Origin of the sequence: Streptomyces sp. NPDC088725, from assembly GCF_044751305.1 — a bacterium.
Lineage (GTDB): Bacteria > Actinomycetota > Actinomycetes > Streptomycetales > Streptomycetaceae > Streptomyces.
In genome coordinates, this window is sequence record NZ_JBIVLO010000002.1 from 55882 (window position 1) to 170278 (window position 114397).

Below are 114397 nucleotides of genomic sequence, written 5' to 3' on the forward strand. Positions count from 1 at the left end.
AGGTGCTGATCCCCGCGGTCGCCGCGCCCGTCGTCGCCGGTGTCGCGGCGTACTTCGCCACGCGCCTGACGTACCGGATCGGCAGCCGTACGGACGAGAAGGCCACCGCGAAGGGCTTCCGGGCCGGGCAGATCGCCTCCGCCGCTCTCGTCTCGCTCGCCCACGGCACCAACGACGCGCAGAAGACCATGGGGGTCATCACCCTCGCCCTGGTCACCGGCGGGGTCCTCGCGCCGGGAGCCAACCCTCCGCTGTGGGTCATCGTCACGGCGGGCACGGCGATCGCGCTCGGCACGTACCTCGGCGGCTGGCGCATCATCCGCACCATGGGTTCCGGTCTCACCGAGCTGAGGCCGCAGCAGGGCTTCGCGGCGCAGACCGGCGCGGCGACCGTCATCCTGGCCTCCTCGCACCTGGGTTTCTCGCTCTCCACCACACAGGCCTGCTCCGGCTCCGTGATGGGCGCGGGCCTGGGCCGCAAGGGCGGGGTGGTGCACTGGTCGACCGCGGGCCGCATGGGCGTCGCCTGGTGCCTGACCCTGCCCGCCGCCGGTCTGGTCGGTGCCGGGGCCGAGTTCCTGACCGAGCAGGGCACCTGGGGGGTCACGGCCGCCGCGGTGCTGCTCGTCGCCGCCTCGGGCGCGATCTGGCTCGTCTCGCGCCGCCGTCCTGTCGATGCCTCCGACGTCGTCGACGAGAGCGTCGTCAGGACCTTCGGTCTCGACGGCTCCGCCGAGACCCCACTCACCGTCAGCCGGTCGCTCTCGGCCACCATCCCCGCCCTCGCCGGTGAGCCGGCCCGCCCCACGGCCTAAGGACGCAACAGCATGAACATCGACTGGGCAGCGCTCGCCTCCGTCTTCGGCGTCAGCCTCGTGGCCACCGTCGGTCTCGTGGGCCTGTTCACCCTCGGGGTCGTGGGCCTTTCCAAGCAAGGGTCCACGGCCGCGACGACCGGCGCGTACGCCTGCTTCGCGGCGTGCGCGGCGGCGGTGGCCTACGGGATCTGGCTCATCGTCGCCTGATCCCCTCACCGGAGGGCCGGCGGTCACCCGACCGCCGGCCCTCCGGTCGTTCGTCACCGCACCGGCCCGCCGCCCGTCCTGTCCGTGATGTGGGTCTTCGCACACTGCCCCGTCCCAGGTCAGGGGCGGGTTGACGGGCGTTCTCGCAGCGTGGTGCACTGCCGGGGCCATTTACGACGGTATGAAGAGGAAGCCGGTGCGATTCCGGCGCGGTCCCGCCACTGTCACTGGACGCGTCAGCTCCAGGAGCCAGGAACTCTCGCCGCCGCATCACGTCGAGCCGGGGCGCGGACCCTGAGTGAGGACATGTCGCCATGCCTGGCTGCGGTTCTGCCGCCGAGCGGGTCTTCGCGTACGGCGCCGCCGCGGGCCTTCTCGGCGATCTGCTGTTCGGTGATCCGCGCCGCGGGCATCCCGTCGCCGCCTTCGGGCGGGCCGCAGGGGCCGTCGAAGGGGTCCTGAGGCGCGATCACCGCGGGTGGGGCGCGCTGCACACGGCGGTCTGCGCCGGAGGCGCCGCCGGGCTCGCGGCGCTCGCCGCCAGCGCCGTACGGCACCGCCCCGCCGCTTCCTTTGCCCTGACCGCCACCGCCACGTGGGCCGTCGTCGGGGGGACATCGCTGGGGCGCGAGGCGCGGACCATCGGCGCGGCGCTCGAAACCGGGGACATCGACGCGGCCCGCGAGCGGCTGCCGCATCTGTGCGGGCGCGATCCGCAGGCGCTGGACGGGCAGCAGATCGCGCGCGCCGTCGTGGAGTCCGTCGCAGAGAACACGTCCGACGCCGTGGTGGGCGCGCTGGTGTGGGGCGCCGTCGCCGGGGTGCCGGGGCTGGCCGGATTCCGGGCGGTGAACACGCTGGACGCGATGGTGGGTCACAAGTCGCCCGTGTACCGCCGTTTCGGCTGGGCCTCCGCACGGCTCGACGACGTCGCCGGCTGGCCGGGCGCCCGGCTGACCGCCGCGCTCGCCGCGGTGGCGGGCGGCGATCCGCGCGGGGCGCTGCGGGCGGTACGGCGCGACGCGCACCGGCACCCGAGCCCCAACGCGGGCCCGGTGGAGGCGTCGTTCGCGGGCGCGCTGGGCGTACGGCTCGGCGGGACACTCGCGTACGGCGGACGGACCGAGCACCGGCCGGTGCTGAACGCCGGAGGGCGGCCCGTCGAGGTCGCGGACATCGAACGTGCGGTGCGGTTGTCGCAGCGGGTGACGGCGCTCGCACTGGCGGCCTGCGTCGGCGGGCGCTTCGCGTACGGCGCGGCGCGCCGGGCCTCGGGGCGACGGGCCGCGGGAATCCGGGTTTCAGGGAATCGGGCTTCGGGGAGAGGACGCCGATGAGCGCGGGCGGACTGGGCGGTGGGCTGCTGATCGCGGGGACCACCTCGGACGCGGGCAAGAGCGTCGTCACGGCGGGCATCTGCCGCTGGCTGGTACGCCGGGGCATCAGAGTCGCGCCCTTCAAGGGACAGAACATGTCGCTCAACTCGTTCGTGACGCGCGAGGGCGCGGAGATCGGACGAGCCCAGGCGATGCAGGCGCAGGCCGCCCGGGTGGAGCCGACCGCGCTGATGAACCCCGTCCTGCTCAAGCCCGGCAGCGACCGCAGCAGCCAGGTGGTGCTGATGGGACGCCCGGTGGGCGAGCTGAGCGCGAAGGGCTATCACGGAGGCCGCCAGGAAGCGCTGCTCGGACCCGTACTGGAGTGCCTGGAGACGCTGCGCGGCACGTACGACGCCGTGATCTGCGAGGGGGCGGGCAGCCCGGCCGAGATCAATCTGCGCCGCACCGACATCGTCAACATGGGCATCGCGCGGGCCGCGCGGCTGCCGGTGGTCGTGGTCGGGGACATCGACCGGGGCGGTGTCTTCGCGTCGTTCTTCGGTACGACGGCACTGCTGAGCCCCGAGGACCAGGCGCTGATCGCCGGATATCTCGTCAACAAGTTCCGCGGTGACGTGTCACTGCTGGAACCGGGCCTGGAGATGCTGCGCGGGCTGACCGGGCGCGGGACCTTCGGCGTACTGCCGTTCCGCCACGGCCTCGGGATCGACGAGGAGGACGGGCTGCGCGTCTCGCTGCGCGGCGCGGTGCGCGAGTCCGCGGTCTCGGCCCCCTTCGGGGAGGACGTCCTGCGGGTCGCGGTCTGCGCCGTGCCGCTCATGTCCAACTTCACGGACGTCGACGCGCTGGCGGCCGAACCGGGCGTGGTCGTGCGGTTCGTGGACCGGGCGGAGGAACTGGCGGACGCGGACCTCGTCGTCGTGCCCGGCACGCGCGGCACGGTCAGGGCGCTGGCGTGGCTGCGGGAGCGCGGGCTCGCGGACGCGCTCGCGCGGCGGGCGGCCGAGGGCCGGCCGGTGCTGGGCATCTGCGGCGGCTACCAGGTCCTCGGCGAGCACATCGACGACGAGGTCGAGTCGCGCGCGGGCGCGGTGGCCGCGCTCGGACTGCTGCCCGTACGCGTGCGGTTCGCGCGCGAGAAGACGCTGAGCAGACCGGTGGGGGTCGCGCTGGGCGAGCCGGTGGAGGGGTACGAGATCCACCACGGGGTCGCGGACGTACGGGGAGGCGCCCCCTTCGTCACCGACGAGCGGGGGCAGGCGCTGGACGGCTGCCGGGTGGACGCCGTGTGGGGTACGCACTGGCACGGCGCGCTGGAGAGCGACGGATTCCGGCGGCGCTTCCTGGCGGAGGTGGCGCGGGCCGCGGGGCGGCGTTTCGTGCCCGCCCCGGACACGAGTTTCGGCGCGCTCCGGGAGGAACAGCTCGATCTGCTCGGCGATCTGATCGAGGAGCACGCGGACACGGACGCGCTATGGCGGCTGATCGAGGAAGGGGCTCCGGGAGAGCTGCCGTTCATTCCGCCGGGGGCACCGTGACCGGCGGAGGGACCCCGCTACGGCCTTGTGAGGGCGCGGCCCCGGTCACGGCACGTCGCCTCAAACCACTCGAAGGAGCGTTTCGTATATGAGCACCCCCTTTCCGTTCACCGCCGTGGTGGGAATGGACGATCTGCGACTGGCCCTGCTGCTCAACGCGGTCAGTCCCGCCGTGGGCGGCGTTCTCGTACGGGGCGAGAAGGGGACCGCCAAGAGCACGGCCGTACGGGCGCTCTCGGCGTTGCTGCCCGAGGTGGACGTCGTCGCCGGGTGCCGGTTCAGCTGCCACCCCGGCGCGCCCGATCCGCAGTGCCCGGACGGCCCGCACGCGCCCGGGCCGGGCACGTCCAGGCCCGCGCGGATGGTCGAGCTGCCCGTCGGCGCCTCCGAGGACCGGCTCGTCGGGGCGCTGGACATCGAACGGGCGCTGTCGGAGGGCGTGAAGTCCTTCGAGCCCGGACTGCTCGCGGACGCGCACCGCGGGGTGCTGTACGTCGACGAGGTCAACCTGCTGCACGACCACCTCGTGGACCTGCTGCTGGACGCGGCCGCCATGGGCGCCTCGTACGTGGAGCGCGAGGGCGTCTCCGTACGGCATGCCGCGCGTTTCCTGCTCGTCGGCACAATGAACCCCGAAGAGGGCGAACTGCGGCCGCAGTTGCTCGACCGCTTCGGGCTGACCGTCGAGGTCGCCGCCTCGCGCGAGCCCGAGCTGCGGGTGGAGGTCGTACGGCGGCGGCTCGCGTACGACGACGATCCGGCGGGCTTCGCCGGGCGCTGGGCGCGGGAGGAGACGGAGCTGCGCGAGCGGATCATCACCGCGCGCGCCCTGCTGCCCGAGGTGCGGCTCGGGGACTCCGCGCTGTTGCAGATCGCCGCGACCTGCGCCGCGTTCGAGGTGGACGGGATGCGCGCGGACATCGTCATGGCCAGGACCGCGACGGCGCTCGCCGCGTGGGCGGGGCGTACCGACGTGCTCGCGGAGGACGTCCGGCAGGCCGCGCTGCTCGCGCTGCCGCACCGGCGGCGCCGCAACCCGTTCGACGCGCCGGGCCTGGACGAGAGCAAGCTGGACGACACGCTGGACGAGTTCAGGGGCGACGACGACCCGGAGCCCGACCCCGACGGGCCCGGCGGCGGGCAGCCGCCGCAGGGCGGTCCCGGGGACTCCCCGGCGGGGCCCGACACCGGTTCCGAGGCACCTCGGGAGTCCGAATCCGGACCGTCGGAGAACGGTCAGGACAACAGCCGTCAGGACGACGCGCCGGCCGAGCCGCAGCAGTCCGGGGACCAGCAGCCCGGCGAACAGCCGCGACCGGCCGCCGCCGGTGCCGGTGAGCAGACCGCCGTCGGGGCCTCGGAACCGTTCCGTACGAAGATGCTCAGCGTCCCGGGTCTGGGCGAGGGCGCGGCGGGCCGCCGCTCCCGGGCGCGCACCGAACACGGCAGGACGACCGGCTCCAGGCCGCCGCAGGGCACGCTGACCAGGCTGCACCTGGCGGCGACCGTGCAGGCCGCCGCGCCGCACCAGCGGGAACGCGGCCGCAGCGGCCCCGGTCTGCTGGTTCGCAGAAGCGACCTGCGGCAGGCGACCCGGGAAGGCCGGGAGGGCAACCTCGTGCTGTTCGTGGTCGACGCGTCCGGGTCGATGGCGGCGAGGCGGCGGATGAGCGCTGTCAAGGGCGCGGTGCTCTCGCTGCTGCTCGACGCGTACCAGCGGCGCGACAAGGTCGGTCTGGTCACCTTCCGGGGCAAGGAGGCGGCAGTGGCGCTGCCGCCGACCTCCTCGGTGGACGCGGCCGCGTCCCGGCTGGAGTCGCTGCCGACGGGCGGGCGCACCCCGCTCGCCGCCGGGCTGCTCAAGGCCCACGACGTCCTGCGGGTGGAGCGGATGCGGGATCCCGCACGCCGTCCGCTCCTGGTGGTCGTGACCGACGGCCGGGCGACGGGCGGCCCCGATCCGCTGGCGCTCGCCACGCGCGCGGCCCGGCTGCACGCCTCGGAGGGCACGGCCTCGGTCGTCGTGGACTGCGAGTCGGGTCCCGTACGGCTCGGTCTGGCGGGCACGCTCGCCACCGATCTGGAGGGCACCGCCATCACGCTCGACGAGCTGCGCGCCGACAGCATCGCCGGTCTGGTCAGGGACGTACAACAGGTGAGCAACGGACCCAGGAGGGCCGCGTAATGCCGCAGGGACAGCCGGAATCCGTACCGGACGACGGACTGACGACGCGCCAGCGCCGCAACCGGCCGCTGGTGCTCGTCCACACGGGCACCGGCAAGGGCAAGTCGACCGCCGCCTTCGGGCTGGCACTGCGCGCGTGGACGCAGGGGTGGCCGATCGGGGTGTTCCAGTTCGTCAAGTCGGCGAAGTGGAAGGTCGGCGAGGAGCAGGCGCTCAAGGTGCTGGGGGCGAGCGGCGAAGGCGGCTCCGTGGCCTGGCACAAGATGGGCGAGGGCTGGTCCTGGGTGCAGCGCGACAGCCAGCTCTCCAACGAGGAGGCGGCGCGCGAGGGCTGGGAGCAGGTCAAGCGCGACCTGGCGGCGGAGACCCACCGGCTGTACGTCCTCGACGAGTTCATGTATCCGCTGCACTGGGGCTGGGTGGACACCGCCGAGGTGATCGAGGTGCTGCGTGAGCGGCCCGGCACCCAGCACGTGGTGATCACCGGACGCAACGCCCCGCAGGAGCTGCTGGACTTCGCGGACCTCGTCACCGAGATGACGAAGGTCAAGCATCCGATGGACGCGGGCCAGAAGGGACAGAGAGGCATCGAGTGGTGAACGTCCCGCGGCTGGTCATCGCCGCGCCGTCCTCGGGCAGCGGCAAGACGACGGTGGCGACGGGGCTGATGGCGGCCTTCTCGGAGCGCGGCCTCGCCGTGTCCCCGCACAAGGTCGGGCCCGACTACATCGATCCGGGCTATCACGCGCTCGCGGTGTCGGCGGGCGCGACCGGCACCCGGGTACGTCCGGGGCGCAATCTCGACGCGTACATGTGCGGGACGGAGCTGATCGGGCCGCTGTTCGCGCACGGCGCGGCCGGATGCGACCTGGCGATCGTCGAGGGCGTGATGGGCCTGTACGACGGCGCCTCGGGCCAGGGTGAACTGGCCTCCACCGCCCAGGTGTCGAAGCTGCTGCGGGCGCCGGTCGTTCTGGTGGTGGACGCCTCGGCGCAGTCCCGTTCTGTGGCGGCGCTGGTGCACGGCTTCGCGTCCTGGGACCCGGAGGTGCGGATCGGCGGGGTGATCCTCAACAAGGTCGCCTCCGACCGGCACGAGCGGCTGCTGCGGGACGCGCTGGACGAGTCGGGCGTGCCGGTGATGGGCGTGCTGCGCCGCACCGAGCAGGTCGGCACGCCGTCGCGCCACCTCGGGCTCGTGCCGGTGGCCGAGCGGCACGCGGACGCGCTCGGCTCGATGCGGGAGCTGGCGGTCCGGGTGCGCGAGGGGTGCGACCTGGAAGCGCTGCTGGCGCTCGCGCGCAGCGCGCCCGCCCTGGAATCGACGGCCTGGTCGCCGGAGACCGAGCCGGTCGCCGGTGGACGCCGTCCCGTGGTGGCGGTGGCGGGCGGTTCCGCGTTCACCTTCTCGTACGCGGAGCACGCCGAGCTGCTGACGGCGGCCGGCGCGGAGGTCGTGCCGTTCGATCCGCTGCGGGACGAGCGGCTGCCCGAGGGGACGAGCGGCCTGGTGATCGGCGGCGGTTTCCCCGAGGTGTACGCGCCCGAGCTGTCCGCCAACGAGCCGCTGCGCGAGGCGGTGGCGGAGCTGGCGTACTCCGGCGCTCCGGTGGCCGCCGAATGCGCGGGGCTGCTGTATCTGGCGCGGTCGCTGGACGGGAAGCCGATGTGCGGGGTGCTCGACGCCGACGGACGGATGTCGGGGCGGCTGACGCTGGGCTACCGCGAGGCGGTGGCGGTGGGAGACAGCGCGCTCGCGGCGGCCGGGACGCGCGTACGGGGGCACGAGTTCCACCGGACGGTGCTGGAGCCGGGGGCGGGCGCGGAGCCGGCCTGGGGTCTGGTGCATCCGGAGCGGCGGCTCGAGGGCTTCGTCCGGGGCGGTGTGCACGCCAGTTACCTGCATACGCACTGGGCGGCCGCGCCGGAAATGGCGCGACGGTTCGTGGCAGGGTGCGCGGGGTGAGCACGGGCCGGAACGTCTCCCGGCCGGGCGTCCGTCCGTACGGACGCTCAGCCGGCGAAGCCCACCACCAGCCAGACGAACCCCACGCCGAGGACGGTGCACAGCAGAGTGGAGCGCGCCGGGTGGTCGTGATGCGCCTCGGGAAGGATCTCGGCCGCGGCGAGGTAGAGCAACGCGCCGCCGAAGAAGCCCAGGTAGCTGCCGAGCGCTTCCGCCGGAAGGGTGAACAGCAGCGTGGACGCGGCGCCGACCACGGGCGCCACGGCGTCCGCGACGAGCATCGCGAGGGCCCTGCGGCGGTCGTTCCCGTACAGGCTGGTGAGCGTGTACGTGTTGAAGCCGTCCGCGAAGTCGTGGGCGACGACGGCCAGGGCCACGGCCGCGCCCGGACCGCTGCCGATCTGGAACGCGGCGCCGAGCGCGATGCCGTCCATCACGCTGTGCCCGACCATGGCCGCGGCGGCGGTCAGGCCCACCTCGGGCACCCGGCCGCCGTTCGCCAGGTCCCCGTGTTCCTCTCCGCCGTGGGACGCCTGACGGGCCGCGAGCAGCCGTTCGACCAGATGAGCGATAAGAAATCCGCCGACGAACAGCAGCAGGGCCTGCGGTACGCCGAAGACCTCGCCGCCCGCCGCGGCCAGCGCCTCGGGCAGCAGATCGAGGCCGACCACGCCGAGCATCAGGCCCCCGGCCAGGCCGAGGACCAGATGGCGGCGGTCGGTGACGCGCTGCGCCGTCCAGCCGCCGAACAGCGTCATGAGGAACGCGCCGAGCGCGACGAAGACCGCCATGGGCCCCTGCTTAGTCCATCGGCGCCCCTTTCCGCACATCCGGCGCTCGGTGCCGCGCGAGGCGTCGTGGTGGGAATCGGCGCGGGCAAGGGCATTCCGGTGGCTGAGGTGCTCGATCTGATCGGGCGTTCGCTGCGCGGCGCCGGGCTCTCGCCGGGCGACGTCGTCGCGCTGGCGACCGTCGACACGAAGGCCGGTGAGCCGGGGATCGCGGGGGCCGCCGCGCTGCTGGGGGTGCCGCTGCGGGCGTATCCGGCGGCGCAGCTGGCCAGGATCGCGGTGCCGCATCCGTCGGCGGCGGCGCTCGCCGCGGCGGGAACCCCGTCGGTGGCGGAGGCCGCCGCGCTCGCGGGCGGCGGTGAACTTCTCGTCCCCAAGAGGAAGTCGGCGCCGGACGGCGGGGCCGCGCGTGTCACCTGTGCGGTGGCGGAGGAGCGGGGTAGGAGCGTGACCGGAATGGACATGATGTCAGCGGTGACGGTAGACAACAGCGGCCTCACACGTGACAGTGGGCCGCACGGCGAAGCCCCGGGGCCACCGGTGGCGTTCGGAGGGAGTCCGGTGACCCGCGGCAGCCATGTGGACCACACAGACCATGTATACGCACGCTGACGGCCACGACCTGCGCCACCACGGCGACGCGGAGATGCGCGACTGCGCCGCGCCGGTGGTCGATCTCGCGGTCAATGTCCGTACCGGCACTCCCCCGGCCTGGCTGCGCGCGCGCATCGCGGACTCGCTGACCGGTCTCGCCGCGTACCCGGACGGGCGCGCGGCGCGGGCGGCGGTCGCGGCGCGGCACGGACTGCCGGTGGAGCGGGTGCTGCTGACGGCGGGTGCGGCGGAGGCGTTCGTCCTGCTCGCCCGCGCGCTGCCCACGTGCGGTCCCGTCGTGATCCATCCGCAGTTCACCGAGCCCGAGGCGGCGCTGCGGGACGCGGGCCACCAGGTGCGCCGGGTGCTGCTGCGCGCGGAGGACGGCTTCCGGCTCGATCCGGACGCGGTGCCCGACAACGCGGACCTGGTGATCCTGGGCAATCCGACCAACCCGACGTCCGTGCTGCACCCCGCCGAGACGATCGCACGGCTGGCGCGCCCCGGGCGGACGCTGGTGGTGGACGAGGCGTTCATGGACGCCGTCCCCGGCGAGCCGGAGGCGCTGGCAGGACGGACGGACGTGCCGGGTCTTGTGGTGCTGCGCAGCCTCACGAAGACCTGGGGCCTGGCGGGCCTGCGGATCGGTTATGTACTGGCCGAGCCCGACACGGTGAAGGCGCTGGAGCGCGCTCAGCCGCTGTGGCCGGTCTCGACACCGGCGCTGGCGGCGGCGGAGGCGTGCGTGACGCCCGAGGCGCTGGCGGAGGCGGAGGAGGCGGCGCGGCTGATCGCGGTGGAACGCGCGCATCTGCTGGCGGGCCTGGCGGAGTTCGAGGAGGTCCGTACGGTGGCGGACGCGCGGGCGCCGTTCGTCCTCATCCGCATGGCACGCGCGGACGCGGTACGCGCCCGGCTGCGGACGCTGGGTTTCGCGGCGAGACGGGGAGACACGTTCCCGGGTCTGGGCCACGACTGGCTGCGGCTCGCGGTGCGCGACCGGCCGACGACGAACAGCTTCCTCCAGGCGCTGGACCAGGCGCTGACGGCGGTGGGCGGGTAGGGCGTGTGCTGACGCTTTCCTGATGCGCGTGCGGCGTCAGGGGCCGCGGGCGACTGACCGCGGGGAAGCGCGGGGCGTGGCGCCCGGTCATGCGCGTGTGGCGGTGGGTCAGACGGGGCTCGCGGCCGGTTCCGGTTCGGTGTGTGGCGTGTTGGCGCGGCGCGGGAGCAGGAGCGGGGCCGCCAGGATGAGGAGACCCGCGATCGCGATCGCCGTGCGCGGAGTGGTGAGTCCGGCCAGCAGCCCCCACAGCGCCGTCAGGGCCGCGATGGCGGCCTTGCCGCTGACCGACCACGCGGACAGGGTGCGGGCGACGCGGTCCGTTCCGGTCTGTTCGAGCCGGTGGGTGGCGAGTACCGGGCTGAACACGGCCGAGCAGGTGATGAGCCCGAACTCGACGGCCATGACGAGCGCGAGTCCGCCGGCGCCGGGGCCGATGAAGGCCAGGCCGAGCGGCCAGCAGACGCGCAGTGTTCCCGCGGCGCGCAGGACCGTGTGCTGCCCGAACCGTGCGACGAGCGGCCGGGCCAGTCGTGCGCCGAGGAGTCCGCCGGCGCAGGGCACCGCGAAGGCGAGGCCGTACTGCCAGGGTGCGAACCCGAGGGGGCCCAGCATGAGGACGGCGAGCAGGGGGGCGCTCGCCATGATCAGGCCGTTGACCAGGATCGCGTGGAAGAACAGCGGCCGCAGCGCGGAGTTGGCCAGAATGTACCGCCACCCGTCGAGCAGGTCGCCGGCGCGCAGCCGTGGTGCGCCGGAGCGTGCGGGTGGCGGTTCCGTGCCGCCGATCGCGCGGATCCCGAGCGCCGAGAGCAGGTAGCTGACGGCGTTGGCCGCCACGGTCAGCACCGGGCCGAACATCCCGATCGCGGCCCCGCCGAGCGGCGGTCCGAGGACCGTGGCGGTCCAGGTGGTGGACTCGAACCTGCCGTTCGCGACGAGCAGGTCCTCCGGCCGCACGAGCGCCTTCAGACAGGCCCCGGTGGCCGAGGTGAAGGCGATGTCGGCCGCGCCGACGACGACCGACACGACGACGAGCTGGGCGAAGCTGAGCCATCCCAGGGCGAACGCGGCGGGGACGCTCATCAGCGCGGCGAACCGGATCAGGTCCATGCCGGCCATCACCGGCCGCTTGCGGCGGAATTCCACCCACGGTCCGAGCGGCACCGCCACCACCGCGCCGACCGCGAGCCCGGCCGCCGCCAGCACCGACACCTGGGTCGTCCCGGCGTGCAGCACGAGGATCGCGATCAGGGGGAACGAGTCGAACGCGAGCCACGTGCCGAACGTACTGACCGCGTACGCCGCCCAGAGCCAGCCGAACTGCCGCCCCAGCGGCTGCCTGGACACCACAGTCGGCACACCTCCGCTTCCCCGCTCGGGCCACCCGGAGGAGGCAACCGAGATCAAAGCGGGCGGCGCGCGGGCGAGTCAAGCCGCCGGTCGTTCACAGCCACCGGTCGTTCACAGCCACGACGAGATCTGTGCGACCGGCGGCACGGGAAGGGCGTGCGAGGAGAAGCCGCGCACGGCCGTCCCCGCCCGCCGCCGCCTCAGCGGCGCGCCCGCGACCTCGCCCAGGCCGTCGCGCCGCCGCCCAGCACCAGCAGCGCCGCCGCGCCGCCCGCCAGGTACGGGGTCAGGGAGCTGCCGCCCGTCTCCGCCAGACTCTCGTCCGCCGGCGCGGCGACGGGCTCGACGGCCGACTGGGCCTGGTGGTCAGGGTGCGCGGGTGCCGGGGCCTGCGGCTCCGCCGGGGCCTGCGGCTTCGGCGAACGGCAGGTCGCCTCGGCGAGCGTGACGGAGCCTTCCACCTCGGCGACATTCAGCTTGAGCGGGTTCACCGACACCTTCAGTGCCAGCGCGGTCGCCGCCGCCGTGCGCGAGGTCGTCCGTGTCGTGGACAGGTCGAGCGTCACCCGCCCCACGCCCTGGACGTCCACCCGCGTCGGCCCGCTCGCCGAGAGGGTGACCTTCTTGCCCAGTACGGTCACCTGCCCGAGCACGTTCGCCTGCGCCGTCGGCCGCTTCCCGGCCTCGCAGACCGCCTTCGACGTGACCTCCTCGACCTCGATGAGCGAGAGCAGCGGCAGGCCGGGCACGTGCAGCCTCGCGTGGGCGAGGTGCGTGGAGCCCGCCGCCCCGTGCGCGTCGGCCGTCGCCTTCGCCGTCGCCACGTCCGCGCTCAGCACGGTGAAGGGCCTGCCCTGGCCGACTCCGTCCAACTCCACGCTCAGCACGCTCCTGTCGGCGCTCGCGGGCGCCTGCACGGCGTTGAGTTCGGCGTTCAGCGGGAGGTGGACGGTCTTGTTGAGCAGGGACACGTCGAGGCCGGTCCTGAGTACGGCCGCGCTCGCCCTGCCCTCACCCGCGTCGCCGCCGTTCGCCTGCGCCGGGGCGGCGAGGAGGACGGGGCCTGCCGTCAGCACGGCCGAGGCCACCACGGTGGCGCAACGGCGTGCGGGCATGCGGAAGGTGTTGCTGTTCAAGATGGTGGAACCCCCACAAGAGATTTGGCGTCGCCGGTCCGCCGACACGGGGACACGCGGCGGTGGCGACTGAGACACCGAAATCTTTACGCACGGAGAGTGAACCGGCGGACACCTGAGGTGAGTTCACTCTAAAGTGGTGTTTTCGGGCTCAAATTCGATTCTTGTGACACATGTGTTCCTTCGGTTCACTCGCCTGCCCCAGGGTCGGGCAGCACCCCGGCCAACTCACCGCCGGAGCACATGAAAACCTTCAACGACCCGGCCCGCCCCCGCGTCACGCTCCGTCAATTCACCGCATGTCCGTCCAGGACGATCCGCCGCGGCGCGGCCAACACCCGTACGTCCGCCCGCGGATCCTCGTCGTAGACCACCAGATCGCCCGGCGCGCCTTCCTCCAGCACCGGCCGCCCCAGCCACCGGCGCGCGCCCCACGCGGTCGCCGACAGCGCCTCCACCGGCGGGATACCGGCCTTCACCAGCTCCGCGACCTCCGCCGCCACCAGACCGTGCGGCAGGGACCCGCCCGCGTCCGTGCCGACGTAGACGGGGACGCCCGCGTCGTACGCGGCCCGTACGGTGTCGTAGCGGCGCTCGTACAGCCGGTTCATATGCGCCGACCAGCGGGGGAACTTGGCTTCCGCGGGCGCCGCGAGCTTCGGGAACGTCGCGATGTTGACCAGCGTCGGGACGATCGCCACGCCACGCTCCGCGAAGAGCGGGATGGTGTCCTCGGTCAGTCCCGTCGCGTGCTCGATACAGTCGATACCCGCCTCGACCAGCTCGCGCAGGGCGACTTCGGCGAAGCAGTGCGCGGTGACCCGCGCGCCCAGCCGGTGCGCCTCCGCGATGGCGGCCCGGGCCGCTTCGCGCGGCCAGCAGGCCGACAGATCGCCGACCTCGCGGTCGATCCAGTCGCCGACCAACTTGACCCAGCCGTCGCCGCGTCGCGCCTCCCGCGCCACGTACTCGACCAGGTCCTCCGGCTCGATCTCATGGGCGTAGTTGCGGATGTAACGGCGGGTCCTGGCGATGTGACGGCCCGCCCTGATGATTTTCGGCAGGTCCTCGCGGTCGTCGATCCAGCGCGTGTCCGCCGGCGATCCCGCGTCCCGCAGGAGCAGCGCGCCCGCATCACGGTCGCCGAGCGCCTGCTTCTCGGTGGTCGCCGGGTCGACCGCGCCGTGGCCGTCGAGGCCGACATGGCAGTGCGCGTCGACCAGGCCGGGCAGCACCCAGCCGCCGCTGACGGTCCCGATGTCACGGGCGCCGGCCGGGCGTTCGTACGTGATCCTGCCGCCCACCACCCACAGTTCGTCCCTTATCTCCTCGGGGCCGACAAGGATCCGCCCCTTCACATGCAGCACCGCGTGATCGCTCATGGGCAGCACTGTACGAGGCCGTGAGTACCCTCGATCAGGGAGTTCGCACACCGGAACGGACCGGAGCGGACCCCGCCGTCCCATCCCCCGCGTCCGCCGAGACGTCCATGAAGAGAGCAGCGCCGTGACACACCCGCTCCTTGATCTGGCCCCACTGACCGCCGGGCACTTCGCCGCCGTCGAGCGGCGCGTCGCCTCCCTCCTCGCCACCGAGCACGATGTGGTGGTCATGCAGGGAGAGGCACTGCTGCCCCTGGAGGGATGCATACGGGGCGGCGCCAGGCCCGGTTCGACCGCGCTGAACGTGGTGACGGGCCCGTACGGGCAGACCTTCGGCAACTGGCTGCGCGACAGCGGCGTGAAGGTCATAGACCTGTCGGCGCCGTTCAACACCGCGGTGGCCACCGAAGAGGTCGAGCGCGCGCTCGCCACGCACCCCGAGATCGACTTCGTCTCACTGGTCCACGCGGAGGCGGCGACCGGCAACACCAACCCGGTCGCCGAGATCGGCGAGGTCGTACGGGCCCACGGCGCGCTCTTCATGCTGGACGCCGTCGCCTCGGTGGCCGCCGAGCCGCTGCTGCCCGACGCGTGGGGCGTGGACCTGTGCGTGATCGGCGGGCAGAAGGCGATGGGCGGCCCGGCGGGCGTCTCCGCCGTATCGGTGAGCCCGTACGCCTGGGAGCGGCTTGCCGCCAATCCTCGGGCGCCCCGCCGCTCGTACCTCTCCCTGCTGGACTGGAAGGAGCGGTGGATCGACGGTGGCCGCAAGGCGCTGCCGCACGCCCCCGCACAGCTGGAGATGCTGGCGCTGGAGGCGTGCCTGGAGCGCATCGAGGCGGACGGGCTCGACGCCGTGATGGCGCGCCACGCCGACGCGGCCGCCGCCACCCGGGCGGGCGCGGCCGCCGCCAGCCTGCAGCCCTTCGTCCGCGAGGCCTCCGCCGCCGCTCCGGTGGCCACCACGCTCCGTACACCCGCCCGGGTCGACGCGACAGCCGTGGTGGCGAAGGCGCTGGCCGCGGATCCGTCGCTGCCGCTGGTGGCGGGAGGCGGCGCCCTGGCCGCGGAGATGATCCGGGTGAACCACTACGGCGCCGACGCGAACCCCGATGTCGTACGGGCTTCGCTCGCCGCGCTGGGCGCCGCGATCGGCGAACTGCGGCCGTAGGTTTCGGTCCCGGGAGAGCCGTCTTACGGCGCCGGTGCGGCCGTAGTATCTCATCAATTGCGGATACGTGAATTGAAGAAAGCGGGAAGTTGCTTTAGTCGCGGCAGCTTCCCGCTTTCTTGTTCCCGCTATTCACAACCCCAAACCCACGGGTTTCCGCAGGGCCGATCGAAGTAATTCACACGGGTCCCACCAGCGTTACGGACATGTGACCGACCCCACAAGCGCCATCGTTATGCCCGTTATTTTCCGGACAGATCGCATCTAATCACTGGCGAATGACCCCCGTGTCACGCACGCGCGATAACACAGTCCTGCGTTCTGCCCAACCCCTGGCGGAGATGCATCTTTTGTATTTGCTGGGTAAATTTAATCTACATGACTGCCGCACAAGCAGACCTTGCAGGCGCCCGAGGCGAATTCACCCGGCCCTTCGGGATAGACGCCCCACGAGTGGAGGACGGAGCCGCGATCTGGCGTATTGCCCGCGATTCCGAGGTACTCGACCTGAACTCCTCGTACAGCTATCTGCTGTGGTGTCGCGACTTCGCCGCCACGTCCGTCGTCGCCCGCGACGAGGGAGGAGACCCGATCGCCTTCGTCACCGGCTACATCAGGCCCGAGCGCCCGGAAGCGCTCGTCGTCTGGCAGGTGGCCGTCGACCGTGACCAGCGCGGACGGGGGCTCGCCGGCACTCTGCTGGACGAGCTGACCGCCCGGGTGACCAGGGAGCTGGGAGTCACGGCGATCGAGACGACCGTGACCCCGGACAACATCGCCTCCGACCGCACGTTCACCGCGTTCGCCGCCCGCCACGGCGCTTCCCTGGAGCGTGAGGTTCTCTTCGACGGCAGTCTCTTCCCCGGCGACGGCGGGCACGAGCCCGAGGTGCTGTACCGGATCGGCCCGCTCGCCCCCCAGACTCCCTGACCATCCCCGAGCCATCGAGGCTCCCGAGCTTCACGTTCGCGAACTCTCCGGGTTTCACCGCCCCTGGGTTCCGGGCCCGCAGGCTCCCGGGCTTCCCGGCTCCGGCGGGCCGCAAGGCCCCCGGCAGCCCCCCAGACGTTCCGGATCCACCGGATCCGATCTCCCACTTTCCCGCACCCACTGGCAGGAGACTCCTGTGACCATCACCCCGCCCGCCCTCAGTGTCTTCGAGACCCTTGAGTCCGAGGTGCGCAGCTACTGCCGGAGCTGGCCCGCCGTGTTCGACCGCGCGCAGGGCAGCCGTCTCACCGACGAGGACGGTCACTCGTACCTCGACTTCTTCGCCGGTGCAGGCTCCCTCAACTACGGCCACAACAACCCCGTGCTGAAGCGTGCGCTGATCGACTACATCGAGCGCGACGGCATCACCCACGGCCTCGACATGGCGACGACCGCGAAACGCGCCTTTCTGGAGTCCTTCCAGAATGTGATCCTGCGCCCGCGTGACCTGCCGTACAAGGTCATGTTCCCCGGCCCGACCGGCACCAACGCCGTCGAGTCCGCGCTCAAGCTGGCCCGCAAGGTGAAGGGCCGCGAGGCCATCGTCTCGTTCACCAACGCCTTCCACGGCATGTCGCTCGGCTCGCTCGCCGTCACCGGCAACGCGTTCAAGCGCGCCGGGGCCGGCATCCCGCTGGTGCACGGCACGCCGATGCCGTTCGACCACTACCTGGACGGTCAGACCCCGGACTTCCTCTGGTTCGAGCGGCTGCTCGAGGACCAGGGCTCGGGCCTGAACAAGCCCGCGGCGGTCATCGTCGAGACGATCCAGGGCGAGGGCGGCATCAACGTCGCGCGTGCCGAGTGGCTGCGCGAGCTGGCCGCTCTCTGCCACCGCCAGGACATGCTGCTGATCGTCGACGACATCCAGATGGGCTGCGGCCGCACCGGCGCCTTCTTCTCCTTCGAGGAGGCGGGCATCACACCGGACATCGTGACGCTTTCGAAGTCCATCAGCGGGTACGGACTTCCTATGTCGCTGTGCCTGTTCAAGCCGGAGCTGGACATCTGGGAGCCGGGCGAGCACAACGGCACGTTCCGTGGCAACAACCCGGCCTTCGTCACCGCGGCCGCCGCGCTCAACACCTACTGGGCCGACGGTCAGATGGAGAAGCAGACCATCGCCCGGGGCGAGCAGGTGGAGCAGGCGCTGAACGCGATCGTCGCCGAACACCCGGGCCAGGGGATTGAGTTCCGGGGCCGTGGGCTGGTCTGGGGCATGGAGTTCAGCGACAAGACCCGTGCCTCCGCCATCTGCGCCCGCGCCTTCGAGCTGGGCCTGCTCCTGGAGACCTCCGGCCCCTGGAGCGAGGTGGTGAAGCTGCTTCCGCCGCTCACCGTCACGCCCGACGAGCTGGACGAGGGTCTGCGCACGCTGGCCCGCGCGGTCCGCGAAACCGCCTGATCCGCTCGGTGACTCGCCGGCTCAGCCCCGGTTGAGCGGTGAGCCGGTGAGTCACCGAGTGAGTCACCGACATCGCGCCCCGGGCCGCAGGCCCTGTGCCCGCGGCCCGGGGCGCCCCCTGATCCATACCGGCACGCAGAAGAACCGACTCGCAGAAGAGACGCAGAAGAGAAAGGTACAAACGACGTGATTGTCCGATCGTTCAAGGACGTCGAGAACACCGACCGTCACATCAAGGCCGCGTCGGGCACCTGGGAGAGCAAGCGCATCGTGCTCGCCAAGGAGAAGGTCGGCTTCTCCCTCCACGAGACCATCATGTACGCGGGCACCGAGACATCGATGTGGTACGCCAACCACATCGAGGCCGTGCTCTGCGTCGAGGGCGAGGCCGAGCTCACCGACGACGAGACCGGTGAGGCCCACTGGATCACTCCCGGCACGATGTACCTGCTCAACGGACATGAGCGCCACACCGTCCGGCCCAAGACCGACTTCCGCGTCATCTGCGTGTTCAACCCACCTGTCACGGGCCGGGAGGAGCACGACGAGCACGGCGTGTACCCGCTACTGACCGAGGAGGTCTGACACTGATGACCATCGCACCTGAACGCACCGACCTGTACCCCACCCGTGGCCACAGCGAAGTGACCACCCCGCGCCAGGACCCGGTCCTGTGGTCCGGGGCCGGCGCGCCGGGCCCCATCGAGCGCGGCGGCCTCGAAAGCTTCGAGCGTGACGGCTTCCTCTCCGTCGATCAGCTGATCACCCCCGACGAGGTGTCGCGGTACGCCGCCGAGCTGGACCGCCTGATCAGCGACCCCGCCGTACGGGCCGACGAGCGCTCGATCATCGAGCCCAAGTCGCAGAGCGTACGGTCCGTCTTCGAGGTCCACCGCATCAGCGAGATCTTCGCCGAACTCGTGCGCGACGAGCGGGTCGTGGGCCGCGCCAGGCAGATCCTCGGCTCGGACGTCTACGTCCACCAGTCGCGGATCAACGTGAAGCCGGGCTTCGGCGCCTCCGGGTTCTACTGGCACTCGGACTTCGAGACCTGGCACGCCGAGGACGGCCTGCCGAACATGCGGGCCGTGTCCGTCTCGATCGCGCTGACCGAGAACTACGACACCAACGGCGGCCTGATGATCATGCCGGGGTCGCACAAGCACTTCCTGGGCTGCGCCGGTGAGACGCCGAAGGACAACTACAAGCAGTCGCTGAAGATGCAGGACGCGGGCACGCCGTCCGACGAGGCGCTGACCACCATGGCCGACGCGCACGGCATCAAGCTCTTCACGGGCAAGGCCGGTTCGGCCACGTGGTTCGACTGCAACTGCATGCACGGCTCCGGCGACAACATCACGCCGTACGCGCGCAGCAACGTCTTCATCGTCTTCAACAGCGTGGAGAACAGCGCGGAGCAGCCGTTCGCCGCGCCCGTGCCGCGCCCGGACTTCATCGGGGCCCGGGACTTCACACCGGTGCGCTGACGCACTGACGCACTGACGCACTGACGCACTGACGCACTGACCACCGTACGTACACCTGACGGGTGCGTACGCGGGCAAGCGGGGCCGGTCCTGACACCGGCCCCGCTTCCGTCGTCTGCCGCTTTCCTTTTGTCGCCGTCCGGTGAGCGCTTTCCGCTGGGCGCCGCCCGGAAGCCGGCCCGCGCTCCGGCTGAACCCGGCCTGAAAGCGGCGTGATTCAGCCGGCGAGCACGTCCAGTGCGCGGTCGACGTCGGCCGCGGAGTTGTAGAGGTGGAAGGCGGCCCGCAGATACCCCGCCCGTGCGGAGACGGACACCCGCGCGCGGCTCAGATCGTCCGCGCGGTCCCCCATCCCCCGCACGGCGACGATCGCGGTCCCGCTCGGCACCGGCTCATGACCGAGCCCGGCAAGACCGGCCCGGAAGCGGGCGGCGAGCGCGGTGTCATGGGCATGGATCGCGTCGATGCCGATCTCTTCGAGGAGCGCCAGGGACTGTTCGGCGCCGCAGTACGAGAGGAACGACGGCGCCGCGTCGAACCGCCGTGCCGACCGGGCCAGTTGCTCCACAGGGCCGTACGTGCTGTTCATCGGCTCCTGTGCGGCGGCCCACGCCGCGTACAGCGGCACCACCGATTCCTGCGCCTCTTCCGTCACGGTGAGGAACGACGTACCGCGCGGACACATCAGGTACTTGAACGCGCCGGTGACGGTGTAGTCGTACGCCCCCGCGTCCAGCGGCAGCCACCCCGCCGCCTGGCTGGCGTCCGCCAGCGTACGGGCGCCGTGCGCCGCCGCGGCGGCCCTTACCGCGTCCAGGTCGGCGATCCGGCCGTCCGCGGACTGGACCACGGAGAACGCCACCAGCGAGGTACTCGGACGGACCGACTCGGCGAGGCGGTCCAGCGGTACGTACCGCACCTTGAGATCCCCGCGGACCGAGAAGGGACCGGCCACGGAGCTGAAGTCGCCCTCGGGTATGACGACTTCGGATCCGGCCTCCAACGAGGCCGCGATCAGCCCGACATGCGTCGAAACCGACGAGCCCACGGCGACCCGCTCGGCGGAAACGCCCACGAGCCGGGCGAAGGCGGCACGCGCCGCGTCCACGGACTCGGAACTGATTCCGTGGCCTCCCGCCGCGTTCTCCTCGGCCAGCGCCCGTACGGCGTCCACGGCGCGACGGGGCAGCAACCCGCAGCTGGAGGTATTGAGATAGGTCGTCGCGGGCGTGAACTCGGCGCTTCTCAGAGGGTCCATGACCCAACCGTGCGGCCTGCGGGCCACCCGGTCAACCACGTGTCCCGCGTACGGGGGCCGGTTCGGCCGCCTCACACGGTCGGGTGAATGCGGGCCACGCCCCAGAGTGGTGCGGCGGTGCGGTGCCGTGCCGGTCATAGCGTGCGGCGAGTCCCACGTACCTGGAGGCCGTACATGCGCGTAACCCGTCGGCTCGTCGCCGGACTGGCGACCGTCTGCGTTCTGATGGCCGCACCCCTCGCCCAGAGCAGCAGCGCCAGTCCCCGTACTGATGCGGATACGGTCATCATGTCCAACGAGGAGTACGAGCAGCTGTACGGCCCGGACTCCCCGGACGCCACCACGCCGTGCACCCGCCTGCCCCTGCCCGGCCTGACGTACGGCCACCTGGCCGGTGAGGGACGGGACACGGGCCGCTTCTCGCTTCTCACCGCGCTTGTCGGGCGGGTCCGGTGTCCCCTGCCACGTTCCGGAGCGTGAACAGTGGCGCGCACAGAGCGTCGCAGCCTTCAGCCTGGCGCGTGCAGCTGGTTCGTTCCTGTCCGCCAGGCAGGCGCGTCGTAAGAGGGAACCCGGTGGGAATCCGGGACTGCCCCGCAGCGGTGAGTGGGAACGACCGCCGTCATACGCACTGGGTCCACCGCGGACCCGGGAAGCGACGGCCAGTAGGTGTCTGCCCCGGCAGGTGTGCCCGCGAGTCCGAAGACCTGCCCGTTGCCCGCACGTGACCGATCACGTGCGGATATCCCGGTGACCTCGTGGGCGGGTCGGCGTACACACCAGACGGAAGGCACGCCGGCACGCGCGTGAGATCCGTCCGGTTCGTCATCCCTTCGCGTCCGTGTCCCGTCCCCGGGATCCTCAGGAGTCATCTCGCGAAGGAGATTTCCGTGACAGCGAAGCCCGCAGCCGCGGCAGCACAGGCCACCGTGTACGGCTACCCCCGCCAGGGTCCGCACCGGGAACTGAAGAAGGCCGTCGAGGGGTACTGGAAGGGCCGGGTCACCGCCGAAGCGCTCCAGGAGACCGCGGCAGAACTGCGCCGGGCCAACTGGCGTGAACTGGCGGACGCCGGTGTCCACGAGGTACCTACCGGCGACTTCTCGTACTACGACCACGTCCTGGACACCAGCGTCATGGTCGGCGCCGTTCCCCGGCGGCACCGTGCGGCCGTCGAGGCGGACGCCCTGGAAGGGTACTTCGCGATGGCCCGCGGCACCCAGGACGTCGCGCCGCTGGAGATGACCAAGTGGTTCGACACCAACTACCACTATCTGGTCCCCGAACTCGGCCCGGACACCGTCTTCACCGCCGGCTCCGCCAAGCAGGTCGGCGAGCTGACGCAGGCCCTCGCACTCGGGCACGCCGCCCGGCCGGTGCTCGTCGGCCCCGTCACGTACCTCCTGCTCGCCAAGCCCGCCCCCGGGGTGGCGGAGGGCTTCGAACCGCTCACCCTGCTGGACCGGCTCCTGCCCGTCTACGCCGAGGTGCTCGCCGATCTGCGTGCCGCCGGCGCGGAGTGGGTGCAGCTCGACGAGCCCGCCCTGGTCCAGGACCGCGCGCCCGCCGAGCTGGAAGCGGCCGCGCGCGCCTATCGCGACCTCGGCGGGCCGGCCGACCGTCCGAAACTGCTCGTCGCCTCCTACTTCGACCGGCTCGGTGAGGCTCTGCCCGTCCTGGCGAAGGCCCCGGTCGACGGCCTCGCGCTCGACTTCAGCGACGGCTCCGGCAACCTCGAAGACCTCGCCGCCATCGGCGGACTTCCCGGCAAACGGCTGGTCGCGGGGGTCGTGGGCGGCCGCAACATCTGGATCAACGACTACGAGAAATCGCTGGCCACCCTCGACACCCTGCTCGGCCTCGCCGACCGGGTCGATGTCGCCGCCTCCTGCTCGCTGCTGCACGTCCCGTTCGACACGGCTCTGGAACGGGACATCGACCCGCGGATCCTGCGCTGGCTCGCCTTCGCCCGGCAGAAGACGGCCGAGATCGTCACCCTCGCCAAGGGTCTCGCCCAGGGCACCGACGCCATCGCCGCCGAGATCGCCGCCAACCGCGCCGACCTCACCTCCCGCGAGAACTCCCCGATCACCCGCGACCCCGCCGTACGCGCCAGGACCGCGGCCGTCACCGACGCCGACGGCCGCCGCTCCCAGCCGTACGCCGAGCGCACCGCCGCCCAGCGCGCCCACCTCGGGCTGCCGCTGCTGCCGACGACCACCATCGGATCGTTCCCGCAGACCGATGAGCTGCGCACCGCCCGGTCCGACCTGCGCGCGGGCCGGATCGACACGGCCGGCTACGAAGAGCGGATCAGGGCCGAGATCGGCGAGGTCGTCTCCTTCCAGGAGACGACGGGCATCGACGTGCTGGTGCACGGCGAGCCCGAACGCAACGACATGGTCCAGTACTTCGCCGAGCAGCTGACCGGCTACCTCGCCACACAGCACGGCTGGGTGCAGTCGTACGGCACCCGTTACGTCCGCCCGCCGGTCCTGGCCGGCGACATCTCGCGGCCCGCGCCGATGACGGTGCGCTGGATCTCGTACGCGCAGTCGCTCACCGACCGCCCGGTCAAGGGCATGCTCACCGGGCCCGTCACGATGCTGGCCTGGTCCTTCGTCCGCGACGACCAGCCGCTCGGCGACACCGCCAGGCAGGTGGCCCTCGCCCTGCGCGACGAGGTGAACGACCTTGAGGCCGCGGGGACTTCGGTCATCCAGGTCGACGAACCGGCCCTGCGCGAGACCCTGCCCCTGCGCGCGGCCGACCGCGCCGCGTACCTGGACTGGGCCACCGAGTCCTTCCGCCTCACCACCGCCGGTGTCCGCCCGGCCACCCAGATCCACACGCACATGTGCTACGCCGAGTTCGGCGACATCGTCCAGGCCATCGACGACCTCGACGCCGACGTCATCAGCCTGGAAGCGGCCCGCTCCCACATGCAGGTCGCCCGCGAACTCGCCGCACACGGCTACCCCCGCGAGGCCGGTCCCGGCGTGTACGACATCCACTCGCCGCGCGTGCCGGACACCGAAGAGGCCGCCGCCCTGCTGCGCGAGGGGCTGAAGGCCATTCCCGCCGAGCGGCTGTGGGTCAACCCCGACTGCGGCCTGAAGACCCGCGGCTGGCCCGAGACCAGGGCGTCGCTGCAGAACCTGGTCGCGGCGGCCCGAACGGTCCGCGCCGAGCTGCCCGCTTCCTGATCCGGGGCTTCTCAGGGGGCCGGGGCGCGTCCTCGGCGCCCCGGCACCTGGGAGCCATAGAGCGGGAGGACCTCACCTTATGAGTACCAAGTCCGTGCACGGTGCCCGTGTTCAGGACGCCGGAAGGTCGCGCTGCTGGACGCTCACCGCCCCTCGTGGCACACGTGGCGAATCCACGATCACCCGGCGCCGGCAGCAGCCGGTTCCGTCAGACCGTCAACCGGAGGGAGAGGTGGGCCGAGCCTGGGGCGCGTACCGCGTCCTCGTCCGGGCGCCAGCCGTGCCTGGCGTAGAACCTCTGGGCGCGGAGGTTGTGTTCGTACACCCCCAGGCGCGCCTCACTCACCCCCGACTGCCGCCAGGCAGCCACCACGGCGGTGTGCAGCGCGCTGCCGATGCCCCGGTTCCAGTGGGCCGGGTCGACGTGGAACTGGCTGAGGAGCATGTCCCCCTCGATCACCCGGAACGCGGCGATGCCCGCGATCACGACTCCGTCCCCAGCCCCCGCCTCCGCGCAGAGCACGCCACCCTCGCCCCGCGCCACGGCGCGGTGCCAGCCCGCCCGCGAACGCGCGAGCTCGTCGGGGCCCGCGTACTCCTCTTCCGCGATGTGGCCCGCGTAGTACGTGGCGCGGGCGGCGGTGTGGAGGGCGACGATGGTGTCGAGGTCTTCGAGGGCGGCAGGCCGGATCATGGTCATGGCCGCACAGACGCACGTGAGTCAGGCCGTGGTTGCGATCGCGCTGAAAGACACGCGGTACGGGGTGCGGCCCCGGCCCCCGCAGGGGTCAGGGCCGCAGACAGGCGGTGGTGCGGGAACCGTCAGTGCTCCGGGTGGTCGTTCAGCCGGCGCGGGAGGCTCAGCGGGTTCTCGTCGCGCAGCTCCGGGGGCAGCAGGGCCGCCGGGGTGGACTGGTACGTGACCGGGCGCAGCCAGCGCTCGATCGCCGTGGCGCCCACCGAGCTGGAGGTGGACGTCGTCGCCGGGTACGGGCCGCCGTGCTGTTGTGCGGGGGCGACGGCGACGCCGGTCGGCCAGCCGTTGACCAGGACGCGTCCTGCGAGCGGGGTCAGCTCGGCCAGCAGTTCGGCCGCGCCCGGCTCGGTGCCCTCGGCTTCCGCGTCGGCGAGCTGGAGCGTGGCGGTGAGGTTGCCGGGGAGCCGGGAGAGGACCGCGGTGATCTCCTGCGACGAGGTGTAGCGCGCGACGACCGTGACCGGGCCGAAGCACTCTTCGAGGAGGAGGTCGTGCTCGCCCTCGGAGGTGAGCAGTTCCGCCGGGAGGGTCAGGAATCCCGCGCTGACGGTGTGCTCGCCGCCCGCGCCCGGGGTGAGGGGCGCGTCCACACCGGGCAGCGCGGACCGTTCGCCGACGCCCGCGATGAACGCGTCGCGCATCCGGTGGTCGAGCATGACACCGGGCTCGGTCTCGCTGACGGCGGTCGTCAGGGAGGCGAGCAGCCGGTCGCCCGCCTCGCCTGCCGGGGCGAGGACGAAGCCGGGCTTGGTGCAGAACTGCCCGTCCCCCATCGACATCGAGCCCGCGAGCCCCGCGCCGATCTGCTCGGCACGCTCGGCGGCGGCGGCCTCGGTGATCACGACGGGGTTGAGGGAGCCCAGCTCGCCGTGGAAGGGGATCGGCGCGGGCCTGGCGGCCGCCGCGTCGAAGAGGGCGCGACCGCCCCGGACGGAACCGGTGAAGCCCGCGGCCGAGACCAGCGGGTGCTTGACCAGCTCGACACCGGCCTCGAAGCCGTGCACCAGGATCACGACGTCCTCGGGCAGACCGGCCTGCGCGGCAGCCCTGCGCAGCACGGAGGCGCACAGCTCGGAGGTGCCCGGGTGGTCGGGGTGGGCCTTGACGACGACGGGGCAGCCGGCCGCGAGCGCGCTCGCGGTGTCGCCACCCGGTACGGAGAAGGCGAGCGGGAAATTGCTCGCCGCGTACACGGCGACGACGCCCAGCGGCACCTTCCAGCGGCGCAGGTCGGGCCAGGGCGGGGTGCGCCCGGCGTCGGCGTGGTCGATGCGGATGTCGAGGAAGGCGCCCTCGTCCACCACGTCGGCGAAGGCCCTCAACTGAGCGGTGGTACGGGCAAGTTCGCCGGTGAGCCGGACGGGTCCGAGGCACGTCTCGGCGTCCGCCGCCTCGATGACGTGCTCGCTCGCCGCGTCGAGCAGATCGGCCGCCGTGCGCAGCAGGGCGGCGCGCGCGGTACGGTCGGCGAGCGCGCCTCTGGCGGCGTGCGCCCGGCGCACGGCCAGATCGACCTCCTCGGCGGTCGCCTCGTCCGCCACCTGCTCACGCGGCTTCCCCGTTCGGGGGTCGACACTCCAGACTGGTGCTGCTGCCACCGCGGCTTCCTCCCGGCCTTGCGTACCTCTGCCATCCATCAGGGGTTGTTCGGTATTCTGAACAGGATTCCTGATAGTGAATCTGTAGGAACTCTATTTCCGGGCGTTCTGTGTGGTCAAGAGCGGTCAAGAAGGGGCGAGCGACGATGTCGGCTGCGGAAACCGGTGGCGCACAAGTCAAGTCCGCAGTACGGACAGTGGAGTTGCTCGAATACTTCGCCGGGCGTCCCGGTATGCACTCGCTCGCGACTGTCCAAGAAGCGGTCGGATACCCGAAATCCAGCCTGTACATGCTGCTGCGCACGCTCGTCGAGCTGGGCTGGGTGGAGACCGACGCGACGGGCACGCGATACGGCATCGGCGTGCGGGCGCTGCTGGTCGGCACGTCGTACATCGACGGTGACGAGGTCGTGGCCGCCGCCCGCCCGACCCTGGACCGGCTCTCCGACGACACCACGGAGACCATCCACCTCGCGCGTCTCGACGGCACCAACGTCGTCTATCTCGCCACCCGCCAGTCCCAGCACTACCTGCGCCCCTTCACCCGGGTCGGCCGCCGGCTGCCCGCGCACTCCACGTCGCTCGGCAAGGCGCTGCTCGCCACGCACAGCGACGAGCAGGTGCGCGCGATGCTGCCGGAGACCCTGCCCGCGCTGACCGAACACACCATCACGGACCGCGAGAAGCTGATCGAGGAGCTGCGCACCGTCCGCGAGCAGGGCTACGCGGTGGACAGCGAGGAGAACACCCTCGGGCTGCGCTGCTTCGGCATAGCGATCCCGTACCGGACGCCGGCGCGCGACGCGATCAGCTGTTCGGTCCCGGTGGCCAGGCTCACTCCTGCGCACGAGCAGATGATCAAGGACACGCTGTTCGACGCGCGTGACCGGCTGACCCTGGCCACGCGAAGGCTCTGACGGTCTTCCAGGACCCGGCCGCCGCCGGGCCACGGCCTGCGGTGCGGACCGGACCGGGCCGGGCCCGCGCGCCGAACTGACCTCGCACCAACTCATGCTGGCTCAACGGACGTTGAGCAGCTGCTCGACCGGGTCGATCGCGAGGTACACCACGAACAGCGCTCCGGTGATCCACAGCAGCCAGTGCACCTCGCGCGCCTTGCCGAGCACCGCCTTGATGACGACGTACGAGACGAACCCGGCGCCGATGCCGTTGGTGATGGAGTAGGTGAACGGCATCACCGCGATCGTCAGGAACGCCGGGATCGCGATCTCGTAGGCTTCCCAGTCGATGTGCCGTACCTGCGACATCAGCAGGAAGCCCACCACGACCAGCGCGGGCGCCGCCGCCTGCGCGGGGACGACGAGTGCGAGGGGCGTCAGGAACAGGGAGAGGCCGAAGAGCGCGCCGGTGATCAGGGAGGCGAAGCCGGTACGCGCGCCCTCACCGACGCCCGCGGCGGACTCGATGTACGCGGTGTTGGACGACGCGGAGGCGGCGCCGCCCGCGACGGCCGCCGCGCCGTCGATCAGCAGGACCCGGCCGAGGTTCGGGACCTTGCCGTCCTCGTCCAGCAGCCCGGCCTCGTTGGTGACACCGACGACGGTGCCCATGGTGTCGAAGAAGTCGCTCAGGATGAGGGTGAAGACCAGCAGGACAAGGCTGACCACGCCGATCTGCTGGAAGGCGCCGAAGATGCTGAACGCGCCGACCAGCCCGAAGTCAGGCGCGGCCACGATGTCGTGAGGGACGGACGGCACGGTCAGGCCCCAGGCCGCGGGCTTGATGTCGGCGATCTCGTTGATGACGACGGCGAGGACGGTCATCGTGACGATCCCGATGAGCAGCGCGCCGCGCACCTTGCGCGCCACCAGCCCGATGGTGAGCAGCACGCCGAGGCAGAAGACGAGGACGGGCCAGCCGGAGAGCTGTCCCGTCGCGCCGAGTTGCACCGGGGTGGAGCCGGTGGCGCCCGGGATACGGGTGGTGAAACCGGCGTCGACGAACCCGATGAAGGCGATGAAGAGGCCGATCCCGACGCTGATGGCCTGCTTGAGCGGGCCGGGAATGGCGTTCATGACCGCCTCGCGCAGCCCGGTGACGACCAGCAGGCAGATCAGCAGCCCCTCGATGACGATGAGCCCCATGGCATCGGGCCAGCTCATCAGCGGCGCGAGCTGGAAGGCGACGACTGCGTTGATGCCGAGCCCGGCGGCGATGGCGAGTGGCAGATTGCCGCCGAGTCCCATGATCGCGGTCATCACGGCCGCCACCAGCGCGGTGGCGGTGACCAGTTGGGGCCCGGAGAGATGAGCGCCGAACTTGTCCTCCGCGCTGCCGAGGATGATCGGGTTGAGCACGAGGATGTAGGCCATCGTGAAGAACGTGGCGAAGCCACCGCGTATCTCCCGTCCGTAGGAGGATCCGCGCTCGCTGATCTTGAAATACCGGTCCAGGGAGCTGTGTGGGGGTGACACGGGTTGGGATGACATGGGTCAGGATTGTTCCCCTGACAGAGCCTGTTCAGGTTTTCGCCGTGTTACGTGATCGGGCACCGGAAATGAGTGGCTGTTCGCCTTCCGCTCCGCATACCTTCGGCCGCATGGGCGACGAATGCTTCCGCCATCCGCGACTTGCCGCGATCTACGACCAACTCGACCCCGATCGCGTCGATCTCGACGCTTACATCCGCATGACGGAGGAGTTCGGGGCGCGCCGGGTGCTGGACATCGGCTGCGGGACCGGTGTGTTCGCGCTTCTGCTGGCCGATCGCGGGATCGAGGTCGTCGGCGTCGATCCCGCGAAGGCGTCCATCGACGTGGCCCGGTCCAAGCCGGGCGCCGACCGGGTGCGCTGGATCCACACCGACGCGACAGCACTCCCGCCACTGCGAGTCGACCTCGCGACGATGACGGCAAACGCGGCCCAGGCGATCGTCGACCCATCGATGTGGCGCGACACCTTGCGTGGAGCCTGTGAAGCGCTGCGACCCGGCGGCCAGTTGGTGTTCGAGACCCGGGACCCGGCCAGGCGCGCCTGGGCGGAATGGACCCGCGAGGCCACGCACCGCGTCACGGAGATTCCGGGTGTCGGCGCGGTCGGGAGCCGGGTCCAGTTGACCGACGTGAGCGGGCCGCTGGTGACGTTCCGGTGGACGTACGTATTCGCCGCTGACGGCCAGGTACTGACCTCGGACTCGACGCTGCGCTTCCGTGAACGGGACGAGGTGGAGGCGGAGTTGACGGCGCAGGGCTTCGTGGTGGATTCCGTACGCGACGCTCCGGACCGCCCGGGCCGGGAATTCGTCTTCGTCGCCAGGCGCCCGGCGACCGGGCAGTGACAACTGCCTCTGATCCGGCACGCGCCGGGGCACACGGCTCAGCAGGGGCGCGCCGCACTCAGCGCCCGCCGGAGATCCGTGCCGGTCGCACACGGCAACAGCGCGTATAAGGAGGCCCGTACGGCGATTGCCCGATGTCACGGGTCCCGCCTCGGTTTCACGCTGGTGGGTGTGAAATGGAGCGGTGGGAATGTGCTGCGGGATCGTGATGCCGCGTTGTATCTGTCCGGCACGGTGGTGTCCGGGTTCGGGACGTCGGCCATGTGGCTGGCGTCCGGGGTGTGGGTCAAGTCGCTGACCGGGTCGGACAGTCTGGCCGCGCTGACCGTCTTCGCGATGTGGGCGCCGACCCTCGCGGGGCCGCTGCTGGGTGGTGTCGCGGACCGGGTGCGGCGGCGGCCGCTGCTGGTCGGGGGCAACCTCGCCATGGCGGCGCCGCTGCTCACGCTGCTCGCCGTCGACTCGGCCGGCCGCGTCTGGATCCTCTTCGGTGTCCTGCTCGTGTACGGGACCGGCGGTGTCGTCCAGGACGCGGCGAAGGCGGCGCTCGTCGCCACGGCGGTCGACGGCCCGCTGCTCGCCGACTTCAACGGGCTGCGGATGACCGCCTCCGAAGGCGTGAAGCTCGTCGCGCCGCTGGTGGGCGCGGGCCTCTGGGCCAGGTACGGCGGCGGGCCCGTTGCGCTGCTCGACGCGGTGACGTTCGTCCTGGCCGCCGGGTTGTTCGCGCTGATGCGCGTGCGGGAGAAGGCGCCGGACGCCGGGCCCGCACGCGCCTGGATCTCCGGGACGGGTGAGGGGATCAGGCGACTGCGGGAGTCCCGTACGGTACGGCCGCTCGTGCTGGCCGCGTCGGTGACGATGCTGCTCGCCGGGCTCAACGGCGCTGCCGTCTATGCCGTGGTGGACCAGGGGCTCGGCCATTCCCCCGCGTATGTGGGCGTGTTGTACGCGGTGCAGGGCGCCGGGTCCGTGCTGATCGGACTGTTGGCGGGTCCGGCGCTGCGCCGTCTGCCCGAGCGGGTGTTCGCCGCCTGCGGTATCGCACTGTTCGCGGTCTCGGTGGGGCTGCGGGCGCTGCCGTACGACGTGGTGGTGCTGGCGAGCGCCCTCGGGGTGGGTGTCGGACTGCCGTGCGTGCTGATCGCCGCGCTGACGGCCGTCCAGCGCACGTTCCCGGCCGCGGTGCTCGGCAGGACGGCCGCCACCGCCAACACCCTGATCGACGTGCCGAACGCGCTGGCGCTGGCGCTCGGCGCGGGCCTGGTCGCGCTTGTCCGTCCGGCCGTGCTGCTGCCGGTGGTCGGGGCGCTCGGAGTGCTGACGGCGCTCGCGCTGGCCCGCGTGCGAGTCCCGGCCCACGCGGATGTCCAAGCCCACGTCGGAGACCCGCCCCACGCGGAAGATCCGCCCCGCGCGGGACTCGCGGCAGGCTCAACCGAGCTGTGAGAGCGCCGCCTTGACCGCTACCAGATCCGCGTCCGAGGCAAGTCCCGCGTGGTACAGGCGCAGTTCTGACGCTCCGAGCGACGCGGCGCGCGCCGCGTCCTCGGCGAGGGTGTCCGGGCTGCCGCCCATGCCGCTGACGACGGTGAAGTTGGCGGCCAGCACGGTGGATTCGGTGCGGTGCTCCGCGAACGGGCCCAGCATCGCTCCGGCCGCGCCCCCGGTGCAGGGCAGGACGACGCCGTCCGCGACGTCCAGGATGTGCCGGGGGTCCACCCCGGCGTTCGCGCCCGTGCGGTGCGGCGCCGGGTCGGCGTGCAGCAGCACCTGGAAGCCGGGCGGGGCAGCCACGCGCACGGCGGCGACGACGGACTCCTGGAGCCCGCGCGCGACGCGTTCGCGCCACTCGAAGGTGACGGCGGCCAGGTCGCCCAGCAGCTTCTCGACCGCCGTGCGTCCGGTGTCGGCGGAACCGGTCGCCCAGACGGGTTCCAGCGCGCTCCTGACGGCGGCGGCGAGGCCGTCCGGGTCCACCCCGAGCCCGCCGTACCCCTCGCGGCACACCGGGCAGAAGCAGAGCGACATCAGATACCCCGCCGCGTCACCGAGACCGACGCCGCCGGTCTTGTCGTGCGCGTGCAGGTGCGCGAGTCCGTACCAGCCGCAGGACTCCAGCTCCGTGCCGCGCGCGCCCGGCCGTACGGCGGCCTCGGCGGCGAGACGCACCAGATACGCGTGGACGGCCGGCTGGGCGATGCAGGGCGCCCAGGGGTAGCGGTCGCCGTAGGCGTTCACCACGGATGTGCCCGGATGCTCGGCGCCGAGGCGGGAGTTGTGCGCGAGGACCACCCAGCTGTGCACGTCGAGCCCGGCGTCGGCGAGGGCCGCCGCGGCCTGTCCGTAGGCGTCGCCCGGGGCCCAGTCCCCCGCCGGGTACGGGTGCAGCTCCCGCCCCGCCCAGTGCGCGTAGCCGGGCGGGTAGAGGACGGCGGCGTGCTCGGCGGTGACGACGCGGTGGCGCGGGTGGCGCGGGGTGAGGGCGCGGGTGGAGTGGTAGGCGGAGGCGAGGGTGACCTGCTGGACGCCGAGGCCGGCGATCCTGGCGGGGGCGCCGGGATCGCCCACGACGTCCCAGGGGTAGAGGAAGGCGGAGGTCTTCACGCGCTCTCCCCCGCAACGCCGTTGAGGTCGCGCGCACGGCCCGCGCCGTCCGCTCCTCCGCGGTCCCCGCCGTTGTCCCCGTCGCCTTCGAGCAGGGCGCGGCCCCGCTCGATGAGCGCCGTGAGCGCCTTGACGTGTGCGTCGAGCGGTTCGCTCAGCGGCGGCCGCACCTCGCCGACGTCCAGGCCGCCGAGCCGCACACCCGCCTTGACCAGCGAGACCGCGTAACCGCGGCCCTGGTTGCGCAGGTGGACGAGGGGCACGTAGAAGCTGTCGAGCAGCCGGCTGACCGTCGCGTCGTCGCCCGCGGTGAGCGCGCGGTAGAACGCGAGGGCGATGTCGGGGGCGAAGGCGAAGACGGCCGAGGAGTACAGCGTGACGCCGAGGCCCCGGTAGGCGAGCGCCGTGAGTTCGGCGGTGGGCAGCCCGTTGAAGTAGAGGAAGTCGCGGCCGGGCTCCTCCGTACGGACGGCGCTGAGAACGCGCTGCATCAGGTCGAGGTCGCCGACGCCGTCCTTGAGGCCGATGATGCCGTCCACGCGGGAGAGCTCGACGACGGTTTCCGGCGTGAAGACCGCGTTGTCCCGCTGGTAGACGATGGTCTCCAGGGACGTGGCGGCGGCGAGCGCCGTGTAGTGGCGCAGCAGCCCTTGCTGGTCGGCGACGACGAGGTACGGCGGCATGGCGAGGAGTCCGTCGGCGCCCGCGTCCTCGGCGAGCTTCGCGTACTGGATCGCGAGCGCCGTGCCGTAGCCCGCGCCCGCCACGACGGGCACCCGTCCCGCCGTCTCGGCCACGGCGGCGGCGACGCAGTCCCGGAACTCCTGCGGAGTGAGGGCGTGGAACTCTCCCGTGCCGCAGCAGGCGAAGACCGCGGCCGCTCCCGCGTCGACGCCCGCTCTGACGTGCGCCCGGAAGGCGTCGAGGTCGAGGCCGCCGTCCGGCCCGTACGCGGTGACGGGGAAGAACAGCGGCCCCTCCACGCGGGTCAGGCGTGCGGCGAGCGGGGCTGAGGTCACGGGCGCTCCCTGGGTCATGCCCGAGCCCTGCCGACTCGTGCACAATTCTGATCGACGTCCATATCTCTGAACGCGACCACGCTAAGGCAGCCGCGCGGCGCCGGTCAAGACGCGAAACCGCGACCCAAGGGCGGATTCGCCCCCTCAGCACGGCACTTGACGCTGCTCCGCACCGCTGCTTAGCGTGTCCATACATGTGAATACCGTCCATGGAGCTGAGCCAGCGATCCGAGCCGCCGAGGAGATCCCGCCCATGCCCGCACCCCGCACCGTCCTGCTCACCGGCGCCGCCGGCGGTCTCGGCACCCTGATGCGCGGTCTGCTGCCCGCGTACGGCTACGAACTGCGCCTCTTCGACGTCTCTCCCGTCCCGGACGAGCCGGACGCCGTCACGGCCGATCTGGCGGACACGGAAGCGCTCCGCGAGGCGGTCCGGGGCGTCGACGCGATCATCCACCTCGCGGGCATCTCGCTGGAAGCCTCCTTCGACAAAATCCTGCGGTCGAACATCCAGGGCACCTACAACCTGTACGAGGCGGCGCGCGCGGAAGGCGTCGGCCGGGTCGTCTTCGCGTCCAGCAACCACGCGGTCGGCTTCACCCCGCGCCCGCAGGACGGCGATCCGCTCATCCCGGTCGACACCCCGCGCCGCCCCGACACGTACTACGGGCTCTCCAAGTCCTTCGGCGAGGATCTCGCCCAGCTCTACTGGGACCTGCACGGCCTGGAGACGGTCTCCGTGAGGATCGGCTCCTGTTTCGCGGAGCCCACCTCCGTACGGATGCTCTCCGTCTGGATGAGCCCCGCCGACGGCGCGCGCCTCTTCCACGCCGCGCTCACCGCCGAGGACGTCGGTCACAGCGTCGTCTACGGCTCGTCCGCCAACACCCGTCTGTGGTGGGACCTGTCGACCGCGCGGGACCTGGGATACGCGCCTCAGGACGACTCGGAGCCGTACGCGGAGAAGCTCATCGCCGAGCAGGGCGAGCTGGACCCGGCCAACCCCGACCACGCCCATCTCGGCGGCCACTTCACCACCCGTCCGCCGCAGTGGCCCCACTGAGCGCGCCCCTTCGGGGAATTCCCGGAAGGTAAGGGAACGGCAAAGAGAGGTCGTTCGTTACGTCTGGCATGACAGCTATGACCCCTGGCTCGAACATCCCTCTTCCCACCGCTCACGTGGCGGTGGACGTCGCCGCGCCCGTGCGGCTCGACGTGTCGGGCCTGCTGCTCACCGCCGACGGCAAGGTGCGCTCGGACGACGACTTCATCTTCTACAACCAGCCGTCGGGCCCCGGCGTGACCTACCGGTCCGGCGGGGGTACGGCGCCCGACGCGATCATCGTGGACACCTCGGCCGTCCCGGCCGGGATCGAGAAGATCGTGGTGACGGCCAGCCCGGACGCGGCGGGACAGACCTTCCAGGGCATCGAGCCCACCGCCACGATCCGCGACGCCGGTGACGGCAGCGCGCTCGCGACGTTCACACCGCCGCGGCTCGGCACGGAGACCGCGCTGGTGATCGTGGAGATCTATCTGCGCAACGGCGCCTGGAAGGCCCGTGCGGTCGGCCAGGGGTACGCGGACGGCCTGTCGGGCATCGCGACCGACTTCGGTGTCTCGGTCGAGGAGCCGGCCACCCGGCCCGCAGCGCCCGCAGCCGCTCCTGCCGCACCCGCGGCCGTCGCGGCCCCGCCCGCTCCGTCCGCTCCCCCGGCCCCTGTCGCGGCCGCGCCGGGCAGCGGGAAGATCAATCTCGACAAGGGCCGCGTCAGCCTCCAGAAGAACCAGACGGTGTCACTGGTCAAGGGCGGCCGTCCGCTGCTCTCCCAGGTCAAGATGGGCCTCGGCTGGGAGCCCGCCTACAGCGGCAAGGACATCGATCTGGACGCCTCGGTCATCGCCTACGGTCCGGACCGCCAGCACTTGGACAGCTGCTATTTCGGCAAGCTGTCGATCCTCGGCGGTGCCGTGAAGCACTCAGGGGACAACCTCACGGGCGAGGGCGCGGGAGACGACGAAGTGATCGTCGTGGACCTCGGCCGGGTGCCCGCGGAGGCTACGGCCCTGGTGTTCACGGTGAATTCCTTCACCGGGCAGAAGTTCACGGAGGTCGCCAAGGCGTACTGCCGGCTGATCGACGCGGCGACCGACGAGGAGCTGGTGCGTTTCGACCTCACCTCGGCCGAGGCGCAGACCGGGGTGATGATGGCCAAGTTGATCAAGCAGTTCTCCGGCGAGTGGGAGATGACCGCCATGGGCGAGTTCGTGAAGTCCCGCACGGTCCGCGGCATGGTCAAGCCGGGCGCGAAGGCCCTCTGAGCACTTTCCCGTGCTCGGGTGCCACTCCGAGGGGTTTGCCCACGCTCGGGCCCCTCGGAAGGGGCTTCTCGTGCTCGGGGCAGACCCCTGGGGCCGCCGCGGCAGGACAACCCCGCGGCGGCCCGGAGGCCATGGCCCTCAGAGCTTGGTGAGCTTGGTGAAGGGGCTCAGGATCCTCCCCTGACGCCCCGAGAAATCGATGAGCACAGCATTCTCGCCCTCGACTGCGGTAACGCGTCCCAACCCGAACTGGTCATGGGACACACGGTCTCCCACGTCGAATTGCTCGGGCGGGGGCGAGGCCGGGCCTTGGCGGTTGAAGGGACTGGACGGCAGGTGGCGCCGGGATCCGGCTGACTTTGTCATTACTTGGAGTATGCGCCCAAGGGACCCCGCCGCGCCATGCCCGACCACCGACCGGCCCCCGGATCACCCGTTCCAGGGCCGGTCGGCAGCCCGCGCGGCCTTCGGCAGCGGGACCGTCCGGAACGCCGCGCCGGTGAGGCTGCCGGGGGCGTGCCGCTTGCCGCCGCCGGACGCCGCGTGACCGATCCGGTATCCGGCCCGGCTCCGGATGCGGAGGAAATATGCCTGGGGAGCTGCCCGGTCGGCTCGCAGTGCGGACCGTACGCGTCCTGCCCGCCGGTCACGATCAGTACCCGATCGTGACCACCGGATCGGCTGCGGCGGCCCGCGGCGCCACCGCCGTGCCGAAGATCACGGCCGCGTGCTCGGGGCAGCCCGTGCACCGGACGCCCGCCGCGCCCTCGCAGCCCGACGCCGATCGCGCTACAGGAGCAGCTGCGGGCGGCGCCAAGAGGTTTTCGGGCGCTGCGGAGAGCGGCGCCACGGGCCCGTTATCGCGAGCATGAGGCCCGGGGAACCGAGGCTCGCATAGAGGGTGCGGCCGTCGGGCGAGAAGACGGCGCCGGTGAACGCGTCGCCGTTCAGGTCGTTGCGCGCGACGGGGTACGTACGGCCGTGCTCCGTGGCGCCGAAGAGGTGCCGGCGGCCCGCCCGGTCAGCCGCGACCACCAGACCGCCGGACGGCGAGACGGTGATGTGGCCGGGACCGTCGAACGCGCCGCCCTGGCCCGGGTCTCCGGGCACGCTGATCAGGACCTTGAGCGTCAGCGTGCGCCGCCTGGGACTGTAGAACCACACCTGGCCGTCGTACGGCCGCCCGTCCGGGGTCGTGTCGGGCGCGTACGCGTCACGCGCGTACGCGGAGACGAAGTACGCGCCGCCGTCCGCCCACCACATCCCTTCCAGCTTTCTGGCGCGCGTGACATCCCCCTCGGGGAACTGCCGCCGTACGTCGACGGTCCGCGCGTCCCTGTCGGGCACGTCCACCCAGTCCACGCCGTAGACGGTGCCGGGCCTGACGGCCCGCGAGAGGTCGTCCACGAAGCGGCCGCCCGCGTCGAAGCAGCGCGGCGCCTGGAGGAGACCCGCGTCGTCGGCGAGTCCGCGCAGCCTGCCCCGGCCGTGAGTGAAGCCGTGCGGCGGGACCCAGCGGTAGAACAGGCCGTTGGGGCCGGAGGCGTTCTCGGTCAGGTAGACGTATCCCGTGCGCGGGTCGAAGACGACGGCCTCGTGCGCGTAGCGGCCGAACGCCTTCACCGGCCGGGGGGTTTGGTCGGCGTGGCGCTCGTGGGGGTCGACCTCGAAGACGTAGCCGTGGTCCTTCGTCATGCCACCCTGGCCCGCCAGGACGGCGTTCCCCTCGCAGCTGAGCGAGGTGCCCCACGGGGTGGACCCGCCCGCGCGGTTGGCGCAGGTGCCCGCGAGGGCGGTCCGTTCGGTCATGCCGCCGCCCGGCCGGGCCTCCACGACCGTGCAGCCGCCGGCCGCGGCCGGGTCGTGGACCAGTCCTCCGGTGAGCGGCACCGGCCGGTCCGCGTCGGACCTCGGGCCGCTCAGCGCGTGGTTGTTGACAAGCAGGGTGGCCCCGCGCGGGCCCTCGAAGGCGGCGGTGCCGCTGTGCCGGGACGGGGTGTGCTCACCGGACTCCAGCGTGGTGACGCCGCTGTGCGTGATGATCCGGTACGAGAATCCGGCCGGCAGCGCGAGGACGCCCGCGGGGTCGGGGAGCAGTGGCCCGTAACCCGGCGCCTCGCCCGCGTCGCCCGAGGCTGCCTCGGAGGCCTCCTGGGCAGCGAGCGCGCCGGGCGCGGTGGCCAGGGCGCCGACCGTCCCGGTGAGGAGGAAACCCGCCGCGGTGAGAGCGGCTGTTCCGTCGAGATCCCGGCGGGTCAGCGGCATCGCGTTCTCCTGGCAGTCTTCTCATTACCGTCTGGTGGATACGCCACGACCGTCCCGCTCGCGTATAAACGGCGGTTGAACACCGCCCGACATCGAAAGGTCACGTTCCATGAACCTCCCGGCCACCGATCGCCGTGTCCTTGTCAGCGGCGCCTCCCGCGGCCTCGGCCGCGCCGTCGCCCAGGCTTTCGCCGCCAACGGCGACCGGGTCGCGGTCCACTACGGCAGCCGCGCCTCGGACGCGCGCCTCACCCTGGAGTCGCTGGCCGGCGAGGGGCACGTCCTGGTGGGCGGCGACGTGTCCGATCCGGCGGGGGCCGCACGGGTCGCCGACGAGGCCGGCCAGGCGCTCGGCGGGATCGACGTACTGGTCAACAACGCGGCGGTGAACGATCCTCATCCGCTCGCGACCACGTCGTACGAGGAGTGGGCGGAGCAGTGGCAGCGCCACATGTCCGTCAACCTGCTCGGCACGGCGCTGCTCAGCCATCGCGCGGCGCGTTCCATGATCGACCGGGGCACGGGCGGCCGGATCGTCAACGTCGGCTCGCGTGGCGCGTTCCGCGGCGAGCCTGACTATCCCGCGTACGGGGCGACGAAGGCGGCGGTGCACGCGCTGGGCCAGTCGCTGGCCGTCTCCCTCGCGCCGTACGGCATCGGCGTCGCGTCCGTCGCCCCCGGCTTCATCGAGACGGAGCGGGTCGCGCACCGTCTCGTGGGCGAGGAGGGCGAAGCGATCCGCGCGCAGAGCCCGTTCGGGCGGGTGGCCTCCGCGCAGGAGGTGGCCGAGGCGGTGCTGTGGCTGGCGTCCCCGGCGGCCGAGTGGTCGTCGGGGACGGTGCTCGATCTGAACGGCGCCTCGTACCTGCGCACGTGAGGCACGGCGTACGCGGCGCGCACGGGCGGTGCGGCGCGGGCAATACGGCGGTGTGATGCCAGGCGATGCCGGGCGGGGCGATGCGGGGCGGGGGGTGCGGCCAGGCACCGCATCCCCCGCCGCAATATCAACTACCGCCGTGCGACCGCGCCTTGAACGCCGCCTTGCGGGCTTCCTTCGCCGTCGCGCGGTCGCGGTGCAGACGTCCCATCGCCTCCAGGACGTCCGCCGTGGCCGGGTGGTCCACCCGCCAGGCCGCTTCGAAGAAGCCGCTGTGCTGGCCGACCAGGCCCTCGATCAGCTCCCGCAGCTCGTCCGGTTCGCCGTCGGCTTCGAGCTGGGCCGCGATCGTGTCGATCGCGAGCCAGAAGATCATCGTCTCCGGCGGCTGCGGCACGTCGTCCGCGCCCAGTTCGGCGAGCCAGACCCGGGCCAGGCCGCCCAGCTCCGGGTCGTCGAGGACGTCCCGTACGGCGGACTCGGCCTCCGCTCCCACGAGGGACAGCGCCTGCTGGCAGTGGAGACGGCGCAGGGGGGCGCCCGCGTCGGTGCCCTTCGCCGCCGCGAGGAGGTCGCGGGCGGCCCCGGCCGGTTCGCGGCGGGCCAGCCACAGCTCGGTCTCGGCGTGCGCGGACAGCTCGGGGAAGTACGCGACACCCGTCAGCAGCGCGTCCGCGCCCTTGTCGGCCAGCTCGCCCACCACGGGCGCCTCGACCCCCGCTTCCAGCATCCGCGCCCTGATCCCGTACAGGCCGAGCGGGGTCAGCCTGACCATGCCGTACCGCGAGACGTCGTCCTCGTCCACCGGCACGGACGGGTCGGCACCCGGGGCGTCCTCCGGGTCCTCGGCCATCAGGGCCTCGTCCACCGGTACGTACGAGACCAGCCCGATCGGCTCCAGCAGCCGGAACTGGTCGTCCAGGCGCATCATCGCCTCGGACACCTGCTCCAGGATGTCGTCGGTCGGTTCGCCCATGTCGTCGGGGACGACCAGCGAGGCGGCGAGCACCGGCAGCGGTACGGGGCTCTCACCGGCTCCCGCGTCGGCGACGGTGAGCAGGTAGAGGTTGCCGAGCACCCCTTCGAGGAATTCCGCCTCGGCCTCCGGGTCCCAGTCCAGCGAGTCGAAGTCGATCTCGCCGTTGTCGCCGATGGCGGCGGCCAGATCGTCGAGGACCGGCGCGGTCGCGTCGGCGAACACCACGTCGAGGCCGTCGAGCCAGAGGGACAGGACGTCCTGCGGCGTGCCCGAGGTGATCAGGTCGAGCGCGGCGCCCGGGACGACCCGGCCCAGCGCGTCGTCCTCGTCCACCGCGTGCGTCTCGGACTCGTCCGGGTCCTCGACCTCGACCAGGCCGGTGTCGACCGCCACGCGCCAGGCCTCACTCGCGTACGCCTCACCCGAACCTTCGGCCAACTCGTCGCCGAGACCGAGCTGTTCGGCCGCCGCGGGCAGCTGCTCGTCGACCAGCTCGCCCCCGGCCCCGACACGTGTCCCGGGGCCGGACCAGCGGGCCAGGCGCACCGCCCGCGCGAGCAGCGGCGCGGCCAGCGCGTCCCGCGCCAGTTCCGCGTCCGAGGGCAGCCGCACCGGCGGCAGAGAGGGGCGGTCTGCGGACATCTGGTGGTTCTCCTTGCGGCGTACGACGGGGGTCGGGGAGCCTCCCAGCCTAGACGTATACGGACCCATGCCACCTGCTTCATGTACCCGACAAGCCCCTTACGCCGGGCGGCTCTTGACAATTTCTGTGCCCGCACAGGTGATTGACGCGCACAGAACCACCGCGCCCGTCCTCATCCAGGAGGTTCCGGCATACCGGCAGCCGCAACCGGGCGCGGCTGGAGACGGCATCGGCATCAGGGGCCCGGGATCCGGCTCGGGGTCGGCGTCGGCGTTGGGCTCGGGCTCAGGCCCTGCCAGTGCGCCACCCAGTCGGCGAAGCCGAGGCCGGCATCGGAGCGGCCCCATTCCGCTCCGAACGGCGCCGCTCCGACGTCGCTGACGGTCCAGACGCGGCCCCGGTGCGTGCCGGTGACCACGAGGTGCCAGTACAGGCCGCAGCCGTCCGTGCCGAGGACCACGCTGCCGTGGTTGCTGACCTCGTCGATCAGCGGCTCTATCTCCTCGTACGGACGCGGATCGTCCTCCCACACCCAGGTCCGTGTGAGCGGAAAGGGCCGGGCGAGCACCCGCTGCGTGTCGGCGGGTCCCCAGTCGGCGGGCAGCGCCGCCACGGGTATCAGCCCGTCGACGTCGGCGGGCCCTTCGGTGCAGCCGTCACAGATGTCGGCGACCAGCGTGCGGTACGGCTCGGGCAGGACGACGCCGTGCGCGCGCTCGAAGTCGCGGACCGCGTCCCAGCCCAGCGGCGGCAGACGGAATTCCGCCGGGAAAGCCTCGCGCAGCGCGGTGAGTTCGCCCTGGTCGGCGTGTTCGGTGTCCATGCTCCCCATCTCTCCACTGGACCAGCCCCCGATGACAGGCGGCCTCCGCCTCCGGCCCGGCCGGGCTCAGCCCGAGGCGCCCTCCAAGCATCCTGCCGCATGCCGAACGCACACACGGCGCCTGTTCTCATGCCGCGACAAGGACAGGACACCGGCCGGGACGACCGCTCGGGAACGGCAGCAGCCCGCCGACCGGGGGCGGTTGGCGGGCTGCTGAGGGCGTGCCGGGAAGCGCCGCAGATCACCCGTAGGTGACGGTGCGTCAGTTGTGACTGTGCAGTACGTCGTTCAGACCGCCCCAGACCGCGTTGTTCGGGCGGGCCTCGACCGTGCCGGTGACCGAGTTGCGGCGGAAGAGGATGTTGTTCGCGCCGGACAGCTCGCGCGCCTTGACGATCTGGCCGTCGGGCAGCGTGACGCGCGTACCGGCCGTAACGTACAGCCCCGCCTCGACCACGCACTCGTCGCCGAGCGCGATGCCGACGCCCGCCTCCGCGCCGATCAGGCAGCGCTCGCCGATCACGATGCGCTCGGTGCCGCCGCCGGACAGCGTGCCCATGGTGGAGGCGCCGCCGCCGATGTCGGTGCCGTCACCGATGACGACGCCCGCGGAGATCCGGCCCTCGACCATCGACGTGCCGAGGGTGCCCGCGTTGAAGTTGACGAAGCCCTCGTGCATGACGGTGGTGCCAGCGGCCAGGTGCGCGCCCAGCCTGACCCGGTCGGCGTCACCGATACGCACGCCCTTGGGGGCGACGTAGTCGGTCATCCTGGGGAACTTGTCGATCGAGGTCACCTGGAGGTGCAGCCCCTCGGCGCGGGCGTTGAGCCGTACCGTCTCCAGCGTGTCGACGGCCACCGGGCCGAGCGAGGTCCAGGCGACGTTGGCGAGCAGCCCGAAGATGCCGTCCAGGTTCTGGCCGTGCGGCCGGACCAGGCGGTGCGAGAGCAGGTGCAGCCGCAGGTACGCGTCGTGCGCGTCGAGCGGCTTGTCGTCCAGGGAGGCGATGCTCGTCAGCACGGCGACGACCTCGACCCCGCGGCGCGCGTCGGGCCCGACGGCCTTGGCGGCGCCGGCCCCCAGCAGCTCCACGGCGCGCTCGGCCGACAGCCGCTCGGTGCCGGACGGCGCCGCGTCGGTGGTGAGCCGGGGCGCGGGGAACCAGGTGTCGAGGACGGTGCCGTCCTCGGTGAGGGTGGCGAGGCCGGCGGCGACGGCGCCGGAGGTACGAGGAGTCGTGTCGGTCATACCCAAAACCTAACCGGCCCGAGGTCACCGGGGCGAACCGGTCTCAGGAGCGGGCCGCGCCGGCAGAGACGCACCAGGGCGAGACGAGGCAAGGACGCGGCCAACGCCCCGGTCAGCTCAGCCGGTTGCCCGCCCTGGCGCCCGTCGTGTGGTCCGCGTCGTCCTCCGCGCGCGGCAGCGGTCTGTGCCCCTCGGAGTGGTGGTTGACCCAGCCGCAGACTCCGCAGCTGTAACGGCCGTCGAGCCCGGCGATCAGGGTGCCGCACTGCCTGCACTCGGCATAGGTGATCTCGGGGCCCGCGTCGGGAGCCGGCTCGGGGCCGGGTCCGTAGTCCGGGGTGGGGATGTTCACCCGATCAACCTACCGTCGTGGGGCCGGCGGGCCCAGCAGCCGGCTGATCGGCCGGAAACGGTCCGGGCGCGGCCGGAACGGGTCCGGGCGCGGCCGGAACCAGCCGGGCCAGCATCTCACGCGCGTACCGCTCGTCGTACGGAACACCCGTGAGCAGCACCTGGAGACAGATCCCGTCCAGCAGCGCGACGAGCGCCCGCGCGGTGACCGGGTCGGTGCGCGCCGCAAGGGTGTCGGCGACCCCTTCCGCCCACTCGGCGGCCACCGGGCGCAGCGCGGGACGGCGCAGGGCCGCGAGGTACAGCTCGTACTCCAGTTCCACGCCGGTACGGTCGCCCGCGAGCCATGCGCCGGTGAGCCGCGCCAGTTCCGTCGCGACGTCGCAGCGCGGATCCGCCAGGATCCCGCTCTCCCGTACGGCGGCCGCGAACCCCTCGTTGGCCTGGCGCAACGCGGCGACCAGCAGTTCGTCCAGCGAGGCGAAGTGGTACGTGGTCGAGCCGAGCGGCACATCGGCCTCCGCCGCGACCGTACGGTGGCTCAGCCCGGCGATCCCGCTCCGCCCGGTCACCCGGATCGCGGCGTCGATGATGCGCTGGCGGCGCTCGGGGTCGTATCGGCGGGCCATCAGTGCGAGCCGCCGAAATTGAGCACGACGACCCCGGCGATGACCAGCGCGATCCCGGCCAGCTTGACCGGGCCCGTCGACTCGCCCAGGAAAACCATGCCGATGACGGCGATGGCCGCGGTGCCCGCGCCGGCCCATATCGCGTAGGCCGTGCCCACGGAGAGCGTCTTGAGCGTCCGCGCGAGCAGGGTGAAGGCCAGCAGATAGCCGACGACCGTCAGCAGCGAGGGCCAGAGACGGGTGAAGCCCTCGCTGTACTTCATGGCCGTGGTGCCCGCCACCTCCGCAGCGATGGCCGCGGCCAGCAGTCCGTATCCCATGCGTACGAGTGTACGCAGCGATGCGTACGACCGTACGCAAAGCGGTGACGCGCGGATGAACACATGAGTGAACACACGGCAAAACCCCGCGGCCTCAAGGGCGCGGGGTTTTGGCGGTGCAGCTCAGCCGGGAGGACGGCTCAGACGTTGAAGCCCAGCGCGCGCAGCTGCTCGCGGCCGTCGTCCGTGATCTTGTCCGGGCCCCACGGCGGCATCCAGACCCAGTTGATCTTGAGTTCGTTGACGATGCCGTCCGTCGCCGCCTTCGCCTGGTCCTCGATCACATCGGTCAGCGGACAGGCCGCCGACGTCAGCGTCATGTCCAGGGTCGCGATGTTGGACTCGTCGATGTGAATGCCGTAGATCAGCCCGAGGTTGACGACATCGATGCCCAGCTCGGGGTCGACGACGTCGTACAGCGCCTCGCGGACCTCGTCCTCCGAGGCGGGCTTCATGGTCAGGGTCTCGTTCTCACTCATGCCGTCTCCTTCTGCGCGGTGCCGCCCAGTGCCTGGGCCGTCGCGTCCTTCCACGCCATCCAGCTCAGTAGCGCGCACTTCACCCGGGCGGGGTACTTGGAGACACCGGAGAACGCGACCGCGTCCTCCAGCACCTCCTCCATCGCGTCATCGGGTTCGATCTGGCCGCGGGACTGCATCAGCTCCAGGAAGGTGCCCTGGATCTTCTGCGCCTCGGCCAGTTCCTTGCCGACCAGCAGCTCGTTCATCACGGACGCGCTGGCCTGGCTGATGGAGCAGCCCTGTCCCTCGTACGAGACATCGGCGATCCGGGAGCCCTCGTACCGTACGCGCAGGGTGATCTCGTCACCGCACGTCGGGTTGACGTGGTGTACCTCGGCGTCGCCGTCCCGCAGACCGCGCCCGTGCGGGTGCTTGTAGTGGTCCAGGATGACGTCCTGGTACATCGAATCCAGCTTCACGTGTCAGTCCCTCATCCGAAGAAGTTACGGACGTGCTCCAGCCCGTCGACCAGGGCGTCGACCTCGGCCGGAGTGGAGTACAGGTAGAACGACGCTCGCGTGGTCGCGGGAATTCCGTACCGCAGGCAGACCGGCCGCGCGCAGTGGTGCCCGACCCGGACGGCGATGCCCTGCTCGTCCAGCACCTGGCCCACGTCGTGCGGGTGGATGTCGCCGAGCGTGAAGGAGATCGCGGCGCCGCGGTCCTCGGCCGTGGTGGGGCCGATGATGCGCAGGTCCGGCACCTCCAGGAGCCGCTTCACCGCGTAGTCGGTGATCGCGTGCTCGTGCGCGGCGATCTTGTCCATGCCGATCGCGCTCAGGTAGTCGACGGCCGCGCCGAGACCGACCGCCTGGGCGATCGGCGGCGTGCCCGCCTCGAACTTGTGCGGCGCCGGAGCGTACGTCGACGAGTGCATCGACACGGTCTCGATCATCTCGCCGCCACCGAGGAACGGCGGCAGGTCCTCCAGCAGCTCCTGGCGGCCCCAGAGCACGCCGATGCCGGTCGGACCGCACATCTTGTGGCCGGTGAAGGCCACGAAGTCGGCCTGGAGCGCCTGGACGTCCACCGGCATGTGCGGCGCGGCCTGCGAGGCGTCGATCAGCACCAGCGCGCCGACCTGCTGCGCGCGCCTGACGATCGCCTCGACGGGGTTGACCGTGCCCAGGATGTTGGAGACCAGCACGAAGGAGACGATCTTCGTCTTCTCCGTGATGATCTCGTCGATGTTGGACAGGTCGAGACGGCCGTCGTCGGTGAGGCCGAACCACTTCAGCTTCGCGCCCGTGCGCTGCGAGAGCAGCTGCCACGGCACGATGTTGGAGTGGTGCTCCATCTCCGTGATGACGATCTCGGTCTCGTGGTCCACCCGGTAGGGCTCATCGGCCCAGCCGAGCATGTTGGCCACGAGGTTGAGCGACTCCGAGGCGTTCTTCGTGAAGATGACCTCGTCGCGGCTCGGCGCGTTGATGAAAGCGGCGACCTTGTCGCGGGCGCCTTCGTACAGCGCCGTGGCCTCCTCGGCGAGCACATGGACACCACGGTGCACATTGGCGTTGTGCTGCTCGTAGTAGCCATTGAGCGCGTCGAGGACCTGGCGCGGCTTCTGCGAGGTCGCCGCGTTGTCCAGGTACACGATCTTCCGGCCGTCGTGGACCGTGCGGTCCAGCAAGGGGAAGTCCTTGCGGATCGCCTCGTCGAGCAGGTGATCGGACGCTGTGAGAAGGCCCGGCAGCTGTGTCACGCGGTGACTCCACCCTTCGCGTAGGCCTCGTAGCCCTCGTTCTCCAGCTTGTCGGCCAGCTCCGCGCCGCCGGACTCGGCGATGCGGCCCTGTGCGAAGACGTGCACGAAGTCGGGCTTGATGTAGCGGAGAATCCGCGTGTAGTGCGTGATCAGCAGGGTGCCGACGTCACCGGTCTCGCGGACGCGGTTGACGCCCTCCGAGACGATGCGCAGCGCGTCGACGTCGAGGCCGGAGTCGGTCTCGTCGAGGATCGCGATGTGCGGCTTGGCCAGTTCGAGCTGAAGGATCTCGTGGCGCTTCTTCTCACCGCCGGAGAAGCCCTCGTTCACGTTGCGCTCGGCGAAGGAGGGGTCCATGTGAAGACGCTCCATGGTCTCCCGGACCTCCTTCACCCAGGTGCGCAGCTTGGGGGCCTCGCCGCGGATCGCCGTGGCCGACGTACGCAGGAAGTTGGAGACGGAGACGCCGGGGACCTCGACGGGGTACTGCATCGCGAGGAAGAGGCCGGCGCGGGCGCGCTCGTCGACGCTCATGGCGAGGACGTCCTCGCCGTCGAGGGTGACGGTGCCGCCCGTGACCGTGTACTTGGGGTGGCCCGCCAGCGAGTACGCGAGGGTCGACTTGCCGGAGCCGTTGGGGCCCATGATGGCGTGCGTCTCGCCCTGCTTGACGGTCAGATCGACACCCTTGAGGATCTCGCGGGCGCCGTTCTCCGTCTCGACGGTGACGTGCAGGTCGTTGATTTCAAGCGTTGCCATGGGTAGCTCAGGACTCCTGGGTGACGGAGACGAGCACATCGTCCCCTTGGATCTCTACGGGGTAAACGGGGACGGGGCGCGTCGCGGGAAGGCCGGACGGCTTGCCGGAGCGGAGGTCGAAGCTGGAGCCGTGCAGCCAGCATTCGATCATGCAGTCCTCCACCTCGCCCTCCGACAGCGACACGTTCGCGTGCGAGCAGATGTCGTTGATCGCGAACACCTCGCCCTCGGTCAGGACGACGGAGACCGGAGTGCTGTCGATCTCCACCCGCTTCGGGGTGCCGTCCTCCAGCTCGCTCAGGCCACAGACTCGGACGAAGGCCATCAGACGGAAGCCTCCAGCTCCGTCTCGATCTTGCCGAGCAGCCGTTCTTCGACGTCCGGCAGACCGATCTGCTGGACCAGCTCGGCGAAGAAGCCGCGCACGACCAGGCGGCGGGCCTCGGTCTCGGGGATGCCGCGCGCCATCAGGTAGAACAGCTGCTCGTCGTCGAACCGGCCGGTGGCCGAGGCGTGTCCGGCACCGGCGATCTCGCCGGTCTCGATCTCCAGGTTCGGCACGGAGTCGACCCGGGCGCCGTCCGTGAGAACCAGGTTGCGGTTCATCTCGTACGTGTCGGTGCCCTCGGCCGAGGCGCGGATGAGCACGTCACCGATCCATACGGCGTGTGCGTCCTGGCCCTGGAGCGCGCCCTTGTAGACGGCGTTGGACTTGCAGTTCGGCGCGTTGTGGTCGACCAGGAGGCGGTGCTCCTGGTGCTGGCCGCGGTCGGTGAAGTAGAGGCCGAACAGCTCGGCCTCGCCGCCGGGTCCCGCGTACTCGACGCGCGGGTGCAGCCGTACGACGTCGCCGCCGAACGTCACGACGACCGACTTGAACGAGGCGTCCCTGCCGACCAGCGCGTTGTGCTGGGCGACGTGGACGGCCTTGTCGTCCCAGTCCTGGACGGAGACGACGGTCAGCTTGGCGCCGTCACCGATGAGGTAGTCGACGTTGGCCGCGACCACCGCGTCGCCGGTGTGGTCGAGGACCACGACCGCCTCGGCGAAGGCGCCCAGCTCGATGACCTGGTGGGCGTAGGACGTGCCGCCCTCACCGTGCACGGCGATCCGGATCGGCTCGCTCAGCACGGCCTCCTTCGGCACCGAGATGACCGAGGCCTTCTCGAACGAGGAGAACGCCTGGGCGGCGACCCGGTCGGCCGGGACGCCCGCCTTGCCGATGCGCGCGTCGTCACGGCCCACGGTCTCGACGGTGACGCCGTCGGGGGCGCTCACCTCCAGCGTGACGCTGCCGTCCGTCGCGGTGGCGGTGCCGTCGTGCAGACCGCGCAACCGCTCCAGCGGCGTGAACCGCCACTCCTCCTCGCGGCCGTGCGGGACGGGGAAGTCCGCGACGTCGAAGGAGGGGGGCGCGCTCATGCGCGTGGCGACGGTCGACTCGGCGGCCACCGCGATCGAACCGGCGGTGGTGGAGCCCACCGGGATGTTCTGAGCCTCAGCCATGGCTGTCGTCGTGCTCTCTCTCTGCCTCTGTGCGTAAGGAATCGGCCGCTTACCGCGGTCGACGGACCGGCGGGGGGTGGGGGCGGGATCCGCCCCCGGGTGGGACTAGCCCACCGAGCCCTCCATCTGCAGTTCGATCAGCCGGTTCAGCTCCAGCGCGTACTCCATGGGCAGCTCCTTGGCGATCGGCTCGACGAATCCGCGCACGATCATCGCCATGGCCTCGAACTCGGTGAGACCGCGGCTCATCAGGTAGAAGAGCTGGTCCTCGGAGACCTTGGAGACGGTCGCCTCGTGACCCATGGACACGTCGTCCTCGCGGACGTCCACGTAGGGGTAGGTGTCCGAGCGCGAGATGGTGTCCACCAGCAGCGCGTCACAGAGCACGTTGGACTTGGAGCCCGCCGCGCCCTCGCCGATCTCGATCAGACCGCGGTACGACGTACGGCCGCCCCCGCGCGCCACCGACTTGGAGACGATGTTGGACGAGGTGTTGGGGGCCATGTGGACCATCTTGGCGCCGGCGTCCTGGTGCTGGCCCTCGCCCGCGAAGGCGATGGACAGGGTCTCGCCCTTGGCGTGCTCGCCCATGAGGTAGACGGCCGGGTACTTCATCGTGACCTTGGAGCCGATGTTGCCGTCGACCCACTCCATGGTCGCGCCCTCGTACGCCACGGCGCGCTTGGTGACCAGGTTGTAGACGTTGTTCGACCAGTTCTGGATCGTCGTGTAGCGGCAGCGGCCGCCCTTCTTGACGATGATCTCGACCACGGCGCTGTGCAGCGAGTCCGAGGAGTAGATCGGGGCGGTGCAGCCCTCGACGTAGTGGACGTAGGCGTCCTCGTCGACGATGATCAGCGTCCGCTCGAACTGGCCCATGTTCTCCGTGTTGATACGGAAGTAGGCCTGGAGCGGGATGTCGACGTGCACGCCCTTCGGCACGTAGATGAACGATCCGCCGGACCACACGGCCGAGTTCAGCGACGCGAACTTGTTGTCGCCGACCGGGATGACCGTGCCGAAGTACTCCTGGAACAGCTCCGGGTGCTCCCTGAGCGCGGTGTCGGTGTCCTTGAAGATGACACCCTGCTCCTCCAGGTCCTCACGGATCTGGTGGTAGACGACCTCGGACTCGTACTGGGCCGCGACACCCGCGACGAGGCGCTGCTTCTCCGCCTCGGGGATGCCGAGCTTGTCGTACGTGTTCTTGATGTCCTCCGGCAGGTCCTCCCAGGACTCCGCCTGCTTCTCGGTGGACCGCACGAAGTACTTGATGTTGTCGAAGTCGATGCCGGAGAGGTCGGAGCCCCAGCTCGGCATGGGCTTCTTGCCGAACAGCTTCAGACCCTTCAGCCGCAGCTTCAGCATCCACTCCGGCTCGTTCTTCTTGTCCGAGATGTCACGCACGACAGCCTCGGAAAGACCGCGCTTGGCAGCGGCGCCGGCAGCGTCGGAGTCGGCCCAGCCGAATTCGTACGTACCCAGACCCTCGAGTTCGGGGTGGGCAGTCTCCGTGGGGAGAGTCATGCGGGGTTCCTCCCGGCGTTGCTTTCAGATACGTGATGAGTGGTCTGCGGGGTACTGCTCCGTGCCGTGTCGCCCGATGAGGCGCTACGGGGGATGAACGTCGTGCAGACCCCGTCGCCGTGGGCGATGGTGGCGAGGCGCTGCACATGCGTCCCGAGCAGGTCGGAGAAGAATTCCGTCTCCGCCTCGCACAGTTGCGGGTACTGCTCGGCGACATGCGCCACCGGGCAGTGGTGCTGGCAGAGCTGTTCACCCTGCTGGTTCGGCGCGCTGCGGGCCGTTGCCGCGTATCCGTCGGCGCTCAGGGCCCTGGCCAGGGCCTCCGTGCGCCGGTCGGGGTCCGCGGCCTCGACCGCTTGACGATACCCTTCGCCCTGTCCGGCGACGCGGGCGCGGGCGAAGGCCGCGACAGCCGCCTCGCCCTTCTCTCCGCCGCCCGCGGCCTTGGAGATCCAGTGCAGCGCGTCGGCGGCGAGCTTGTCGTACGACTGGTCAAAGGCGTCCCTGCCGCAGTCGGTCAGGGCGAACGCCTTGGCGGGCCTGCCCCGTCCGCGCGAGCCGTAGACGCGCTGCTCGCGGGGTTCCACGACGGAATCGGCGACGAGCGCGTCGAGGTGGCGGCGTACGGCGGCCTGGGTGAGCCCGAGGCGACCCGCCAGCTCGGAGACGGTGGACGGGCCGTGGTCCAGGATGGAGCGCGCGACCCGGTTGCGAGTGGAGTGCTCACCGGTCGCGAGTTCCTCCTGAGGAGCCTCGCCAACGTATTTCACAACGCCATTGTTGCGTAATTCCTCCGGCCGTGACAACCGCGCTCCGCGACGACGCGCGGTGGGTTTCATCACTTAGGGTCACCTAAGGAGGCCTGCGAATGTCGCAAACAGGCCATATTCGCCCCCGCGGCAGGCGCCCCCGGCCGCGCTGCCTAGACTTCCCGCCATGCACAGCGTCTTCCCGCGTGAGCGCCCCGCCGGCGGCTCCGCCGCGGATCCGGCCGCCGCCGACCCCGTCGTAGAGGTTCGCGGCCTGGTCAAGAGGTACGGGGCCACGTCCGCGGTGGACGGCCTCGATCTGGTCGTACGCGCCGGTACCGTGACCGCCGTACTCGGCCCCAACGGCGCGGGCAAGACCACCACGATCGAAACCTGCGAGGGCTACCGCAGGCCCGACGCCGGCACCGTGCGCGTCCTCGGCCTCGATCCCGTCGCCGACGCCGCCCGGCTGCGCCCGCGCATCGGCGTGATGCTCCAGTCCGGCGGCGTGTACTCCGGCGCGCGCGCCGGTGAGATGCTCCGCCACATGGCCCGGCTGCACGCGCGGCCACTCGACGTGGACGCGCTGATCGAACGTCTCGGCCTCGGCGACTGCGGCCGTACGACGTACCGGCGGCTCTCCGGCGGACAGCAGCAGCGGCTCGCGCTGGCCCTGGCCGTCGTCGGCCGCCCCGAGCTGGTCTTCCTGGACGAACCGACCGCCGGACTCGACCCGCAGGCCCGCCGCTCCACCTGGGACCTGGTCCGCGAGCTGCGCGCCGACGGCGTCGGTGTCGTACTGACCACGCACTTCATGGACGAGGCCGAGCAGCTCGCCGACGATGTCGTGATCATCGACGCGGGCCGGGTCATCGCGCAGGGCAGCCCCGAGGCGCTGTGCCGGGGCGGCGCGGAGAACACCCTGCGCTTCACCGGGCGCTCCGGACTCGACCTCGGCTCCCTGCTGAAGGCGCTGCCGGACGGCACCTCTGCCGCCGAACCTGCCGCCGGCGTGTACCGGATCAGCGGCACGGTCGATCCCCAGCTGCTCGCCACGGTCACCTCGTGGTGCGCGCAGCACGGCGTGATGGCGGACGGGATCTCGGTGGAGCGGCACACGCTGGAGGACGTCTTCCTCGAACTGACCGGCAAGGAGCTGCGTTCATGAGCACCGGCACCAGCACGGGTACGAGCGCGGCCACCGGGGCGGGCTCCGGCGCGGGTAGGTACGCCCCGGCGCCCGGCGCGGCTCCCCTGGCGCGCATGATCGGCGCGCAGACCGCGTTCGAGACGAAGCTGCTGCTGCGCAACGGCGAGCAGCTGCTGCTGACCGTGATCATCCCCTCGCTGCTGCTGGTGCTGTTCTCGGCGGTGGACGTCGTGGACACCGGCGCGGACAAGGCGGTGGACTTCCTGGCGCCCGGGATCCTGGCGCTGGCCGTGATGTCCACCGCGTTCACCGGCCAGGCCATCGCCACCGGCTTCGAGCGGCGCTACGGCGTGCTCAAACGCCTCGCCGTCTCACCGCTGCCCCGCTGGGGCCTCATGACCGCGAAGACGCTCGCCGTGCTGGTCACGGAAGTGCTCCAGGTGGTCCTGCTGACGGTCATCGCGTTCGCGCTCGGCTGGTCCCCGCACGGCAGCCCCTTCGCTGTCCTGCTGCTGCTCGTCCTCGGCACGGCCGCCTTCTCCGGACTCGGCCTGCTGATGGCGGGCACGCTGCGGGCGGAGGCGACGCTGGCCGCCGCGAACCTGGTCTTCCTGCTGCTCCTGGTGGGCGGCGGGGTGATCGTGCCGCTGGAGAAGTTCCCGGACGCGGCGCAGTCGGTGCTCGGGCTGCTGCCGATCTCGGCGCTCTCCGACGGCCTGCGGGACGTCCTCCAGCACGGCGCGGGCATGCCCTGGGGCGATCTGGGCGTCCTCGCCGTGTGGGCGGCCGCCGGTCTCGGCGCGGCGGGCGCGTTCTTCCGCTGGGAGTGACTCCTCCGGCGCGCCCGGCCGGACGGGTCGTACGCCCGGTGCGCGTACCCGTGGCCGCCCGGCGCGGGGAAGCGTGGCAGGGGCCGCGCGGCACGACGAAGCCCGGCGCGAGGACGCGCGGAAGGACCCCTCGTGAAAAGCCGCACAAGCTCGCGCCTACGATGGTGGCCGTGTTGACCCCCCTCGCCTATATCGCCCGGCGCTGGACGCCTTCGCCCCGTACGCTCCAACTCGCCGCGCTCTGCGCCGTGCTGGCGAGCGTGCTCATCGTCGTCACCGGCGGCGCGGTCCGGCTGACCGGATCCGGTCTCGGCTGCGACACCTGGCCCAAGTGCACGGACGACAGCCTCGTCGCCACCCCCGCGCAGGGGATCCACGGCGCGATCGAGTTCAGTAACCGGATGCTGACGTACGTCCTGTGCGCGGCGGTCGGCTGGGCGATCATCGCGGCGCGCAGCGCCAAGCCGCGCAGGCGCGGGCTGACCCGGCTCGCGTGGTCGCAGTTCTGGCTCGTGATGGGCAACGCCGTACTCGGTGGCATCACCGTGCTCGCGGGCCTCAACCCCTGGACGGTGGCGGGACATCTGCTCCTCGCCCTCAGTCTCCTCACCGTCACCACGCTCACCTGGCTGCGCACCCGCGAGGGCGACGGCGATCCGCGCCCGCGCGTGCCGCGCCCGGTGCGCAAGCTGTCGTGGGCGCTGATCGCGACCACGGTGCTGCTGATGGTGGCGGGCACGATCGTCACCGGCTCGGGACCGCACGCCGGCGACAGCAGCGACGTCCCCCGGATGCCGTTCGACTGGGCCTCGACGGTCTACGTCCACGAGGTGACCGCCTGGATCGTCTGCGTGCTGGCGGTGGCGATGTGGCTGACGCTGCGGGTGGTGGACGCTCCCCCGGACACCCGGGTGGTCGCCCGCAACCTGCTGCTGGTGCTGCTCGCGCAGGGCGCCGTCGGGTACGTGCAGTACCTCACCGACCTGCCCGAGGTGCTGGTCGGCGTCCACATGCTCGGTCTGTGCCTGGTGTGGATCGGGGTGCTGCGGATGGCGGTGAGTCTGCGCGAGCGTCCTGTGACCACGCCCGGGATCCCGGCGCAGTGGGACGCCCCGCTCTCCGCTGCCGTCTGACCTCGGCGGCGCCGGACTTCAGCCGATCTCCGCGGCCGGCCGGCCTCAGCGGCTGTCCCGCAGACCGCCGTCCGGCAGACCGCCGTCCCGCAGGCCGTAGACGCGGCGGGCGTTGCCCGCCGCGATCATCTCCGCGACCCGCCGTGCGTCGGCGAGCGACCACGCACCTTCCGACACCCAGCTGCCGAGCACCCGCGCCACCGCGTCCCTGAAGACCCGGGCGCCCACGACGTGCAGTTCGGGCAAGCCGCGCGCGCCGCTGGAGAACAACAGCTTCCCGAACGGGGCGAGTTCCAGCATCTCGGCCAGAACGACCGCGGCCCGCGCCCCCGTGAACGCGAGCGAGGGCCCGAGGTCCGCGTACACGTGCGGGAAGGCCGCGGCCAGCTGGGCGGCCTGCCGGTGGTACGGATACGTGCCCAGCAGCACCAGATCGGTGCCGAGCCCTTCGGTGGCCGCCGCGAAGCCGGTGAGCACCGTCGGATCCGCGCTGCCGGCCGGGGGATATACGTCACCCGGGCCCAGGTGCAGTTGCAGCGGCAGCCCGGTGGTGACGCCGATCCAGAGCAGGTGGCGCAGCAGCACGGGCTCGCTGAGCGGTCCGCGGCCGGTACGGCGTTCGGCGAGCCACCGGCCCGCGGCGGCGCGTACCTCGCCGGGGCCCGGCGGATGCGGCGCCGCCGCGAGCGTGTCCCCGGGGCCCGAGGCGAAGCTGAGGGCGGCGGCCGTGGCGGCCGCGCCGTGCACGGATTCCGAGAGACCGGACAGGAAGTCCCGCACCGAGCCCGCCGTGTCGGCGGCCCGCTCGGCGAGCGGTTCGAGCCGGACGATCTCGCGCGCCTCCGCGGCACCGGCGGCGGCCAGTTCGCCGGGCCCGGTCAGTTCGCCCGGCGGCCCGGTGTCCACCAGATAGGTGGAGACGCCGGTGGAGCGCAGCAGCAGCCCGGCCGACCGCAGCGCGCCCAGTTCCCTGCGGCGGGCGAGGTATCTGGCGGGCGGGCAGTGCGGTTCGAGGCCGAGCAGCGGCGGACACCAGCGGCGTACGGCGAACCCGGTCTGGGTGTCGAAGAAGGTGGTGCCGGCGGCCGGGGGCCGTGCCGTTCTGCCCAGCTGGGCCTCGAACGTGGCCGGCCCCAGCTCCGTACGGAGCACACCGTGGCAGTAGTGGTCCACCAAGGACGCTGTTTCGATCATCGCGCTTCCCGTCTGGGGCCAGTTCCCGCACAGTCCAACGGGTGAACCGCGATCCGGTGGCGGTGAACCGCCGCCGGTGGCGCCCCCGTGCTGCCGTCGCCTCAGCGGGCGGTGCGGCCGCCGATCTGGATACCGGCCATCCGGGACCACTCGTACGGCCCCGTGCGGACCTTGGCCGCCAGCTCTCCGTCGAAGGTCTCGTGCAGGGTGAGCCCCGCCTTCTCGGCCGCGCTCAGGGCCACGGCGTGCGAGGGGGCGACCAGATCGCCCCAGCCGCCGTCCTCGCCGACGAGCACGATGCGGGTGCCCGGCCGGCCGAGGTTCGCGAGCTGTCCCTCGGCTCCGCCGTGCCGCTTGGCGAAGGCACCGATGTGCCGGGCCAGCCTGGCCGCACGGCGTTCGGCGCGGGCCGCTTCTTTGGCGGCCCGCTTGGTCTCGTCAACCTGCTCAGTCTCTGCCATGCGGCCGATGCTACCGGCGGGTAACGCTCAGCGCAGGAGGGGGTCCACCGCGACGGCCACGAAGAGCAGCGACACATAGGTGATCGACCAGTGGAACAGCCGCATCTCCTTGAGCTTGGCGCCCGCCGCCCCGGCCTTGGCGCGTGACTGGAGCGCGTGCGCCTCCCACAGCCAGTAGCCGCCGGCCACCAGCGCCACCAGCGTGTAGAACCAGCCGGTGTAACCGAGCGGGGTCAGCAGCAGCGAGACGCCGACCATCACCCAGCTGTAGACGACGATCTGCCGGGCCACCACCTTGTTGGACGCCACGACGGGAAGCATCGGCACACCCACCCGCGCGTAATCCTCCTTCACCTTCATCGACAGCGGCCAGTAGTGCGGCGGCGTCCAGAAGAAGATGACGAGGAAGAGGATGACGGCGGCCCAGGACAGCGTGTTCGTGACGGCGGACCAGCCGATCAGCACGGGCATGCAGCCCGCGATGCCGCCCCAGACGATGTTCTGCGCGGTGCGGCGCTTGAGGATCATCGTGTAGCCGACGACGTAGAAGAGGAGCGCGCTCAGCGCGAGCGCCGCCGAGAGCCAGTTGACGAGCAGGCCGAACCAGAGCGTGGAGATCACCGCGAGCGCGAGGCCGAAGACCAGGCTCTCGCGCGGCGAGACCATGCCGGTGACCAGTGGACGCTGCGACGTACGGTCCATCAGGGCGTCGATGTCGCGGTCGATGTACATGTTCAGCGCGTTGGCGCCGCCCGCGGAGAGGTATCCGCCGACACAGGTGAAGAGGACCAGCCAGAGGTCCGGCACGCCGCCCGTGGCGAGGAACATCACCGGAACGGTGGTGATGAGCAACAGCTCGATGATCCGCGGCTTCGTCAGTGCGACGAATGCCTTGACCCGTGCCCCGAGCAGCCGATGGCCACCGGGATTCGGAGTCAAGACGGCCCCTGCGGGTCGGGACTCGACGGCCGTCACGCACACCCCTGACAGAGAAATCCCAGCAAGATCCGGGCATGAGAGCCCGGTGAAGACTTGCGCTTACCACCTCACTCTAGACGTTGCCCACAGGCCGTCTTCGCGGGGGTGGGCCCGTGTTGGGAGTGGCCCGGGAGGCGAACTCCTCCCGGGGGCCGCACTCTGGCAGTACCTGTTGTTCACCGGCGGGCAACTCGAAAAGAGCGACAGCGCTGCGAGGGTAGGCTCGACAGCGAATCCGGTGTGCCATCAGCCACCGGGATGATATGTGGAGAGGAGCCCTGACTCAGGGTGAGCACCAAGCCGACCACCACTGAACTCGAGTGGACTGAATTGGACCGGCGGGCCGTCGATACCGCTCGCGTCCTGGCCATGGATTCCGTACAGAAGGTCGGCAACGGCCATCCCGGTACGGCCATGAGCCTGGCGCCCGCCGCCTACGTCCTGTTCCAGAAGCTCATGCGGCACGACCCTGCCGACGCGCAGTGGACGGGCCGTGACCGGTTCGTACTCTCCGCGGGCCACTCGTCCCTCACTCTCTACATCCAGCTCTTCCTGGCCGGTTACGGCCTGGAGCTGGCGGACCTCGAAGCCTTCCGCACCTGGGGCTCGAAGACCCCGGGCCACCCGGAGTACGGGCACACCACGGGCGTCGAGACCACCACGGGCCCGCTCGGCCAGGGTGTCGCGAACGCCGTGGGCATGGCGATGGCCGCCCGTTACGAGCGCGGCCTGTACGACCCGGAGGCCGCGCCCGGCACCTCCCCGTTCGACCACACCATCTGGGCGATCGCCGGCGACGGCTGCCTCCAGGAGGGCATCTCGGCCGAGGCGTCCTCGCTGGCCGGCCACCAGAAGCTGGGCAACCTCGTCCTGCTGTGGGACGACAACCACATCTCCATCGAGGGCGACACCGAGACGGCCGTCTCCGAGGACACGCTCGCGCGCTACGAGGCGTACGGCTGGCACGTCCAGCGCGTCGCGCAGCTGCCCAGCGGCGACCTGGACCCGGCGGGTCTCTACCAGGCCCTGAAGGCCGCGCAGGCCGAGACCTCGCGCCCGTCCTTCATCGCGGCCCGCTCGATCATCGCCTGGCCCGCCCCGCACGCGCAGAACACCGAGGCCGCGCACGGCTCGGCGCTCGGCGCCGACGAGGTGGCCGCCACGAAGAAGGTCCTCGGCCTCGACCCGGAGAAGTCCTTCGACGTCCCGGACGACGTCCTGGCGCACACGCGTGAGGCGCTGGACCGCGGCCGGGAAGAGCGGTCCGCCTGGGAGAAGACGTTCGCCGCGTGGCGTACGGCCAACCCCGAGCGCGCCGCGACGTTCGACCGCGTCCGCGCGGGCGAGCTGCCCGCCGGCTGGGAGGACAAGCTCCCCGCGTTCGAGACCGGCAAGGCCGTGGCGACGCGCGCCGCGTCCGGCAAGGTCCTCCAGGCGCTGGGCGAGGTCATCCCCGAGCTGTGGGGCGGCTCCGCCGACCTCGCCGGCTCGAACAACACCACGATCGACGCGACGTCGTCGTTCCTCCCGGTGGGCAACCCGCTGCCGGAGGCCGACCCGTACGGCCGCACGGTGCACTACGGCATCCGCGAGCACGCCATGGGCTCGACGATGAACGGCATCGCGCTGCACGGCAACACCCGTATCTACGGCGGCACCTTCCTGGTGTTCTCCGACTACATGCGCCCGGCCGTCAGGCTCGCCGCGCTGATGCAGGTGCCGGTCACGTACGTCTGGACGCACGACTCCGTCGGACTCGGCGAGGACGGCCCGACGCACCAGCCGGTCGAGCACCTGGCGGTGCTGCGCGCCATCCCCGGTCTCAACATCGTCCGTCCGGCGGACGCCAACGAGACGGCGATCGCGTGGGGCGAGATCCTCAAGCGGCACTCCAAGGGCGCGCCGCACGGTCTGGCGCTGACGCGTCAGGGTGTGCCGACGTACCCGGCCAACGAGGATGCCGCGCGCGGCGGTTACGTCCTCTTCGAGGCCGAGGGCGGCGCTCCGCAGGTCGTGCTGATCGGTACGGGCTCCGAGGTGCAGCTGGCGGTCGAGGCGCGCGAGCAGCTTCAGGCCGCGGGTATCCCCACGCGCGTCGTGTCGATGCCGTCGGTGGAGTGGTTCGACGAGCAGGACCAGGGGTACCGGGATTCCGTGCTGCCGCCGTCCGTCAAGGCGCGGGTGGCGGTCGAGGCCGGTCTCGGACTGACCTGGCACCGCTTCGTGGGCGACGCGGGACGCATCGTCTCGCTGGAGCACTTCGGAGCCTCCGCGGACGGCAAGGTCCTGTTCCGCGAGTTCGGTTTCACCGCCGAAGCGGTGGCTTCGGCCGCCCGGGAATCTATCGAAGCCTCAGCGCGCTGACGCCGGTATACGAACTGTAGGAGATGCAAACCTCATGACAGACGCACTCAAGCGCCTCTCCGACGAAGGCGTCGCGATCTGGCTCGACGACCTGTCGCGCAAACGGATCAGCTCCGGCAACCTCGCCGAACTCATCGACCAGCAGCACGTGGTGGGTGTGACGACGAACCCGTCGATCTTCCAGAAGGCGATCTCGCAGGGCGACGGCTACGACACGCAGCTGACCGAGCTGGCCGCCCGCCGGGTGACCGTCGAGGAAGCCATCCGCATGATCACGACGGCGGACGTCCGTGACGCCGCCGACATCCTGCGGCCGGTCTTCGACGCCACGGACGGCCAGGACGGCCGGGTCTCCATCGAGGTCGACCCGCGGCTGGCCCACAACACGCTGGCGACCACGGCCGAGGCCAAGCAGCTCGCGTGGCTGGTGGACCGTCCGAACACGCTGATCAAGATCCCGGCGACGAAGGCGGGTCTGCCCGCGATCACCGAGACGATCGGCCGCGGCATCAGCGTCAACGTCACGCTGATCTTCTCGCTGGAGCGCTACCGCGCGGTCATGGACGCCTACCTGGCGGGCCTGGAGAAGGCCAAGGCCGCGGGCCTCGACCTCTCCAGGATCCACTCGGTGGCGTCCTTCTTCGTGTCCCGCGTGGACACCGAGATCGACAAGCGGCTCGACGCGCTCGGCACGCCCGAGGCCAAGGCCGCCCGCGGCAAGGTCGCGCTGGCCAACGCCCGGCTCGCCTACGAGGCGTACGAGGAGGTCTTCTCCTCGGACCGCTGGGAGAAGCTGGACCGCGCCCAGGCCAACAAGCAGCGTCCGCTGTGGGCCTCGACCGGCGTGAAGGACCCCGCGTACAAGGACACCCTGTACGTGGACGAGCTGGTGGCGCCGAACACGGTGAACACCATGCCGGAGGCGACTCTCGAAGCCACCGGCGACCACGGGCAGATCACCGGTGACACGGTCCGTGGCACGTACGACCAGGCGCGCGCGGACATCGAGGCCGTCGAGAAGCTGGGCATCTCGTACGACGAGATCGTGCAGCTTCTCGAGGACGAGGGCGTCGAGAAGTTCGAGAGCGCCTGGAACGACCTGCTCAAGTCGACCGAGGCAGAGCTGAAGCGCCTCGCCCCTTCGGAGGGCTGATCCCCTTGACCGCAACCCACGGAGCGAACCCGCTCCGTGACGCCGCGGACCGACGGCTCCCGCTCATCGCGGGGCCGTCGGGCCTGGTCATCTTTGGCGTCACGGGCGATTTGTCCCGCAAAAAGCTGATGCCCGCCATCTACGATCTGGCCAATCGCGGCCTGCTGCCGCCGGGCTTCTCGCTCGTCGGCTTCGCCCGCCGCGAATGGAAGGACGAGGACTTCGCGCAGGAAGTCCACGACGCCGTCAAGGAACACGCCCGTACGCCGTTCCGTGAGGAGGTCTGGCAGCAGCTCATCCAGGGGATGCGCTTCGTCCAGGGCGACTTCGACGACGACCAGGCGTTCGAGAACCTGAAGGCGACGATCGCGGAGCTGGACAAGGCGCAGGGCACCGGCGGCAACTTCGCGTTCTACCTCTCCGTGCCGCCGAAGTTCTTCCCCCAGGTCGTCCAGCAGCTCAAGAAGCACGGGCTGGCCGACCAGAAGGAAGGCTCCTGGCGGCGCGCGGTCATCGAGAAGCCGTTCGGCCACGACCTGGTCTCCGCCAAGGAGCTGAACAAGGTCGTCCACGAGGTCTTCCCGCCCAACGAGGTCTTCAGGATCGACCACTACCTGGGCAAGGAGACCGTCCAGAACATCCTGGCGCTGCGGTTCGCCAACACCCTCTTCGAGCCGATCTGGAACCGGTCGTACGTCGACCACGTGCAGATCACCATGGCCGAGGACATCGGCATCGGCGGGCGCGCCGGCTACTACGACGGCATCGGCGCGGCCCGTGACGTCATCCAGAACCACCTGCTCCAGCTGCTCGCGCTGACCGCGATGGAGGAGCCCGCCTCCTTCGACGCGGACGCGCTCGCGGCGGAGAAGACCAAGGTGCTCGGCGCGGTGAAGCTGCCGCAGGACCTCGGCGCGGACACTGTGCGCGGGCAGTACGCGGCGGGCTGGCAGGGCGGCGAGAAGGCCGTCGGCTACCTCCAGGAAGACGGGATCGACGCGAAGTCGAAGACCGACACCTACGCCGCGGTGAAGCTGGGCATCGACAACCGCCGCTGGGCGGGCGTGCCCTTCTACCTGCGTACCGGCAAGCGGCTCGGCCGCCGCGTCACAGAGATCGCGGTGGTCTTCCAGCGCGCGCCGCACTCCCCCTTCGACCACACGGCCACGGAGGAGCTGGGGCAGAACGCCCTGGTCATCCGCGTCCAGCCGGACGAGGGCGTGACCATGCGGTTCGGCTCCAAGGTGCCGGGCACCTCGATGGAGGTGCGCGACGTGTCGATGGACTTCGCCTACGGCGAGTCCTTCACGGAGTCCAGCCCCGAGGCGTACGAACGGCTCATCCTCGATGTGCTGCTCGGCGACTCGAACCTCTTCCCGCGCACGGAAGAGGTGGAGCTGTCCTGGCAGATCCTCGACCCGATCGAGGAGTACTGGGACAAGCACGGCAAGCCCGCGCAGTACGAGTCCGGGACCTGGGGTCCGGTCGAGGCGGACGAAATGCTCGCACGAGACGGACGGAGCTGGCGTCGGCCATGAAGATCGACCTTACGGATACCACGTCCGGCAAGATCAACAAGGCGCTGGTGCAGGGCCGCCGTGCCATCGGCACACCTGCCGTCGGCATGGTCCTCACCCTGGTCATCGTCACCGACGAGGAGAACGCGTACGACGCGCTCAAGGCCGCCAACGACGCGTCCATGGAGCACCCGTCGCGGAAGCTGGTCGTCGTCAAGCGGGTCTCCCGCTCGGCGCGCGACCGCTCCAAGGCCCGGCTGGACGCCGAGGTGCGGGTGGGCGTCGACGCGGGCACCGGCGAGACGGTCGTCCTGCGGCTGTACGGCGAGGTCGTGGACCACGCCCAGTCGGTGGTGCTGCCGCTGCTGCTGCCCGACGCGCCCGTCGTGGTGTGGTGGGCGGTCAACGCGCCGGTCAACCCGGCGAAGGACCCGCTCGGCAAGCTGGCACAGCGACGCGTGACGGACACGTACGCCGCCGAGAACCCCATCGAGGAGCTGAAGGCCCGCGCCGCCGTCTACACCCCCGGCGACACGGACCTGGCCTGGAGCCGGATCACACCGTGGCGCTCGATGCTCGCGGCCGCTCTGGACCAGGTCGACTGCAAGGTCACCACGGTGCAGGTGGAGGGCGAGGAGCACAACGCGAGCTGCGAACTGCTCGGCATGTGGCTCGCCGACCGGCTGAACGTACCGGTCAAGCGTTCCGTCTCCCCCGGTCCCGGCCTCACGGCCGTACGGCTGGAGACGGACTGCGGTCCGATCGTGCTGGACCGGGCGGACGGCTCGCTGGCGACGCTCTCCATCGAGGGCCAGCCGGACCGGGCGGTCGCGCTCAACCGGCGTGACACCTCGGAGCTGATCGCGGAGGAGCTGCGCAGGCTCGACCCCGACGACACCTACGCGTCGGCACTGCGGGTCCGGGTCGACCGGCTGACGCACACCGCGGACGCCGCGACGGATCCCGGTGCTGTCAGCGAGTCGCGCGGGACCGCCGCCCCGAAGAAGGCACCGGCGCCGGCCAGGAAGGCGGCGTCGAAGTGAGCGCTCCGCGACCTCCGCAGCTCGTCGTCCACCGCGACAAGGAGCTGATGGCGCAGGCCGCGGCGGCCCGGCTGATCACGAAGATCGTGGACGCCCAGGCCTCCCGGGGCTCCGCCTCGGTCGTCCTCACGGGCGGGCGCAACGGCAACGGCCTGCTGGCCGCGCTGTCGTCGGCGCCCGCGCGTGACGCGGTCGACTGGTCGCGGCTCGACCTGTGGTGGGGTGACGAGCGGTTCCTGCCCGAGGGCGACCCCGAGCGCAACATCACCCAGGCGCGCGAGGCGCTGCTCGACTCGGTGCCGCTGGACCCGTCCCGGGTGCATGTGATGCCGGCGTCGGACGGCCCGTACGGCAGTGACGTGGAGGCGGCGGCCGCCGCCTACGCCACCGAACTGGCCGCGGCGGCAAGGCCGGAGGACCACGCGGCTGTGCCGTCCTTCGACGTGCTGATGCTGGGCGTCGGACCGGACACGCATGTAGCGTCGCTCTTCCCCGAGCTGCCCGGAGTCCGGGAGACCGAGCGCACGGTGGTCGCCGTGCACGGCGCTCCCAAGCCGCCGCCGCTGCGCATCTCGCTCACGCTGCCCGCGATCCGGGCGGCGCACGAGGTGTGGCTGCTCGCGGCGGGCGAGGACAAGGCGGGGGCGGCGGAGATCGCCCTGTCGGGAGCCGGCGAGATCCAGGCCCCGGCGGCGGGCGCGTACGGCCGCACCCGCACCCTGTGGCTGCTCGACGCCCCCGCGGCGTCAAAGCTGCCCCGCGGCCTCTACCCTCCGGCGTCGGCCTGACATCCCGGCACACCCCGCGTCGCGGCCCGGCTCGCCTTCCCGGCGAGCCGGGCCGCTTCGCGTTCCTCAGCGGCCGCGCAGCGCGCGGTACTTGGCGACCAGTTCCGCCGTCGAGCCGTCCAGCTGTCCGGCGGCCGCGGCCTCGGATCCGTCGCCGGTGAGCACCGGCTCGATCTTCTTCGCGAGGACCTTGCCCAGCTCGACTCCCCACTGGTCGAAGGAGTCGATGTTCCAGATCGCGCCCTGGACGAACACCTTGTGCTCGTACAGCGCGATCAGCTGGCCCAGCACGGACGGGGTCAGCTTCTCGGCGAGGATCGTGGTGGTGGGGTGGTTGCCGCGGAACGTCTTGTGCGGCACCAGCTCCTCCGCCACGCCCTCGGCCCGGACCTCCTCCGGCGTCTTGCCGAAGGCGAGGGCCTGGGTCTGCGCGAAGAAGTTGGCCATCAGCAGGTCGTGCTGCGCGATGAGCCCCGGCAGCAGATCCGCGACGGGACGGGCGAAGCCGATGAAGTCGGCCGGGATCACCTTCGTGCCCTGATGGATCAACTGGTAGTACGCGTGCTGCCCGTTGGTGCCCGGGGTGCCCCAGACGACCGGCCCGGTCTGCCACTCGACCGGATTGCCGTCCCGGTCCACGGACTTGCCGTTGGACTCCATGTCGAGCTGCTGGAGATACGCCGTGAACTTCGACAGGTAGTGGCTGTACGGCAGGACCGCGTGCGACTGGGCGTCGAAGAACCCTCCGTACCAGACGCCCAACAGCCCCATCAGCAGAGGTCCGTTGGCCTCGGGCGGCGCCGTGCGGAAATGCTCGTCGACGAGGTGGAAGCCGTCGAGCATCTCGCGGAAGCGGTCGGGGCCGATCGCGATCATCAGGGAGAGCCCGATGGCCGAGTCGAAGGAGTAGCGACCGCCGACCCAGTCCCAGAACTCGAACATGTTGGCCGTGTCGATACCGAAGTCGGCGACCTTCTCGGCGTTGGTGGAGAGCGCCACGAAGTGCTTGGCGACGGCGCTGCTGTCGGCCCGCAGCCCGGTCAGCAGCCAGTCGCGCGCCGAGGTGGCGTTGGTGATGGTCTCGATGGTGGTGAAGGTCTTGGACGCGATGATGAACAGCGTCTGCGCCGGGTCCAGGTCCCGCACGGCCTCGTGCAGATCCGCGCCGTCGACGTTCGAGACGAACCGCACGCCGATGCCCCGGTCCGTGAAGGACTTGAGCACCTCGTACGCCATCGCGGGGCCGAGGTCGGAGCCGCCGATGCCGACGTTGACCACGGTCTTGATGGGCCGTCCGGTGTGGCCGGTCCACTCGCCCGACCTGACCTTGTCGGCGAACGCGCTCATCTTGTCGAGAACGGCGTGCACACCCGGCACGACGTTCTGACCGTCCACCTCGACCACGGCCTCACGCGGCGCGCGCAGTGCGGTGTGCAGCACCGCGCGGTCCTCGGTGGTGTTGATCTTCTCGCCGCGGAACATCGCGTCCCGCAGCTCCGCGACCCCGGTGGCCGCGGCCAGCTCGCGCAGCAGCGCCAGCGTCTCGTCCGTCACCAGGTGCTTGGAATAGTCCAGGTAGAGGTCGCCCACCTGAAGGGTGTAGCCGGTGCCCCGCTCGGGGTCAGCGGCGAACAGCTCGCGCAGATGCGTCTGCCCCAGCTGCTCGCGGTGCTTGCCCAGCGCGCTCCACTCGGGCGTCCGGTTGAGCCTGGTACGGCCTGCTGCGTTCATTTCGGACATCAGCCCACTTCTTCTCGTGCTTGCACGCATGCCCTGCTGCCCCTCCAACCTAATTGATCAGAGAGGACAACGAGGCGACGGCAAGGACGAAGAATCCGGCCGCCAGCAGAGCCGGGCTGTTCAGCCCCCAGCCCGCCGCCACGGCTCCGCCGAGAAGCGCCCCGAGCGGCGCTCCGCCCACCGCGAGAGTGCGGTAGGCGGAGCTGATCCGGCCCAGCATGTCCGCCGGCGCGCGCTCCTGCATCAGGGTCCGCTGGCTGACGTTCCACACCATGCCCGCGACACCGAACACCAGCAGAGCGGCTGTCGCGGCCCACAGCTGCCGCACGGTGCCGAGCACGACCAGGACGCCGATCTGTACGGCCCCGGCCAGGAACACGCTCCGCACGCGGCCCGTACGCGCGGTGACGCGCCCGGTCAGCAGCCCGCCCGCCACGCTGCCCGCCCCGTACGCGGCTATGACGAGCGCATAGCCCGCGTTCCCCGCGTGCAGCCAGCCCGTGACATGCAGCACGAGGGTGGCGATCAGGGCGCTCATGCCGATGTTGCACAGCATGGTGGCCAGGCACAGCCCGCGCAGCACCCGGTCCGCGGCGAGGACGCGTATCCCGTCGGCGATCTCCCCGCGCAGGGTGGAGCCCGTCTTCCTGGGAGCCCGCTCCGGGGCGGCCGCGCGCAGCGAGAACACCAGCAGGGCCGCGAGGGCGTACGTGGCCGCGTCCGCCGCGTACGGAGCCGCCACACCCACCAACAGCAGGGCGGGCACCAGCGGAGTGGCGACGAAGCCGCCGGCGATCTGCTGACCGGTCATCAGGCGGGCGTTGGCACTGCCCAGCTCATGCGGCTTCACCAGCGAGGGCAGCAGGGCCGTGGCGGCGTTGTCGAAGAGGGTCTGGAGGGTGGTGAGTACGAAGGCCAGGGCCAGCAGCAGCGCGATCGACGCGTGCCCGAGGGCCACGGCGGCCGCGAAAGCCGCCATCAGCAGGCTCCGCAGCAGATCGACGGTCCACATCGCCCGGCGCTGATCGACCCGGTCCGCCACCGCTCCGCCGAGCAGCCCGAACAGCAGCCACGGCAGATATCCGCAGGCCGTCACCGAGGCGATCAGCAGCGGGTCGTCCGTGAGCGAGGCAGCCAGGAGCGGCATCGCCGCCGCCCGCAGCGAGTCACCGCACCTGGAGACGACAGCGGCCGACCACAGCCGCCCGAATCCCCCGCGCCACGCGGGCGCACCGCCTCGCGCATCGGCGCCTACAGCCTCGGCAGTGGTCACGATTCCCCCTCAGGTCCACGGATTCATGACCGTAGGGGGTGCCACCGACAACGGCCGGACACCTGGGGTGTCCGGCCGGGCAGGGCCTGGGCTGGTGTGGCGGCGTTCAGATCTCGCCGCGGAGCTTGGCGAGCGCTTCGGCGAGGATCGCCTCGCCGTCCGCGTCGCTGCGCCGCTCGCGTACGTAGGCGAGATGTGTTTTGTACGGCTCCGTACGGGGAGGGGCCGGGGGATTGTCCCGGTCCTGGCCGGCCGGGAATCCGCAGCGCGGGCAGTCCCACGTATCCGGAACCTGAGCGTCACTGGCGAAGCTCGGCACCGTCTCGTGCCTGTTGGAGCACCAGAAGGAGATGCGCAGCCGTGGCGCGGTCTCGCCACGCTCGGCCTCACCCATCGGGCCCGCTCCGACCCGGCTTCCCCGGATCGCGTTGCCACTTGCCACGGTCGTAACTCCCTGCGTGATGGTGCCGCAAAGCATCTCGGTAGGCAGCTCCGCTGCCGAGCGCCCCAGTCTACGTAAGGCCCAACGCGCTTTCAGCGACGGGAGTTACCCCCCTGCCGTCGTACGCGGAGCCTCATGATAGGCCGCGCCCGAGGCGCCGTACCGTGACCGAGGTCAGCTGTCCAGCTTCAGCAGCAGACCAAGGACGACAATGCACGCGAACCACAGCAGACCGACAACCACGGTAATGCGGTCGAGGTTACGCTCGGCGACCGAAGAACCACCGACGGACGACTGCATTCCGCCACCGAACATGTCGGAGAGGCCGCCGCCCTTCCCCTTGTGCATCAGCACCAGCAGCATCAGCAGCAGGCTGAAGACGATGAGGGCGATCGAGAACCCCATAACCACAGCTGGACCCTACTTCCTGGCATTCTCTCGGGACTCAAAGGACAACGGGGGCCGGGTGAGCAAGCCACTCGGCCCCCGCAAGGGTACGACGGATCCGCGCAACCGCCTACTTACTGGTCACGGAACCTGACGATCTTGACGAACTCCTCGGCGTCCAGCGCCGCGCCGCCCACCAGAGCGCCGTCCACATCGGGCTGGGCCATGATCGCCGCGACGTTCCCGGACTTCACGGAACCGCCGTACTGGATGCGGACCTTGTCGGCCAGTTCCTGCGAGTACAGCTCGGCCAGCCGGCCGCGGATCGCACCGCAGACTTCCTGCGCGTCCTCGGGGGTGGCGACCTCGCCGGTTCCGATGGCCCACACCGGCTCGTACGCGATCACGACGGTCTCGGCCTGCTCGGCCGGGATGTCCTTGAGCCCGCCGTCGAGCTGGCTCAGCGTGTGCGCGACCTGGTTGCCCGCCTTGCGGACGTCCAGGCCCTCGCCGACGCAGAGGATCGGGGTCAGGCCGTTCCGGTAGGCGGCCTTCACCTTGGCGTTGCAGACCTCGTCCGACTCGGCGTGGTACTGCCGCCGCTCGGAGTGGCCGACGGCCACGTACGTGCACTTCAGCTTGGACAGCATCACGCCGGAGATCTCACCGGTGTACGCGCCCGAGTCCTGCGCCGAGATGTCCTGGGCGCCGTACTTGATCTTCAGCTTGTCACCGTCGACCAGCGTCTGCACGGAGCGCAGGTCGGTGAAGGGCGCCAGCACGGCGACCTCGACGGCGTCGTAGTCCTTGTCGGCCAGCGCGAAGGCGAGCTTCTGGGTGTGCGCGATGGCCTCGAGGTGGTTGAGGTTCATCTTCCAGTTGCCCGCCATCAGCGGCAAGCGTCCGGCGGTGTCTGATGTGGCAGTCATGGAACGGTCAGTCCTCCAGTGCGGCGAGGCCGGGAAGCGTCTTGCCCTCGAGGTATTCGAGGCTCGCGCCGCCACCGGTCGAGATATGGCCGAATGCCTGCTCGTCGAAGCCCAGGATGCGGACGGCGGCGGCGGAGTCGCCACCGCCGACGACCGTGAAGGCCGACGAGTCGACGAGCGCCTGGGCGACGGCCCGGGTGCCCTCGGCGTAGTCGGGGTGCTCGAAGACGCCCATGGGACCGTTCCAGAAGACGGTGGCCGCGTCGGCGAGCTTCGAGGCGTAGAGCGCGCAGGTCTCGGGCCCGTTGTCCAGGCCCATCTTGCCCGCGGGCATGGCGTTGGCGGGAACCGTCTCCGGGTTGGCCGGCGCCTTGGTCTTGAGGTCGGGGAACTCCGGCGCCACGAGGAAGTCGACGGGGAGTACGAACTCCACGCCACGCTCCTCGGCGCGCTTGAGGTACCCCTGGACGGCGGGGATCTGGTCTTCCTGGAGGAGCGAGGAGCCGACTTCGTGGCCCTGCGCCTTGAGGAAGGTGAACGCCATGCCACCGCCGATCAGGATGCGGTCGGCCTTCTCCAGCAGGTGGTCGATGACACCGAGCTTGTCGGAGACCTTGGCGCCGCCGAGGACGACGGCGTACGGCCGCTTGACGTCATCCGTGAGCTTCTTCAGGACGCCGACCTCGGTGGCGATCAGACCGCCGGCGGCGTGCGGCAGCCGGGCCGGCAGGTCGAAGACCGAGGCGTGCTTGCGGTGCACGGCGCCGAAGCCGTCACCGACGTACAGGTCGGCCAGCTCGGCGAGCCGGTCCGCGAAGGCGCCGCGCTCGGCGTCGTCCTTCGAGGTCTCGCCCGCGTTGAAGCGGAGGTTCTCCAGGACGGCGACCTGGCCGTCGGCGAGGCCCGCGACGACGGACGCGGCGGACTCGCCGACCGTGTCGGTCGCGAACGCCACGTCGGCGCCGAGGAGTTCACCGAGGCGCTTGGCCGCGGGGGCCAGCGAGAAAGCGGGGTCGGGCGCGCCCTTGGGGCGGCCGAGGTGGGACGCGACGATCACGCGCGCGCCGGCCGCGGCGAGCTTGGCGACCGTCGGCTCGACAGCCCGGATACGGCCGTCGTCGGTGATGGTGGTGCCTTCGAGCGGCACGTTGAAGTCGGCGCGGACGAATACCCGCTTGCCGGTGACCCCTTCGGCGAGGAGTTCGTCGATCGTCTTCATCTGTTGCTGGACTCCTTCGGAAGTCTGGACGGCCGACAGGGCTCGAACGGCGCGCGTCCCTGCGCGCCGACCGAGCCCTGTCGCTCATATCGAGGTGCCTACCGGCCCTGAGTTCAGAGCTGGCCGCCGACGAACTCGGTCAGGTCGACCAGACGGTTGGAGTAGCCCCACTCGTTGTCGTACCAGCCGATGATCTTGACGCTCTTGCCCTGGACCAGGGTCAGGGAGGAGTCGAAGGTGCACGAGGCCGGCCAGTTGACGATGTCCGAGGAGACGATCTCGTCCTCGGTGTAGTCCAGGATGCCCTTGAGCTGGCCCTCGGCGGCCTTCTGGAACGCGGCGTTGACCTCTTCCTTGGTCACCTCGCGCTCCAGCTCGACGACCAGGTCGGTGACGGAACCCGTCGGGACCGGGACGCGCATCGCGATGCCGTCGAGCTTGCCTTCCAGCTCCGGGATCACCAGCGCGGTGGCCTTGGCGGCACCCGTGGTGGTCGGAATGATGTTCTCGGCGGCGGCACGGGCGCGGCGCAGGTCCTTGTGCGGGAAGTCAAGGATGCGCTGGTCGTTCGTGTACGCGTGGACCGTCGTCATCAGGCCCTTGACGATGCCGAAGTTCTCCAGGAGAACCTTGGCCATCGGCGCCACACAGTTGGTGGTGCAGGAGGCGTTGGAGATGACGTGGTGGTCGGCCGCCACGTACTTGTCCTCGTTGACGCCCATCACGATCGTGATGTCCTCGTCCTTGGCCGGAGCCGAGATGAGGACCTTCTTGGCGCCGCCCGCGATGTGCTTCTCGGCGTCGGCCTTCTTGGTGAAGATGCCGGTCGACTCGATGACGATGTCGACGCCCAGCTCACCCCAGGGGATGTCGGCCGGGTTGCGCTCGGAGAGCACCTTGATGGTCTTTCCGTCGACCGTGATCGTGTCGACGGTGTGGGTCACCTCTGCCTTGAGGCGCCCCAGGATGGTGTCGTACTTCAGCAAGTGCGCGGTGGTCGCAGTGTCACCCAGGTCGTTGACAGCCACGATCTCGATGTCTGCACCCTGCTCCAGCAGCGCGCGGAAGTAGTTACGACCGATGCGGCCAAAGCCGTTGATGCCTACGCGGATCGTCACGAACCGATCTCCTCGTTGGTACGCCGGGTTCGACGCCGGCGAGCTGTATGGGATGTCCCCGACCGCCTATGACCCTACCGCGCCGGGGTCCGCCGAGTGACATCGAGCCGCCCCGGGAATCGGCGGCGGCCCGTACCCACGGGTAGGGGTACGGGCCGCCGCCCCCGGGACCGCCGGTGCGGACCCCGGCGCATCCCGTCAACCGCGGGGCCCGGGCCCCGCCTTGTGCTCAGCCGACGAGACCGTCGGCCATCTCCTCGCTCAGCGTCGACTCCGTGCCCGGAATACCCAGATCCTGTGCCCGTTTGTCGGCCATGGCCAGCAGCCTGCGGATGCGGCCGGCGACGGCGTCCTTGGTCAGTGGCGGATCGGCGAGCGCGCCCAGCTCCTCGAGGGACGCCTGCTTGTGTTCCATCCGGAGCCGGCCCGCCGCGGCCAGGTGCTCGGGCACCTCCTCGCCGAGGATCTCCAGGGCCCGGCCGACCCGGGCGCCCGCGGCGACCGCCGCACGGGCGGAGCGGCGCAGGTTCGCGTCGTCGAAGTTGGCGAGGCGGTTGGCGGTGGCGCGCACCTCGCGGCGCATCCGCCGCTCTTCCCAGGCGAGCACCGACTCGTGGGCGCCGAGGCGGGTCAGCAGCGCGCCGATCGCGTCCCCGTCGCGTACGACCACGCGGTCGACCCCGCGCACCTCGCGGGCCTTCGCGGCGATCTGGAGCCTGCGTGCGGCGCCGACCAGGGCGAGGGCGGCCTCGGGTCCGGGGCAGGTGACCTCCAGCGAGGAGGATCTGCCGGGCTCGGTGAGCGAGCCGTGCGCGAGGAACGCGCCGCGCCAGGCGGCCTCCGCGTCGCAGGTGGCACCGGAGACGACCTGCGGCGGCAGTCCGCGGATCGGGCGGCCGCGGCCGTCGACCAGCCCGGTCTGCCTGGCCAGCTGATCACCGCCGGTGATCACCCGTACGACGTAACGACTGCCACGCCGCAGACCGCCCGGAGCCATCACCACGAGTTCCGAGTTGTGCCCGAAGATCTCCAGGATGTCCTTGCGGAGCCGGCGCGCGGCGATGCTGGTGTCCAGCTCCGCCTCGATCACGATGCGTCCGCTCACCAGGTGCAGGCCGCCCGCGAACCGAAGAATCGCCGAGACCTCCGCCTTCCTGCAGCACGTCCGGGTGACGGGGAGGCGGGCGATCTCGTCCTTCACCGCTGGCGTCATCGCCATGGGCCGATCCTTCCATGCATCCGAAAAATACGGTCGTACGCGGCTGCCAACAGCTCCGGATCGTGGATCGGGGAGCCATGGGGCGCGGCCACCGGCGCCAGCTCGACCGCGGCACCGAGCCGTTTCGCGGCATCGGAGAGTGAATCGCGGTCGGGCACAGCGGCCTCGTCGGCCAGCACCACGTCCAGGGCGAGTTTAGGGGCGTGTCGCCCTAAAACCTCCAAATGACGCTGCGGTGAGAAGCCATCGGTTTCACCGGGTTGTGGTGCGAGATTCAACGACAGGACCCGCCTGGCCTTGGTCTCGACCAGCGCGTCGAGCAGTTCCGGGACCAGCAGATGGGGGATCACGGAGGAGAACCAGGATCCGGGACCGAGCACCACCCAGTCCGCGTCCATCACCGCGGCGACCGCCTCGGGGACGGCCGGCGGGTCGTTCGGCACGAGGTGCACGGACTGGACCTCGCCGCGTGTGAGGGCCACGGTGGCCTGGCCGCGTACGGTCTCCACGTCCTGCGGGCGGGCCGGGTCGTGGCCCCGTACGAGCGCCTGGAGCTCCAGCGGTACGGCGGACATGGGCAGCACCCGGCCGTGCGCGCCGAGCAGCTTGCCGACGAGGTCCAGGGCCTGTACGTGGTCTCCGAGCTGTTCCCAGAGGGCGACGATCAGCAGGTTGCCGACCGCGTGCTCGTGCAGGTCGCCCTGGGACTGGAAGCGGTGCTGGATGACGCGGGCCCAGGTCTGGCCCCAGTCGTCGTCGCCGCAGAGCGCGGCGAGGGCCTTGCGCAGGTCGCCGGGGGGCAGGACGCCCAGTTCCTCGCGGAGGCGGCCGCTCGACCCGCCGTCGTCGGCGACGGTGACCACGGCGGTGAGGTCGCCGGTGATCCGGCGCAGCGCCGCGAGGGAGGCGGACAGGCCCATGCCGCCGCCGAGCGCGACGACCTTGGGCTGGGCGCCCCGGCGCCGCGGCGAGAGTGCGGGGGTGCCTCTGCGCAGCCGCCGCATACGGAAGGTGCGTCCGGTCACTCGCGCCCCATGTCCCGGTGGACGACGACGGTCTCGACGCCCTCCGACACGAGCCGCGCGGCGAGCTTCTCCGACATGGCGACCGAGCGGTGCTTGCCACCGGTACAGCCGACGGCGACCGTCACATAGCGCTTGCCCTCGCGCCGGTAACCGGTCGCGATCAGCTGCAGCAGCTCGGTGTAGCGGTCGAGGAACTCCTTGGCGCCCGGCTGGTTGAAGACGTACGCGGACACCTCCTCGCTGAGGCCGGTGAAGGGGCGCAGCTCCGGGACCCAGTGCGGGTTGGGCAGGAAGCGGCAGTCCACGACCAGGTCGGCGTCGACCGGCAGGCCGTACTTGTAGCCGAACGACATGACCGTGGCACGCAGCGCCGGTTCCTCGTCGCCGGCGAACGAGGCGTCCATCTTGGCGCGCAGCTCGTGGACGTTGAGGCTGGAGGTGTCGATGACCAGGTCCGCGTCGCCGCGCAGCTCGCGCAGCAGGTCGCGCTCGGCCGCGATGCCGTCGACGATCCTGCCGTCGCCCTGGAGCGGGTGAGGACGGCGTACGGACTCGAAGCGGCGGACCAGCGCGTCGTCGGAGGACTCCAGGAAAACGATCCGGCGGGTGACCCCCTTGGCCTCGAGGTCGGCCAGGGATTCGCGGAGGTTGTCGAAGAAGCGCCGGCCCCGTACGTCCACGACGACGGCGATCCTGGCGACATTGCCCTGCGAGCGCGCTCCCAGCTCCACCATGGTGGGGATCAGCGCGGGCGGCAGGTTGTCCACGACGAACCAGCCGAGGTCCTCCAGGCACTTCGCCGCGGTGCTGCGGCCCGCGCCCGACATTCCGGAGATGATCACCAGCTCGGGGATGGCCGCGTCGGCGACCTCGGTGTCCTTCGTCGTTCCCGTACTCACGTGCTCCGCTCCATCCCCGTCGCGTCCGTCCCCGTCGCGCTCATTCATCGGCACTGCCCTCGTCGTCTTCCATGATCTCTCCTGTAGCCGTGTTCACGGCGGGTGCGGCCGGGGCCGCCTTGGCGAGAGCCACGACCACGGACTCGGCCGTCTTGCGGCCCAGTCCCGGAACCTCGCAGATCTGGTCGATTGTCGCCTGCCGCAGTCGCTTCACCGAGCCGAAATGCTTGATGAGCGCCTGTTTGCGCGTCTCGCCGAGGCCGGGGACGTCGTCCAGCGGACTGGTCCTGATGCGTTTGGCCCGCTTGGCGCGCTGGTAGCTGATGGCGAAGCGGTGCGCTTCGTCGCGCACCCGCTGGAGCAGGTACAGGCCCTCACTGGAGCGCGGCAGGACCACGGGATCGCTGTCGTCGGGCAGCCAGACCTCTTCGAGGCGCTTGGCCAGGCCGCAGACCGCGACGTCGTCTATCCCCAGCTCGTCCAGGGCCCGCTTGGCGGCCGCGACCTGGGGCTGTCCGCCGTCGACCACGACCAGCTGGGGCGGGTAGGCGAAGCGCTTGGGACGGCCGTCGTCCTCGGTGGAGGGCTGCGGAGCGGCCAGAGGGCCGGGCGCGGCGGAGGGACCTGTGAAGGGCACGGGGCCGCCCGAGGGGTTTGCGGAGGAGCCGGCCGACGCGCCTGCGAAGGTGCCAGGACCGGCCGAGGGGGCCGCGGAGGGGCCGGGGCCCGCGTCGGGACCGGCCGAGGGGCCCACGGGGGCGTTGGCCGACGGGTCGGGGCGGGAGCCCGTGAACTCCTCGTCCCCCTCGGGCCACTCCCCCGTCTTCTCCTTTTCCTGGAGGTAGCGCTTGAAGCGGCGGCCGATCACCTCGTGCATCGAGCGGACGTCGTCCTGGCCCTCGAACCCCTTGATCTGGAAGCGGCGGTACTCGCTCTTGCGGGCCAGACCGTCCTCGAAGACGACCATGGACGCCACGACGTCGTCACCCTGGAGGTGCGAGATGTCGAAGCACTCGATGCGCAGCGGCGCGGCGTCGAGGCCGAGGGCCCCGGCGATCTCCTCCAGGGCACGCGAGCGGGTGGTGAGGTCGCTGGCGCGCTTGGTCTTGTGCAGGACGAGCGCCTGGCGCGCGTTGCGCCCGACCGTCTCCATGAGGTCCTTCTTGTCACCGCGCTGCGGGATGCGCAGGGAGACCTGGGAGCCGCGGCGGTGCGACAGCCACTGGTTGACGGTCTCGGTGTCCTCGGGCAGGGCGGGGACGAGGACTTCCTTGGGGACCGAGTCACCGCGTTCCTCCCCGTACAGCTGCTGCAAGGCGTGCTCGACCAGGCCGGACGTACTGACGGCCTCGACCTTGTCGGTGACCCAGCCGCGCTGGCCGCGGACCCGGCCGCCGCGTACGTGGAAGATCTGCACGGCGGCTTCCAGCTCGTCCTCGGCGACGGCGATCAGGTCGGCGTCGGTGGCGTCCGCGAGCACGACGGCGTTCTTCTCCATCGCGCGGCGCAGCGCCTCGATGTCGTCACGCAGCCGGCCGGCCTTCTCGTACTCCATGTCCTCGGCGGCCAGCGTCATCTGCTTCTCCAGACGACGGATGTACGCGCCCGTGCGGCCCGCCATGAAGTCGCAGAACTCGTCGGCCAGTTCGCGGTGCTCCTCGGGGGTGACGCGGCCGACGCACGGCGCCGAGCACTTGCCGATGTAGCCGAGGAGGCAGGGACGGCCGGTGCGCGTCGCGTTCTTCAGCACCCCGGCGGAACAGGTGCGCACCGGGAAGACGCGGAGCATCAGATCGACCGTCTCGCGGATGGCCCAGGCGTGGCCGTACGGGCCGAAGTAGCGCACGCCCTTCTTCTTGGCGCCCCGCATGACCTGGACGCGCGGGAACTCCTCGTTCAGCGTGACCGCGAGGTACGGGTAGCTCTTGTCGTCGCGGTATTTGACGTTGAACCGGGGGTCGTACTCCTTGATCCACGAGTACTCGAGCTGAAGCGCCTCGACCTCGGTGGAGACGACGGTCCACTCGACGGACGCGGCCGTCGTGACCATCGTGCGGGTACGCGGATGCAGACCCGCGAGGTCCTGGAAGTAGCTGGAGAGCCGCGGGCGCAGGCTCTTCGCCTTCCCGACGTAGATCACCCGGCGGTGTTCGTCGCGGAATTTGTAGACCCCCGGCGAGTCGGGGATCTGTCCCGGCTTGGGGCGGTAGCTGGAGGGGTCGGCCATGGCGTCCACCCTACTGGCGGGCACTGACGGTGTGATGCGCGGCGGCCCCCGGCCTGCGGCCGGGCCGGGCCGCTTCTCCGGTCAAAGGGGCTCGTGGCACGCCGAGTTGGCGGGCAGGGTCACTGCTCGGTCGCGCTCGGCGACGGAGACCCCTTCGGTCCCGCGACGAGATTGCCGCCCTCGGCCCTGACCGGCACCTCGGGCAGCGGTACGGTCGCCGGGCCGTGCACGGCCTCACCGGTGGTGACGTCGAAACGACTGCCGTGACAGGGGCAGTCGCCGATGGTGCCTTCCAGCTTCTCCAGCAGGCAGCCGGCGTGGGTGCACTGGGCGCTGAACCCCTTGTACTCACCCTTCGCCGGGCAGTACACGATCACCCGCTGCTCCCGGTAGAGCTTGGCGCCGCCGACCGGGACCGCGTCAGCGGTGCCGAGAGGCACCGGGGCCGTCGGTGTCGGGGACTGCGCGTGGCCCAGCTTGGAGTCGGTGGAGCAGGCCGTCACACCCAGCCCGGCCACGCCCATGAGCGCGGCGCCCTTCAGCACGGTACGGCGGGGGGCGGGCAGGCCGGACATGGCATCTCCAACGGTCGGAGCGGGAGGCGGAAGGTACACATGCGACGATACCGGGGCCGTTCAGCCCCCTTTCGCGCGGGCCGTCGCGGCTGCGGCGGGGCGCGGTGTTGCGCGGTGCGGGGCGCGGTGCGGGTGCGGGTGCAGTGTGCGCGGGTGCGGTGTGCGCGGGTGCGGTGTGCGCGGGTGCGGTGTGCGCGGGTGCGGTGTGCGCGGGTGCGGTGTGCGGGCCGGGGTCGGGGTGCGAGGCGCGGCGCTGGGCGAGGTCGGGGTACGAGGCACGGCACTGGGCGAGGCCGGGGTGCGAGGCGCGGCGCCGTACGTGGCCGGGGTGCGGTGGGTGCGGGTGCCAGGGCCTCCGGAGGAACATGTCCGGACGGCATGATTTACGGCGCGTGAGCCGGGGTCGGATCAGCGACCCGGATCATGCGCCACAAATCACGCTTTAGTGTCCGGACACGTACCTCCTCCGACCCCGTCCCCCTCGCGCCAGGGCGTTCGCGCGGGCAGTCGGCACAACCAGTCCGCATCACGCGCACCCGGCCGGACACGCACCCCCCTCGCGCCAGGGCGTCCGCGCGGGTTGTCCGGGCCAACCCGCTTGAACGTCAAGCGGGTTGGGCCGTCCGTTCGCCGAATTGCGCCGGACGGGACAGCCGCGGTTTCTTACGACGCGGTCTTCCTGGCGACCGCCTTCTTCGCCGCGGTCTTGCGGGCCGGTGCCTTCCTCGGCGGGGTGGCGTCGCTGATCCGCTCCGGGTCCAGGATCTCCCGGAGGAACTTCCCGGTGTGGCTGGCCGGTTCGCCCGCGACCTGTTCCGGGGTGCCCTCCGCGATGACCAGGCCGCCGCCGTTGCCACCCTCGGGACCCATGTCGATCACCCAGTCCGCGGTCTTGATCACGTCGAGGTTGTGCTCGATGACGATCACCGAGTTGCCCTTTTCGACCAGGCCGGACAGCACCTTGATCAGCTTGCTGATGTCCTCGAAGTGCAGACCCGTGGTCGGCTCGTCCAGGACGTAGACCGTACGGCCAGTGGAACGCTTCTGCAGCTCACTCGACAGCTTCACGCGCTGCGCCTCGCCGCCCGAGAGCGTCGGCGCGGACTGTCCGAGCCTGACGTAGCCGAGGCCGACCTCGTTGAGCGTCTTGAGGTGGCGCGAGATCGTCGGGACGGCCTCGAAGAAGTCCAGGGCCTCCTCGATCGGCATGTCCAGCACCTCGGCGATGGACTTGCCCTTGTAGTGGACCTCCAGGGTCTCCCGGTTGTAGCGCGCTCCGTGGCAGACCTCGCACGGGACGTACACGTCCGGCAGGAAGTTCATCTCGATCTTGATCGTGCCGTCACCCGAGCAGTTCTCGCAGCGGCCGCCCTTGACGTTGAAGGAGAAGCGCCCGGGGAGGTAACCGCGGACCTTGGCCTCCATGGTCTCCGCGAACAGCCTGCGGACATGGTCGAAAACGCCGGTGTACGTGGCCGGGTTGGACCGGGGCGTGCGGCCGATGGGCGACTGGTCGACGTGGACCACCTTGTCGACCAGGTCGTCGCCGTCGACCCGGGTGTGCCGGCCCGGTACCGACTTCGCACCGTTCAGCTCGCGCGCCAGGTGCGTATAAAGGATGTCGTTGACCAGCGTGGACTTGCCCGATCCCGAAACGCCCGTGACCGCCGTGAACACACCGAGCGGGAAGGAGACGTCGATGTCCCGGAGGTTGTTCTCCCGGGCGCCGTGCACGGTGAGCTGCCGCTCGCCGGTAACGGGCCTGCGGATGGCCGGGGTCGGGATGGACCGCTTTCCGGAGAGATACTGGCCGGTCAGCGACGTCTTGTTGGTGAGGAGCCCCTTCAGGGAACCCGAGTGCACGACCTTGCCGCCGTGCTCGCCCGCGCCGGGACCGATGTCCACGACCCAGTCGGCGACCTTGATGGTCTCCTCGTCGTGCTCCACGACGATCAGGGTGTTGCCCATGTCGCGCAGCCGGACCAGCGTATCGATCAGCCGGTGGTTGTCCCGCTGGTGCAGCCCGATGGACGGCTCGTCCAGTACGTACAGCACACCGACCAGGCCGGACCCGATCTGGGTGGCGAGCCGGATGCGCTGTGCCTCGCCGCCGGAGAGGGTCCCTGCCGCGCGGTTCAGCGACAGGTAGTCCAGGCCGACGTCGACCAGGAACCTCAGCCGCTCGTTGACCTCCTTGAGCACGCGCTCGGCAATCTTCTTGTCGCGCGCGTTCAGCGTGAGCTTCCTGAGGAAGTCGGCGCAGTCGCTGATCGACAGCGCGGAGACCTCGGCGATGGACTTGTCCATGACCGTGACCGCGAGGACGATCGGCTTGAGCCGGGTGCCCTCGCAGGTGGGACAGGGCACCTCACGCATGTAGCCCTCGAAGCGCTCCCTGCTGGTGTCGCTCTCCGCTTCGGAGTGCCGCCGCTTGACGAACGAGACCGCGCCTTCGAAGGCGGGGGTGGTGTAGGCACGCTCGCGCCCGTACCTGTTGCGGTAGCGGACCTCGACCTGGGTCTTGTGGCCGTACAGCAGGGCCTTCTTGGCACGCTGCGGCAGGCCGGACCACGGGATGTCCGTACGGAAACCGAGGGCCTGGGCGAGGCCGCCGATCATCCGGCCGAAGTACTCCTTGGTGTGGCCGTGCGACCACGGGTGGATCGCGCCCTCGTCGAGGGACTTGTCCTCGTCGGGGATGATCAGCTCGGGGTCGACCTCCATGCGCGTACCGATGCCGGTGCACTCGGGGCACGCGCCGAAGGGCGAGTTGAAGGAGAAGGAGCGGGGCTCCAGCTCCTCGAAGGAAAGATCGTCGTACGGGCAGTACAGATGCTCGGAGAACATCCGCTCGCGCTCGGGGTCGTCCTCGGCGAGGTCCACGAAGTCGAGCACGACCATGCCGCCGGAGAGGCCGAGCGCGGTCTCGACCGAGTCGGTCAGCCGCCGCTTGGCACTGTCCTTCACCGTGAGGCGGTCGACCACCACCTCGATGGTGTGCTTCTCCTGCTTCTTGAGCTTGGGCGGCTCAGCGAGCTGGATCGTCTGCCCGTCGACCCTGGCCCGGCTGTACCCCTTGGTCTGGAGGTCGGCGAAGAGGTCCACGAACTCGCCCTTGCGCTCACGCACGAGGGGCGAGAGCACCTGGAAGCGGCTGCCTTCCGGCAGGTCGAGGACCTTGTCCACGATGGCCTGCGGCGACTGCCGGGAGATCGGACGGCCGCACTCGGGGCAGTGCGGCTTGCCGATCCGGGCGAAGAGCAGCCTGAGGTAGTCGTAGACCTCGGTGATCGTGCCGACCGTCGAGCGCGGGTTGCGCGAGGTCGACTTCTGGTCGATGGAGACGGCCGGCGAGAGACCTTCGATGAAATCGACGTCCGGCTTGTCCATCTGGCCGAGGAACTGCCTGGCGTACGAGGAGAGCGACTCCACGTACCGGCGCTGGCCCTCGGCGAAGATCGTGTCGAACGCGAGGGACGACTTGCCCGACCCGGAGAGCCCGGTGAAGACGATGAGGGAGTCGCGCGGGAGGTCGAGCGAGACATTCTTGAGATTGTGCTCACGCGCGCCACGGACGATGAGACGGTCGGCCACGCCGGTCCGCACCTTTCATTGAAGGGAAGCAGGGGCGGAGCCCCCTTTCCAGCCTATGGGGGTCGCCAGAGCGTCGGATTTCGCTGGATCGCCACGCGCTGGACGGCGAGGCTCGGCCGGCCCGGCTTCGGACTGCCTACATGCCAGGATGCCTCTTCCGAGCCTATAGCACGCACATTCGATTTACGGTCGGCCTCTGTCACCTTCACCCGATCGAGTGGCGGCGCTATCGTCGGACCATGATCGATCCTGTGCGCGACCTGGCCTCCGTGCGTGAGGCGACCGAACTCCTTCTCACCGCGGCCGCCGGACTGGACAACGCCGCCGTCGCCGGACCGTCACGGCTGCCGGGCTGGAGCCGCGGCCATGTCCTGGCTCACCTCGCGCGGAACGCGGACGCTCTGGTCAATGTGCTCGAAGGCCGGCCGATGTACGTGGACGCCGCGTCCAGGGACGCGGACATCGCACGGGACGCGCACCGGCCGCTCGACGCCCAGCTGCGTGACGTACGGGACACCGACGCGCGTTTCCGGCGGACGGCGGACGTTCCCGCGGACTGGACCCGCACGGTGGCGCTGCGCAACGGGGTCACGGACTCGGCCTCCCGGCTCCCCTTCAGGCGCTGGGTGGAGATCGAACTGCACCACGTCGACCTGGACATCGGCCGGGAGCTGGACGATCTCTCCGAGGAGTTCGTCACGCGCGAGATCGACTTCCTCGCCGAGCGCTTCTCGGGGCACCCGGACGTCCCGCCGCTCACCCTGACCGCACCCGGCGGACGCACCTGGACCAGCGGCGGCCGGAACGGCGATCCGCGCACCGTCACCGGCCCGGCGTCCGGCCTGATGGGCTGGCTCGCAGGACGCGGGGACGGTGCGGGACTGGAGTCCCCGGGAGGCCTCCTGCCCGTACTGCCGCCGCTATAGGCTGCCGGTATGACGTACAGCGGAACGGTGAAGGCCGGCGGCCCGGCGGATGTGCACGAGCTGCCCGCCCTGATGATCTCCAAGGTCGCGGTGGGCGCGATGAACAACAACGCCTACCTGCTGCGCTGCCGCGCGACCGGTGAGCAGCTGCTGATCGACGCGGCGGCCGAGCCCACGACGCTGCTGAGCCTGATCGGGGACGACGGCATCGGGTCCGTCGTGACGACGCACCAGCACGGCGACCACTGGCAGGCGCTCGCCGCGATCGTGACCGCGACCGGCGCTCGTACCTACGCCGGCCGGTACGACGCCGAGGGCATCCCCGTACCGACCGATGTCCTCGTCGAGGACGGCGAGGTGATCCGGGTCGGCGAGATCGAGCTGACCGCCGTGCATCTGGTGGGCCACACGCCCGGTTCGATCGCCCTGGTCTACAACGACCCGCACGGCCATGCCCATGTCTTCACCGGCGACTGCCTCTTCCCGGGCGGCGTCGGCAACACGCACAAGGACCCTGAGGCGTTCGCCAGTCTCCTCCACGACGTCGAGACCAAGCTCTTCGACCGGCTGTCCGACGAGACCTGGGTCTACCCGGGCCACGGCGACGACACCACGCTCGGCGACGAGCGCCCGCATCTTCCGGAGTGGCGCCGGCGCGGCTGGTAGTCCGGCAGAGCCCCCGCCCCGGACCCGGTGGGGATGAGCCGGGCGGCCCGGGAACGGGGCGGGGGGGAACAGGGCCGGGTCCTGGCGCCGGGACCCGGGAGACCCGCTGCGGGGTCAGGCCTCTATGTGCTTCTTGTCGTCGTGCTTCCGGCCGTCCGCCTCGTCGTGTGTCCGGCCGTCCGCCTCGACCGCCTTGTCGCGCTCCGTCTGCTTCCTGGTGGCGATCAGGCTGGTGATCGTCGTGATGATCAGGACACCGGAGATGACGGCGAGCGATAGCGGGATGGAGATCACCGGGACGCCCACCCCCTGCTCGTGCAGCGCGTGCAGCACCAGCTTCACCCCGATGAAGCCGAGGATGACCGACAGCCCGTAGCTGAGGTGCACCAGCTTCTTGAGCAGCCCTCCGATGAGGAAGTACAGCTGCCGCAGTCCCATCAGGGCGAAAGCGTTGGCGGTGAAGACGATGTACGGGTCCTGGGTCAGACCGAAGATCGCCGGGATCGAGTCCAGCGCGAACAGCACGTCGGTGGTGCCGATGGCGAGCATGACCACCATCAGCGGGGTCAGCACCCGCTTGCCGTTCTTCTGGATGAACAGCTTCGTGCCGTGGTACCTGTCGGCCACACCGAAGCGGCGCTCGACGGACTTGAGGAGGCGGTTCTCCTCGAACTCCTCTTCCTCGTCGTCCGAGCGCGCCTCCTGGATGAGTTTCCAGGCGGTGTAGATCAGGAACGCGCCGAAGATGAAGAAGACCCACGAGAAGCTGGCGATGATCGCCGCGCCGGCGGCGATGAAGATCGTACGCAGGACGAGCGCGATCACCACGCCCACCAGCAGGACGCGCTGTTGGAGCTGGGACGGCACCGCGAACTTCGCCATGATCAGTACGAAGACGAAGAGGTTGTCGACACTCAGCGACTTCTCGGTGATGAAGCCCGCGAAGAACTCCCCGGAGGCCTTGCTGTCGCCGAAGACCAGCAGGCCGAGGCCGAACAGCGCGGCGAGCGCCACCCAGACGACCGTCCAGGTCCCGGCTTCCTTCATCGAGACGTCATGGGGCTTGCGCCCGATGAAGAAGTCGACCGCGATCAGGGCTGACAGACCAAGAATGGTCAGCGCCCACAGAGTCCATGAAACGTCCACAATGCCTCCGGCTTCGTACCGCTACAGATCAGCGCTGTCGCTGCCGGAGGTCTCTTCCACCCGGCGAACCCATGCCGCCGGGCCGACGCCCCGGGACCGATGGCGGTCCGTATTGACGGGTACGTCGCGTAGTGGGAGTACTCCCCTCCGCTGCAAGAAGAGTACAGCAAACACCAAGGAAAGGTAAAGAGACTGGTAAATAAATGCCAAATAAGCAGGTCAGCCACATCGGACGCGGTAGAGAGACCCACCCGGTCGGGCCCTGGACCGCACATGACGCGGCGCCCGGCGGGGTGGCCGCCGGGCGCCGCGTCATGTGCGGAAGAACCGCGGAACTACAGATGCGGCAGGATCGACGGCATCAGGTCCTGGAACGTGCGGCCGTTGGACGGGTTGCCGAGGGCCGTCATCTGCCAGCCGGAACCGGAGCGGTGCACCTTCGCCATGATCTGCGCGGTGTACTGGCCGCCACCGTCGAGCGTGTACCTGGCCAGCTCCTGGCCGTTGGTCTCGTCGACGATGCGGCAGAACGCGTTCTGCACTTCCTGGAAGGTCTGTCCGGTGAAGGAGTTCACCGTGAAGACGATCTGGTCGACGCGGGCCGGCACCCGCTCCAGGTCCACGAGGATCGCCTCGTCGTCGCCGCCCTGGCCCGCGCCGCCGACGACATTGTCACCGGTGTGCCGTACGGAGCCGTCGTCACTGACGAGATGACGGAAGAAGACCACGTCGACCGGCTGCTTGTCGGCGAAGAGCACCGCGGAGGCGTCCAGGTCGATCTCCCGGGTGCGGGAGCCGAACAGCCCCCTGCGCCGCGCGGCCTGCCAGCCGAGCCCCATACGCACCGCGGTCAGGGTGCCGCCGCCCCGCTTCTCCAGGCTGATGGCCTGCCCCTTGGACAGATTGACACCAGGACCCCCGGGCGTACCGCCCTTGGATACGTCCACCACGCGCTGTCCCCTTTCGAATGGGTTTCCCCGCGACCGTCCGTATGCGGTTGCGGTGCACCCTACGCAGTGGCGCGCGGGCCGCAGCAGGACGCGTCCGCCTTTGTGTCGGTGTTGCAACACAGCCGGCGCGAACCGAACCCCGGCGGCGCGGGCCGGATTCAGGCGGCGTGGGCCGGATTCAGGCGAGCCCCGCCTCCCGCATCTGCCGCAACTCCTTCTTCAGTTCGCCCACTTCGTCCCGCAGCCGGGCCGCGACCTCGAATTGCAGGTCCGCGGCCGCCGCACGCATCCGGTCCGTCATCTCCTGGATGATCCCGGCCAGTTCGGACGCGGGACGGTCGGTGACCACCGCGCCCTGCACGGCGGCCTTGCCGCCCTTCGCGGCCTTGCCTCCGTTCGTGCCCTTCCCCGCGAGCGCGGGCACCGGGGTCTTGGCCGGCTTGCCGTCCTTCGCCTGCCGGTAGCCCGTGCCGAGCAGCGCCTCCGTGTCGACCTCCTCGCGCGCGATGGTCGCCACGATGTCGTTGATCTTCTTGCGGAGCGGCTGCGGGTCGAGCCCGCGCTCCGCGTTGTACGCGATCTGCTTCTCCCGGCGCCGGTTCGTCTCGTCAATGGCCTGCGCCATGGCCGGGGTGACCTTGTCCGCGTACATATGAACCTGGCCCGAGACGTTACGGGCCGCACGGCCGATGGTCTGGATCAGTGACGTGCCCGAGCGCAGGAAGCCCTGCTTGTCCGCGTCGAGGATCGCCACGAGGGAGACCTCGGGGAGGTCGAGGCCCTCGCGGAGCAGGTTGATGCCGACGAGGACGTCGTACTCGCCGGCGCGCAGCTCGCGCAGCAGCTCGATACGGCGCAGGGTGTCGACATCGCTGTGCAGGTAGCGCACCTGGATGCCCAGCTCCAGGAAGTAGTCGGTCAGGTCCTCCGACATCTTCTTCGTGAGAGTGGTGACCAGGACCCGTTCGTCCTTCTCGACCCGCTCGCGGATCTCGTGCACCAGGTCGTCGATCTGGCCCTCCGTGGGCTTGACGACGACCTCGGGGTCGATGAGGCCGGTGGGGCGGATGATCTGCTCCACGAATCCGTCACCGCGGGACAGCTCGTACTTCCCGGGCGTGGCCGAGAGGTAGACCGTCTGCCCGATCCGCTTCTGGAACTCCTCCCACTTCAGCGGCCGGTTGTCCAGGGCGGACGGCAGCCGGAAGCCGTGGTCGACCAGGGTCCGCTTGCGGGACGCGTCGCCCTCGTACATCGCGCCGATCTGCGGCACCGTGACATGCGACTCGTCGATGACCAGTAAGAAGTCCTCGGGGAAGTAGTCGAGGAGGGTGTTGGGCGCCGATCCGCTCTCGCGGCCGTCGAAGTGCATCGAGTAGTTCTCGATACCGGAGCAGGAGCCGATCTGACGCATCATCTCGATGTCGTACGTCGTACGCATCCGCAGCCGCTGGGACTCCAGCAGCTTGCCCTGCTTGTCCAGCTCGGCGAGCCGGGTCTCCAGCTCACGCTCGATGTCGTTGACCGCGCGCTCCATGCGCTCCGGTCCTGCCACGTAATGGCTGGCCGGGAAGATGTACAGCTCCTGGTCCTCGCTGATGACCTCGCCGGTGAGCGGGTGGAGCGTGGTCAGCGCCTCGATCTCGTCGCCGAACATCTCGATACGGACGGCCAGTTCCTCGTAGACCGGGAAGATCTCGATGGTGTCGCCGCGGACCCGGAAGGTGCCCCGGGTGAACGCCAGGTCGTTGCGCGTGTACTGGATGTCCACGAAACGGCGCAGCAGTTGATCGCGGTCCAGCTCATCGCCGACCTTCAGCGGCACCATCCGGTCCACGTACTCCTGCGGCGTACCGAGGCCGTAGATGCAGGAGACGGAAGCGACCACGACCACATCACGGCGGGTGAGCAGCGAATTCGTCGCGGAGTGGCGCAGCCGCTCGACCTCCTCGTTGATGGAGGAGTCCTTCTCGATGTACGTGTCCGACTGGGGTACGTACGCCTCCGGCTGGTAGTAGTCGTAGTACGAGACGAAGTACTCGACGGCGTTGTTCGGCAGCAGCTCGCGGAACTCGTTGGCCAGCTGGGCGGCCAGTGTCTTGTTCGGCGCCATCACCAGGGTGGGGCGCTGAAGCTTCTCGATCATCCAGGCGGTCGTCGCCGACTTGCCTGTACCGGTCGCGCCGAGCAGGACGACGTCCTTCTCGCCCGCGCGGACACGCCGCTCCAGGTCGGCGATGGCCGTCGGCTGGTCGCCGCTCGGCTGGTAGGGACTGACGACCTCGAAGGGCGCCACCGTACGTTCGATGTGGGAAACGGGCCGCATGGTTCAACCGTACGACCCCGCACTGACAGCCGGGCTGCCAAAGCGGCGTACTTCCCTTCGCCGGGCGCGGGTACGCCAGGTCACCGGTCGCGGAAGCCGGAGGATCCCGGGCCCCCCGCTCCGACCCCCGCCCGTCCGGCCCCCGCCCGTCCGGCTCCCTCCCGGCGCCGAGGGCAGGCGCGCGGCCGGGTCCGCTGCGCGGGCACTCCCGCCCTCGCGTCCCGCGCCGTCACGGGCGGCTCGTCATCCTGACGGCCGCCTCCGGCCATCAGCGGATCGAACAGCATCATGATGCCCGCCAGCAGCAGGAAGAACGCGGGACCGATCAGCATCGGGAGGAGGAGCGCGGTGGCCGGTTCGCCGCCGGAGGCGGCCCCGCCGGACGGTTCCACATGGACGTAGACGGCGGCCATCGACGTGTAGTGCATGCCGGTCGCCGCGAGCGCCATCACCAGACTGGCGGCCAGACTCGCCAGGAATCCCCGGTGCGAGACCACCGTCCACAGCGCGCAGGTGGCCGCGGCGACGGCGATCAGGACGGAGAGCGCGACCATGGCGGTGTCGTACTCGATGTGCCCGTCCATCCGGATGCCCGCCATCCCGACGTAGTGCATGGTCGCGATGGCGAGCCCGGTGACCGTACCGCCGGTGACCAGGGCCATCGGGCTGGTGCCGCGATAGCCCACGATGAAGATCCCGATCCCGGTCATGACGATCCCCAGGACGAGACCGGCCGCCATCGTCAGCCTGTCGTAACCGACAGGCACCTCGGCGACGGCGAACCCCATCATCGCGACGAAGTGCATCGTCCAGACACCGGAACCGATCGACGCGGCGCCGAGCGCGAGTCCGCCGGGCTTCCAGGAGTGCGGCTGTCTCAGGGACCGCGCCGTACAGCGCAGTCCCAGGGCGGTACCCAGGCACGCCATGAGAAAGGCCGCCACGGGTGTGACGAGGCCGTAACTGAATCCGTCGACGGTGCCCTGCATAGCGATGTGTCCTTCACCCCGTGGTCTGGTCCGTGTGCGGAAGCGCTGGTTCGGGGCGAGGGTAGGACGGTCGGCCCGTTAGGCAAACATTTTGCCTGGTCGTTTGTCGACATAGGAACACCAGGTCCCATCAGTCCACGCGAGAGCCGTACCGCTCCGGGAAGCCGGCATTCATGTTCCGGTCAGCCGGCGCCCGCCCGCCGTTGGCCGGCGGCTGCCACCCTCGGCCGACCGGATCTCACGACACGAGGAGTCCACGTGCACGCACGCCCCTCCGTGGCGACGGCCGCCGCCCTCCTGGGTGCCACCGCGCTGCTGCTGCCCGGCACGGCCCCGGCCGCCGGCTACGCGCCCGCCAGGCAGAGCAGCCCCCTCGTGATCGCGCATCGCGGCGCCTCCGCGTACGCGCCCGAGAACACCCTCGCCGCCGTCAACCTGGCAGCCCGCATGGGGATCGAATGGGTGGAGAACGACGTCCAGCGCACCAGGGACGGTGAGCTGGTCGTGATCCACGACGACAGTCTGCGGCGGACCACCGACGTGGAACGGGTCTTCCCGGACCGGGCGCCCTGGCACGTGAAGGACTTCACCGCGGCGGAGATCGCCCGTCTGGACGCGGGCAGCTGGTACGACGCGCGATGGGCCGGTGAGCGCGTACCGACCCTGAAGCAGTACCTGGAGGCCATGGAGGCCAACGGGCAGAAGCTGCTCCTGGAGATCAAGGGCCCCGAGCTGTACCCGGGCATCGAACGCGACATCCTGCGGGTGCTCGGCTCCGAGGGCTGGCTCGATCCCGTACACGTCGAGCGGAAGCTGGTCGTGCAGAGCTTCGGCGCCGACAGTGTCCGGGCCGTGCACGAGCAGCGGCCCGATGTCACCACCGGCTTCCTCGGTACGCCCGCGGTGGCCGACCTGCCGTCCTGCGCGGCGTTCGCCGACCAGATCAACCCGGACGTCACCACGCTCACCGCCGACTTCGTGGCAGCGGTGCACCGGCTGGAGGGCCCGCACGGAAAACCGCTCCAGGTCAGCACCTGGACGGTCGACGGCGCGGCGGAAGCGGCACGCGTCCGCGATCTCGGTGTGGACGGGATCATCACGAACACCCCTGATGTGGTGCGGGACACGGTGGGCGCGGACGAGGTGAGCCCGGCCACCTGAGACGGGCGCCCGTACGAGCCGGTCGTACGGGCCGGTACGGTCGCCCGGAGCTGGTCGCACAGGGCCGGGCTCTGCTGTCAGCGGGCCGGCCCGTTGTCAGTGGCCGCCCGTACCGTGGTCCGCATGAACAGTGACAGGCAGGCGCAGGACCGGCCGGACTCCGGCGCGGACGAGCGGGCGACCGTGGAGTGGGCGGTCGTCGCGAGCCCCGTCGGGCCGGTCCTGCTGGCCGCGACCGTCCAGGGGCTGGTGAACGTCGCCTTCCATGCCCGGGGGCCGGCGCGGGAGAAAGCGCTCCGGCAGCTCACGGACCGGCTCGGCGCGGAGCTGGTCGAATCCTCCACGGGCCGCCTGGCCGAGCCCATACGTCAGCTGTCGGCTTATTTCGCGGGTGAGCTGCGGGAGTTCGAGCTGGCCCTCGACTGGTCGCTGTCCTCGGGATCCCCGGGACCTTCGGAACCTTCCGGGGCCACGGGGTTCAACCGGCAGGTGCTGCGGGAGCTGGCGGCGAGCGTTCCGTACGGCTCGGTCGTCGGCTACGGCGATCTGGCGCGGCGGATCGGGCAGCCCGGCGCGGCCCAGGCCGTGGGCGCGGCGATGGGCTCCAATCCGCTGCCGGTCGTGGTGGCGTGTCACCGGGTGGTGGAGAGCGGCGGCGGGCTCGGCGGTTTCAGCGGCGGCCTGGAGACGAAGCGGCACCTGCTGGCGCTGGAGGGCGTGCTCCCCGCACCGCTGTTCTGAACGAGCCAGGCTGTGCGTTTCGCGTCACTTGTCCCCTTTGGATGGCGGGCTTAGGCTGAAATTACGGGCTCGACCCCGCACAGCCCGCCGAACGAGGTGCGCCGGGCTACGGGCCCCGCGTTCACAGAGCCGGTGACTTCCCCGTATCCGTACGGGACTTCAGGCCGACCGTCCGAGCGGTAACGGACCCACCAGGCGCGGGGCCGGACCATCAGCCGGAGAAGTTGAGCCGAAGGGATGTTGATTCAGCCATGAGCGGAGGCAACAAGGCGGTCGCGTACATCAGGCCGGGTGAGGTGGAGGTCAGGTCCACCGACTACCCGACGCTGGAACTTCACGACGGGCCGGGTGTGGCCAAGGAGAACATCGGGCGCAAGTGCCGGCACGGTGTCATCCTCAAGGTCCTCGCGACCAACATCTGCGGCAGTGACCAGCACATGGTCCGCGGCCGCACCACCGCCCCCGAGGGCCTCGTCCTCGGGCACGAAATCACCGGAGAGGTAGTCGAGCGCGGCCCCGACGTCGAGTTCATCGATGTCGGAGACATCGTCTCGGTACCCTTCAACATCGCCTGCGGTCGCTGCCGCAACTGCAAGGAGCGCCAGACAGGCATCTGTCTGAACGTCAACCCGGCCAGGCCCGGGGCCGCTTACGGCTACGTCGACATGGGCGGCTGGGTCGGGGGCCAGTCGGAGTACGTCATGGTGCCGTATGCGGACTTCAATCTGCTCGCCTTCCCCGACCGGGCCGCGGCCCGCGAGAAGCTGCTCGACCTGACGATGCTCTCGGACATCTTCCCGACCGGTTTTCACGGCGCGGTGACCTCGGGGGCGGGCGTCGGCTCCACGGTGTACGTCGCCGGAGCCGGACCCGTCGGCCTGGCGGCAGCCGCCTCGGCGCAGCTGCTCGGCGCGGCGGTAGTCATCGTCGGCGACCTCAACGGCGAGCGGCTGGCCCAGGCCCGCAGCTTCGGCTGCGAGACCGTCGACCTCACCCAGGGCTCGGTCGAGGACCAGGTGGCCGAAATCCTGGGCGAACCCGAGGTGGACTCGGCGGTCGACGCGGTCGGCTTCGAGGCCCGCGCCCACGGCCGGGACTCCGAGGAGGCTCCGGCCACCGTGCTCAACTCCCTGATGGGCGTGGTCAGGGCGGGTGGCGCGCTCGGTATTCCCGGTCTGTACGTCACGGAGGACCCGCGCGGCATCGACCAGGACGCCAAGACCGGCACGCTGAAGATGCGGCTGGGCCTCGGCTGGGCGAAGAGCCACCAGCTCAGCACGGGTCAGTGTCCGGTGATGAAGTACCACCGGGCCCTGTCGATGGCGATCCTGCACGACCGCGTCCACATCGCGAAGGCGGTCAACGCGACGGTGATCTCGCTGGACGACGCGCCGCGCGGCTACGCGGAGTTCGACCACGGCGCCAGCCGCAAGTACGTCCTCAATCCGAACGGGGCGCTGGACGGGGCGATGGCCGCCTGAGGCGACCGTACGCATCGCACCTCCCCGCACGGCAGTCCGCCGGGCCCGCGTTCTCGCAGGCCGGGCGGGCTGACGTTTGGGCGCGGTTCCGGCGCGCCAGGGATGTGACATGTCTGACACCCCGTACACCCCGCCGAGCACCCCCCTGTTGTCCCCCGAGGTACGAGAAGCGCTCGCCGAGGGCCGGCCCGTGGTCGCCCTGGAGTCGACGATCATCGCGCACGGACTGCCGCGGCCCCGCAACCTCGCGGTCGCCGAGGAGCTGGAAACGCTGGTGCGTGAGGGCGGCGCCGTGCCCGCCACGGTCGCCGTGCTGGACGGCGAGGCCCATGTGGGGCTGGCCAAGGACCAGTTGGAGCGGATCGCCGCGGACACCTCCATGAGGAAGCTGGGCCACCGCGATCTGGCGCCCGCGCTCGCGACGGGGGCGAGCGGGGCGACGACCGTCTCCGCCACGGCGTTCCTGGCCGCGCGGGCCGGGATCCGGGTGTTCGCGACGGGCGGCCTCGGTGGTGTCCACCGTGAATGGACCGAGACTCAGGACGAGTCCGCGGACCTGCGCCTGCTCGCGCGGACCCGGATCGCGGTGGTCTGCGCGGGCGTGAAGTCGATCCTCGATGTGCCCGCGACGCTCCAGCGGCTGGAAACGCTGGGGGTGGGCGTGCTCGGCTACGGGACGCGGTACTTCCCCGGGTTCTACCTGGCCTCGTCCGGCGAGCGGGTCGACTGGACGGTCGGCACCCCGGTGGAGGTGGCGGCCGTACTGACCGCGCAGGACGCGCTCGGCGGTCCGGACGCGGCGCTGATCATCGCCAATCCCGTACCGGAGGCGGAGCAGTTGGACCCCGAGTTGCACGACCGCGTGCTCGCGGAGGCGCTCGCCGAGTGCCGGAGGCAGGGCGTCGGCGGCCAGGCCGTCACACCGTTCCTGCTGGACCACCTCCAGCGGCACACCGCGGGCGCGTCGCTGGAGGCCAACCTCGCGGCCGTGCGCGGGAACGTACACCTGGCGGCGCGGATCGCGGCAGCCCGGACCGCGGCGGCACGTTGACGGCCGACGGGACCGCGAAAGGTGGTTCGGCGGAAGGTGGTTCGGCGGAAGGAACGGAAGCGGCGAGAACGGCGGGCGGCGGGGCGCTGCTGATCGTCGGGGACGTGGTGACGGATGTCGTCGCCCGGTACCGTCCGCCCCTCGCGCACGGTACGGACACGGCCGCCGAGATCCGTACGCTGCCCGGTGGCGCCGGAGCCAACGCGGCCTGCTGGGCGGCGCGTTCGGGCTGTGCGGACGTACGGTTGCTGGCTCGTGTGGGCGCGGAGTCCCACGACTGGCACGCGGAGCAGCTGCGACGGGCAGGCGTACGGGCGCGTCTCGTCATCGACGCGCGGGCGCCGACCGCGACCGTGATCTCCCTGGTCGACGCGGACGCCGAGCGCACCTTCCTCACCGACAACGGCGCGGCTCTGCGGCTCTCCCCCGCCGACTGGTCGCCGTCCCTGCTGGACGGGGTGGGCCGGCTGCATCTCTCCGGCTATCTGTTCTTCGCCGACACGAGCCGCCGGCTGGCCCTCGCCGTCATGGCGTCCGCGCGGGAACACGGGATCGCGGTGAGTGTGGATCCGGCCTCGGCCGGGTTTCTCGAGCAGTTCGGCCCGGAACGTTTCCTCGCGTCGGCCGAAGGCCCGGACACACTGCTGCCCAACGCGGACGAGGCCTGTCTCCTGACCGGTCTCCGTGACCCCCTCCGCGCGGCCGCCGAACTGAGCCGCCGGGTGCCGGTGGCCGTCGTGACCCTCGGCGGCGCCGGCGCGGTGGTCGCGGAGGCGGGCGCCGTGACGGCCAGGATCCCGCCGGTCCCGGCGCGGGCCGTGGACTCGACGGGGGCGGGCGACGCGTTCACCGGCGCGTTCCTCGCGGCCCGGCTGGCGGGGGCCGATCCGGCCGCCGCCGCGGCCGAGGGGTGCCGTGCCGGGGCGCGCTCGGTGATGCTGCCGGGCGGCAGACCGGACGCCGGGGCGCCGGAGGGCGGGGCGTACTGAACCGTGTGAGCCGGCAGGACGGGTGGCCGTACGTGCTCCCGCCCCGGGCTCAGCGCAGTCCGCCCCAGGCGGGGTGGCCCGGGTGATCGGTCCGTACGACGGTGTCGGCCGCCTCCGCCGGGCCGACCTCACTCTCGTACCGCTCGAAGGCCGGAAGCGTCCAGCGCTCGGACTCCTCCGTACGGCGGCGGAGCGCGCCGGGCGACAGGCGCAGATGCACCGTCAGGTCGAACGGGAACCAGTGCCCCAGCAGGAAAGGACCGTGCAGCACCAGCACACCGCCGGGCGGCAGTTCGGTGTGCGGACTGCGGGTCGCGCGGTCGCTTGCGGGGTCCCAGAGGTCGGGCAGCACGCGGCCGGTACCGCCGGGATCCAGCGGGCCGAACACCTCGCGCCAGAGTGCGCCGGTGTCGTACCAGCCGCTGTAGTACGTGTCGGGGTCCTCGCGGCCGTACTCGTACCGCAGCGAGGCCGGCCGCAGGAACCCACCGGTCCCGACCACGAGCACCGAGCGGCCGCGCAGCCGCAGCGCTTCGGCGAGCGCGGCGGCCCGCTCCCCGGGACGCGCGGCCGGAGCGCCGTCGAAGCCGACGCGCAGCCAGGGGCTGCCGTCCGCGGGTCCGGTCTTCAGGACCCGGTCGGCGAGGGTGTCGGTCAGCCGCTCCCAGGTGATCGCTTCGAGGTGCACCCGTCCATCATGGTCCACCGCCGGGAACGGGCCGGCGCGGGGCGCTGACGCGGGGCGGGGTCCTTTCCGCAGCCGCTTTCCGGTTTCCGCAGGCCCACCTCTCCGGGCCCCTTTCCCTCCGCCCGCTCACTCTCCCCGCAGCGCCCTGGCGAGCGCCCCTTCGCCCGACACCTCGATACGCCCCTCCCGCACCCCGTCGCCGACCGCCAGCGCGCCGCCGCTCACCGCGCGGCAGGTGTCGGCGTCGAGGACGAGGCGGGTATCGGGGGCGTCGGCGGGGCCGTCGCCGTACACCGGCTCGTCCGGTCCGAGCCGTACGTGGAACACCCCCTCATCGAGGCGTACTTCCACCACACACTCCTCCAACTCCCCTTTTTCGGAAGCCTTTACGAGCCCGTCGAGCACCGGGAGCAGCGGTAGGGCGAACCAGTGCGCCCGTACGGCGTCGGTGGGCCGGCGTTCATCGAGCGCGGGGGCACCCCAGGCCGCCAGGGCCGTCAGGACGGGCAGCAACCCACGACCGCGCTCGGTGAGTTCGTACACGAACGCCGCGGCGGGCGGGGGCAGTTTGCGGCGCGTGGCCAGCTCGTCGCGCTCCATGTCCCTGAGGCGGGAGGCGAGTACGTCCGTGCTGACGCCCGGCAGATCGGCGTGGAGGTCGGTGTAACGGCGGGGTCCCGCCAGCAGTTCACGGACGATCAGCAGCGTCCAGCGGTCGCCCACGGCGTCGAGGGCGCGGGCGGCGGCGCAGTACTGGTCGTAGCTTCGGCGGCGTGGCATGCGACGCAGTCTAGACACCTTGTTGGACTTTCCAAGCTCACACTTGGTAAAACCAAGTACCGCACCAAGGTCTGGGAGGCCACCGCATGGAATTCCGGCAGTCGAGCAAGCTCAGCGAGGTCTGTTACGAGATCCGCGGCACGGTGATCGCACAGGCGGACGCGCTGGAGGAGGCGGGCCACAGCGTGCTGCGCCTCAACACCGGCAACCCGGCGGCCTTCGGCTTCGAGGCGCCGGAGGAGATCGTCCAGGACATGATCCGGATGCTGCCGCAGGCGTCCGGCTACACGGACTCGCGCGGTGTGCTCTCCGCCCGGCGCGCCGTCGCCCAGCGCTACCAGAACCTCGGCCTGACCGAAGTCACCGTCGACGACGTCTTCCTGGGCAACGGTGTGTCCGAACTCGTCTCCATGGCGGTGCAGGCCCTGCTGGAGGACGGCGACGAAGTCCTCATCCCCGCACCGGACTTCCCGCTCTGGACCGCCACCACGACCCTGGCGGGCGGCCGTCCCGTGCACTATCTCTGCGACGAGTCCGCCGACTGGTACCCGGACCTGGCCGACATGGCGTCGAAGATCACCGACCGGACCAAGGCCGTTGTGATCATCAACCCCAACAACCCTACGGGGGCGGTCTATCCGCGCGAGATCATCGAGGGCATCCTCGACCTCGCCCGCCGTCATCAGCTGATGGTGTTCGCGGACGAGATCTACGACCAGATCATCTACGACGACGCGGTCCACCACTGCGCCGCCGCCCTCGCGCCCGACTTGGTGGTACTCACCTTCTGCGGGCTCTCGAAGACGTACCGGGTGGCGGGTTTCCGCTCGGGCTGGCTCGTCGTCACCGGCCCCAAGCAGCACGCGCGCAACTATCTCGAGGGGCTGACGATGCTGGCCTCGATGCGGCTGTGCCCCAACGCCCCGGCCCAGTACGCCATTCAGGCGGCACTCGGCGGCCGTCAGTCCATCCGTGAACTCACCTCCCCCGGCGGCAGGTTGCACGAACAGCGCGACCGCGCCTGGGAGAAGCTGAACGAGATCCCGGGGGTCTCCTGCGTCAAGCCGAAGGGCGCGCTGTACGCCTTCCCCCGGCTCGACCCGAAGGTCCACCGCATCCACGACGACGAGAAGTTCGTACTCGATCTGCTGCTGCGGGAGAAGATCCAGGTGGTGCAGGGGACGGGCTTCAACTGGCCGCGTCCTGACCACTTCCGGATCCTGACGCTGCCGTACGCGGACGATCTGGACGCGGCGATCAGCCGTATCGGCCGCTTCCTGAGCGGCTATCGCCAGTGAGGGCGCATGCGAAACGCGGACGCTCGTGAGGTGAGCGGGCCCGTGGTGCGGGAGTCGGAGCGGGAGCGGGCCCGGAGGCATAGCCGGCCTCCGGGCCACTGTGATGCCGCCCATCAAGCACGCCGGTCCGCTTGAGGACCCAGGTCAGTCGTGATGTCGCCGCGTCCTGCCTTTGGACCACCACGCATCGAGCTGCGCGGGCCGGAGTTGAACCGGCATTTCGGCGTACCGGGGCCTGGGCCCGGTCGATCCGGCGATCGGCGGCGAATGCTGAGGCTGGAGCAATAGTCTGAGATTGACCGCGGTCAGCTGACCGCGACATCACGACGAACTTCAGTTTCAGCTTGCGCTCCTCGCGCACCCCGGACAGCTCAGAGGCCGCCGGGGATTCCTGGAGGCTACCCGAACAGGTAGCCGAACACGGCGTCGCCGACCCGCTGATCGGTGACCTCGGCGCCGTTGGCCTCCTCGCGGGCGAACTTCACGGCCTGCTGAAGCTTCTCGACCCGGTCGAGCAGTTCGTTCACACGCCGCGCCGTAAGGGCTCCGCTGAACTTCACCGTGGTCCAGTAACCGACCGGAACGTCCTCGTAGTAGACGTCGACCTGGGCCGGATGCTTCTCCGTGGCCTCGGCCTTGACGTGGTTGCGGGGCACCTTCTTGGTACGGAGCGTCCGTACCGCTTCCGTCTTCCAGGCGTCCGTCGACGGGTCCTGGCTCCAGGACTCGGCGGCGTCGAGCACCGGCAGCCTGCGCACCAGGGTGTTGATGTCCGTCAACTGCTTCTCCAGGAAGAGCAGATACCCGACAGGCACGGCGCTCACCAGCACCTGCCCGTCCACGGTGACATCGGCGCGGGCGGTGCAGTTCGCCCAGTCCTTCGTGGCGGTCACGTCGAACAACCGGGTGAGGATCTTCGCCGTCTCCCGCAGCACGTCCTCGGCCCTGACCTGAACGCGGGTTGATTCGGGCGGCAGTTGCTCACCCTCCTCGTCCTTCGCCTGGTAGGTGCGGGAGATGCCCGCGAGAAGTGCCGGCTTCTGGAGACCGTGATGGGCGGCCGTCAGGTCCTGGTGCGTCTTGGACTTGACGCCTTTCTCCACTGCGATGATCTGATTGAGTTTCGCCACGTCAGGGACGTTACAAGACCGGATCTCCGTGATCGAACGAATTTACCAACGGAGTTGGGCCTCGTCTTCCACGCCGGTGGGCATCTTTCCTCCATGACGGATCGCCGCGCGGAACACCCGCTGCTTCTCCTGGACGTGGACTTTACCGACCGCGGGTAGTGCCGCCCGTGATGTCCGTCTGTGCCTGTGACCAGGACGTCATGGGCTCGTTTACCGACCGGGACCGGGACGTCAGTCATGTTCCGGAGTCGGTACGGAGTACAAGTGGTACGGCTCGTCGTGGTGGGGGACTTGAGGGTCCAGCGGATCGAAAGGAAGGGCGGGCGGAGGTCATGGACGATCGTCTGGCCCGAAGGCACGCTGCACGCGAAGGCAGATCGGTTCCTGCGTGAGCACGAGGGTTGGGGCACACAGAAGACCTACGCGTACTACCTGGTGGACCACCTGCGATGGCTGGAGCGAGAGTGCCTGGCCTTCGACACGGTCCAACTTCGCGACCTGGAACGGTACATGGGGATCGTCGGTGCCGAGGTCCGCATGCCGCTCGGAGAACCGTGCCGGGTCGGTAAGCGCCCTTACGGCCATTCTGCGCTGTCGACCGCGGCGGCCTGCTTGAAGGGCTTCTACCTGCACCAAGCCTCCCTCGGCATCAACGGTGAGCTCGGCAGGAAACTCGACAGGTCCCGGCTGCCGTCGCGGGTGGACCGCCGTCGGTCGTTCCTCGGTCACGTGAAGTCGCCACTGCTCACGAACCCGCTGGCGCCGAAGGGGCCGCACCGTCGGCACCCGAAGATGTTGCCGGATGGGGCACGGGAGAGGCTGCTGGAGACGGTGAACGCCGCCCGGGACCGGCTGGTCGTGGACTGGCTCGCCGACGGGGGTCTGCGGATCGGCGAGCTGTGCGGGCTGCACCTGGTCGACCTGCACCTGCGGGAGAACGCTGCCTGCGGCGAGTGCCGCACCCCGCATCTGCATGTCTGCCACCGGCCCGGCAACCCGAACTGGGCAGAGGCCAAGACCAAGCACCCGTGGCAGGTCGAGCGCGGGACGGTCACCGGCGGGCTGATCAAGCGTGTCAGCCCGGCGATGGTGCACTCCTACTTCGAGTACATCACCACCGAGTACCCGCGCGGCGCCCGGCACGGGATGCTCCTGGTCCAGCTGCACGGCGCCGATACGGGCCAGCCGTGGGCCCCGGTCGGCGCCCGCCGGATGCTCGGCCGGGCCGGGAAACGCGCAGGTCTGGGGCTGGTGAAACCCCATGCCTTCCGGCACACCTTTACCTCGGCGGTTCTCGATGCTGCGGGCGGTAACACCCTGATCGCCCGGGACGCGGGCGGCTGGGCCTCGGCCACGATGGTCGACGAGGTCTACGGTCACGTCGACATCCACGATCCGGTCTTCGACGCTGCTCTGCGCACGGTCTGGGGTGAGAGCCGATGAAGCGCCGGGACGCGTTTCTGCTGCCCTTGCTGAACACGCATCAGAACCAGACGCGAATCGGCAGGGATCGCCTGGAGATCCTGACCGCTCTGACGAGTGCGCCCTCCTTCGATCCTCTGTTCCGCGACGACATCGTCCAGATCCCGCCAGGGCACCAGACCTATCGGTGGTTCTGCCGGGTCACCGACTGTCAGCGCGCCACCGGCCTCGGCGACTTCTGCCACGCTCATCGCCAAGAGTGGCTCACGGCCGCGAAAGAAGGCGTCAGCCGTTCAGCGTTTCTCAGCGCTGCTGAACCATTGAGCCAGACAACCGAGTATGACGGGAATCTGGCCTGTCTGATCTGCCCCGGACGACCCGCTCGGGCAGGCCAGTACCGTCTCTGCAAATATCACCTCCAGAAATGGAGTCGGTCGCGAGTCGGACAAGACGCCACACCCGACTTCGATGGGTGGGCCGCCGAGCAAAGCCCTGCTCCGGGGTTCGGGACCTGCGCGGTGCTGGTCTGCCCTTTGCTGGCAGAGTCGCCGCTGGGACTGTGCCAGCGACACGCTCACGCCTACCGGAGGGCAGGCTCTCCCGGCGGCGCGTCCATTCCGGGCGGATCGTGGCGTGAGGGGCGAGTCGTTGTCAGCTACATCGACCACGTCCAGTTCCGTGCGTGGTGCGACAGGGAGATTGCGGTCTCCGTGCCCGCTCAGCTGAACTTGCGTGGGCTGAGGCCGCTACCACGAGCTGAAATCCAGTGGGGGTTGTTCACTCATACACAGCGGTCGCGTCCGGCCCGCTGGGATGTCACCGCGCTCCGCATGGTGGTGAACGCCTGCCGCGAGCGGGATGCGACCTCGATCGTCGATCTGGACCTTGCTTGCTTGACCAAGACCGCCAGCGGGATCGCGAAAGAGATCCTCCACGAGTTGCGCCTGGTCTACTTCACACCTGAGGAGGCCAAAGAGGCCGGATTCCTCGAAACGAGGCACTTCGGCATCAGCTACGAGAACCGGCTCGGGCACATCAGCCTCACCACGATCTCTCAACGATGGCTGCGGGACATCACGTGGGACTACTTCGCCGAACTCCTACGCTCCCCGCGCTGCCCCAACAGCGCCCACACGCTGGACCATATTCGTCGAGCGATGGCCGAGTTGAGCACTTTCATCGAGGCCGACGTCCCCGGAGGGGGCCACAATCCCACAGTCCTGGCGAAGGAACACGCCGACCGCTTCGTCGCAGATCAGCGACATCGCGAGCGCCATGCACTCCCGTCGCTGGCCGCGGTCCGGGTCGACGGGAAGCCGAGCATCGTCACGACCGGCACACGATCGGTGGTCTTCAACCACACCCGCAAGATCCTCCGCAAGGCGATGGACGATGGAGTGACCGACGCCATCGGCTTGGCCAGAGAGTTCGTCATCGCGTTGCCCAACGGCGGCGGCACCGCCGTCCAGAAGCGGCGACGTCCCTTCGCCGACGAGGTGGCACGTGCGCTGGCCGACGAACACAATCTCGCCGAGTTCACTCGCGTCCACGATCCGGATGACGAGGGCGCCCGGGACATCTGGGAGACCCTCGTGGTCACCGGACGGCGGTTGGGGGAGGTCATCGAGCTCCGCTGGAACTGTATCGGTCGGCTTAACGGGCTCGCGATGCTCTGGCACGACCAGACCAAGGTCGGCAACTACGACGCGGCCATCCGCATCCCCGAGTCCCTCTTCGACCTCATTGCGGACCGGCGGCGCAAAACTCTCAGCCGGTTCGCCGACGAACACGGCTACACCCCCACGGGCAAGGAACGCGATGGACTCGCGCTGTTCCCCACCAACTACCGCAGCACCGACGGAACGATCGCACTGAGCAGACCATGGTTCTACAGCCGTTTCCGTCCCTGGGTCGACGCTATGGACATCGGCCATTGCGTCCCCCACCAGGCCCGCCACACACTGGCCACCAGCCTCCTACGCAAAGGCGCCACCCTCACCCACATCCGCCGTTACCTCGGACACGTCTCGGACCGGATGGCCGAGCACTACGTCCACCTCTCCAACACCGATCTGGATAACGTGCTCCAGCATGTCTGGGTCGCCGGCCCCGGCACGGCCGCTCCTGGGGAGCTCCTCGCAGGGGACTCAGCCAAGGCCCTCACGAAGGAGCAGGCTCTCGCCATCGCCGTCGACCTCGCCCGCCGCAGCACTCCGGCCGAGGGTGGCTTCTGCACCTTCCAGCCGGTCGTCGACGGCGGTGCCTGTCCCTGGAACCTCGACTGCCACAACTGCGACAAGTTCGTCCTCTCCGGCGCGGACCTCCTCTACTGGCGGCGCAAACGGGAACAGTGGCGGCAACTGGCCGAAGGCGCCCCGGACGACGCCACCGCCGACTACCTCCACAGCTACTTCGAGCCGACCGCCCGCGCCATCGACGGTCTGGAGAAGGCCCTGGCCGGCCTCGGGCTCCTCGACGACGCCCTCGCCCTGGACCTGCGCAAACCCCAGGACTACTTCCACCGCGTGTGGTCCACGTCCTTCCGCGCCGCCGACCTCGCCGCCGCAGGCAACGACGACGAGCAGAGCGAGTACAGCGATACGTGCACAACCGACAACGACCCCGAGCAGGACATCGCATGAAGACCGCTGCCGTTCCAGAACCCCGCACGGCCGCCGCCCTGGCGGCCCGCCGCCACAAGACCGAGACCGCCCTCCAGCGTGTCCGCGAGGCCATCACCCGATTCCGGCGCGAGAAGGCCCAGGTCAGCATCGCCGCCGTCGCCCGTCGCGCGGATGTCTCGCGCACGTTCCTCTATGACAACGCCGAGGCCCGGGTCATGGTCGCTACCGCAATGGCCGAGGCCGGAGACCGCCGGACTCAGTCGCTCGCCGACCTGGACGACCAGCGTGAGGCGACCTGGCGCGAACGTGCCCTGAACGCCGAGGAAGGTCTCAAGACCGCCCAGGCCGAGATCCTCACACAGCGCACCCGCATCGGTGAACTCCTGGGCCGGATCCGGGACTTGGAAGCCGAGTGGACCGAAGAGGCCATCCAGCGGATCACCACCGAGAACACCACCCTCAAACAGCGCGTCCGCCAACTCATCACCGACAACCGCACCCTCGACGAGCGCCTCAAGGCTGCCCGCTCCAACCTCCGCTTCCAGGACCGGCGCCTCGCCGACCTCGAAGCCCAGATCGCTGGCAGCTGAGAACTCAAGGAGTGCCACTCGGTCCGGTGACCACGGGAAACCCCTGGTCACCGGACCGAGTCGTATGCCAGGATCCGGCGCATGGAGCCCCACAACGAGTCGGCAGCAGGCGAGGTCCTTCGTCAACGCGGCTGGCGCAAGGCATTCACCGTCCAAGAGATGGTCGACGAATGGGCCTGGCTCGTGGGCAAGGTCGAGGATGGTTACAGCGACCTGGTGGACGAATACACCAACGACCTCTACAGCCGGAACTGGCTGCACGAGGCGTGGCCGATCCTCACTGAGCGCGTGATCGTCCTATGGACCCCGCAGGTCAAGACCCTCGACGACCGTTTCCGGGCCGCCACCGTCTTCGACGACGGCATCTCGTTGTCACAGTTCCACCGGATCAGCGGATTCGACCCGATCGGCATGTGGTGGTGGCGGCGCCACCCTCGTCTACTCGTCGGCGATCTCGGCCGCTCGCTCCGCTCAGCGGGCGCTACTGACTGATCCTCCGCAATGGAGGCTGCTACGAATCGCGGCCGGCGACCGCAATCACCTGGCCGGCGGCTCGGCCAGGAGGACGACTCGGTCGGCGTCGATATCGAAGCCGAGCACCGGATGACCATGTTCGCCCTCCGGGTCCATGAGCACCGGTTTACCCAAGCGCCGCCCGATCTCCCGCAAGAAGTCGCAGAACACATCAAGTCGCTCCTGGCCCTGCAACTCCCGCAGGTCGACGTCGAAGTCGATCTCACCGTCGTCCTGGAAACGGAAGATCGCCAGAACATCGGCAGTCGGCCAGACCCGCAGGTTCGGACATTCTGCGTCCGCCGGGCGGGACAGGACGGTCTCCGCCCGAGGGACCGGCAGCACAGTCTCGCCTTCGGAGTACCGGCAATGCCAACCTCTCGCCTCGACAAGATCAAGGACCGCCTGCCAGCCCTCCACCGAGGCATCTGGGACACGCAGGTCCGGCAGAGACCCCATCACATCCGGGTCGAAGAAACGGCTCACGTCTCCCCACAGCAGATCAGCCACACCGTCATGCTGCCCGACTCCTCGATCAAGCGCAGCCTCGTTTTCCTTGGCCAAAGACATGGGGCCCCGGATCACTCAGACGGACGACATCATCGGCCCCAACTCGGCGTCACGGACATGTAGTCTATGTATCGTCGCAGTTCAGAGCCGGTATCAGGGCTCCTGTGGTCGGTAAAGTGGACGGCCCGCTCAACCCGTACGCCGCCCGCCTCCCCGTGCCACGCGGCTACACCAGCAGGCGCCTGCACCCCGCAAGCTGGCTCTCCCACCAGGTCCCCGGCTCCCGCAGCCACCGTCGCGGCCTGCGCGTACGTCTCCATCCCGGCCACGGCGCGCGGCTGCTGGCCCTGCCGTACGAACTCGCCTGGGCCACGACCTGGATGCATGAGGCCAACAGCATGATCGCCCCGGTGGTCGGTCTCCCCGCCGACCTGCCGGTGATCGAATGGCCGGAGCTCTTCGCGAAGGACCCCGACGGCCTGTACTGGAAGACCCGCCCGCTGCTGGAGTGGGCGGCGGGCCGCCCGTTCGCGTGGGTCGACGACATGATCACGGACCTGGACAGGGCCCACGTGGCGGCCCACCACGACGCCCCGGCGCTCCTGCTGCGCATCCACCCGCGCCGCGGGCTGCGCGAAGGGGACTTCGCGGAACTGACGCGGTGGGCGGAGGCGCTCGGACCGCGGACGCCGTGAGCGCGGGCGCCAGCGCGGGGCCCTGGGCGCGGATTCACGGGCGGGGATTCACAGGTGCGGATTCACAAGTGCGGGCTTGTCGGCATGAGTTCGTCACGCGGGTCCGTCGGCGCGGCTCCCTCGGCACGAGCCGGTCGCACGGTCCGTCGGTGCGGGTCCTCACGAACGAGTGAATCCCCTGAGACATAGGACAACGCTGTCATTGGCATGGACCTGACCTTCTTCCTCGGCTAATCTCCGGCCATCAGCGGAGGAGAGCGCTCTCATCCCGCTGCTACCCCCACCGGCCGTCACCACGAAAGGGTCAACTCCCTTGAAACTGAGACGCTCCACAGCCATACGCACCGGCCTGTCGGCCCTCCTCCTCGGCACCTGCGTCACCGTCGGCTTCGTCCCGGCCTCCGCCTCGGCCGCCCCCACACCCACGGCCGCCCCTCAGGTCTCCGACGGCCTGCTGCCCGCGATGCAGCGCGACCTCGGCCTGACGAAGAGCCAGGCCGAGGTACGCCTGGCCGCCGAGAAGACGGCGACGTCGATCGCGGGCAAGGCGCGGCGCGCAGCGGGTTCGACGTACGGCGGGTCCTGGTTCGACCCGGCCGACTCCAGGCTCACCGTCGCGGTCACCAGTGACCAGCAGGCCGACGCCGTGCGCGCGACGGGCGCGGACGTCCAGCGGGTGACGTACAGCGCCAAGCAGCTCGACGCGGCCAAGAACCGGATCGACGCGCTCGACGCGCCGGCCGGCGTCAGCAGCTGGCACGTCGATCCCAGGACCAACCAGGTCGTGGTGAACGTCGTCACCGCCCGGAAGAACGACGCGAAGGTCCGCGCGTTCGTCGAAAGCGCCCGCAAGACCGGTCCCGTCACGGTCAAGGAGACCGCGCAGGCCCCGCGGACCTTCGCCGCGGGCACTGTGGGCGGCGACCCGTACTACACCGGCAACGTCCGGTGCTCGATCGGCTTCTCGGTGAACGGCGGCTTCGTCAGCGCGGGCCACTGCGCCTCGCCGGGCGCGGCGGTCACCGGCTGGGACGGCTCCCAGATCGGCAACTTCCAGGGCCAGTCCTTCCCCGGTGACGACTACTCCTGGGTGAGCGTCGGCAACGGCTGGTGGACGGAACCGGTCGTTCTCGGCTGGGGCGCCATCCCGGACCAGCTGGTCCACGGCTCGGCGGAGGCTCCCATCGGCGCCTCGATCTGCCGCTCCGGCTCCACCTCGGGCTGGCACTGCGGCAACGTTCTGGCGACGAACGAGACCGTGAACTACGCCGAGGGCGCCGTCTACGAGATGACGGGCACCAGCGTCTGCGCCGAACCCGGCGACTCCGGCGGCTCGTTCATCAGCGGTGACCAGGCCCAGGGCGTCACCTCCGGCGGCTTCGGCGACTGCACGAGCGGCGGCCAGACCTGGCACCAGCCGGTCAACGAGATCCTGAACCGCTTCGGCCTGACGCTCACCACGGCCTGATGCCCAGCACCTCCTGACACACCAGACACACCGGCGCGCCACTCAGCCCCACCACGCGCCCCCGGAGCCCGTCGCACCCGGTCCAGCCGCCGCGACGGGCTTCGAGTGCGTTCAGGGGCGGCCGTCGGGGCCCTTGCGGATCATGCCCGCCAGGACGACCGGGGCGTTGTACGTACCGCCGTTGATGGTGTTGTGGACGTCGCGGATCTGTTGCGCGGGGCGTTCCGGGGCCAGTTCGTCCAGGAGCGCGCGCAGTTCGGCGGCCGCTTGCGGGTCGGTGCGCAGTGTGCGGCGGAGGCGGGCCCGCCATTCGGCCTGGAGGTCGGTGGCGGTCTCCTCGTCGTTCTCCTGCCGGGCCGCGACCAGTTCGGTCCGGGCCGTGTCCAGGTCGGACGCGACAGCTTCGGGCGAGGTCGAGCCCCGCGCGGCGAAGAAGGCGGCCATCCGGTCCCGTGCCCGATTCCAGCCGTCCGTCGCCATCTGCTGGACGAGCGTGGTCGCACCCGCTGCCGCCAGTGCCATCAACTCGGCTTCCACCGGGCCCCCTTCCACCGCCGATTCGCCTACGGGGACGAGCGTACCGGCCGCTCACGGAACCGGCGGGTCACTACGCGTGATCGCTCCGCCACCGGGTCGCCGGCACGCCGCCCACCAGGGTCCGAGCTTCGGTTTCCTCGCCCATTTGGGGGGTATGAAATGTAAGTTATCGGACATATCGATGGGATTGATATGCGGGTTCTCACGGGTTCTGACACTGCCGTGGCCGCCGCACAGCCCGCCGCGCACCTGACGGGCACAGCGGTAGCGGTGATCGACTCCCAGGGGATGGTGATCGGCTGGTCGGCGGATGCCGAGGCGCTGATGGGATATACGGCGGCCGACGTGGTGAATCGTTCCGCGGAGATCCTGCTGACCTCTCATGGGGAGACGGCGGCCACCCCGTCGTGGGCGGATCACGTCCGGGCCCGGGAGGGCTGGTCGGGCGTGGTGGAGGTCCGGCACCGTGACGGCCACGGGGTGCATGTCGGGCTGCAGGCCTCTCCCATGTCCGGCGCGGACGGGCGGACGGACTGGCTGGTGTCGGCGGCAGCGCTGTCCGAGGCGCTGGCGCGCCCGATCCTGAGTGAATCGGTGCTCGACGCGCTGCTCGATCACGCGCCGATCGGGCTGGCCGTCTGGGACCGCGCCCTGCGGTGCACCTGGCTGAACAACACGGCCGAGCGGAGGAGTGGCGCGCTCAGCCATCAGCGGCTGGGACGCCGGCTGACGGAATCGGTACCCGGTCTGGACACCAAGTCGGTCGAGGCGGCCATGGCGCGCGTGCTGGAGACCGGTGAGCCGGTGATCGACCGGGAGTTCCGCTGGATCTCGCCCGAGGACGAGGAGGACCGGGTGTTCTCGGCCTCCTACTTCCGTCTGGAGGGAGCGGACGGCAGTCCGCTGGGCGTGTGCTCGGTGGCTGTGGACATCAGCAACAGCTGGGCACGCGAACGCCTCGCCGTCCTCAACGAGGCCGGTACGCGCATCGGCAGCACGCTTGATGTGATGAGCACCGCGCAGGAGCTGGCGGACGTGACCGTGCCGCTCCTCGCGGACTTCGTCACCGTCGATCTTGAGGAGTCGGTCCAGCTCGGTGAGGACCCGCCGGAACGGCTCACCGCCACGGCCGCCGGCGTCCCGGTGTTCCGCCGTGCCGGGGTGGCGTCCATCCACGCGGGGGCGCCCGAGTCCTCGTGGGCCCGCGGCGAGCCGGTGGTCGTCCCGCCCTCGTCGCCCTTCGCCCGTGCCTTCTCGTCGGGCCAGTCGCACTTCGAACCCGAGCTGGACACCTCTCCCGGCACCTGGTTCGACGACGACCCGCAACGGGCCATGAGTGTCCGGGAAACCGGCATCCACTCCATGATGGTCATCCCGCTCAAGGCGCGCGGTGTGGTGCTGGGCGTCGCCACGCTGGTCCGTACGACCACGGACAGGCCGTTCACCAGGGACAACCTGCTCCTCGCCCAGGAGCTGGTCACCCGCGCGTCGCTGAGCCTGGACAACGCGCGCCGCTACACCCGCGAGCGGGCCGCCGCTCTCGCGCTCCAGCGCCAGTTGCTGCCGCGCAGCCTGTCCGGCGGGAGCGCCGTGGACGTCGCGTCACGGTACCTGCCCACGGACACGCACGACGGTGTCGGGGGTGACTGGTTCGATGTCATCCCGCTGTCCGGGGCCCGGGTCGCCCTGGTGGTCGGGGATGTCGTGGGGCACGGGATCAACGCGGCGGCGACCATGGGCCGGCTGCGTACGGCCGTGAACACCCTCGCCGACATGGACCTGGCGCCCGACGAACTGCTCGCCCACCTCGACGACCTGGTCACCCGCATGGGACAGGAGGAAGCGGGAGCGGGCTCCGACGAGTTCGCCATGCCGGTCATGAGCGCCACCTGCGTGTACGCCGTCTACGACCCGGTCACCCGCAAGTGCACCATCGCGCGCGCGGGGCACCCGCCGCCCGCGATCGTCGATCCGAGCGGCCGGGTCACCTTCCCCGACCTGCCGTCCGGGACACCGATCGGTCTCGGGCTGATGACGTACGAGTCCGTGGAGCTGGAGCTGCCGGTGGGCAGTGTGATCGCCCTCTACACCGACGGTCTGATCGAGACGCGGCAGGCCGACATCGATACCGGGCTGGACCGGCTCGGTGCCGCGCTCTCTCTGACCGGGAAGCCTCTCGAAGATCTCTGTGCCCAGGTGGTCGACACGATCGTGGCGAAGACGCCGTCCGAGGACGATGTCGCGCTGCTGCTGGCCCGGACCCACAGTCTCAGCCCGCAACAGGTGGCGTCCTGGAATCTGCCCGCCGAGCCCGCGGCCGTGAGCGGTGTCAGGTCCCTGGCCGTCGGCCAGCTCTCCGCGTGGGGTCTGGAGTTTCTGGGGCCGAATGTGGAACTGATTGTCAGCGAACTGGTCACCAATGCCGTGCGGTACGGCGCCAGCCCGATCAGACTGCGTCTGATCAGGGACAAGTCGCTGGTGTGCGAGGTCGCGGACGCCGGGCCCGGCGCTCCGCGCATGCGGCACGCGCGCGCGGCCGACGAGAGTGGCCGGGGCATCTTCCTCGTCTCGGAACTGTCCAACCGGTGGGGAACGCGCTTCGCCCCCGGCGGGAAGATCGCCTGGGCCGAGATGGAGCTGCCGGCCAACCGGTCCGTCGTGAGCGTGTGAATACGCTCACGACGGTGCTGACCTCGGCCCCGCCGTCCGGCCCGGTTCAACAGGGTTCGGTCAGCGGCCGAGCAGGGCTGTGAGGGCGCCGACCGCGTCGGTGTCCGGGGTGCCCCTGGGCCACCAGTCCTCGCGGTCGCGGTCCGACTCGTAGCCGTACCAGAGGTGGTCGCGGCCGAACCGGAGTTGGAGCGCCGGGGTGGAGAGGTGGTTGCGCCAGGGACGGAAGTGCGGGAAATCCGCCGCGATCAGGGCGGAACGGGCCCGGTCGAAAGGCCCCGCCGGCGGGTCCCAGGGGGTTTCCAGCGCTTCGAGACCCGCGAGGCCGCCCTGCCGCCAGGCCGCCACCGCGCGGGCCAGGTCCGTCGGCGAGCGGTCGGTGCCGGCCGCGAGGTCCCGGTAGAGGGCGCGGGTGGAGGCGGTCAGGCCGGAACCGGGGTGGGCGGCCGCCAGACGCACCGCGTCCTGCCAGGGGGTGAGGTCCGCGACCGGGTCGAGGCCCGTGGCCAGGAACGTATGGGCGCGGGCCACCGCCTCGCCGGCCAGGAGGTCGAGAGCGAGGGGGTCGGGAGCGCCGGGTGCGTGCGGGTAGGCCGGCGGGCGGCCCGGCTGCGCGGGGACGCGGAAGGGCGGTGGCAGGGCGGGAAGCGCACGCGGGACGAGGGCCTGGGTGGCCGGGACCACGGGTATGGGAGGTGCGGTCGCGCTCCGCTCGGCCGCGGAGCGGGTGGCGTTGCGCCGGGTCAGGTCGGCCAGGACCTCGTTCTCCCCGCGGCCGCGCATCAGGAGCAGCACGAACGGGTCCTCGTCCAGGAGCCTGGCCGTCTGGTAGCAGAGGGCCGCCGCGTGCTTGCAGGGGTAGCCGTCGTCCGGGCAGGAGCAGTCGGGGGTGAGGTCCCCGGCGGCGGGAAGCAGGTCTGCCGAGCCGGCGAGCGCGTGCGGCATGTCCTTGTCGAGGAGCGCGGCGATGTGGTCGGGGCGGGCCGCCGCCGCGTCGAGGAAATCCTCCCAGTCGTCGTCGCCCAGCGTCCGCAGGCGGATTTCCGTACGGTACGGACGGGGGCGCGAGCCCTGGACGTAGGCCATGACCCGTCCGGGGGTGACGGTGATGGCGGCGACATGGCCGCGGTCGGCGTAGGCACGTCCGCGCTGGAGGCGGGCCGCGTCGAGGGCGGTGTCCTCCATGGACTCCACCCAGGCGTTGCCCCACCAGGTGGACGCGAACTCGCGCTCCTCGGCGTGCGGGCGCGACGCCAGCGCGGGGAAGGTGCGGCGGCGCTCCTCGGTCCTGCGGCGCTCCTCCTGGCGCGGACCGCGCGGCGCGCTCACGACGGCCTCCGCAGGGAGACGAGATCGGCCAGCTCACGGTCGGTCAGCTCGGTCAGCGCCGCCTCGCCGGAGCCGAGGACGGCGTCGGCCAGGGCGCGCTTGGACGCGAGCATCTCGGCGATCCTGTCCTCCACGGTGCCTTCCGCGATCAGCCGGTGGACCTGCACCGGCTGGGTCTGGCCGATGCGGTAGGCGCGGTCGGTCGCCTGCTCCTCCACGGCCGGATTCCACCACCGGTCGAAGTGGACGACATGACCGGCCCGCGTGAGGTTGAGGCCGGTGCCCGCGGCCTTGAGCGAGAGGACGAAGACCGGGGACTCGCCCGACTGGAACCGGTCCACCATCCGCTCGCGCTCGGCGATCGGCGTGCCGCCGTGCAGGAACTGCGAGGGGATCGCGCGCGAGGAGAGATGCGCGGAGAGCAACCGGGCCATCGACACGTACTGGGTGAAGATCAGGACCGAGCCGTCCTCGGCGAGGATCGTGTCCAACAGCTCGTCGAGCAGGGCGAGTTTGCCGGAGCGTCCGGTCAGCCGGGCCGCGTCCTCCTTGAGATACTGCGCCGGGTGGTTGCAGATCTGCTTGAGGGCGGTGAGCAGCTTCATGACCAGTCCGCGGCGCGCGATGCCCTCGGCTTCCTCGATGGCGGCCATCGTCTCGCGCACGACCGCCTCGTACAGGGAAGCCTGTTCGCGGGTGAGCGGGACGGGGTGGTCACTCTCCGTCTTGGGCGGCAGCTCGGGCACGATGCCGGGGTCGGACTTCTTCCTGCGCAGCAGGAAGGGACGGACGAGCCGGGCCAGGCGCTCCACCGCTTCCGCGTTGTCCGCGTCCTTGACGTCGGCCGCCTTCGCGTTCTCCGCGTTCTCCACGATGCGGGCGTGCCGGGCCCGGAAGGCCTTGAGGGGCCCGAGCAGCCCGGGGGTGGTCCAGTCGAGGAGGGCCCACAGCTCGGACAGGTTGTTCTCCACCGGGGTGCCGGTCAGCGCGATCCTGGCGGGCGCCGGGATCGTACGGAGCGCCTTGGCGGTGGACGAGAAGGGGTTCTTGACGTGCTGGGCCTCGTCGGCGACGACCATGTCCCAGGTGTACGCGGCCAGTTCGTCGGCGCTGGAGCGCATCGTGCCGTACGTGGTGAGGACGAAGCCGCCCTCCACGCCGTCCAGCGTGCGCCCCGCGCCGTGGAAGCGGTGCACGGGGACCCCGGGGGCGAAGCGGGTGATCTCGCGCTGCCAGTTGCCGAGGAGGGAGGCCGGGCAGACCACGAGGGTGGGTGCGGGACGGGCCCGGTGCAGGTGGAGAGCGATGACCGTGATGGTCTTGCCGAGCCCCATGTCATCGGCGAGGCAGCCGCCGAGGCCGAGCGAGGTCATCAGGTCCAGCCACGCGAGGCCGCGCAGCTGGTAGTCGCGCAGTGTGGCGGTCAGGGCGGGCGGCTGCGGAACGGCGGCGGGACCCGCGAGAAGGCGGTCCCGCAGTGCGGCCAGCGCGCCCGTCGGAACGGCCTCGACCGTCTCGCCGTCCACCTCGGCCGTGCCGGTGAGCGCCACGGCCAGCGCGTCCACCGGCTCCAGCAGGCCCAACTCCCTTTTGCGGGCCTTCCGTACCAGCTCGGGGTCGATCACCACCCACTGGTCGCGCAGTCGCACGATCGGGCGGTGCGACTCGGCGAGCGCGTCCATCTCCTGCTCGCTGAGCGGATCGCCGTCGAGCGCCAACTGCCAGTTGAACTTGAGCAGTTCCGCACTGTCGAAGAAGGGGGTGCCGTCCGTCGCCGAGCCCGGTGCGGGGCGTACGACCGCGGCCGCGGTGAGCGTACGGGCCAGCTCCCTCGGCCAGTGGACGGTGACGCCCGCCGCGGCGAGGCCGACTGCTCCCGGCCCGAGCAGATCGTGCAACTCGTCCTCGGAGAGCGGCAGTACGTCGGGCACATCCTGTTCGAGCAGCCGCGCGAGGGGCGTCCAGACGCGGGCCGCGCGGCGCAGCGCGAGCATCGCGTCGATCCGGGCACGCGGGCCGAAGCTCTCGTCCCCCTCCCCCGCCCACAGCATGGCCGCGTCCATGACCAGTGTCGGATCGGCGAGGCTGTGGATCTGGACGAGAGCCGCGCCGGCGCGCCGCTCATCGGTGTCCGCGCCATGTGTGCCGCCGGCGGCGGTCTCCCCGGGCGCCGGTGCCTGGTCGAAGAGCTGGTACGCCGACAGGTCGAGGCGCAGCGAGACCCTTACCCCCGCGTCCATACCGGCCGCCGCCTCCGCCGCCCACGGCCGGGCGCCGGGCAGATGCTGGGCCGCCCTGGCGGCGAACGGCGCCCCCGCCGCGTACGCGGCTGCCGGGGTGCGCGGCAGCGAATCCGCCACCGCGTCCAAGAAGGCCCGCACCAGCGCCTCGGGCTCGGGAAGGCTCAGCGGGACCAGCCCGGGAACGGGCGCCGCGTGCGCCTCGTACGGCATGGCCGCGGCGATCGCCCGCAGCTGCGCGATGTCGTCGGCATCGAGCGGTCCTGCCCGCCAGGCGTCATGGTCGGACGCGGTGAGACCGGGGAGGAGCCGGCCGCGCGCGGCGAGCTGGAGGGCGTGCAGGGCTGCGGCGCCCCAGCAGGCGGATGCCGGATGCGCTGCCCCGTCCTGCCGGGCGCGGACCAGCAGGGGCAGGGCTTCGGCGACGGACAGCAGCACCGCCGGCACGGTGTCCGTGAAGACCCCGGTGGCGCCCTGCCGTACGACCGTCAGTGTCCCGGCCGCACTCTCCTCCCCCGGCGCGGCGGAGGGCGTGGAATCGACCGCCTGGGCCGCCTCGGCCACCGCGGCCGGCAGCTCGCCGTCCGGGGCCCAGAAGGCGACCCGCCCCTCGCGCGGCAGTCCCGCGGGCAGGAAGACCGCGGCGCAGCGCGTAAGACTCTGCCCGTTCCGCACCATCGCCGACGCTCCCTCCCCGTCCAGGATTCGATTGCTCTGCGAGTCTAGGCGGGGGGTCTGACAATCCTGTTCGCGAGCGGATTCTTCGCAGGTCAGCGCAGTCTTTCGCACAGTTCCCGCTCCCGCGGCCCGAGATCGCGAACAGGACGGGAACCGGGGCCAGGAGGGAAAGCGGGGCCGGACCAGGCATGGGACCGGAGTCACCCGTCCCGCCCGTGCCGTCGCCGGAGACCGTAGCCGGACACCGTCACCGTCCTGCTGACCGTTCGTACGCCACCCGCCCCGGATACCCCGTCCCCGCGAACGCCACCCACGCTCCGTGCGCGTCGGAGGAGCGGCGGACACGGGACCTTGAGCGCTCTGGGCCCCGGACGCTGTCGGTCCGCACGCGACCGCCGGGCACGTATGGTCCGTCCCATCGCCCGGCCGGGTTCCGGTGATACGCCCAGCGCCGACTGGAGTGACGCTCAACCGTGCCGCTCGAAGGTCCTCTCGCGCTTCTTCTCGCGCGGGGGAGCCGAAGGCTCCGGCGGCGGCCCGCCGGCCGGCGGTTCGGCAGCAGTGGGTCCGGCGGCCGGCGGCGCACCGGCACCCGACGAACCCGCACCCGGTGAACCGGGAGCCGCTGGACCAGTCGCTGGACCAGCCGCCGATCCGGACCGCCCCGCACCCTGCGCCGCCGTCGCCCCGGCCGCCCCCGACACCGCGGAGACCGCCTGTACCGCTTCCGCCGGAGTGGCGCGTTCGAGGAACCTGAGCAGTTCGACGGGGAAGGGCAGGACGAGCGTCGAGTTCTTCTCGGCCGAGACCGCCACCACCGTCTGCAACAGCCTCAGTTGGAGCGCGGCCGGCTGCTCCGACATCTCCTCCGCCGCCTCCGCGAGCTTCTTCGACGCCTGCAGCTCCGCGTCCGCGTTGATGATCCGTGCCCGCCGCTCCCTGTCGGCCTCCGCCTGCCGTGCCATCGAGCGTTTCATCGTCTCGGGCAGCGACACGTCCTTGATCTCGACGCGGTCGATCTGGACACCCCAGCCGATCGCCGGGCTGTCGATCATCAGCTCCAGCCCCTCGTTCAGCTTTTCCCTGTTCGACAGCAGGTCGTCCAGATCGCTCTTCCCGATGATCGAACGCAGCGATGTCTGTGCCATTTGCAGCACCGCGAAGCGGTAGTCCTCGACCCGCACCAGCGCGTCCGACGCGTCGACGACCTGGAAGTAGATCACCGCGTCGACCCGGACCGTCACGTTGTCGCGGGTAATGCCGTCCTGGGCCGGCACCGGCATCGTCACGATCTGGAGATTCACCTTGCGGAGCTTGTCCACGAACGGCAGGACCAGGGTGAATCCCGGCCCGCGCACCCCCTCGCGCAGCCGGCCGAGGCGGAACACCACACCGCGCTCGTACTGCCTGATGACCCGGGCCGCGGCCATCGCGTACACCGCGAAAGCCGCCACCACCGCTATCACCGCTATGACTACTTCCTCGCCCATGATGGCCCCCTGACGCCGGACCGAGGTCTCTATTACACGATATGCCCGTTGCGCGAAGAGGGTGAAGCCCCAGCGGCCGCGGGAGGAGGCCGCCGGGCAGGGGTGTACGGGCCTTCGCCCGGCCGGGTGCACACCACGTGCCGCTCCGGCGGTCGTGCGGCAGGGTGGCGGTCATCAGACCTCTCCGCCCTGCTCGAGCTGCCTTCTCCGCCCTGCCCACAGACGCACAGACGAGGACCGCCCATGTCCGTGACCGATCACCGGCGCCGGCGTCTCGGTATCGCCGCCGCGACCGCCCTTCTGCCCCTCGCCGTCGCGGGCTGTTCAGGCCTCGGCCGTACCGCCGGTGGCCCTCTCACCTACGAGACACCGCAGAAGCACCACATGCAGGTGACGCGGATCCCGGTCGGCGGCTGTCACAAGCTGTCGGGCCCCGGGGCGGCCGAGGTCACGAACCTCACGCTGGTGGACGTCATCCTGTACCAGACCCCCGACTGCACGGGTTCCGACACCACCTACCTCGCCACCACCCTGTCCGACCATCCCGCCCCCGGCCAGAAGCCGTGGCACAGCTACACCGTCGTCCACTGACCTCATCGCCCGCGCCTCTCGCATACACCTCTCACGCGACCTCTCACCCGCGCTCCCGCAGTGCCATCCTTGAACAGAGGGAGGCAGAGGAGGTACGAACCATGCGCACCGGGAGCGAACCAGTCACCGCGCGCAGCGCGCTGCGCATGCGGTTCTGGCTGAGTCTGTGGGGCATCGTCTGGACCGCCTTCGGCACGATCGTGTTCGCGCTCGTCGCACAGACGGGGTGGGCCGTTGTCTGTGGCGTCCTTCTGCTGGTCGTCCTGGCGGATCTGGTGCTGGTCGTACGCCGGATCCGGCAGGGATCGCGATTCCAGCCGCCGCCGGACGTCCCGCCGTACGAGCCGACCGCCGGCCCGGAAGCCCCGAGAAAGCACTTGATCCACAGCGGGCGGCACGGCGGGCGGTGAGTGGCCGGGCCCCTGTGACACGTGCCCCCTGACCGGATTCGGCGGCTCGGTCACAAGAGCCGCCGGCCGTCAGTCCTGCTCCTCGTCCCCCTGACCGGCACGGTCCTCGAACCGCGCCGCCTTCAGGTACTCGGGCTTGGGGTCGAGCGCCGCCGCCAGTCTGAAGTGCCGCTTGGCCTGGTCGGGCCTGCCCGACCGTTCGAAGGTGCGGGCCAGCGCGAAATGCGCGAACGCGTTGTCCGGCTCACGCTCCAGGACCAGCTCGAATTCGAGTTCGGCGGGCCGGAGCTGGGCTGCGGCGAAGAACGCGCGGGCGCGCAGCAGGCGTGCGGCGGTGTTCTCCGGATGGGACGCGATCACGGAGTCCAGCAGCTTCACGGCCCCACGGGGGTCTCTGGCTTCCAGCAGCTGTTCCGCCGCGCGGTAATCGATGACGTGGGTCTCGGGGCTCTCGGGCACGGTCACATCCTTCCCTCGACGCGCGGCCGAAACGCCACAGCGGCCGCGCTGTTCCTGCACCGCCCATCGATCACACCACCGGTCGAGCCGGCGTCGACCGGTCCAGCGGTCTGCTTCTTCAGTCCGACCGGTGACCGGCCGCCGCCCGCTCGCCCAGCTGCCGCCACACCTCGCTGACCTGCGGTTCCAGCTCCT

Annotated in this window: 103 protein-coding genes and 2 riboswitches (2 of these 105 running past the window's edge); of the genes, 47 read left to right on the forward strand and 56 right to left on the reverse strand. The window is 70.8% G+C overall.

The window, feature by feature from the left end; translation table 11 throughout:
- The 7 genes from ACIP6N_RS04155 to ACIP6N_RS04185 all read left to right on the forward strand — a co-directional run.
- A protein-coding gene (locus ACIP6N_RS04155; RefSeq protein ID WP_401812737.1) for an anion permease crosses the window boundary here: on the forward strand, positions 1-815 show its 3' portion. 400 nt of this gene lie to the left of the window's left edge; 815 of the gene's 1215 nt are visible here — the last part of the coding sequence; its start codon lies beyond the left edge, outside the window; it ends in the stop codon at positions 813-815.
- A 12-nt stretch (positions 816-827) separates the two neighbouring features.
- Positions 828-1025 carry a hypothetical protein gene (locus tag ACIP6N_RS04160; RefSeq protein WP_401812739.1) on the forward strand — a complete coding sequence of 66 codons (198 nt, stop codon included), beginning with the start codon at positions 828-830 and terminating at the stop codon, positions 1023-1025.
- A gap of 145 nt (positions 1026-1170) precedes the next feature.
- Positions 1171-1307, forward strand: a riboswitch (cobalamin riboswitch).
- 32 nt (positions 1308-1339) lie between these two features.
- On the forward strand, positions 1340-2362 hold the full coding sequence (locus tag ACIP6N_RS04165) for a cobalamin biosynthesis protein (protein WP_401812740.1): 1023 nt from the start codon (positions 1340-1342) through the stop codon (positions 2360-2362).
- Positions 2363-2373: 11 nt separating this feature from the next.
- Positions 2374-3903, forward strand: a complete 1530-nt coding sequence (locus ACIP6N_RS04170; RefSeq protein ID WP_401813483.1) for a cobyric acid synthase — start codon at positions 2374-2376, stop codon at positions 3901-3903.
- Between the two features lie 88 nt (positions 3904-3991).
- The gene (locus ACIP6N_RS04175) at positions 3992-6088 is read left to right on the forward strand and encodes a putative cobaltochelatase (RefSeq protein WP_401812742.1); all 2097 of its coding nucleotides are present in this window, start codon (positions 3992-3994) and stop codon (positions 6086-6088) included.
- Complete coding sequence (gene cobO, locus ACIP6N_RS04180; RefSeq protein WP_401812743.1) at positions 6088-6687, forward strand: cob(I)yrinic acid a,c-diamide adenosyltransferase; 600 nt, start codon at positions 6088-6090, stop codon at positions 6685-6687. Before ACIP6N_RS04175 ends, cobO begins: the two co-directional genes overlap by 1 nt.
- Positions 6681-8054: a cobyrinate a,c-diamide synthase gene (locus ACIP6N_RS04185; RefSeq protein WP_401812745.1), complete on the forward strand. Its 1374-nt coding sequence runs from the start codon at positions 6681-6683 to the stop codon at positions 8052-8054. Before cobO ends, ACIP6N_RS04185 begins: the two co-directional genes overlap by 7 nt.
- 47 nt (positions 8055-8101) lie before the next feature.
- Here the strand turns inward: ACIP6N_RS04185 and ACIP6N_RS04190 are convergent, their stop codons facing one another.
- Positions 8102-8845: a ZIP family metal transporter gene (locus tag ACIP6N_RS04190; RefSeq protein WP_401812747.1), complete on the reverse strand. Its 744-nt coding sequence runs from the start codon at positions 8843-8845 to the stop codon at positions 8102-8104.
- A 66-nt stretch (positions 8846-8911) separates the two neighbouring features.
- Between ACIP6N_RS04190 and ACIP6N_RS04195 the strand changes: the two genes are divergently transcribed.
- Both ACIP6N_RS04195 and cobC read left to right on the forward strand, forming a co-directional pair.
- On the forward strand, positions 8912-9457 hold the full coding sequence (locus ACIP6N_RS04195; protein WP_401812748.1) for a cobalamin biosynthesis protein: 546 nt from the start codon (positions 8912-8914) through the stop codon (positions 9455-9457).
- Entirely contained in the window at positions 9441-10502 is a 1062-nt protein-coding gene (gene cobC, locus ACIP6N_RS04200) for an Rv2231c family pyridoxal phosphate-dependent protein CobC (protein ID WP_401812749.1), read from the forward strand. Before ACIP6N_RS04195 ends, cobC begins: the two co-directional genes overlap by 17 nt.
- A 108-nt stretch (positions 10503-10610) precedes the next feature.
- Here the strand turns inward: cobC and ACIP6N_RS04205 are convergent, their stop codons facing one another.
- The 3 genes from ACIP6N_RS04205 to ACIP6N_RS04215 all read right to left on the reverse strand — a co-directional run bounded on the left by ACIP6N_RS04205 (position 10611) and on the right by ACIP6N_RS04215 (position 14373).
- Positions 10611-11855, reverse strand: coding sequence for an MFS transporter (locus ACIP6N_RS04205; protein WP_401813484.1), 1245 nt, complete (start codon positions 11853-11855; stop codon positions 10611-10613).
- A 200-nt stretch (positions 11856-12055) separates the two neighbouring features.
- Positions 12056-12991 (reverse strand): SCO1860 family LAETG-anchored protein, encoded by a 936-nt coding sequence (locus ACIP6N_RS04210; protein WP_401812751.1) that lies wholly within the window; start codon positions 12989-12991, stop codon positions 12056-12058.
- Positions 12992-13278: 287 nt separating this feature from the next.
- Positions 13279-14373, reverse strand: a complete 1095-nt coding sequence (locus tag ACIP6N_RS04215; protein ID WP_401812752.1) for an amidohydrolase family protein — start codon at positions 14371-14373, stop codon at positions 13279-13281.
- 124 nt (positions 14374-14497) lie between these two features.
- Between ACIP6N_RS04215 and ACIP6N_RS04220 the strand changes: the two genes are divergently transcribed.
- The 5 genes from ACIP6N_RS04220 to thpD all read left to right on the forward strand — a co-directional run bounded on the left by ACIP6N_RS04220 (position 14498) and on the right by thpD (position 19426).
- Entirely contained in the window at positions 14498-15544 is a 1047-nt protein-coding gene (locus ACIP6N_RS04220) for a pyridoxal-phosphate-dependent aminotransferase family protein (RefSeq protein WP_401812753.1), read from the forward strand.
- 378 nt (positions 15545-15922) lie between these two features.
- On the forward strand, positions 15923-16474 hold the full coding sequence (ectA, locus tag ACIP6N_RS04225; RefSeq protein WP_401812754.1) for a diaminobutyrate acetyltransferase: 552 nt from the start codon (positions 15923-15925) through the stop codon (positions 16472-16474).
- Between the two features lie 196 nt (positions 16475-16670).
- On the forward strand, positions 16671-17939 hold the full coding sequence (gene ectB, locus ACIP6N_RS04230; protein WP_401812756.1) for a diaminobutyrate--2-oxoglutarate transaminase: 1269 nt from the start codon (positions 16671-16673) through the stop codon (positions 17937-17939).
- 186 nt (positions 17940-18125) lie between these two features.
- The gene (locus ACIP6N_RS04235; RefSeq protein ID WP_401812757.1) at positions 18126-18524 is read left to right on the forward strand and encodes an ectoine synthase; all 399 of its coding nucleotides are present in this window, start codon (positions 18126-18128) and stop codon (positions 18522-18524) included.
- Between the two features lie 5 nt (positions 18525-18529).
- Positions 18530-19426, forward strand: a complete 897-nt coding sequence (gene thpD, locus ACIP6N_RS04240) for an ectoine hydroxylase (RefSeq protein WP_401812758.1) — start codon at positions 18530-18532, stop codon at positions 19424-19426.
- A 217-nt stretch (positions 19427-19643) separates the two neighbouring features.
- Here thpD and ACIP6N_RS04245 read toward each other — a convergent pair whose 3' ends face one another.
- On the reverse strand, positions 19644-20684 hold the full coding sequence (locus ACIP6N_RS04245) for an aminotransferase class V-fold PLP-dependent enzyme (protein WP_401812760.1): 1041 nt from the start codon (positions 20682-20684) through the stop codon (positions 19644-19646).
- Positions 20685-20858: 174 nt separating this feature from the next.
- On the opposite strand from ACIP6N_RS04245, the gene ACIP6N_RS04250 reads away from it, so the two are divergent.
- Together ACIP6N_RS04250 and metE are read left to right on the forward strand one after the other, a co-directional pair.
- Positions 20859-21164, forward strand: a complete 306-nt coding sequence (locus ACIP6N_RS04250; protein WP_401812761.1) for a hypothetical protein — start codon at positions 20859-20861, stop codon at positions 21162-21164.
- A gap of 50 nt (positions 21165-21214) precedes the next feature.
- A riboswitch (cobalamin riboswitch) is annotated at positions 21215-21414 on the forward strand.
- A gap of 160 nt (positions 21415-21574) precedes the next feature.
- A complete protein-coding gene (metE, locus tag ACIP6N_RS04255; RefSeq protein ID WP_401812762.1) occupies positions 21575-23890 on the forward strand; it encodes a 5-methyltetrahydropteroyltriglutamate--homocysteine S-methyltransferase in 2316 nt (771 codons plus the stop codon).
- Between the two features lie 208 nt (positions 23891-24098).
- On the opposite strand, the gene ACIP6N_RS04260 is transcribed toward metE, so the two are convergent.
- The gene (locus ACIP6N_RS04260) at positions 24099-24590 is read right to left on the reverse strand and encodes a GNAT family N-acetyltransferase (RefSeq protein ID WP_401812764.1); all 492 of its coding nucleotides are present in this window, start codon (positions 24588-24590) and stop codon (positions 24099-24101) included.
- 122 nt (positions 24591-24712) lie between these two features.
- A complete protein-coding gene (locus tag ACIP6N_RS04265; RefSeq protein WP_401812765.1) occupies positions 24713-26245 on the reverse strand; it encodes an aldehyde dehydrogenase (NADP(+)) in 1533 nt (510 codons plus the stop codon).
- Between the two features lie 146 nt (positions 26246-26391).
- Between ACIP6N_RS04265 and ACIP6N_RS04270 the strand changes: the two genes are divergently transcribed.
- Complete coding sequence (locus tag ACIP6N_RS04270; protein ID WP_401812766.1) at positions 26392-27162, forward strand: IclR family transcriptional regulator; 771 nt, start codon at positions 26392-26394, stop codon at positions 27160-27162.
- A gap of 102 nt (positions 27163-27264) precedes the next feature.
- On the opposite strand, the gene ACIP6N_RS04275 is transcribed toward ACIP6N_RS04270, so the two are convergent.
- On the reverse strand, positions 27265-28695 hold the full coding sequence (locus ACIP6N_RS04275; protein WP_401812767.1) for an NCS2 family permease: 1431 nt from the start codon (positions 28693-28695) through the stop codon (positions 27265-27267).
- 110 nt (positions 28696-28805) lie between these two features.
- Here ACIP6N_RS04275 and ACIP6N_RS04280 point away from each other — a divergent pair, with 110 nt between their 5' ends.
- Positions 28806-29543, forward strand: coding sequence for a class I SAM-dependent methyltransferase (locus ACIP6N_RS04280; RefSeq protein ID WP_401812768.1), 738 nt, complete (start codon positions 28806-28808; stop codon positions 29541-29543).
- A gap of 192 nt (positions 29544-29735) precedes the next feature.
- A complete protein-coding gene (locus ACIP6N_RS04285; RefSeq protein WP_401812770.1) occupies positions 29736-30992 on the forward strand; it encodes an MFS transporter in 1257 nt (418 codons plus the stop codon).
- Here ACIP6N_RS04285 and ACIP6N_RS04290 read toward each other — a convergent pair.
- Positions 30978-32150, reverse strand: coding sequence for a hypothetical protein (locus ACIP6N_RS04290; RefSeq protein WP_401812772.1), 1173 nt, complete (start codon positions 32148-32150; stop codon positions 30978-30980). The genes ACIP6N_RS04285 and ACIP6N_RS04290 overlap by 15 nt on opposite strands.
- On the reverse strand, positions 32147-33169 hold the full coding sequence (locus tag ACIP6N_RS04295) for a 5-dehydro-4-deoxyglucarate dehydratase (protein ID WP_401812773.1): 1023 nt from the start codon (positions 33167-33169) through the stop codon (positions 32147-32149). Before ACIP6N_RS04295 ends, ACIP6N_RS04290 begins: the two co-directional genes overlap by 4 nt.
- Positions 33170-33422: 253 nt before the next feature.
- Here ACIP6N_RS04295 and ACIP6N_RS04300 point away from each other — a divergent pair, with 253 nt between their 5' ends.
- On the forward strand, positions 33423-34232 hold the full coding sequence (locus ACIP6N_RS04300; RefSeq protein ID WP_401812775.1) for an NAD-dependent epimerase/dehydratase family protein: 810 nt from the start codon (positions 33423-33425) through the stop codon (positions 34230-34232).
- A 68-nt stretch (positions 34233-34300) separates the two neighbouring features.
- The gene (locus ACIP6N_RS04305; protein WP_401812777.1) at positions 34301-35491 is read left to right on the forward strand and encodes a TerD family protein; all 1191 of its coding nucleotides are present in this window, start codon (positions 34301-34303) and stop codon (positions 35489-35491) included.
- A gap of 138 nt (positions 35492-35629) precedes the next feature.
- Here ACIP6N_RS04305 and ACIP6N_RS04310 read toward each other — a convergent pair whose 3' ends face one another.
- On the reverse strand, positions 35630-35857 hold the full coding sequence (locus ACIP6N_RS04310) for a hypothetical protein (RefSeq protein ID WP_401812778.1): 228 nt from the start codon (positions 35855-35857) through the stop codon (positions 35630-35632).
- 423 nt (positions 35858-36280) lie between these two features.
- Positions 36281-37756, reverse strand: coding sequence for an alkaline phosphatase PhoX (locus ACIP6N_RS04315; RefSeq protein ID WP_401812780.1), 1476 nt, complete (start codon positions 37754-37756; stop codon positions 36281-36283).
- 109 nt (positions 37757-37865) lie between these two features.
- On the opposite strand from ACIP6N_RS04315, the gene ACIP6N_RS04320 reads away from it, so the two are divergent.
- The gene (locus ACIP6N_RS04320) at positions 37866-38633 is read left to right on the forward strand and encodes an SDR family NAD(P)-dependent oxidoreductase (RefSeq protein ID WP_401812781.1); all 768 of its coding nucleotides are present in this window, start codon (positions 37866-37868) and stop codon (positions 38631-38633) included.
- A gap of 127 nt (positions 38634-38760) precedes the next feature.
- On the opposite strand, the gene ACIP6N_RS04325 is transcribed toward ACIP6N_RS04320, so the two are convergent.
- From ACIP6N_RS04325 to ACIP6N_RS04390, 14 genes are all read right to left on the reverse strand, one after another.
- A complete protein-coding gene (locus ACIP6N_RS04325) occupies positions 38761-40254 on the reverse strand; it encodes a hypothetical protein (RefSeq protein ID WP_401812783.1) in 1494 nt (497 codons plus the stop codon).
- Positions 40255-40490: 236 nt separating this feature from the next.
- On the reverse strand, positions 40491-41078 hold the full coding sequence (locus ACIP6N_RS04330) for an SMI1/KNR4 family protein (protein ID WP_401812785.1): 588 nt from the start codon (positions 41076-41078) through the stop codon (positions 40491-40493).
- A 262-nt stretch (positions 41079-41340) separates the two neighbouring features.
- Positions 41341-42327 carry a 2,3,4,5-tetrahydropyridine-2,6-dicarboxylate N-succinyltransferase gene (gene dapD / locus ACIP6N_RS04335; protein WP_401812786.1) on the reverse strand — a complete coding sequence of 329 codons (987 nt, stop codon included), beginning with the start codon at positions 42325-42327 and terminating at the stop codon, positions 41341-41343.
- Between the two features lie 112 nt (positions 42328-42439).
- Positions 42440-42679 (reverse strand): hypothetical protein, encoded by a 240-nt coding sequence (locus ACIP6N_RS04340; RefSeq protein WP_401812788.1) that lies wholly within the window; start codon positions 42677-42679, stop codon positions 42440-42442.
- A gap of 4 nt (positions 42680-42683) precedes the next feature.
- Positions 42684-43307, reverse strand: a complete 624-nt coding sequence (locus ACIP6N_RS04345; RefSeq protein WP_401812789.1) for a TetR/AcrR family transcriptional regulator — start codon at positions 43305-43307, stop codon at positions 42684-42686.
- Positions 43307-43684, reverse strand: a complete 378-nt coding sequence (locus ACIP6N_RS04350) for a DMT family transporter (protein ID WP_401813486.1) — start codon at positions 43682-43684, stop codon at positions 43307-43309. Before ACIP6N_RS04350 ends, ACIP6N_RS04345 begins: the two co-directional genes overlap by 1 nt.
- Positions 43685-43767: 83 nt before the next feature.
- Complete coding sequence (locus ACIP6N_RS04355; protein WP_401812791.1) at positions 43768-44106, reverse strand: metal-sulfur cluster assembly factor; 339 nt, start codon at positions 44104-44106, stop codon at positions 43768-43770.
- Complete coding sequence (gene sufU, locus ACIP6N_RS04360; RefSeq protein ID WP_401812793.1) at positions 44103-44567, reverse strand: Fe-S cluster assembly sulfur transfer protein SufU; 465 nt, start codon at positions 44565-44567, stop codon at positions 44103-44105. The genes ACIP6N_RS04355 and sufU overlap by 4 nt, the downstream gene beginning before the upstream one ends.
- Positions 44568-44578: 11 nt before the next feature.
- Positions 44579-45853 (reverse strand): cysteine desulfurase, encoded by a 1275-nt coding sequence (locus tag ACIP6N_RS04365; protein ID WP_401812795.1) that lies wholly within the window; start codon positions 45851-45853, stop codon positions 44579-44581.
- A complete protein-coding gene (sufC, locus tag ACIP6N_RS04370) occupies positions 45850-46614 on the reverse strand; it encodes a Fe-S cluster assembly ATPase SufC (RefSeq protein ID WP_401812796.1) in 765 nt (254 codons plus the stop codon). Before sufC ends, ACIP6N_RS04365 begins: the two co-directional genes overlap by 4 nt.
- A 7-nt stretch (positions 46615-46621) precedes the next feature.
- Positions 46622-46939 (reverse strand): non-heme iron oxygenase ferredoxin subunit, encoded by a 318-nt coding sequence (locus tag ACIP6N_RS04375; RefSeq protein ID WP_401812797.1) that lies wholly within the window; start codon positions 46937-46939, stop codon positions 46622-46624.
- On the reverse strand, positions 46939-48120 hold the full coding sequence (gene sufD / locus ACIP6N_RS04380; RefSeq protein ID WP_401812799.1) for a Fe-S cluster assembly protein SufD: 1182 nt from the start codon (positions 48118-48120) through the stop codon (positions 46939-46941). The genes ACIP6N_RS04375 and sufD overlap by 1 nt, the downstream gene beginning before the upstream one ends.
- A gap of 105 nt (positions 48121-48225) precedes the next feature.
- Positions 48226-49647 (reverse strand): Fe-S cluster assembly protein SufB, encoded by a 1422-nt coding sequence (sufB, locus tag ACIP6N_RS04385; RefSeq protein ID WP_401812800.1) that lies wholly within the window; start codon positions 49645-49647, stop codon positions 48226-48228.
- Positions 49644-50417: a helix-turn-helix transcriptional regulator gene (locus ACIP6N_RS04390; protein ID WP_401812802.1), complete on the reverse strand. Its 774-nt coding sequence runs from the start codon at positions 50415-50417 to the stop codon at positions 49644-49646. The genes sufB and ACIP6N_RS04390 overlap by 4 nt, the downstream gene beginning before the upstream one ends.
- Positions 50418-50583: 166 nt before the next feature.
- On the opposite strand from ACIP6N_RS04390, the gene ACIP6N_RS04395 reads away from it, so the two are divergent.
- From ACIP6N_RS04395 to ACIP6N_RS04405, 3 genes are all read left to right on the forward strand, one after another.
- Entirely contained in the window at positions 50584-51564 is a 981-nt protein-coding gene (locus ACIP6N_RS04395; protein WP_401812804.1) for an ABC transporter ATP-binding protein, read from the forward strand.
- On the forward strand, positions 51561-52376 hold the full coding sequence (locus ACIP6N_RS04400) for an ABC transporter permease (protein WP_401812805.1): 816 nt from the start codon (positions 51561-51563) through the stop codon (positions 52374-52376). The genes ACIP6N_RS04395 and ACIP6N_RS04400 overlap by 4 nt, the downstream gene beginning before the upstream one ends.
- A 161-nt stretch (positions 52377-52537) precedes the next feature.
- Positions 52538-53509, forward strand: a complete 972-nt coding sequence (locus ACIP6N_RS04405) for a heme A synthase (RefSeq protein ID WP_401812807.1) — start codon at positions 52538-52540, stop codon at positions 53507-53509.
- Positions 53510-53554: 45 nt separating this feature from the next.
- On the opposite strand, the gene ACIP6N_RS04410 is transcribed toward ACIP6N_RS04405, so the two are convergent.
- The 3 genes from ACIP6N_RS04410 to ACIP6N_RS04420 form a co-directional block, all read right to left on the reverse strand.
- Positions 53555-54703 (reverse strand): amidohydrolase family protein, encoded by a 1149-nt coding sequence (locus ACIP6N_RS04410; RefSeq protein WP_401812808.1) that lies wholly within the window; start codon positions 54701-54703, stop codon positions 53555-53557.
- 101 nt (positions 54704-54804) lie between these two features.
- Positions 54805-55164 (reverse strand): hypothetical protein, encoded by a 360-nt coding sequence (locus tag ACIP6N_RS04415; RefSeq protein WP_401812810.1) that lies wholly within the window; start codon positions 55162-55164, stop codon positions 54805-54807.
- A gap of 27 nt (positions 55165-55191) precedes the next feature.
- Positions 55192-56139, reverse strand: a complete 948-nt coding sequence (locus tag ACIP6N_RS04420) for a heme o synthase (protein WP_401812812.1) — start codon at positions 56137-56139, stop codon at positions 55192-55194.
- A gap of 291 nt (positions 56140-56430) precedes the next feature.
- Between ACIP6N_RS04420 and tkt the strand changes: the two genes are divergently transcribed.
- From tkt to pgl, 5 genes are read left to right on the forward strand one after another with little or no spacing between them, the layout of a single operon-like run.
- Positions 56431-58506, forward strand: a complete 2076-nt coding sequence (tkt, locus tag ACIP6N_RS04425; protein WP_401812814.1) for a transketolase — start codon at positions 56431-56433, stop codon at positions 58504-58506.
- 34 nt (positions 58507-58540) lie between these two features.
- A complete protein-coding gene (gene tal, locus ACIP6N_RS04430; RefSeq protein WP_401812816.1) occupies positions 58541-59659 on the forward strand; it encodes a transaldolase in 1119 nt (372 codons plus the stop codon).
- 5 nt (positions 59660-59664) lie between these two features.
- Positions 59665-61197 carry a glucose-6-phosphate dehydrogenase gene (gene zwf, locus ACIP6N_RS04435; protein ID WP_401812818.1) on the forward strand — a complete coding sequence of 511 codons (1533 nt, stop codon included), beginning with the start codon at positions 59665-59667 and terminating at the stop codon, positions 61195-61197.
- Positions 61194-62219: a glucose-6-phosphate dehydrogenase assembly protein OpcA gene (gene opcA, locus ACIP6N_RS04440; RefSeq protein WP_401812819.1), complete on the forward strand. Its 1026-nt coding sequence runs from the start codon at positions 61194-61196 to the stop codon at positions 62217-62219. The genes zwf and opcA overlap by 4 nt, the downstream gene beginning before the upstream one ends.
- A complete protein-coding gene (gene pgl, locus ACIP6N_RS04445) occupies positions 62216-63007 on the forward strand; it encodes a 6-phosphogluconolactonase (protein ID WP_401812821.1) in 792 nt (263 codons plus the stop codon). The genes opcA and pgl overlap by 4 nt, the downstream gene beginning before the upstream one ends.
- A gap of 66 nt (positions 63008-63073) precedes the next feature.
- Here pgl and pgi read toward each other — a convergent pair whose 3' ends face one another.
- The 13 genes from pgi to uvrA all read right to left on the reverse strand — a co-directional run bounded on the left by pgi (position 63074) and on the right by uvrA (position 79654).
- Positions 63074-64738 carry a glucose-6-phosphate isomerase gene (gene pgi / locus ACIP6N_RS04450; RefSeq protein ID WP_401813487.1) on the reverse strand — a complete coding sequence of 555 codons (1665 nt, stop codon included), beginning with the start codon at positions 64736-64738 and terminating at the stop codon, positions 63074-63076.
- A gap of 58 nt (positions 64739-64796) precedes the next feature.
- Positions 64797-66020: an MFS transporter gene (locus ACIP6N_RS04455; protein ID WP_401812822.1), complete on the reverse strand. Its 1224-nt coding sequence runs from the start codon at positions 66018-66020 to the stop codon at positions 64797-64799.
- A gap of 106 nt (positions 66021-66126) precedes the next feature.
- Entirely contained in the window at positions 66127-66462 is a 336-nt protein-coding gene (locus ACIP6N_RS04460; protein WP_401812823.1) for an RNA polymerase-binding protein RbpA, read from the reverse strand.
- Between the two features lie 174 nt (positions 66463-66636).
- A complete protein-coding gene (gene secG, locus ACIP6N_RS04465) occupies positions 66637-66867 on the reverse strand; it encodes a preprotein translocase subunit SecG (protein ID WP_030753123.1) in 231 nt (76 codons plus the stop codon).
- A gap of 116 nt (positions 66868-66983) precedes the next feature.
- On the reverse strand, positions 66984-67778 hold the full coding sequence (gene tpiA / locus ACIP6N_RS04470; RefSeq protein ID WP_401812824.1) for a triose-phosphate isomerase: 795 nt from the start codon (positions 67776-67778) through the stop codon (positions 66984-66986).
- A gap of 7 nt (positions 67779-67785) precedes the next feature.
- Entirely contained in the window at positions 67786-68997 is a 1212-nt protein-coding gene (locus tag ACIP6N_RS04475) for a phosphoglycerate kinase (protein WP_401812825.1), read from the reverse strand.
- Between the two features lie 113 nt (positions 68998-69110).
- The gene (gap, locus tag ACIP6N_RS04480; protein ID WP_401812826.1) at positions 69111-70115 is read right to left on the reverse strand and encodes a type I glyceraldehyde-3-phosphate dehydrogenase; all 1005 of its coding nucleotides are present in this window, start codon (positions 70113-70115) and stop codon (positions 69111-69113) included.
- Between the two features lie 229 nt (positions 70116-70344).
- Complete coding sequence (gene whiA, locus ACIP6N_RS04485; protein WP_041990916.1) at positions 70345-71334, reverse strand: DNA-binding protein WhiA; 990 nt, start codon at positions 71332-71334, stop codon at positions 70345-70347.
- Positions 71325-72359 (reverse strand): uridine diphosphate-N-acetylglucosamine-binding protein YvcK, encoded by a 1035-nt coding sequence (gene yvcK / locus ACIP6N_RS04490; protein ID WP_401812827.1) that lies wholly within the window; start codon positions 72357-72359, stop codon positions 71325-71327. The genes whiA and yvcK overlap by 10 nt, the downstream gene beginning before the upstream one ends.
- Positions 72356-73306: an RNase adapter RapZ gene (rapZ, locus tag ACIP6N_RS04495; protein ID WP_401812829.1), complete on the reverse strand. Its 951-nt coding sequence runs from the start codon at positions 73304-73306 to the stop codon at positions 72356-72358. The genes yvcK and rapZ overlap by 4 nt, the downstream gene beginning before the upstream one ends.
- A complete protein-coding gene (uvrC, locus tag ACIP6N_RS04500) occupies positions 73299-75485 on the reverse strand; it encodes an excinuclease ABC subunit UvrC (protein ID WP_401812830.1) in 2187 nt (728 codons plus the stop codon). The genes rapZ and uvrC overlap by 8 nt, the downstream gene beginning before the upstream one ends.
- Positions 75486-75604: 119 nt before the next feature.
- The gene (locus ACIP6N_RS04505; protein ID WP_401812832.1) at positions 75605-76060 is read right to left on the reverse strand and encodes a Rieske (2Fe-2S) protein; all 456 of its coding nucleotides are present in this window, start codon (positions 76058-76060) and stop codon (positions 75605-75607) included.
- Between the two features lie 663 nt (positions 76061-76723).
- Entirely contained in the window at positions 76724-79654 is a 2931-nt protein-coding gene (gene uvrA / locus ACIP6N_RS04510) for an excinuclease ABC subunit UvrA (protein WP_401812833.1), read from the reverse strand.
- Between the two features lie 239 nt (positions 79655-79893).
- Here uvrA and ACIP6N_RS04515 point away from each other — a divergent pair, with 239 nt between their 5' ends.
- Positions 79894-80580 carry a maleylpyruvate isomerase family mycothiol-dependent enzyme gene (locus tag ACIP6N_RS04515; protein ID WP_401812835.1) on the forward strand — a complete coding sequence of 229 codons (687 nt, stop codon included), beginning with the start codon at positions 79894-79896 and terminating at the stop codon, positions 80578-80580.
- 9 nt (positions 80581-80589) lie between these two features.
- Complete coding sequence (locus tag ACIP6N_RS04520; RefSeq protein ID WP_401812836.1) at positions 80590-81246, forward strand: MBL fold metallo-hydrolase; 657 nt, start codon at positions 80590-80592, stop codon at positions 81244-81246.
- Between the two features lie 114 nt (positions 81247-81360).
- On the opposite strand, the gene ACIP6N_RS04525 is transcribed toward ACIP6N_RS04520, so the two are convergent.
- The 4 genes from ACIP6N_RS04525 to ACIP6N_RS04540 form a co-directional block, all read right to left on the reverse strand.
- A complete protein-coding gene (locus ACIP6N_RS04525; RefSeq protein WP_401812838.1) occupies positions 81361-82392 on the reverse strand; it encodes a TerC family protein in 1032 nt (343 codons plus the stop codon).
- A 335-nt stretch (positions 82393-82727) separates the two neighbouring features.
- Positions 82728-83342: a TerD family protein gene (locus ACIP6N_RS04530; RefSeq protein ID WP_401812840.1), complete on the reverse strand. Its 615-nt coding sequence runs from the start codon at positions 83340-83342 to the stop codon at positions 82728-82730.
- Between the two features lie 178 nt (positions 83343-83520).
- Entirely contained in the window at positions 83521-85668 is a 2148-nt protein-coding gene (gene uvrB, locus ACIP6N_RS04535) for an excinuclease ABC subunit UvrB (RefSeq protein ID WP_401812841.1), read from the reverse strand.
- Between the two features lie 80 nt (positions 85669-85748).
- Positions 85749-86657 carry an MHYT domain-containing protein gene (locus tag ACIP6N_RS04540; protein WP_401812843.1) on the reverse strand — a complete coding sequence of 303 codons (909 nt, stop codon included), beginning with the start codon at positions 86655-86657 and terminating at the stop codon, positions 85749-85751.
- 258 nt (positions 86658-86915) lie between these two features.
- Here ACIP6N_RS04540 and ACIP6N_RS04545 point away from each other — a divergent pair, with 258 nt between their 5' ends.
- The 5 genes from ACIP6N_RS04545 (at position 86916) to ACIP6N_RS04565 (ending at position 92080) form a co-directional block, all read left to right on the forward strand.
- Complete coding sequence (locus ACIP6N_RS04545) at positions 86916-87818, forward strand: glycerophosphodiester phosphodiesterase (protein ID WP_401812844.1); 903 nt, start codon at positions 86916-86918, stop codon at positions 87816-87818.
- 123 nt (positions 87819-87941) lie between these two features.
- The gene (locus tag ACIP6N_RS04550; RefSeq protein WP_401812845.1) at positions 87942-88559 is read left to right on the forward strand and encodes a methylated-DNA--[protein]-cysteine S-methyltransferase; all 618 of its coding nucleotides are present in this window, start codon (positions 87942-87944) and stop codon (positions 88557-88559) included.
- Positions 88560-88810: 251 nt separating this feature from the next.
- Positions 88811-90040, forward strand: coding sequence for a formaldehyde dehydrogenase, glutathione-independent (gene fdhA, locus ACIP6N_RS04555; protein ID WP_401812846.1), 1230 nt, complete (start codon positions 88811-88813; stop codon positions 90038-90040).
- Between the two features lie 109 nt (positions 90041-90149).
- Positions 90150-91091, forward strand: coding sequence for a pseudouridine-5'-phosphate glycosidase (locus tag ACIP6N_RS04560; RefSeq protein ID WP_401812847.1), 942 nt, complete (start codon positions 90150-90152; stop codon positions 91089-91091).
- Positions 91092-91183: 92 nt separating this feature from the next.
- Positions 91184-92080, forward strand: coding sequence for a carbohydrate kinase family protein (locus ACIP6N_RS04565; protein WP_401813488.1), 897 nt, complete (start codon positions 91184-91186; stop codon positions 92078-92080).
- 49 nt (positions 92081-92129) lie between these two features.
- On the opposite strand, the gene ACIP6N_RS04570 is transcribed toward ACIP6N_RS04565, so the two are convergent.
- A complete protein-coding gene (locus ACIP6N_RS04570; RefSeq protein ID WP_401812848.1) occupies positions 92130-92768 on the reverse strand; it encodes a uridine kinase in 639 nt (212 codons plus the stop codon).
- 126 nt (positions 92769-92894) lie between these two features.
- Positions 92895-93548, reverse strand: coding sequence for a winged helix-turn-helix transcriptional regulator (locus tag ACIP6N_RS04575; RefSeq protein ID WP_401812849.1), 654 nt, complete (start codon positions 93546-93548; stop codon positions 92895-92897).
- 86 nt (positions 93549-93634) lie between these two features.
- On the opposite strand from ACIP6N_RS04575, the gene ACIP6N_RS04580 reads away from it, so the two are divergent.
- Complete coding sequence (locus tag ACIP6N_RS04580; protein WP_401812850.1) at positions 93635-94846, forward strand: pyridoxal phosphate-dependent aminotransferase; 1212 nt, start codon at positions 93635-93637, stop codon at positions 94844-94846.
- 398 nt (positions 94847-95244) lie between these two features.
- Here the strand turns inward: ACIP6N_RS04580 and ACIP6N_RS04585 are convergent, their stop codons facing one another.
- Positions 95245-95976: a hypothetical protein gene (locus tag ACIP6N_RS04585; RefSeq protein WP_401812852.1), complete on the reverse strand. Its 732-nt coding sequence runs from the start codon at positions 95974-95976 to the stop codon at positions 95245-95247.
- Between the two features lie 264 nt (positions 95977-96240).
- Between ACIP6N_RS04585 and ACIP6N_RS04590 the strand changes: the two genes are divergently transcribed.
- The 4 genes from ACIP6N_RS04590 to ACIP6N_RS04605 all read left to right on the forward strand — a co-directional run bounded on the left by ACIP6N_RS04590 (position 96241) and on the right by ACIP6N_RS04605 (position 101104).
- Positions 96241-97419, forward strand: coding sequence for a tyrosine-type recombinase/integrase (locus ACIP6N_RS04590; protein ID WP_401812854.1), 1179 nt, complete (start codon positions 96241-96243; stop codon positions 97417-97419).
- A complete protein-coding gene (locus ACIP6N_RS04595) occupies positions 97416-100040 on the forward strand; it encodes a tyrosine-type recombinase/integrase (RefSeq protein WP_401812855.1) in 2625 nt (874 codons plus the stop codon). The genes ACIP6N_RS04590 and ACIP6N_RS04595 overlap by 4 nt, the downstream gene beginning before the upstream one ends.
- Entirely contained in the window at positions 100037-100612 is a 576-nt protein-coding gene (locus ACIP6N_RS04600) for a DUF6262 family protein (protein ID WP_401812856.1), read from the forward strand. Before ACIP6N_RS04595 ends, ACIP6N_RS04600 begins: the two co-directional genes overlap by 4 nt.
- Before the next feature lie 81 nt (positions 100613-100693).
- Positions 100694-101104: a hypothetical protein gene (locus tag ACIP6N_RS04605; RefSeq protein ID WP_401812858.1), complete on the forward strand. Its 411-nt coding sequence runs from the start codon at positions 100694-100696 to the stop codon at positions 101102-101104.
- Positions 101105-101149: 45 nt separating this feature from the next.
- Here the strand turns inward: ACIP6N_RS04605 and ACIP6N_RS04610 are convergent, their stop codons facing one another.
- Positions 101150-101635 (reverse strand): hypothetical protein, encoded by a 486-nt coding sequence (locus ACIP6N_RS04610; protein ID WP_401812859.1) that lies wholly within the window; start codon positions 101633-101635, stop codon positions 101150-101152.
- Between the two features lie 164 nt (positions 101636-101799).
- Between ACIP6N_RS04610 and ACIP6N_RS04615 the strand changes: the two genes are divergently transcribed.
- Both ACIP6N_RS04615 and ACIP6N_RS04620 read left to right on the forward strand, forming a co-directional pair.
- A complete protein-coding gene (locus tag ACIP6N_RS04615) occupies positions 101800-102330 on the forward strand; it encodes a hypothetical protein (RefSeq protein ID WP_401812861.1) in 531 nt (176 codons plus the stop codon).
- Between the two features lie 319 nt (positions 102331-102649).
- Positions 102650-103798, forward strand: coding sequence for a S1 family peptidase (locus ACIP6N_RS04620; RefSeq protein ID WP_401813489.1), 1149 nt, complete (start codon positions 102650-102652; stop codon positions 103796-103798).
- A 111-nt stretch (positions 103799-103909) separates the two neighbouring features.
- Here the strand turns inward: ACIP6N_RS04620 and ACIP6N_RS04625 are convergent, their stop codons facing one another.
- Positions 103910-104335, reverse strand: a complete 426-nt coding sequence (locus tag ACIP6N_RS04625) for a hypothetical protein (protein ID WP_401812862.1) — start codon at positions 104333-104335, stop codon at positions 103910-103912.
- A gap of 222 nt (positions 104336-104557) precedes the next feature.
- On the opposite strand from ACIP6N_RS04625, the gene ACIP6N_RS04630 reads away from it, so the two are divergent.
- A complete protein-coding gene (locus tag ACIP6N_RS04630) occupies positions 104558-107005 on the forward strand; it encodes a SpoIIE family protein phosphatase (protein ID WP_401812863.1) in 2448 nt (815 codons plus the stop codon).
- A 60-nt stretch (positions 107006-107065) separates the two neighbouring features.
- Here ACIP6N_RS04630 and ACIP6N_RS04635 read toward each other — a convergent pair whose 3' ends face one another.
- From ACIP6N_RS04635 to ACIP6N_RS04645, 3 genes are all read right to left on the reverse strand, one after another.
- The gene (locus tag ACIP6N_RS04635) at positions 107066-108334 is read right to left on the reverse strand and encodes an SWIM zinc finger family protein (RefSeq protein ID WP_401812865.1); all 1269 of its coding nucleotides are present in this window, start codon (positions 108332-108334) and stop codon (positions 107066-107068) included.
- Positions 108331-111252, reverse strand: a complete 2922-nt coding sequence (locus tag ACIP6N_RS04640) for a DEAD/DEAH box helicase (RefSeq protein ID WP_401812866.1) — start codon at positions 111250-111252, stop codon at positions 108331-108333. The genes ACIP6N_RS04635 and ACIP6N_RS04640 overlap by 4 nt, the downstream gene beginning before the upstream one ends.
- 467 nt (positions 111253-111719) lie before the next feature.
- Positions 111720-112742 (reverse strand): slipin family protein, encoded by a 1023-nt coding sequence (locus ACIP6N_RS04645; RefSeq protein ID WP_401812868.1) that lies wholly within the window; start codon positions 112740-112742, stop codon positions 111720-111722.
- A 243-nt stretch (positions 112743-112985) separates the two neighbouring features.
- Here ACIP6N_RS04645 and ACIP6N_RS04650 point away from each other — a divergent pair, with 243 nt between their 5' ends.
- The gene (locus ACIP6N_RS04650; RefSeq protein ID WP_401812869.1) at positions 112986-113333 is read left to right on the forward strand and encodes a hypothetical protein; all 348 of its coding nucleotides are present in this window, start codon (positions 112986-112988) and stop codon (positions 113331-113333) included.
- Between the two features lie 101 nt (positions 113334-113434).
- Positions 113435-113743: a DUF6343 family protein gene (locus ACIP6N_RS04655; RefSeq protein WP_401812870.1), complete on the forward strand. Its 309-nt coding sequence runs from the start codon at positions 113435-113437 to the stop codon at positions 113741-113743.
- Positions 113744-113812: 69 nt separating this feature from the next.
- Here ACIP6N_RS04655 and ACIP6N_RS04660 read toward each other — a convergent pair whose 3' ends face one another.
- Entirely contained in the window at positions 113813-114202 is a 390-nt protein-coding gene (locus tag ACIP6N_RS04660) for a tetratricopeptide repeat protein (RefSeq protein WP_401812871.1), read from the reverse strand.
- Between the two features lie 118 nt (positions 114203-114320).
- On the reverse strand, positions 114321-114397 hold the 3' portion of the coding sequence (coaE, locus tag ACIP6N_RS04665; RefSeq protein WP_401812873.1) for a dephospho-CoA kinase. The gene runs 538 nt beyond the window's last position; only the last 77 of its 615 coding nucleotides appear in the window; the start codon falls outside the window, past its right edge; it ends in the stop codon at positions 114321-114323.

Bases quoted from the DNA above. Each gene is read 5' to 3' on its own strand.
- ACIP6N_RS04160 (WP_401812739.1), top strand. From the start codon at position 828: ATGAACATCGACTGGGCAGCGCTCGCCTCCGTCTTCGGCGTCAGCCTC.
- ACIP6N_RS04165 (WP_401812740.1), top strand. From the start codon at position 1,340: ATGCCTGGCTGCGGTTCTGCCGCCGAGCGGGTCTTCGCGTACGGCGCC.
- ACIP6N_RS04175 (WP_401812742.1), top strand. From the start codon at position 3,992: ATGAGCACCCCCTTTCCGTTCACCGCCGTGGTGGGAATGGACGATCTG.
- cobO (WP_401812743.1), top strand. From the start codon at position 6,088: ATGCCGCAGGGACAGCCGGAATCCGTACCGGACGACGGACTGACGACG.
- ACIP6N_RS04190 (WP_401812747.1), bottom strand. From the start codon at position 8,845: ATGGCGGTCTTCGTCGCGCTCGGCGCGTTCCTCATGACGCTGTTCGGC.
- cobC (WP_401812749.1), top strand. From the start codon at position 9,441: ATGTATACGCACGCTGACGGCCACGACCTGCGCCACCACGGCGACGCG.
- ACIP6N_RS04215 (WP_401812752.1), bottom strand. From the start codon at position 14,373: ATGAGCGATCACGCGGTGCTGCATGTGAAGGGGCGGATCCTTGTCGGC.
- ectA (WP_401812754.1), top strand. From the start codon at position 15,923: ATGACTGCCGCACAAGCAGACCTTGCAGGCGCCCGAGGCGAATTCACC.
- thpD (WP_401812758.1), top strand. From the start codon at position 18,530: ATGACCATCGCACCTGAACGCACCGACCTGTACCCCACCCGTGGCCAC.
- ACIP6N_RS04245 (WP_401812760.1), bottom strand. From the start codon at position 20,684: ATGGACCCTCTGAGAAGCGCCGAGTTCACGCCCGCGACGACCTATCTC.
- ACIP6N_RS04250 (WP_401812761.1), top strand. From the start codon at position 20,859: ATGCGCGTAACCCGTCGGCTCGTCGCCGGACTGGCGACCGTCTGCGTT.
- ACIP6N_RS04260 (WP_401812764.1), bottom strand. From the start codon at position 24,590: ATGACCATGATCCGGCCTGCCGCCCTCGAAGACCTCGACACCATCGTC.
- ACIP6N_RS04270 (WP_401812766.1), top strand. From the start codon at position 26,392: ATGTCGGCTGCGGAAACCGGTGGCGCACAAGTCAAGTCCGCAGTACGG.
- ACIP6N_RS04275 (WP_401812767.1), bottom strand. From the start codon at position 28,695: ATGTCATCCCAACCCGTGTCACCCCCACACAGCTCCCTGGACCGGTAT.
- ACIP6N_RS04280 (WP_401812768.1), top strand. From the start codon at position 28,806: ATGGGCGACGAATGCTTCCGCCATCCGCGACTTGCCGCGATCTACGAC.
- ACIP6N_RS04300 (WP_401812775.1), top strand. From the start codon at position 33,423: ATGCCCGCACCCCGCACCGTCCTGCTCACCGGCGCCGCCGGCGGTCTC.
- ACIP6N_RS04305 (WP_401812777.1), top strand. From the start codon at position 34,301: ATGACAGCTATGACCCCTGGCTCGAACATCCCTCTTCCCACCGCTCAC.
- ACIP6N_RS04310 (WP_401812778.1), bottom strand. From the start codon at position 35,857: ATGACAAAGTCAGCCGGATCCCGGCGCCACCTGCCGTCCAGTCCCTTC.
- ACIP6N_RS04315 (WP_401812780.1), bottom strand. From the start codon at position 37,756: ATGCCGCTGACCCGCCGGGATCTCGACGGAACAGCCGCTCTCACCGCG.
- ACIP6N_RS04320 (WP_401812781.1), top strand. From the start codon at position 37,866: ATGAACCTCCCGGCCACCGATCGCCGTGTCCTTGTCAGCGGCGCCTCC.
- ACIP6N_RS04325 (WP_401812783.1), bottom strand. From the start codon at position 40,254: ATGTCCGCAGACCGCCCCTCTCTGCCGCCGGTGCGGCTGCCCTCGGAC.
- ACIP6N_RS04330 (WP_401812785.1), bottom strand. From the start codon at position 41,078: ATGGACACCGAACACGCCGACCAGGGCGAACTCACCGCGCTGCGCGAG.
- dapD (WP_401812786.1), bottom strand. From the start codon at position 42,327: ATGACCGACACGACTCCTCGTACCTCCGGCGCCGTCGCCGCCGGCCTC.
- ACIP6N_RS04345 (WP_401812789.1), bottom strand. From the start codon at position 43,307: ATGGCCCGCCGATACGACCCCGAGCGCCGCCAGCGCATCATCGACGCC.
- ACIP6N_RS04355 (WP_401812791.1), bottom strand. From the start codon at position 44,106: ATGAGTGAGAACGAGACCCTGACCATGAAGCCCGCCTCGGAGGACGAG.
- sufC (WP_401812796.1), bottom strand. From the start codon at position 46,614: ATGGCAACGCTTGAAATCAACGACCTGCACGTCACCGTCGAGACGGAG.
- ACIP6N_RS04375 (WP_401812797.1), bottom strand. From the start codon at position 46,939: ATGGCCTTCGTCCGAGTCTGTGGCCTGAGCGAGCTGGAGGACGGCACC.
- sufD (WP_401812799.1), bottom strand. From the start codon at position 48,120: ATGGCTGAGGCTCAGAACATCCCGGTGGGCTCCACCACCGCCGGTTCG.
- sufB (WP_401812800.1), bottom strand. From the start codon at position 49,647: ATGACTCTCCCCACGGAGACTGCCCACCCCGAACTCGAGGGTCTGGGT.
- ACIP6N_RS04395 (WP_401812804.1), top strand. From the start codon at position 50,584: ATGCACAGCGTCTTCCCGCGTGAGCGCCCCGCCGGCGGCTCCGCCGCG.
- ACIP6N_RS04400 (WP_401812805.1), top strand. From the start codon at position 51,561: ATGAGCACCGGCACCAGCACGGGTACGAGCGCGGCCACCGGGGCGGGC.
- ACIP6N_RS04405 (WP_401812807.1), top strand. From the start codon at position 52,538: ATGGTGGCCGTGTTGACCCCCCTCGCCTATATCGCCCGGCGCTGGACG.
- ACIP6N_RS04410 (WP_401812808.1), bottom strand. From the start codon at position 54,703: ATGATCGAAACAGCGTCCTTGGTGGACCACTACTGCCACGGTGTGCTC.
- ACIP6N_RS04415 (WP_401812810.1), bottom strand. From the start codon at position 55,164: ATGGCAGAGACTGAGCAGGTTGACGAGACCAAGCGGGCCGCCAAAGAA.
- tal (WP_401812816.1), top strand. From the start codon at position 58,541: ATGACAGACGCACTCAAGCGCCTCTCCGACGAAGGCGTCGCGATCTGG.
- opcA (WP_401812819.1), top strand. From the start codon at position 61,194: ATGAAGATCGACCTTACGGATACCACGTCCGGCAAGATCAACAAGGCG.
- pgi (WP_401813487.1), bottom strand. From the start codon at position 64,738: ATGAACGCAGCAGGCCGTACCAGGCTCAACCGGACGCCCGAGTGGAGC.
- secG (WP_030753123.1), bottom strand. From the start codon at position 66,867: ATGGGGTTCTCGATCGCCCTCATCGTCTTCAGCCTGCTGCTGATGCTG.
- tpiA (WP_401812824.1), bottom strand. From the start codon at position 67,778: ATGACTGCCACATCAGACACCGCCGGACGCTTGCCGCTGATGGCGGGC.
- ACIP6N_RS04475 (WP_401812825.1), bottom strand. From the start codon at position 68,997: ATGAAGACGATCGACGAACTCCTCGCCGAAGGGGTCACCGGCAAGCGG.
- whiA (WP_041990916.1), bottom strand. From the start codon at position 71,334: ATGGCGATGACGCCAGCGGTGAAGGACGAGATCGCCCGCCTCCCCGTC.
- rapZ (WP_401812829.1), bottom strand. From the start codon at position 73,306: ATGAATGAGCGCGACGGGGACGGACGCGACGGGGATGGAGCGGAGCAC.
- uvrC (WP_401812830.1), bottom strand. From the start codon at position 75,485: ATGGCCGACCCCTCCAGCTACCGCCCCAAGCCGGGACAGATCCCCGAC.
- ACIP6N_RS04505 (WP_401812832.1), bottom strand. From the start codon at position 76,060: ATGTCCGGCCTGCCCGCCCCCCGCCGTACCGTGCTGAAGGGCGCCGCG.
- ACIP6N_RS04515 (WP_401812835.1), top strand. From the start codon at position 79,894: ATGATCGATCCTGTGCGCGACCTGGCCTCCGTGCGTGAGGCGACCGAA.
- ACIP6N_RS04520 (WP_401812836.1), top strand. From the start codon at position 80,590: ATGACGTACAGCGGAACGGTGAAGGCCGGCGGCCCGGCGGATGTGCAC.
- uvrB (WP_401812841.1), bottom strand. From the start codon at position 85,668: ATGCGGCCCGTTTCCCACATCGAACGTACGGTGGCGCCCTTCGAGGTC.
- ACIP6N_RS04540 (WP_401812843.1), bottom strand. From the start codon at position 86,657: ATGCAGGGCACCGTCGACGGATTCAGTTACGGCCTCGTCACACCCGTG.
- ACIP6N_RS04550 (WP_401812845.1), top strand. From the start codon at position 87,942: ATGAACAGTGACAGGCAGGCGCAGGACCGGCCGGACTCCGGCGCGGAC.
- fdhA (WP_401812846.1), top strand. From the start codon at position 88,811: ATGAGCGGAGGCAACAAGGCGGTCGCGTACATCAGGCCGGGTGAGGTG.
- ACIP6N_RS04560 (WP_401812847.1), top strand. From the start codon at position 90,150: ATGTCTGACACCCCGTACACCCCGCCGAGCACCCCCCTGTTGTCCCCC.
- ACIP6N_RS04575 (WP_401812849.1), bottom strand. From the start codon at position 93,548: ATGCCACGCCGCCGAAGCTACGACCAGTACTGCGCCGCCGCCCGCGCC.
- ACIP6N_RS04580 (WP_401812850.1), top strand. From the start codon at position 93,635: ATGGAATTCCGGCAGTCGAGCAAGCTCAGCGAGGTCTGTTACGAGATC.
- ACIP6N_RS04595 (WP_401812855.1), top strand. From the start codon at position 97,416: ATGAAGCGCCGGGACGCGTTTCTGCTGCCCTTGCTGAACACGCATCAG.
- ACIP6N_RS04600 (WP_401812856.1), top strand. From the start codon at position 100,037: ATGAAGACCGCTGCCGTTCCAGAACCCCGCACGGCCGCCGCCCTGGCG.
- ACIP6N_RS04605 (WP_401812858.1), top strand. From the start codon at position 100,694: ATGGAGCCCCACAACGAGTCGGCAGCAGGCGAGGTCCTTCGTCAACGC.
- ACIP6N_RS04640 (WP_401812866.1), bottom strand. From the start codon at position 111,252: ATGGTGCGGAACGGGCAGAGTCTTACGCGCTGCGCCGCGGTCTTCCTG.
- ACIP6N_RS04645 (WP_401812868.1), bottom strand. From the start codon at position 112,742: ATGGGCGAGGAAGTAGTCATAGCGGTGATAGCGGTGGTGGCGGCTTTC.
- ACIP6N_RS04650 (WP_401812869.1), top strand. From the start codon at position 112,986: ATGTCCGTGACCGATCACCGGCGCCGGCGTCTCGGTATCGCCGCCGCG.
- ACIP6N_RS04655 (WP_401812870.1), top strand. From the start codon at position 113,435: ATGCGCACCGGGAGCGAACCAGTCACCGCGCGCAGCGCGCTGCGCATG.